General features: G+C 68.7%; 123 protein-coding genes, 3 tRNA genes and 3 pseudogenes (1 of these 129 cut by a window edge). 31 read left to right on the top strand and 98 right to left on the bottom strand.

Annotated features, from left to right (window positions below; translation table 11 throughout):
* From rpsM to infA, 3 genes are all read right to left on the bottom strand, one after another.
* A protein-coding gene (gene rpsM, locus QSK37_RS24345; protein ID WP_285582660.1) for a 30S ribosomal protein S13 crosses the window boundary here: on the bottom strand, nt 1-14 show its 5' portion. It extends 367 nt beyond the left edge of the window; 14 of the gene's 381 nt are visible here — the first part of the coding sequence; it begins with the start codon at nt 12-14; its stop codon lies beyond the left edge, outside the window.
* Nucleotides 15-162: 148 nt separating this feature from the next.
* Nucleotides 163-276 carry a 50S ribosomal protein L36 gene (gene rpmJ, locus QSK37_RS24340; protein ID WP_141956754.1) on the bottom strand — a complete coding sequence of 38 codons (114 nt, stop codon included), beginning with the start codon at nt 274-276 and terminating at the stop codon, nt 163-165.
* A 71-nt stretch (nt 277-347) separates the two neighbouring features.
* Entirely contained in the window at nt 348-569 is a 222-nt protein-coding gene (gene infA / locus QSK37_RS24335; RefSeq protein WP_067912209.1) for a translation initiation factor IF-1, read from the bottom strand.
* 255 nt (nt 570-824) lie between these two features.
* Between infA and QSK37_RS24330 the strand changes: the two genes are divergently transcribed.
* Nucleotides 825-1,562 (top strand): metallophosphoesterase, encoded by a 738-nt coding sequence (locus tag QSK37_RS24330; RefSeq protein WP_285625189.1) that lies wholly within the window; start codon nt 825-827, stop codon nt 1,560-1,562.
* 8 nt (nt 1,563-1,570) lie between these two features.
* Here QSK37_RS24330 and QSK37_RS24325 read toward each other — a convergent pair whose 3' ends face one another.
* From QSK37_RS24325 to QSK37_RS24180, 30 genes are all read right to left on the bottom strand, one after another.
* Nucleotides 1,571-2,008 carry a DUF1707 SHOCT-like domain-containing protein gene (locus QSK37_RS24325; protein WP_285625187.1) on the bottom strand — a complete coding sequence of 146 codons (438 nt, stop codon included), beginning with the start codon at nt 2,006-2,008 and terminating at the stop codon, nt 1,571-1,573.
* Nucleotides 1,992-2,828, bottom strand: a complete 837-nt coding sequence (gene map / locus QSK37_RS24320) for a type I methionyl aminopeptidase (protein WP_285582668.1) — start codon at nt 2,826-2,828, stop codon at nt 1,992-1,994. The genes QSK37_RS24325 and map overlap by 17 nt, the downstream gene beginning before the upstream one ends.
* A gap of 99 nt (nt 2,829-2,927) precedes the next feature.
* Entirely contained in the window at nt 2,928-3,581 is a 654-nt protein-coding gene (locus tag QSK37_RS24315; protein ID WP_285625185.1) for an adenylate kinase, read from the bottom strand.
* Complete coding sequence (gene secY / locus QSK37_RS24310; RefSeq protein ID WP_285625184.1) at nt 3,581-4,882, bottom strand: preprotein translocase subunit SecY; 1,302 nt, start codon at nt 4,880-4,882, stop codon at nt 3,581-3,583. The genes QSK37_RS24315 and secY overlap by 1 nt, the downstream gene beginning before the upstream one ends.
* A gap of 163 nt (nt 4,883-5,045) precedes the next feature.
* Entirely contained in the window at nt 5,046-5,498 is a 453-nt protein-coding gene (gene rplO / locus QSK37_RS24305; RefSeq protein ID WP_285625182.1) for a 50S ribosomal protein L15, read from the bottom strand.
* A 2-nt stretch (nt 5,499-5,500) separates the two neighbouring features.
* Nucleotides 5,501-5,683, bottom strand: coding sequence for a 50S ribosomal protein L30 (rpmD, locus tag QSK37_RS24300; protein ID WP_285625180.1), 183 nt, complete (start codon nt 5,681-5,683; stop codon nt 5,501-5,503).
* A complete protein-coding gene (gene rpsE, locus QSK37_RS24295; RefSeq protein ID WP_285582675.1) occupies nt 5,680-6,291 on the bottom strand; it encodes a 30S ribosomal protein S5 in 612 nt (203 codons plus the stop codon). Before rpsE ends, rpmD begins: the two co-directional genes overlap by 4 nt.
* A 43-nt stretch (nt 6,292-6,334) precedes the next feature.
* Nucleotides 6,335-6,715, bottom strand: a complete 381-nt coding sequence (rplR, locus tag QSK37_RS24290) for a 50S ribosomal protein L18 (RefSeq protein WP_378205481.1) — start codon at nt 6,713-6,715, stop codon at nt 6,335-6,337.
* A gap of 8 nt (nt 6,716-6,723) precedes the next feature.
* A complete protein-coding gene (rplF, locus tag QSK37_RS24285; protein WP_285582678.1) occupies nt 6,724-7,260 on the bottom strand; it encodes a 50S ribosomal protein L6 in 537 nt (178 codons plus the stop codon).
* 18 nt (nt 7,261-7,278) lie between these two features.
* Nucleotides 7,279-7,677: a 30S ribosomal protein S8 gene (rpsH, locus tag QSK37_RS24280; protein ID WP_285582679.1), complete on the bottom strand. Its 399-nt coding sequence runs from the start codon at nt 7,675-7,677 to the stop codon at nt 7,279-7,281.
* A 112-nt stretch (nt 7,678-7,789) separates the two neighbouring features.
* Nucleotides 7,790-7,975: a type Z 30S ribosomal protein S14 gene (locus tag QSK37_RS24275; protein ID WP_285582680.1), complete on the bottom strand. Its 186-nt coding sequence runs from the start codon at nt 7,973-7,975 to the stop codon at nt 7,790-7,792.
* 3 nt (nt 7,976-7,978) lie between these two features.
* Entirely contained in the window at nt 7,979-8,554 is a 576-nt protein-coding gene (gene rplE / locus QSK37_RS24270; RefSeq protein ID WP_285625176.1) for a 50S ribosomal protein L5, read from the bottom strand.
* Nucleotides 8,554-8,868 (bottom strand): 50S ribosomal protein L24, encoded by a 315-nt coding sequence (gene rplX / locus QSK37_RS24265; RefSeq protein WP_285582683.1) that lies wholly within the window; start codon nt 8,866-8,868, stop codon nt 8,554-8,556. The genes rplE and rplX overlap by 1 nt, the downstream gene beginning before the upstream one ends.
* A complete protein-coding gene (rplN, locus tag QSK37_RS24260) occupies nt 8,868-9,236 on the bottom strand; it encodes a 50S ribosomal protein L14 (protein WP_141956740.1) in 369 nt (122 codons plus the stop codon). The genes rplX and rplN overlap by 1 nt, the downstream gene beginning before the upstream one ends.
* A gap of 111 nt (nt 9,237-9,347) precedes the next feature.
* Complete coding sequence (gene rpsQ, locus QSK37_RS24255) at nt 9,348-9,623, bottom strand: 30S ribosomal protein S17 (protein WP_285582686.1); 276 nt, start codon at nt 9,621-9,623, stop codon at nt 9,348-9,350.
* Entirely contained in the window at nt 9,616-9,864 is a 249-nt protein-coding gene (rpmC, locus tag QSK37_RS24250; protein WP_285625174.1) for a 50S ribosomal protein L29, read from the bottom strand. Before rpmC ends, rpsQ begins: the two co-directional genes overlap by 8 nt.
* Entirely contained in the window at nt 9,864-10,283 is a 420-nt protein-coding gene (gene rplP / locus QSK37_RS24245) for a 50S ribosomal protein L16 (RefSeq protein WP_285582690.1), read from the bottom strand. Before rplP ends, rpmC begins: the two co-directional genes overlap by 1 nt.
* A gap of 7 nt (nt 10,284-10,290) precedes the next feature.
* Nucleotides 10,291-11,154 carry a 30S ribosomal protein S3 gene (gene rpsC, locus QSK37_RS24240; RefSeq protein ID WP_285625172.1) on the bottom strand — a complete coding sequence of 288 codons (864 nt, stop codon included), beginning with the start codon at nt 11,152-11,154 and terminating at the stop codon, nt 10,291-10,293.
* Nucleotides 11,154-11,549 carry a 50S ribosomal protein L22 gene (gene rplV, locus QSK37_RS24235; RefSeq protein WP_285582693.1) on the bottom strand — a complete coding sequence of 132 codons (396 nt, stop codon included), beginning with the start codon at nt 11,547-11,549 and terminating at the stop codon, nt 11,154-11,156. The genes rpsC and rplV overlap by 1 nt, the downstream gene beginning before the upstream one ends.
* A gap of 31 nt (nt 11,550-11,580) precedes the next feature.
* A complete protein-coding gene (gene rpsS, locus QSK37_RS24230) occupies nt 11,581-11,862 on the bottom strand; it encodes a 30S ribosomal protein S19 (RefSeq protein WP_285625169.1) in 282 nt (93 codons plus the stop codon).
* Between the two features lie 11 nt (nt 11,863-11,873).
* Nucleotides 11,874-12,707: a 50S ribosomal protein L2 gene (gene rplB / locus QSK37_RS24225; protein ID WP_285582696.1), complete on the bottom strand. Its 834-nt coding sequence runs from the start codon at nt 12,705-12,707 to the stop codon at nt 11,874-11,876.
* A gap of 128 nt (nt 12,708-12,835) precedes the next feature.
* Nucleotides 12,836-13,138: a 50S ribosomal protein L23 gene (rplW, locus tag QSK37_RS24220; RefSeq protein WP_285582697.1), complete on the bottom strand. Its 303-nt coding sequence runs from the start codon at nt 13,136-13,138 to the stop codon at nt 12,836-12,838.
* The gene (rplD, locus tag QSK37_RS24215) at nt 13,135-13,749 is read right to left on the bottom strand and encodes a 50S ribosomal protein L4 (RefSeq protein WP_285582698.1); all 615 of its coding nucleotides are present in this window, start codon (nt 13,747-13,749) and stop codon (nt 13,135-13,137) included. Before rplD ends, rplW begins: the two co-directional genes overlap by 4 nt.
* A complete protein-coding gene (gene rplC, locus QSK37_RS24210) occupies nt 13,750-14,397 on the bottom strand; it encodes a 50S ribosomal protein L3 (protein WP_285625166.1) in 648 nt (215 codons plus the stop codon). It lies immediately after the preceding gene.
* 12 nt (nt 14,398-14,409) lie between these two features.
* Nucleotides 14,410-14,718, bottom strand: coding sequence for a 30S ribosomal protein S10 (rpsJ, locus tag QSK37_RS24205; protein WP_141956729.1), 309 nt, complete (start codon nt 14,716-14,718; stop codon nt 14,410-14,412).
* Between the two features lie 159 nt (nt 14,719-14,877).
* The gene (gene tuf / locus QSK37_RS24200; RefSeq protein WP_285625163.1) at nt 14,878-16,071 is read right to left on the bottom strand and encodes an elongation factor Tu; all 1,194 of its coding nucleotides are present in this window, start codon (nt 16,069-16,071) and stop codon (nt 14,878-14,880) included.
* A gap of 79 nt (nt 16,072-16,150) precedes the next feature.
* Complete coding sequence (gene fusA, locus QSK37_RS24195; RefSeq protein ID WP_285582706.1) at nt 16,151-18,262, bottom strand: elongation factor G; 2,112 nt, start codon at nt 18,260-18,262, stop codon at nt 16,151-16,153.
* Between the two features lie 36 nt (nt 18,263-18,298).
* Complete coding sequence (gene rpsG, locus QSK37_RS24190; RefSeq protein WP_252780395.1) at nt 18,299-18,769, bottom strand: 30S ribosomal protein S7; 471 nt, start codon at nt 18,767-18,769, stop codon at nt 18,299-18,301.
* Between the two features lies 1 nt (nt 18,770).
* Entirely contained in the window at nt 18,771-19,145 is a 375-nt protein-coding gene (gene rpsL, locus QSK37_RS24185) for a 30S ribosomal protein S12 (RefSeq protein ID WP_019632621.1), read from the bottom strand.
* Nucleotides 19,146-19,603: 458 nt separating this feature from the next.
* Nucleotides 19,604-21,706 carry a hypothetical protein gene (locus tag QSK37_RS24180; RefSeq protein ID WP_285625160.1) on the bottom strand — a complete coding sequence of 701 codons (2,103 nt, stop codon included), beginning with the start codon at nt 21,704-21,706 and terminating at the stop codon, nt 19,604-19,606.
* Between the two features lie 393 nt (nt 21,707-22,099).
* Between QSK37_RS24180 and QSK37_RS24175 the strand changes: the two genes are divergently transcribed.
* On the top strand, nt 22,100-25,465 hold the full coding sequence (locus QSK37_RS24175; protein WP_285625157.1) for an NACHT domain-containing protein: 3,366 nt from the start codon (nt 22,100-22,102) through the stop codon (nt 25,463-25,465).
* A gap of 85 nt (nt 25,466-25,550) precedes the next feature.
* On the opposite strand, the gene QSK37_RS24170 is transcribed toward QSK37_RS24175, so the two are convergent.
* Together QSK37_RS24170 and rpoB are read right to left on the bottom strand one after the other, a co-directional pair.
* A complete protein-coding gene (locus QSK37_RS24170) occupies nt 25,551-29,426 on the bottom strand; it encodes a DNA-directed RNA polymerase subunit beta' (protein WP_285625155.1) in 3,876 nt (1,291 codons plus the stop codon).
* 89 nt (nt 29,427-29,515) lie between these two features.
* Nucleotides 29,516-32,986, bottom strand: a complete 3,471-nt coding sequence (gene rpoB, locus QSK37_RS24165; protein ID WP_285582718.1) for a DNA-directed RNA polymerase subunit beta — start codon at nt 32,984-32,986, stop codon at nt 29,516-29,518.
* Nucleotides 32,987-34,612: 1,626 nt separating this feature from the next.
* On the opposite strand from rpoB, the pseudogene QSK37_RS51795 reads away from it, so the two are divergent.
* Nucleotides 34,613-34,756: pseudogene (locus QSK37_RS51795) on the top strand (ClpX C4-type zinc finger protein); the annotation flags it as partial.
* Between the two features lie 389 nt (nt 34,757-35,145).
* Here the strand turns inward: QSK37_RS51795 and QSK37_RS24155 are convergent.
* From QSK37_RS24155 to QSK37_RS24060, 20 genes are all read right to left on the bottom strand, one after another.
* Nucleotides 35,146-35,811 (bottom strand): hypothetical protein, encoded by a 666-nt coding sequence (locus tag QSK37_RS24155; protein WP_285625152.1) that lies wholly within the window; start codon nt 35,809-35,811, stop codon nt 35,146-35,148.
* On the bottom strand, nt 35,808-36,377 hold the full coding sequence (locus QSK37_RS24150) for a hypothetical protein (protein WP_285625149.1): 570 nt from the start codon (nt 36,375-36,377) through the stop codon (nt 35,808-35,810). Before QSK37_RS24150 ends, QSK37_RS24155 begins: the two co-directional genes overlap by 4 nt.
* On the bottom strand, nt 36,341-37,750 hold the full coding sequence (locus QSK37_RS24145; RefSeq protein ID WP_285625147.1) for an MCE family protein: 1,410 nt from the start codon (nt 37,748-37,750) through the stop codon (nt 36,341-36,343). The genes QSK37_RS24150 and QSK37_RS24145 overlap by 37 nt, the downstream gene beginning before the upstream one ends.
* A complete protein-coding gene (locus QSK37_RS24140; RefSeq protein ID WP_285625144.1) occupies nt 37,747-39,018 on the bottom strand; it encodes an MCE family protein in 1,272 nt (423 codons plus the stop codon). The genes QSK37_RS24145 and QSK37_RS24140 overlap by 4 nt, the downstream gene beginning before the upstream one ends.
* Nucleotides 39,019-39,055: 37 nt before the next feature.
* Entirely contained in the window at nt 39,056-40,063 is a 1,008-nt protein-coding gene (locus tag QSK37_RS24135) for an MCE family protein (protein ID WP_285625142.1), read from the bottom strand.
* Nucleotides 40,064-40,099: 36 nt separating this feature from the next.
* The gene (locus tag QSK37_RS24130) at nt 40,100-41,119 is read right to left on the bottom strand and encodes an MCE family protein (protein ID WP_285582731.1); all 1,020 of its coding nucleotides are present in this window, start codon (nt 41,117-41,119) and stop codon (nt 40,100-40,102) included.
* On the bottom strand, nt 41,116-42,405 hold the full coding sequence (locus tag QSK37_RS24125) for an MCE family protein (RefSeq protein WP_285625139.1): 1,290 nt from the start codon (nt 42,403-42,405) through the stop codon (nt 41,116-41,118). Before QSK37_RS24125 ends, QSK37_RS24130 begins: the two co-directional genes overlap by 4 nt.
* A 43-nt stretch (nt 42,406-42,448) precedes the next feature.
* Nucleotides 42,449-43,303 carry an MlaE family ABC transporter permease gene (locus QSK37_RS24120; protein ID WP_285582735.1) on the bottom strand — a complete coding sequence of 285 codons (855 nt, stop codon included), beginning with the start codon at nt 43,301-43,303 and terminating at the stop codon, nt 42,449-42,451.
* The gene (locus QSK37_RS24115) at nt 43,303-44,133 is read right to left on the bottom strand and encodes an MlaE family ABC transporter permease (protein WP_285625135.1); all 831 of its coding nucleotides are present in this window, start codon (nt 44,131-44,133) and stop codon (nt 43,303-43,305) included. Before QSK37_RS24115 ends, QSK37_RS24120 begins: the two co-directional genes overlap by 1 nt.
* The gene (locus tag QSK37_RS24110) at nt 44,130-45,152 is read right to left on the bottom strand and encodes an ABC transporter ATP-binding protein (RefSeq protein ID WP_285625133.1); all 1,023 of its coding nucleotides are present in this window, start codon (nt 45,150-45,152) and stop codon (nt 44,130-44,132) included. The genes QSK37_RS24115 and QSK37_RS24110 overlap by 4 nt, the downstream gene beginning before the upstream one ends.
* A 356-nt stretch (nt 45,153-45,508) precedes the next feature.
* A complete protein-coding gene (rplL, locus tag QSK37_RS24105) occupies nt 45,509-45,898 on the bottom strand; it encodes a 50S ribosomal protein L7/L12 (protein WP_285582740.1) in 390 nt (129 codons plus the stop codon).
* Nucleotides 45,899-45,973: 75 nt separating this feature from the next.
* Nucleotides 45,974-46,540 (bottom strand): 50S ribosomal protein L10, encoded by a 567-nt coding sequence (gene rplJ / locus QSK37_RS24100; RefSeq protein ID WP_285582741.1) that lies wholly within the window; start codon nt 46,538-46,540, stop codon nt 45,974-45,976.
* Between the two features lie 248 nt (nt 46,541-46,788).
* Nucleotides 46,789-47,646 carry an SCO4651 family lipoprotein gene (locus QSK37_RS24095; protein ID WP_285625131.1) on the bottom strand — a complete coding sequence of 286 codons (858 nt, stop codon included), beginning with the start codon at nt 47,644-47,646 and terminating at the stop codon, nt 46,789-46,791.
* Nucleotides 47,647-47,808: 162 nt separating this feature from the next.
* A complete protein-coding gene (locus QSK37_RS24090; RefSeq protein WP_285625129.1) occupies nt 47,809-48,690 on the bottom strand; it encodes an SCO4651 family lipoprotein in 882 nt (293 codons plus the stop codon).
* A 177-nt stretch (nt 48,691-48,867) separates the two neighbouring features.
* Entirely contained in the window at nt 48,868-49,704 is an 837-nt protein-coding gene (locus QSK37_RS24085; protein ID WP_285625127.1) for an SCO4651 family lipoprotein, read from the bottom strand.
* Nucleotides 49,705-49,964: 260 nt separating this feature from the next.
* Nucleotides 49,965-50,687 carry a 50S ribosomal protein L1 gene (gene rplA / locus QSK37_RS24080; protein WP_285582751.1) on the bottom strand — a complete coding sequence of 241 codons (723 nt, stop codon included), beginning with the start codon at nt 50,685-50,687 and terminating at the stop codon, nt 49,965-49,967.
* A gap of 68 nt (nt 50,688-50,755) precedes the next feature.
* Nucleotides 50,756-51,187: a 50S ribosomal protein L11 gene (rplK, locus tag QSK37_RS24075; protein WP_285625125.1), complete on the bottom strand. Its 432-nt coding sequence runs from the start codon at nt 51,185-51,187 to the stop codon at nt 50,756-50,758.
* Between the two features lie 139 nt (nt 51,188-51,326).
* Nucleotides 51,327-52,088: a transcription termination/antitermination protein NusG gene (gene nusG, locus QSK37_RS24070; RefSeq protein WP_285625123.1), complete on the bottom strand. Its 762-nt coding sequence runs from the start codon at nt 52,086-52,088 to the stop codon at nt 51,327-51,329.
* Between the two features lie 57 nt (nt 52,089-52,145).
* Entirely contained in the window at nt 52,146-52,391 is a 246-nt protein-coding gene (secE, locus tag QSK37_RS24065; protein ID WP_285625121.1) for a preprotein translocase subunit SecE, read from the bottom strand.
* Nucleotides 52,392-52,492: 101 nt separating this feature from the next.
* Nucleotides 52,493-52,566, bottom strand: a tRNA-Trp gene (locus tag QSK37_RS24060).
* Nucleotides 52,567-52,810: 244 nt separating this feature from the next.
* Between QSK37_RS24060 and QSK37_RS24055 the strand changes: the two genes are divergently transcribed.
* Complete coding sequence (locus tag QSK37_RS24055) at nt 52,811-54,013, top strand: pyridoxal phosphate-dependent aminotransferase (RefSeq protein ID WP_285625120.1); 1,203 nt, start codon at nt 52,811-52,813, stop codon at nt 54,011-54,013.
* Nucleotides 54,014-54,152: 139 nt separating this feature from the next.
* Here QSK37_RS24055 and QSK37_RS24050 read toward each other — a convergent pair whose 3' ends face one another.
* The 3 genes from QSK37_RS24050 to QSK37_RS24040 are packed head-to-tail and all read right to left on the bottom strand — an operon-like array spanning nt 54,153 to nt 56,344.
* Nucleotides 54,153-54,884, bottom strand: a complete 732-nt coding sequence (locus QSK37_RS24050; protein ID WP_285625118.1) for a hypothetical protein — start codon at nt 54,882-54,884, stop codon at nt 54,153-54,155.
* Nucleotides 54,885-54,887: 3 nt separating this feature from the next.
* Entirely contained in the window at nt 54,888-55,472 is a 585-nt protein-coding gene (locus QSK37_RS24045; protein WP_285625116.1) for a SigE family RNA polymerase sigma factor, read from the bottom strand.
* Between the two features lie 11 nt (nt 55,473-55,483).
* Entirely contained in the window at nt 55,484-56,344 is an 861-nt protein-coding gene (locus QSK37_RS24040; RefSeq protein WP_285625110.1) for a hypothetical protein, read from the bottom strand.
* Between the two features lie 188 nt (nt 56,345-56,532).
* On the opposite strand from QSK37_RS24040, the gene QSK37_RS24035 reads away from it, so the two are divergent.
* The 3 genes from QSK37_RS24035 (at nt 56,533) to QSK37_RS24025 (ending at nt 59,242) form a co-directional block, all read left to right on the top strand.
* Nucleotides 56,533-57,552 carry an adenosine deaminase gene (locus QSK37_RS24035; RefSeq protein WP_285582759.1) on the top strand — a complete coding sequence of 340 codons (1,020 nt, stop codon included), beginning with the start codon at nt 56,533-56,535 and terminating at the stop codon, nt 57,550-57,552.
* A 120-nt stretch (nt 57,553-57,672) separates the two neighbouring features.
* Nucleotides 57,673-58,236, top strand: a complete 564-nt coding sequence (locus QSK37_RS24030) for an RNA polymerase sigma factor (protein WP_285625108.1) — start codon at nt 57,673-57,675, stop codon at nt 58,234-58,236.
* Entirely contained in the window at nt 58,229-59,242 is a 1,014-nt protein-coding gene (locus QSK37_RS24025; protein WP_285625105.1) for a CU044_5270 family protein, read from the top strand. Before QSK37_RS24030 ends, QSK37_RS24025 begins: the two co-directional genes overlap by 8 nt.
* Nucleotides 59,243-59,247: 5 nt before the next feature.
* On the opposite strand, the gene QSK37_RS24020 is transcribed toward QSK37_RS24025, so the two are convergent.
* The 8 genes from QSK37_RS24020 to QSK37_RS23985 all read right to left on the bottom strand — a co-directional run bounded on the left by QSK37_RS24020 (nt 59,248) and on the right by QSK37_RS23985 (nt 63,591).
* The gene (locus QSK37_RS24020; protein WP_285625102.1) at nt 59,248-59,742 is read right to left on the bottom strand and encodes a VOC family protein; all 495 of its coding nucleotides are present in this window, start codon (nt 59,740-59,742) and stop codon (nt 59,248-59,250) included.
* A gap of 79 nt (nt 59,743-59,821) precedes the next feature.
* Entirely contained in the window at nt 59,822-60,892 is a 1,071-nt protein-coding gene (locus tag QSK37_RS24015) for a UDP-N-acetylmuramate dehydrogenase (RefSeq protein ID WP_432705600.1), read from the bottom strand.
* Entirely contained in the window at nt 60,889-61,314 is a 426-nt protein-coding gene (locus QSK37_RS24010; protein WP_285582769.1) for a MaoC family dehydratase, read from the bottom strand. The genes QSK37_RS24015 and QSK37_RS24010 overlap by 4 nt, the downstream gene beginning before the upstream one ends.
* 3 nt (nt 61,315-61,317) lie before the next feature.
* Nucleotides 61,318-61,755 carry a MaoC family dehydratase N-terminal domain-containing protein gene (locus tag QSK37_RS24005; RefSeq protein ID WP_285625096.1) on the bottom strand — a complete coding sequence of 146 codons (438 nt, stop codon included), beginning with the start codon at nt 61,753-61,755 and terminating at the stop codon, nt 61,318-61,320.
* A gap of 148 nt (nt 61,756-61,903) precedes the next feature.
* A complete protein-coding gene (rpmG, locus tag QSK37_RS24000; protein WP_285582773.1) occupies nt 61,904-62,068 on the bottom strand; it encodes a 50S ribosomal protein L33 in 165 nt (54 codons plus the stop codon).
* Nucleotides 62,069-62,150: 82 nt separating this feature from the next.
* Nucleotides 62,151-62,224: transfer RNA gene (locus tag QSK37_RS23995), tRNA-Met, on the bottom strand.
* Nucleotides 62,225-62,319: 95 nt separating this feature from the next.
* A tRNA-Thr gene (locus QSK37_RS23990) sits at nt 62,320-62,395 on the bottom strand.
* Between the two features lie 68 nt (nt 62,396-62,463).
* A complete protein-coding gene (locus tag QSK37_RS23985) occupies nt 62,464-63,591 on the bottom strand; it encodes an acyl-CoA dehydrogenase family protein (protein WP_285625094.1) in 1,128 nt (375 codons plus the stop codon).
* Nucleotides 63,592-63,686: 95 nt separating this feature from the next.
* On the opposite strand from QSK37_RS23985, the gene QSK37_RS23980 reads away from it, so the two are divergent.
* Nucleotides 63,687-64,073, top strand: a complete 387-nt coding sequence (locus tag QSK37_RS23980) for a VOC family protein (protein ID WP_285625092.1) — start codon at nt 63,687-63,689, stop codon at nt 64,071-64,073.
* A gap of 1 nt (nt 64,074) precedes the next feature.
* Here the strand turns inward: QSK37_RS23980 and QSK37_RS23975 are convergent, their stop codons facing one another.
* Nucleotides 64,075-65,163, bottom strand: a complete 1,089-nt coding sequence (locus tag QSK37_RS23975; RefSeq protein ID WP_285625090.1) for an alkene reductase — start codon at nt 65,161-65,163, stop codon at nt 64,075-64,077.
* A 100-nt stretch (nt 65,164-65,263) separates the two neighbouring features.
* Between QSK37_RS23975 and QSK37_RS23970 the strand changes: the two genes are divergently transcribed.
* Both QSK37_RS23970 and QSK37_RS23965 read left to right on the top strand, forming a co-directional pair.
* Nucleotides 65,264-67,990 carry an ATP-binding protein gene (locus QSK37_RS23970; protein ID WP_285625088.1) on the top strand — a complete coding sequence of 909 codons (2,727 nt, stop codon included), beginning with the start codon at nt 65,264-65,266 and terminating at the stop codon, nt 67,988-67,990.
* A gap of 58 nt (nt 67,991-68,048) precedes the next feature.
* Nucleotides 68,049-68,963, top strand: coding sequence for an amidohydrolase family protein (locus QSK37_RS23965; RefSeq protein ID WP_285625085.1), 915 nt, complete (start codon nt 68,049-68,051; stop codon nt 68,961-68,963).
* A gap of 370 nt (nt 68,964-69,333) precedes the next feature.
* Here QSK37_RS23965 and QSK37_RS23960 read toward each other — a convergent pair whose 3' ends face one another.
* The gene (locus tag QSK37_RS23960) at nt 69,334-69,660 is read right to left on the bottom strand and encodes a hypothetical protein (RefSeq protein ID WP_285625082.1); all 327 of its coding nucleotides are present in this window, start codon (nt 69,658-69,660) and stop codon (nt 69,334-69,336) included.
* Nucleotides 69,661-69,907: 247 nt separating this feature from the next.
* On the opposite strand from QSK37_RS23960, the gene QSK37_RS23955 reads away from it, so the two are divergent.
* The gene (locus tag QSK37_RS23955) at nt 69,908-70,852 is read left to right on the top strand and encodes a CPBP family intramembrane glutamic endopeptidase (protein ID WP_285625079.1); all 945 of its coding nucleotides are present in this window, start codon (nt 69,908-69,910) and stop codon (nt 70,850-70,852) included.
* On the opposite strand, the gene QSK37_RS23950 is transcribed toward QSK37_RS23955, so the two are convergent.
* Nucleotides 70,812-71,252, bottom strand: coding sequence for a MerR family transcriptional regulator (locus QSK37_RS23950; protein ID WP_285625077.1), 441 nt, complete (start codon nt 71,250-71,252; stop codon nt 70,812-70,814). The genes QSK37_RS23955 and QSK37_RS23950 overlap by 41 nt on opposite strands.
* A gap of 101 nt (nt 71,253-71,353) precedes the next feature.
* Between QSK37_RS23950 and QSK37_RS23945 the strand changes: the two genes are divergently transcribed.
* The 3 genes from QSK37_RS23945 to QSK37_RS23935 all read left to right on the top strand — a co-directional run bounded on the left by QSK37_RS23945 (nt 71,354) and on the right by QSK37_RS23935 (nt 75,176).
* On the top strand, nt 71,354-72,142 hold the full coding sequence (locus QSK37_RS23945; RefSeq protein ID WP_285625075.1) for an amidohydrolase family protein: 789 nt from the start codon (nt 71,354-71,356) through the stop codon (nt 72,140-72,142).
* A 145-nt stretch (nt 72,143-72,287) separates the two neighbouring features.
* Nucleotides 72,288-74,744 (top strand): HelD family protein, encoded by a 2,457-nt coding sequence (locus tag QSK37_RS23940; RefSeq protein WP_285625072.1) that lies wholly within the window; start codon nt 72,288-72,290, stop codon nt 74,742-74,744.
* A 9-nt stretch (nt 74,745-74,753) separates the two neighbouring features.
* Nucleotides 74,754-75,176, top strand: coding sequence for a DNA-binding protein (locus QSK37_RS23935; protein ID WP_285625069.1), 423 nt, complete (start codon nt 74,754-74,756; stop codon nt 75,174-75,176).
* Between the two features lie 27 nt (nt 75,177-75,203).
* Here QSK37_RS23935 and QSK37_RS23930 read toward each other — a convergent pair whose 3' ends face one another.
* The 3 genes from QSK37_RS23930 to QSK37_RS23920 are packed head-to-tail and all read right to left on the bottom strand — an operon-like array spanning nt 75,204 to nt 76,944.
* The gene (locus QSK37_RS23930; protein ID WP_285625066.1) at nt 75,204-75,968 is read right to left on the bottom strand and encodes an SDR family NAD(P)-dependent oxidoreductase; all 765 of its coding nucleotides are present in this window, start codon (nt 75,966-75,968) and stop codon (nt 75,204-75,206) included.
* A gap of 17 nt (nt 75,969-75,985) precedes the next feature.
* Nucleotides 75,986-76,204 carry a hypothetical protein gene (locus tag QSK37_RS23925; protein ID WP_285625063.1) on the bottom strand — a complete coding sequence of 73 codons (219 nt, stop codon included), beginning with the start codon at nt 76,202-76,204 and terminating at the stop codon, nt 75,986-75,988.
* Nucleotides 76,201-76,944, bottom strand: a complete 744-nt coding sequence (locus QSK37_RS23920) for an SDR family oxidoreductase (RefSeq protein WP_285625060.1) — start codon at nt 76,942-76,944, stop codon at nt 76,201-76,203. Before QSK37_RS23920 ends, QSK37_RS23925 begins: the two co-directional genes overlap by 4 nt.
* A gap of 177 nt (nt 76,945-77,121) precedes the next feature.
* Between QSK37_RS23920 and QSK37_RS23915 the strand changes: the two genes are divergently transcribed.
* Nucleotides 77,122-78,030, top strand: coding sequence for an RNA polymerase sigma-70 factor (locus QSK37_RS23915; protein WP_285625058.1), 909 nt, complete (start codon nt 77,122-77,124; stop codon nt 78,028-78,030).
* Between the two features lie 50 nt (nt 78,031-78,080).
* On the opposite strand, the gene QSK37_RS23910 is transcribed toward QSK37_RS23915, so the two are convergent.
* Nucleotides 78,081-78,719: a class I SAM-dependent methyltransferase gene (locus QSK37_RS23910; RefSeq protein WP_285625054.1), complete on the bottom strand. Its 639-nt coding sequence runs from the start codon at nt 78,717-78,719 to the stop codon at nt 78,081-78,083.
* A 40-nt stretch (nt 78,720-78,759) separates the two neighbouring features.
* Nucleotides 78,760-79,533, bottom strand: coding sequence for a methyltransferase domain-containing protein (locus QSK37_RS23905; RefSeq protein WP_285625051.1), 774 nt, complete (start codon nt 79,531-79,533; stop codon nt 78,760-78,762).
* 103 nt (nt 79,534-79,636) lie between these two features.
* Between QSK37_RS23905 and QSK37_RS23900 the strand changes: the two genes are divergently transcribed.
* Complete coding sequence (locus QSK37_RS23900) at nt 79,637-80,194, top strand: P-loop nucleotide/nucleoside kinase family protein (protein ID WP_285625049.1); 558 nt, start codon at nt 79,637-79,639, stop codon at nt 80,192-80,194.
* A 21-nt stretch (nt 80,195-80,215) separates the two neighbouring features.
* On the opposite strand, the gene QSK37_RS23895 is transcribed toward QSK37_RS23900, so the two are convergent.
* The 3 genes from QSK37_RS23895 to QSK37_RS23885 are packed head-to-tail and all read right to left on the bottom strand — an operon-like array spanning nt 80,216 to nt 81,528.
* Nucleotides 80,216-80,875, bottom strand: a complete 660-nt coding sequence (locus QSK37_RS23895) for a response regulator (RefSeq protein WP_285625046.1) — start codon at nt 80,873-80,875, stop codon at nt 80,216-80,218.
* Nucleotides 80,872-81,204 carry an ATP-binding protein gene (locus QSK37_RS23890; RefSeq protein WP_432705593.1) on the bottom strand — a complete coding sequence of 111 codons (333 nt, stop codon included), beginning with the start codon at nt 81,202-81,204 and terminating at the stop codon, nt 80,872-80,874. The genes QSK37_RS23895 and QSK37_RS23890 overlap by 4 nt, the downstream gene beginning before the upstream one ends.
* A 45-nt stretch (nt 81,205-81,249) precedes the next feature.
* Nucleotides 81,250-81,528: a hypothetical protein gene (locus QSK37_RS23885; protein ID WP_285625044.1), complete on the bottom strand. Its 279-nt coding sequence runs from the start codon at nt 81,526-81,528 to the stop codon at nt 81,250-81,252.
* A gap of 359 nt (nt 81,529-81,887) precedes the next feature.
* On the opposite strand from QSK37_RS23885, the gene QSK37_RS23880 reads away from it, so the two are divergent.
* The gene (locus QSK37_RS23880) at nt 81,888-82,391 is read left to right on the top strand and encodes a hypothetical protein (RefSeq protein WP_285582811.1); all 504 of its coding nucleotides are present in this window, start codon (nt 81,888-81,890) and stop codon (nt 82,389-82,391) included.
* Nucleotides 82,392-82,397: 6 nt separating this feature from the next.
* Here the strand turns inward: QSK37_RS23880 and QSK37_RS23875 are convergent, their stop codons facing one another.
* The 3 genes and pseudogenes from QSK37_RS23875 to QSK37_RS51790 all read right to left on the bottom strand — a co-directional run.
* A complete protein-coding gene (locus tag QSK37_RS23875; RefSeq protein WP_285625042.1) occupies nt 82,398-82,862 on the bottom strand; it encodes a protein-tyrosine phosphatase family protein in 465 nt (154 codons plus the stop codon).
* Nucleotides 82,863-82,901: 39 nt separating this feature from the next.
* Nucleotides 82,902-83,585 (bottom strand): MFS transporter, encoded by a 684-nt coding sequence (locus tag QSK37_RS23870; RefSeq protein WP_285625039.1) that lies wholly within the window; start codon nt 83,583-83,585, stop codon nt 82,902-82,904.
* A 200-nt stretch (nt 83,586-83,785) separates the two neighbouring features.
* Nucleotides 83,786-84,202, bottom strand: a pseudogene (locus tag QSK37_RS51790) (MFS transporter); the annotation flags it as partial.
* Between QSK37_RS51790 and QSK37_RS23860 the strand changes: the two are divergent.
* The 3 genes from QSK37_RS23860 (at nt 84,147) to QSK37_RS23850 (ending at nt 85,742) form a co-directional block, all read left to right on the top strand.
* Nucleotides 84,147-84,311, top strand: a complete 165-nt coding sequence (locus QSK37_RS23860) for a hypothetical protein (protein ID WP_285625035.1) — start codon at nt 84,147-84,149, stop codon at nt 84,309-84,311. The pseudogene QSK37_RS51790 and the gene QSK37_RS23860 sit on opposite strands and share 56 nt — an antisense overlap.
* A gap of 134 nt (nt 84,312-84,445) precedes the next feature.
* Complete coding sequence (locus tag QSK37_RS23855; protein WP_285625032.1) at nt 84,446-85,078, top strand: TetR/AcrR family transcriptional regulator; 633 nt, start codon at nt 84,446-84,448, stop codon at nt 85,076-85,078.
* Between the two features lie 124 nt (nt 85,079-85,202).
* Nucleotides 85,203-85,742: a DUF4262 domain-containing protein gene (locus tag QSK37_RS23850; protein ID WP_285625029.1), complete on the top strand. Its 540-nt coding sequence runs from the start codon at nt 85,203-85,205 to the stop codon at nt 85,740-85,742.
* A gap of 4 nt (nt 85,743-85,746) precedes the next feature.
* On the opposite strand, the gene QSK37_RS23845 is transcribed toward QSK37_RS23850, so the two are convergent.
* The 4 genes from QSK37_RS23845 to QSK37_RS23830 all read right to left on the bottom strand — a co-directional run bounded on the left by QSK37_RS23845 (nt 85,747) and on the right by QSK37_RS23830 (nt 87,782).
* The gene (locus tag QSK37_RS23845) at nt 85,747-86,463 is read right to left on the bottom strand and encodes a hypothetical protein (RefSeq protein ID WP_285625026.1); all 717 of its coding nucleotides are present in this window, start codon (nt 86,461-86,463) and stop codon (nt 85,747-85,749) included.
* A complete protein-coding gene (locus QSK37_RS23840; protein ID WP_285625023.1) occupies nt 86,460-86,609 on the bottom strand; it encodes a hypothetical protein in 150 nt (49 codons plus the stop codon). Before QSK37_RS23840 ends, QSK37_RS23845 begins: the two co-directional genes overlap by 4 nt.
* An 86-nt stretch (nt 86,610-86,695) precedes the next feature.
* Nucleotides 86,696-87,031: a phosphoribosyl-AMP cyclohydrolase gene (locus QSK37_RS23835; RefSeq protein WP_285625021.1), complete on the bottom strand. Its 336-nt coding sequence runs from the start codon at nt 87,029-87,031 to the stop codon at nt 86,696-86,698.
* A 49-nt stretch (nt 87,032-87,080) separates the two neighbouring features.
* Entirely contained in the window at nt 87,081-87,782 is a 702-nt protein-coding gene (locus QSK37_RS23830) for a TetR/AcrR family transcriptional regulator (RefSeq protein ID WP_285625019.1), read from the bottom strand.
* A 93-nt stretch (nt 87,783-87,875) separates the two neighbouring features.
* Here QSK37_RS23830 and QSK37_RS23825 point away from each other — a divergent pair, with 93 nt between their 5' ends.
* From QSK37_RS23825 to QSK37_RS23815, 3 genes are all read left to right on the top strand, one after another.
* Nucleotides 87,876-88,733, top strand: a complete 858-nt coding sequence (locus QSK37_RS23825; protein WP_285625016.1) for an aldo/keto reductase — start codon at nt 87,876-87,878, stop codon at nt 88,731-88,733.
* A gap of 20 nt (nt 88,734-88,753) precedes the next feature.
* Nucleotides 88,754-89,773 carry an NADPH:quinone reductase gene (locus tag QSK37_RS23820; RefSeq protein ID WP_285625013.1) on the top strand — a complete coding sequence of 340 codons (1,020 nt, stop codon included), beginning with the start codon at nt 88,754-88,756 and terminating at the stop codon, nt 89,771-89,773.
* 80 nt (nt 89,774-89,853) lie between these two features.
* Nucleotides 89,854-90,324 carry a hypothetical protein gene (locus tag QSK37_RS23815; protein WP_285582831.1) on the top strand — a complete coding sequence of 157 codons (471 nt, stop codon included), beginning with the start codon at nt 89,854-89,856 and terminating at the stop codon, nt 90,322-90,324.
* Between the two features lie 45 nt (nt 90,325-90,369).
* Here the strand turns inward: QSK37_RS23815 and QSK37_RS23810 are convergent, their stop codons facing one another.
* The 3 genes from QSK37_RS23810 to QSK37_RS23800 form a co-directional block, all read right to left on the bottom strand.
* Complete coding sequence (locus QSK37_RS23810) at nt 90,370-91,284, bottom strand: LLM class F420-dependent oxidoreductase (protein WP_285625010.1); 915 nt, start codon at nt 91,282-91,284, stop codon at nt 90,370-90,372.
* Between the two features lie 193 nt (nt 91,285-91,477).
* Complete coding sequence (locus QSK37_RS23805; protein WP_285625007.1) at nt 91,478-92,119, bottom strand: DUF4232 domain-containing protein; 642 nt, start codon at nt 92,117-92,119, stop codon at nt 91,478-91,480.
* Between the two features lie 184 nt (nt 92,120-92,303).
* Complete coding sequence (locus tag QSK37_RS23800; protein ID WP_285625005.1) at nt 92,304-92,879, bottom strand: CGNR zinc finger domain-containing protein; 576 nt, start codon at nt 92,877-92,879, stop codon at nt 92,304-92,306.
* An 82-nt stretch (nt 92,880-92,961) separates the two neighbouring features.
* Between QSK37_RS23800 and QSK37_RS23795 the strand changes: the two genes are divergently transcribed.
* Nucleotides 92,962-94,134 (top strand): epoxide hydrolase family protein, encoded by a 1,173-nt coding sequence (locus QSK37_RS23795; RefSeq protein ID WP_285625003.1) that lies wholly within the window; start codon nt 92,962-92,964, stop codon nt 94,132-94,134.
* A gap of 182 nt (nt 94,135-94,316) precedes the next feature.
* A complete protein-coding gene (locus QSK37_RS51785; RefSeq protein ID WP_432705592.1) occupies nt 94,317-94,502 on the top strand; it encodes an SEC-C metal-binding domain-containing protein in 186 nt (61 codons plus the stop codon).
* On the opposite strand, the gene QSK37_RS23790 is transcribed toward QSK37_RS51785, so the two are convergent.
* The 4 genes from QSK37_RS23790 to QSK37_RS23775 form a co-directional block, all read right to left on the bottom strand.
* On the bottom strand, nt 94,484-95,359 hold the full coding sequence (locus QSK37_RS23790) for a hypothetical protein (RefSeq protein ID WP_285625000.1): 876 nt from the start codon (nt 95,357-95,359) through the stop codon (nt 94,484-94,486). The two genes, QSK37_RS51785 and QSK37_RS23790, sit on opposite strands and share 19 nt — an antisense overlap.
* 148 nt (nt 95,360-95,507) lie before the next feature.
* Entirely contained in the window at nt 95,508-95,807 is a 300-nt protein-coding gene (locus tag QSK37_RS23785; RefSeq protein WP_285624998.1) for a hypothetical protein, read from the bottom strand.
* A 127-nt stretch (nt 95,808-95,934) separates the two neighbouring features.
* A complete protein-coding gene (locus tag QSK37_RS23780) occupies nt 95,935-96,702 on the bottom strand; it encodes a CDP-alcohol phosphatidyltransferase family protein (protein ID WP_285624995.1) in 768 nt (255 codons plus the stop codon).
* A gap of 434 nt (nt 96,703-97,136) precedes the next feature.
* On the bottom strand, nt 97,137-97,547 hold the full coding sequence (locus tag QSK37_RS23775; RefSeq protein WP_285624993.1) for a hypothetical protein: 411 nt from the start codon (nt 97,545-97,547) through the stop codon (nt 97,137-97,139).
* A 399-nt stretch (nt 97,548-97,946) separates the two neighbouring features.
* Between QSK37_RS23775 and QSK37_RS23770 the strand changes: the two genes are divergently transcribed.
* Together QSK37_RS23770 and QSK37_RS23765 are read left to right on the top strand one after the other, a co-directional pair.
* Complete coding sequence (locus tag QSK37_RS23770) at nt 97,947-98,915, top strand: hypothetical protein (RefSeq protein ID WP_285624991.1); 969 nt, start codon at nt 97,947-97,949, stop codon at nt 98,913-98,915.
* A gap of 205 nt (nt 98,916-99,120) precedes the next feature.
* Nucleotides 99,121-99,954, top strand: a complete 834-nt coding sequence (locus QSK37_RS23765; RefSeq protein ID WP_285624988.1) for a DUF3626 domain-containing protein — start codon at nt 99,121-99,123, stop codon at nt 99,952-99,954.
* A gap of 31 nt (nt 99,955-99,985) precedes the next feature.
* Here QSK37_RS23765 and QSK37_RS23760 read toward each other — a convergent pair whose 3' ends face one another.
* Both QSK37_RS23760 and QSK37_RS23755 read right to left on the bottom strand, forming a co-directional pair.
* Nucleotides 99,986-100,252: a hypothetical protein gene (locus QSK37_RS23760; RefSeq protein WP_285624986.1), complete on the bottom strand. Its 267-nt coding sequence runs from the start codon at nt 100,250-100,252 to the stop codon at nt 99,986-99,988.
* 39 nt (nt 100,253-100,291) lie between these two features.
* Nucleotides 100,292-101,182, bottom strand: a complete 891-nt coding sequence (locus QSK37_RS23755; RefSeq protein ID WP_285624984.1) for an NAD-dependent epimerase/dehydratase family protein — start codon at nt 101,180-101,182, stop codon at nt 100,292-100,294.
* A 626-nt stretch (nt 101,183-101,808) separates the two neighbouring features.
* On the opposite strand from QSK37_RS23755, the gene QSK37_RS23750 reads away from it, so the two are divergent.
* Both QSK37_RS23750 and QSK37_RS23745 read left to right on the top strand, forming a co-directional pair.
* Entirely contained in the window at nt 101,809-102,636 is an 828-nt protein-coding gene (locus QSK37_RS23750) for a glycosyltransferase family 8 protein (RefSeq protein ID WP_285624981.1), read from the top strand.
* Nucleotides 102,637-102,762: 126 nt separating this feature from the next.
* The gene (locus tag QSK37_RS23745) at nt 102,763-102,909 is read left to right on the top strand and encodes a hypothetical protein (protein WP_285624979.1); all 147 of its coding nucleotides are present in this window, start codon (nt 102,763-102,765) and stop codon (nt 102,907-102,909) included.
* 459 nt (nt 102,910-103,368) lie between these two features.
* Here QSK37_RS23745 and QSK37_RS23740 read toward each other — a convergent pair whose 3' ends face one another.
* Both QSK37_RS23740 and QSK37_RS23735 read right to left on the bottom strand, forming a co-directional pair.
* Nucleotides 103,369-104,034, bottom strand: coding sequence for a hypothetical protein (locus QSK37_RS23740; RefSeq protein ID WP_285624977.1), 666 nt, complete (start codon nt 104,032-104,034; stop codon nt 103,369-103,371).
* A gap of 753 nt (nt 104,035-104,787) precedes the next feature.
* A complete protein-coding gene (locus QSK37_RS23735; RefSeq protein WP_285624975.1) occupies nt 104,788-105,237 on the bottom strand; it encodes an HflX-like GTP-binding protein in 450 nt (149 codons plus the stop codon).
* A gap of 226 nt (nt 105,238-105,463) precedes the next feature.
* Here QSK37_RS23735 and QSK37_RS23730 point away from each other — a divergent pair, with 226 nt between their 5' ends.
* Nucleotides 105,464-105,823: a nuclear transport factor 2 family protein gene (locus QSK37_RS23730; RefSeq protein WP_285624972.1), complete on the top strand. Its 360-nt coding sequence runs from the start codon at nt 105,464-105,466 to the stop codon at nt 105,821-105,823.
* A 403-nt stretch (nt 105,824-106,226) separates the two neighbouring features.
* Here QSK37_RS23730 and QSK37_RS23725 read toward each other — a convergent pair whose 3' ends face one another.
* Together QSK37_RS23725 and QSK37_RS23720 are read right to left on the bottom strand one after the other, a co-directional pair.
* Nucleotides 106,227-107,258, bottom strand: a complete 1,032-nt coding sequence (locus QSK37_RS23725) for a CU044_5270 family protein (RefSeq protein WP_285624970.1) — start codon at nt 107,256-107,258, stop codon at nt 106,227-106,229.
* Nucleotides 107,259-107,268: 10 nt separating this feature from the next.
* Nucleotides 107,269-107,898: an RNA polymerase sigma factor gene (locus QSK37_RS23720; protein ID WP_285624969.1), complete on the bottom strand. Its 630-nt coding sequence runs from the start codon at nt 107,896-107,898 to the stop codon at nt 107,269-107,271.
* A 299-nt stretch (nt 107,899-108,197) separates the two neighbouring features.
* Between QSK37_RS23720 and QSK37_RS23715 the strand changes: the two are divergent.
* Nucleotides 108,198-109,140: pseudogene (locus QSK37_RS23715) on the top strand (IS256 family transposase).
* Nucleotides 109,141-109,342: 202 nt separating this feature from the next.
* Here the strand turns inward: QSK37_RS23715 and QSK37_RS23710 are convergent.
* Nucleotides 109,343-110,212 (bottom strand): alpha/beta hydrolase family protein, encoded by an 870-nt coding sequence (locus QSK37_RS23710; protein ID WP_285624967.1) that lies wholly within the window; start codon nt 110,210-110,212, stop codon nt 109,343-109,345.
* Nucleotides 110,213-110,389: the final 177 nt, after the last annotated feature.

The raw sequence follows: 110,389 nt of genomic DNA, 5'->3' as shown, positions 1-110,389 counted from the left end.
AGGAGGCGTGCCATCTCGGGCAGTTCCCTTCTGTTTCACGGAGGTCTGCGCCCCGCACCCCCACCTGCCCGGTTGGGGCCCCGGCCTCCGACCGGGGGTCGCTCCCGTCAGGGAGCCGCGGAACGATGATGTTGTTAGAGCTGAGCTGTACCTATTGAGAGGTCAGCCCTGGCGCTGCTTGTGGCGCGGGTCGTCGCAGATGACCATGACCCGGCCGTGCCGGCGGATGACGCGGCACTTGCTGCAGATCTTCTTGACGCTCGGCTTGACCTTCACTGGGTCTCCTCAATACAGGGTCACCCCCGCGTTGCCAGACGCGGGGAAGGCAACCCCAGTGGGTGTATTGCTTACTTGTAGCGGTAGACGATCCGGCCGCGGGTGAGGTCGTACGGACTGAGTTCAACGACCACACGGTCATCGGGAAGGATCCGGATGTAGTGCATCCGCATCTTCCCGCTGATGTGAGCGAGAACCTTGTGCCCGTTGTCCAGCTCAACCCGGAACATGGCGTTCGGGAGAGACTCGACGACGGTGCCTTCGATCTCGATGGCCCCTTCTTTTTTGGGCATGTCCTCCGCGCTTCACTGATCGGTTCGTCAGGAGAACGGCCCTCGCGGCACTCGGGCACGCAGAGCATGCGGACATGAGCCGACACAGGACCGACACAGAAGTGTACGTCACCGGCCGCGAGAATGTGAAATCGGCGCGGATTCACCACCAGACCGGCCTCACCCGACCGGCGTCGTGGCCGGGCCACTCCTCCTGAAATCCCAACGTACGAGTGGCCATGGTGGTTCCCGCCCCCGCGTGGTCGGCTGGGGGCCATGACGATCCTCGCGCAACTCAGCGATCTCCACCTGACCGTCGACGACCCCACCCGCGTACGCTCGCTGCGCACCGCCCTGACCACGCTGCTCGCCCTCGCCACCCCGCCCGACGCGGTGGTCCTCACCGGCGACCTGGCCGACCACGGCCGCCCCGAGGAGTACGCGCTCCTGCGCGACGAGCTCGCCCGCCTGCCGATCCCCGCGCACCCGCTGCCCGGCAACCACGACGACGTCGCCGCGCTGCTGGCGGCCTTCCCCGAGATCCCCGCGGCGAACTACGCCGTGACCGTGGCCGGCGTACGGCTGCTGTGCTGCGACTCCACCATCCCGGGCCGGGACGACGGTGCGCTGTCGGATCCGGAGTGGCTGGACGCCGCCCTCGCCGAGGAGCCCGGCACACCGTCGGTCGTGGCGATGCACCACCCGCCGTACGAGGTCGGGGTCGGCTGGGTCGACGCCATGGGTCACGCGCGGCCCGAGCGGCTCGGCGACGTGATCGCCCGCCATCCGCAGGTCGTCCGCGTCATCACCGGGCACGTGCACGCCGGCTCGGTGCGCGCCTTCGCGGGTACGGTCGCCACGACCTGTCCCAGCACGTACCGGCAGCTGCACGTCGACCCCGGCGGCCGGCCCGCGCTCTCCGACGCGCCACCCGGCCTGGCGCTGCACCTCATCGACGGCATGAGCGCCGTCACTCACTTCCGGCCGGTGGAGGAGACGCCCTCACCCGTGTGAGGGACCGGTCAGCGACGGTCGCCGCGGGTGCCGAAGGCCTGTCCGGCGAGCATCACCGCTCCCCAGGGCCCGGCCACCCAAATCCACCAGGGGTACCAGGTTCCGGAGGACACCGCCGTGAGCAGCCAGATCACGATGCACACGACGTTCACGCCGGCATACGTGGCCCAGCCCGCCCGCATGTTCGGGAGGGACAGCCCGCCGCCCATGCGGCGGGCCGGCGTCGACTGCCGCCACGACGGCACGGGAAGCTCGTACAGGTCCTCTTCGGGCAGATCCGCGGTGACCTTCTCCAGGTCGCCGAGGGTCCGCGCGGAGTAGACGCCTTCCAGCCGCTCGTTCAGCTCCTCGACGTCGATGCGCCCCTGAGCGCAGTGCTCTCTCAGCGCCGCCGCGACCCGGTCACGGTCGGCGTCGGAGGCCCGCATCTCAGGGTTGAGCGCCATCCTTGATCCTCTCGTCCCGGCTGAGGAAACCGTGGGACGCACCGCCGTCGAGCGCGGTGAGCACCCAGGGGCCGTCCTCGGTGACCGCGAAGGTGTGCTCGAAGTGCGCCGAGCGGGCACCGTCGCCGGTCACCACCGTCCAGTCGTCATCCAGCAGGACGGTCGCCGCCGTCCCGAGGTTGACCATCGGCTCGACCGCGAAGCACATGCCGGCAGCGAGGCGGGGGCCATGCCCGGCCTCGCCGTAGTTGGGCACCGGCGGGTCCATGTGCATCTGCGTACCGATCCCGTGGCCGACGTACTCTTCGACGATGCCATAGTCGCCCTGATCGCGCACATATGTCTCGACCGCGTGGCCGATGTCGCTCAGCCGGGCCTCGACCAGGCCGGCGCCGATGCCGCGCCACATCGACTCCTCGCAGATCTCGAGGAGCCGCTTCAGCTCGGGCGTGATCTCGCCGACCGGCACCGTCACCGCGGAGTCGCCGTGCCAGCCGTCGACGATGGCGCCGCAGTCGATGGAGATGATGTCACCGTCGCGCAGGACCTTGTCCGGGCTGGGGATGCCGTGGACGATCTCCTCGTTCACCGACGTGCAGATCGTGGCGGGGAAACCCTGGTAGCCCTTGAACGACGGCGTCGCGCCCGCGGAGCGGATCGACTCTTCCGCGATGGCGTCGAGGTCGGCCGTCGTGATCCCCGGGCGCACCTCCTCGGTGAGCCGGTGCAGAGTGCGGCCGACGACGAGGCCGGCCTCCCGCATCACCGCGAGTTGGTCGCGGGACTTGATCTGGATGGCCGGCTTACGCTTCTTCCACACTCTTTGCTCCGCACGTGGTCCGGGGGTTGCCTATGAGGACGGCGCCCACCGCCCCGGCGGACGCGGCAGGCGCGCAGGCACCTGCCACGACCGCGAAGATCAGGCGGCGAAGCGGCGGAGCGCGGCGAGGGCCCGCTCCGTGACATCCTCGACGGGCCCGGTGGCGTCGATGCCCACCAGAATGCCCTCATCGGCGTAGAACGACGCGAGAGGCGCCGTCTGTTCCTGGTAGACCTCCAGGCGGTGCCGGATGGTCTCCTCGCGGTCGTCGTCGCGCTGGAAGAGCTCACCGCCGCAGACGTCGCAGACGCCGTCCTTGGTGGGCGGGTCGAAGGCGAGGTGCCAGATCCGCCCGCACTTGCGGCACGTGCGGCGGCCCGACAGCCGGCGTACGACCTCGTCGTCGTCGACCACGAGCTCGAGCACGAGGTCGAGCCTGCGGTCGGTCTCGGACAGGATCTTCTTGAGCGTCTCCGCCTGCGGAACGTTGCGTGGGAAGCCGTCGAGCAAGAAGCCCTCCTGGGCGTCCTCCTCGCCCAACCGGTCGCGCACCATCGCGATGGTGACCTCGTCCGGGACAAGGTCACCGCGGTCCATGTACTCCTTGGCCTTGCGGCCCAGGGGGGTGTTCCCGCTCACGTTCGCGCGGAAGATGTCACCTGTCGAGATTTTCGGGATTGACAGGTGCGATGCGATGAATTGGGCCTGCGTCCCCTTGCCCGCTCCGGGGGGACCCACGAGCACGATGCGCACTACCGCAGGAAGCCCTCGTAGTTACGTTGCTGGAGTTGGCTCTCGATCTGCTTGACCGTGTCCAGCCCGACACCGACCATGATCAGGATACTCGTGCCGCCGAACGGGAAGTTCTGGCTGGCGCCGATGAGCCCGAACGCCACCATCGGGATCAAGGAGATGAGCCCGAGGTAGAGCGCGCCCGGAGCGGTGATGCGCGTGAGCACGTAGTCGAGGTACTCGGCGGTTGGTCGGCCCGGACGGATGCCCGGGATGAACCCACCGTACTTCTTCATGTTGTCGGCGACCTCAGTCGGGTTGAAGGTGATCGCGACGTAGAAGTACGTGAAGAAGATGATCAGGACGAAGTACAGCCCCATGTAGATCGGGTGATCGCCCTTGACGAGGTACTTCGAGATGAAGGTGCTCACCGGGTTGGTGCTGTGCCACATCTGCACCACGAGCTGCGGGAGGTACAGCAGCGAGGAGGCGAAGATGACGGGGATGACACCGGCCTGGTTGACCTTGAGCGGGATGTAGGTCGACGTGCCGCCGTACATCCGGCGGCCGACCATCCGCTTGGCGTACTGCACCGGGATGCGGCGCTGGGCCTGCTCGACGAAGACCACACCGGCGACGATCGCCACTCCGACGAGGATGACGATCGCGAAGACGAAGCCGTGCTTGGTCTTGTAGATGTTCCAGAACTCGCTCGGGAAGACGGCGACGACCTGCGTGAAGATCAGGATCGACATGCCGTTGCCGATGCCGCGGTCGGTGACCAGCTCACCCAGCCACATGATGACCGAGGTGCCGGCGGTGATCACGATGACCATCGTGACGATGGTGAACCAGCTCTTGTTCCAGAGCAGGTCCTCGGTGCAGCCCTGAAGGAGGTTGCCCGTGCTCGCCATCGCGACGATGCCGGTGCCCTGAAGGATGGCGAGGCCGATCGTCAGGTACCGCGTGTACTGCGTGATCTTCGTGGTGCCGGACTGGCCCTCCTTGCGGAGCACCTCCAGGCGCGGGATCACCACGGTCAGCAGCTGCAGGATGATGCTCGCGGTGATGTAGGGCATGATGCCCAGCGCGAAGATCGACAGCTTGAGCAGCGCGCCACCGCTGAAGAGGTTGACGAGGCCGTAAATATTGCCGTTGGCACCCTTGGTCGCCACATCGACACAGCGATGGACGGCGCCGGTGTTCACGCCCGGTGCCGGCAGCTGGGACCCCAGCCGGAACACGGCGATGATGAAGAGCGTGAAGACAAGCTTCTTGCGCAGGTCGGGTGTTCGGAACGCCCGAGTGAACGCGGTCAGCACCATTCCTCCTGCGCGACTTCCGGCCATGAGGCACAATCAGGGCCGCGGATGGGCCCCGGTCGATGGTAGGCGGCGATAGCCGCCGCTCGCACTCTAACAGCCCTTGCATGGGCTGACGCCCCCGCCGGGCCTCGGCGGGGGCGATTCCCACAAGGGCTTGGTCTCACAGTGTTTCGGCAGTGCCCCCGGCACCTGTGATCTTTTCCTTAGCGGAGCCGGAAAAGGCGTGAGCCTTGACCTGGACCGTTACGGAGATGTCACCAGTACCGAGAATCTTTACCGGGTGTCCCGGGCGAACCGCGCCCTTCGCGGCGAGGTCGTCGGGCGTCACCTCTCCACCCTCAGGGTAGAGCTCGGCGAGCCGGCCCAGGTTGACGACCTGGTATTCGACACGGAACGGGTTCTTGAAGCCCTTGAGCTTCGGCACCCGCCGGATCAGGGGCATCTGGCCGCCCTCGAACCCGGCCGGCACCGTGCTGCGGGCCTTGGTGCCCTTGGTGCCACGTCCGGCGGTCTTGCCCTTGGACGCCTCACCACGGCCCTTACGGGTCTTGGCCTTGTGAGCACCCGGAGCGGGCCGCAGGTGATGCGGCCGCAGCGGAGTCTCGGCTCCCATGATCAGTCAACCTCCTCGACCGTGACCAGGTGGCGCACGGTCTGGATCATTCCGAGCACCTCGGGACGGTCCTCGCGGACGACGCTCTGACCGATCTTCTTGAGCCCGAGGGTACGCAGGGTGGCGCGCTGGTACTGCTTGCCGCCGATCTGCGACTTGACCTGCGTGATCTTCAGGTTACTCATGACGCCGCAGCCTCCTGCCGGGCCTCGCTGCCGGCCGCGCGGGCCTTCAGCATGGCGGCGGGGGCGACGTCCTCGATCGGCAGGCCGCGCTTGGCCGCGATCTCCTCCGGCCGGCTGAGCTGCTTCAGCGCCGCCACCGTCGCGTGGACGATGTTGATGGCGTTGGACGAGCCCAGCGACTTGGACAGGACATCGTGGATGCCCGCGCACTCCAGCACCGCGCGGACGGGGCCACCCGCGATCACACCGGTACCGGGGCTGGCCGGCTTCAGCAGGACGACGCCCGCGGCCTCCTCGCCCTGGCTGGTGTGCGGGATGGTGCCCTGGATCCGCGGCACCTTGAAGAAGTGCTTCTTGGCCTCCTCGACACCCTTGGCGATCGCCGCGGGCACCTCCTTGGCCTTGCCGTAGCCGACACCCACCGTGCCGTTGCCGTCGCCCACCACGACCAGCGCGGTGAAGCTGAAGCGCCGGCCGCCCTTGACGACCTTGGCGACACGGTTGATCGCTACGACACGCTCGATGTACGACTGGCCCTTGTCGGCGCCACCCCGGCGATCATCACGCCGGTCGCGCCGCTCGCCGCCGCCACGACGTGGTGCTGCCATTAGTGGTTCCTCTTCTCGTCCGTCGATTGCAGTGAGCGGGCCATCAGAGCTCCAGCCCACCCTCGCGGGCACCGTCGGCCAGAGCCGCGATGCGACCGTGGTACCGGTGCCCTGCGCGGTCGAAGACGACGGCGCCGATGCCGGCCTCCTTGGCCCGCTCCGCCAGCAGCTCGCCGACCTTGCGCGCCTTGGCCGTCTTGTCGCCCTCGCTCGTACGGAGCGTGGAGTCGAGCGTCGACGCGGACACCAGCGTGTGACCGGCGATGTCGTCGATGATCTGCGCGGACATGTGCTTCGCCGACTTGGTCACGACCAGCCGCGGCCGCTCGGCGCTGCCCTGGATCTTCTTCCGGACGCGCAGGTGCCGACGGGCTCGGGACGCCGCGCGCGCCGAGGTCCGCTTGCGGACCTGGGTCTTGCTCACAGGCACGACTACTTACCAGCCTTTCCGACCTTGCGGCGGATCTGCTCGCCTTGGTAGCGCACGCCCTTGCCCTTGTACGGGTCCGGCTTGCGCAACTTGCGGATGTTCGCGGCGACCTCGCCGACCTTCTGCTTGTCGATGCCCTCGACCACGAACTGGGTCGGCCGCTCGACACGGAAGGTGATGCCGGCCGGCGGCTCCACCGTGATCGGGTGGCTGAAGCCGAGGGAGAACTCGAGGTTGCTGCCCTTGGCCTGAACGCGGTAACCGACGCCGACGATCTCCAGCGTCTTGCTGTAGCCCTCGGTCACACCGACGACCATGTTGTGGATCAGCGTCCGGGTCAGGCCGTGCAGAGCACGGACCGGTCCCTCGTCGCTGGGGCGACCGACCTTGATCTGACCGTCCTCCTGGACGACCTCGATCGGCCGGGCCACCTTGTGCTTGAGCTCGCCCTTGGGGCCCTTGACCGTGACGTCCTGGCCGTCGACCTTGATGTCGACGCCGCTGGGGACGGGGATGGGCAGACGTCCAATGCGCGACATGCTGTGTTCCCTCCCCTCTTACCAGACGTAGGCGAGGACTTCCCCGCCCACACCGCTCTTGCCGGCCTGCCGGTCGGTCATCAGGCCCGAGGACGTCGAGATGATCGCGACGCCGAGACCACCGAGGACCTTCGGCAGGTTGTCCTTCTTCGCGTAGACCCGCAGGCCCGGCTTGGAAACCCGCTTGAGCCCGGCGATCGAACGCTCACGGCTCGGGCCGAACTTGAGGTCGACCACCAGCTTCTTGCCGACCTCGGCGTCCTCGACGCTCCACCCCGAGATGTAACCCTCCTGCTGGAGGATCTCGGCGATGTGCGCCTTGATCTTCGAGTACGGCATGGCCACGGTGTCGTGGTATGCCGAATTCGCGTTCCGCAGACGTGTCAGCATGTCTGCGATCGGGTCGGTCATCGTCATGGCCTACTGGGCCCTCCTCGCCGCGGTTTCCACACGTGTCGTCCGCGCGGACCTTCGACGTGGTCGTGGGTGCCTTGTTCAGGCACCCGGTTGGTCATTATCTGTTGCTGGCTTACCAGCTGGACTTGGTGATGCCGGGCAGCTCGCCGCGGTGCGCCATCTCCCGGAAGCAGATCCGGCACAGGCCGAACTTGCGGAAGACGGCGCGCGGACGCCCACAGCGCGAGCACCGAGTGTAGGCGCGCACCGAGTGCTTGGGCTTCCGGTTCGCCTTGGCGATCAGAGCCTTCTTCGCCATCTGTCAGTTCTCCTTGAACGGGAAGCCCAGGTGCCGCAGAAGCGCCCGGCCCTCCTCGTCGGTCTTGGCGGTGGTCACGATCGTGATGTCCATACCGCGCTGCCGGTCGACCTTGTCCGGGTCGATCTCGTGGAACATCACCTGCTCGGTGAGACCGAACGTGTAGTTGCCGTTGCCGTCGAAGTGCTTCGGCGACAGGCCGCGGAAGTCACGGATACGCGGCAGGGCCAGCGACAGCAGCCGGTCGAGGAACTCCCACATGCGGTCACCGCGAAGCGTCACGTGCGCGCCGATCGGCATGCCCTCACGCAGCTTGAACTGCGCGATCGACTTCTTCGCCCGGGCCACGGCCGGCTTCTGCCCGGTGATGGTCGTCAGGTCGCGCACCGCGCCCTCGATGACCTTCGAGTCGCGGGCGGCGTCGCCGACGCCCATGTTGACCTTGATCTTGGTCAACCCGGGGATCTGCATGACGTTCGCGTAGCCGAACTCGTCGCGCATCGCCTTGGCGATCTCGTCGCGGTAGCGCTGCTTGAGCCGCGGCTGCACGGTCTCCTGGGTGGTCGTGTCGGCGGTCATCAGATGTCCTTACCGGTACGGCGCGAGATACGAACCTTCGTGCCGTCGTCGTCGAATCGGTAACCGACGCGGGTGGGCTTGCCGTCCTCGACCAGCGCCACGTTGCTGACGTGGATCGAGGCCTCCTTGGTGACGACCCCGCCGTCCTTGGCGCCGCGCGGTCCCTGGTTGGTCTCCTTGGTGTGACGCTTGACCAGGTTCACGCCCTCGACGGTCACGCGCTCGCGATTCGGGTCGGCAGCGATGACCTTGCCGGTCGCACCCTTGTCCTTGCCGGCGATGACGATGACGTCATCGCCCTTCTTGATCTTCATCAGAGCACCTCCGGCGCGAGCGAGATGATGCGCATGAACCTCTTGTCGCGCAGCTCCCGGCCGACCGGCCCGAAGATACGCGTACCGCGCGGGTCTCCGCCGTCCCTGATGAGCACAGCCGCGTTCTCGTCGAAGCGGATGTAGGAGCCGTCGGGACGGCGGCGCTCCTTGCGGGTGCGCACGACGACGGCCTTAACGACATCACCCTTCTTCACGCCGGCACCGGGAAGGGCGTCCTTCACGGTCGCGACGATGATGTCGCCGATGCCCGCATAGCGCCGACCCGAGCCACCGAGAACGCGGATGCAAAGGATCTCCTTGGCACCCGTGTTGTCGGCGACCTTGAGTCGCGACTCCTGCTGGATCACGTCTACTCCTGAATTCTCTCGCCGGTTCTCTTTCGAGCCTGGCGGATTCGATCCTTCAGTCGCTCGGCGGCGACTGCCATTTAGCGGGGACCACCTCGGGGGCGGAACCCCTTACTTGGCCTTCTCAAGGATCTCCACGACACGCCACCGCTTCGTGGCCGACAGCGGGCGGGTCTCCATCAGCCGGACCCGGTCGCCGACGCCACAGGCGTTGGACTCGTCGTGCGCCTTGTACTTCGTCGTACGGCGGATGATCTTGCCGTACAGCGCGTGCTTGACGCGGTCCTCGACGGCGACCACGACGGTCTTGTCCATCTTGTCACTGACCACGAGACCCTCGCGGATCTTGCGGTAGCTCCGCGTCTGCTGCGTCTTCTCGTCACTCATCGGTGGACTCCTCCGCGGGCTCCTCGGCGAACACGACGATGCCGAGCTCCCGCTCCCGCATCACGGTGTAGATGCGGGCGATCTCCCGCTTCACTTCGCGCAGCCGACCGTGGGTCTCGAGCTGGCCCGTCGCCGCCTGGAAGCGGAGGTTGAACAGCTCCTCCTTGGCCTCCTTCAGCTTCGTGACCAGCTCGGCCTCCGGCTGGGACCGCAGATCCTCGGCGGTTAGGCCCTGAGCCATCACGCCTCACCCACTTCACGCTTCACGAACTTGCACTTCATCGGGAGCTTGTGCATCGCGCGGCGGAGCGCCTCGCGCGCCAGCGGCTCCGGGACACCCGCGAGCTCGAACATGACCCGGCCCGGCTTGACGTTCGCGACCCACCACTCCGGCGAGCCCTTACCGGAACCCATGCGGGTCTCGGCGGGCTTCTTGGTCAGCGGACGGTCGGGGTAGATGTTGATCCACACCTTCCCGCCACGCTTGATGTGCCGGGTCATGGCGATACGTGCGGCCTCGATCTGCCGGTTGGTCACGTACGCGCCCTCGACGGCCTGGATGCCGTACTCGCCGAACACGACCCTGGTGCCGCCCTTGGCCATGCCGGCCCGCTTCGGGTGGTGCTGCTTGCGGTGCTTGACCCTGCGAGGGATCAGCATTGGTAATTCAGCTCCCCTCACCCGCGCTGGACGGCGCCGCCGCCTCAGTCGCCTGCTGCTGCTCGGCGGGCGCGCTCGACGCGGCCTGCTGCTGCCGGCCGCCGCGGTCGCCACCACGGTCGCCGCCACGGCCACCGCGACCGCCACCGCCGCCGCCACCGCCGCCACGACGCTGCGGCCGCTCGCGACGGCCACCGCCACCGGCGGCGCGCTCCTTCGCGGCCTGCGCCTCGCGCTCGGCGCGGCTCGTCGGCGCCTCGCCCTTGTAGATCCAGACCTTCACGCCGATGCGACCGAAGGTCGTACGGGCCTCGTAGAAGCCGTAGTCGATGTCGGCGCGGAGCGTGTGCAGGGGCACCTGGCCCTCGCGGTAGAACTCCGAGCGGGACATCTCGGCGCCGCCCAGGCGGCCACCGCACTGCACCTTGATCCCCTTGGCGCCGCTCTTCATGGCGCTCTGGATCGCCTTACGCATGGCACGTCGGAACGCGACCCGGCTGGACAGCTGCTCGGCAACGCCCTGCGCGACGAGCTGCGCGTCGATCTCGGGGTTCTTGACCTCGAGGATGTTGAGCTGGACCTGCTTGCCGGTCAGCTTCTCCAGGTCGCCGCGGATGCGGTCGGCCTCGGCGCCACGGCGGCCGATCACGATGCCCGGGCGCGCGGTGTGGATGTCGACGCGGACGCGGTCACGGGTGCGCTCGATCTCGACCTTGGAGATGCCGGCGCGGTCCATGCCGCGGGTCAGCATCCGGCGGATCGACACGTCTTCCTTGACGTAGTCCTTGTACAGCTTGTCGGCGTACCACCGGCTCTTGAAGTCGGTGGTGATGCCCAGTCGGAACCCGTGCGGGTTGACCTTCTGCCCCACTAGCGGGTCCTCCTCGTCTGCTTGCGGCCGTTACCCGAACTCTTGCCGCCCTTGTCACCCTCGGGCCGCGACTCGACCACGACCGTGATGTGGCTGGTCCGCTTGTTGATGCGGTACGCGCGCCCCATCGACCGCGGGCGGTAGCGCTTCAGCGTCGGTCCCTCGTCCACCCACGCCCGGCTCACGAAGAGCGTGTCGGCGTCGAGCTTCTGGTTGTGCTCGGCGTTGGCGATGGCGCTCGAGAGCACCTTGTACACCGGCTCGCTCGCAGCCTGAGGGGCGAAGCGCAGCACCGCCTGAGCCTCCGCGGCCTGCATGCCGCGGATGAGGTCCACCACGCGGCGGGCCTTTCTGGGCGTGACGCGGGCGTACCGCGCCTGGGCCCTGGCTTCCATCGCTGTTTCCTCGCTCTCGATACTTCTTGGTTCAGCCCCGCCGGCTGCGGCGGTCTTCCTTGATGTGGCCCTTGAAGGTCCGAGTCGGGGCGAACTCCCCGAGCTTGTGACCGATCATGGCCTCGGTGATGAACACGGGAACGTGCTTGCGGCCGTCGTGCACGGCGATCGTGTGACCGAGCATGTCGGGCACGATCATGGAGCGACGCGACCACGTCTTGATGACGTTCTTGGTGCCCTTCTCGTTCTGCGCGTCCACCTTTTTGATCAGGTGGTCGTCGACGAAGGGACCCTTCTTAAGGCTACGTGGCATGGCTTCGGCTCCTACCGCTTCTTCTTGCTGCGACGACGGACGATGAGCCGGTCGGACGGCTTGTTCGCCCTCCGGGTGCGACCCTCGGGCTGGCCCCACGGGCTGGAGGGGTGACGGCCACCGGAGGTCTTGCCCTCACCACCACCGTGCGGGTGGTCGATCGGGTTCATCGCGACGCCGCGGACGGTCGGGCGCTTGCCCTTCCACCGCATGCGGCCGGCCTTGCCCCAGTTGATGTTGGACTGCTCGGAGTTGCCCACCTCGCCGACCGTGGCGCGGCAGCGCAGGTCCACCATCCGCATCTCGCCCGAGGGCATACGCAGCGTGGCGTACTTGCCCTCCTTGGCCAGCAGCTGGGCGCCGGAGCCGGCCGAGCGGGCCAGCTTCGCGCCACCGCCGGGCCGCAGCTCGATGGCGTGCACGACCGTACCGGTCGGGACGTTGCGCAGCGGAAGGCAGTTGCCCGGCTTGATGTCGGCGGACGGACCGTTCTCGACGCGGTCGCCCTGCTTCACACCGGTCGGGCAGAGGATGTAGCGCTTCTCCCCGTCGGCGTAGTGCAGCAGCGCGATGCGCGCGGTGCGGTTCGGGTCGTACTCGATGTGCGCGACCTTCGCCGGCACACCGTCCTTGTCGGCGCGCCGGAAGTCGATGACCCGGTACGCCCTCTTGTGTCCGCCGCCCTGGTGCCGGGTGGTGATACGGCCGTGAACGTTACGGCCGCCCTTCTTGGGGAGCGGACGCACGAGCGACTTCTCCGGCTCGGTCCGGGTGACCTCGACGAAGTCGGCCACACTCGAACCACGACGGCCGGGCGTCGTCGGCTTGTACTTACGGATGCCCATCTTTTTCGTTCATCCCTTGTCTGTCTTCGGACGGTGAACCGATCCGGACCGGCCCTCCGCGGTGCCCGGGGTCCGGAGGTCGCGCGCGTGCGCTCCCTGGCCGGAGCGGTGCGCCGCGGAGGAGAGGGTCATGAGACCGAGCCTCCGAAGATTTCGATCCGCTCACCCTCGGCCAGGCTCACGATGGCCCGCTTGGTGTTCTTGCGCTTGCCGTAACCGAACCGGGTGCGCTTGCGCTTGCCCTGCCGGTTGATCGTGTTCACGCCGGTCACCTTGACCCCGAAGACGGCCTCGACGGCCTGCCTGATCTGGGTCTTGTTGGCGTCCGGGCGAACCTCGAACGTGTACTTGCCCTCGTCGAGCAGCCCGTAGCTCTTCTCCGAGATCACGGGCGCGATGAGGATGTCGCGCGGGTCGGCGATCTTGCTCACTTGGCCTCCTCCTTCCCACTCACGTGGTTCACGAAGGCCTGGTACGCCGGCTCGGTGAAGACGATTTCGTCGTTGCAGAGCACGTCGTAGGTGTTGAGCTGGTCGGCCATGAGCACGTGCACCTCGGCGACGTTGCGCAGGCTCAGCCAGGTCAGGTCGTCCTCGCGGTCGAGGACCACCAGCACCTTGGCCGCCTCGGTCACCGAACGCAGCGAGGCGAGCGCGGCCTTGGTCTTGGGCGTCTCGCCCTCGACCAGACCGGACACCACGTGCACGCGGCCGTAGCGAGCGCGGTCCGAGAGCGCACCGCGCAGCGCGGCGGCCTTCATCTTCTTCGGCGTCTTCTGCGCGTACGAGCGCGGCTGCGGGCCGTGGACGGTGCCACCGCCGGCGAACTGCGGCGCGCGGGTCGAGCCCTGGCGGGCGCGACCGGTGCCCTTCTGCCGGTACGGCTTCTTACCGCCACCGGAGACCTCACCGCGGGTCTTGGCCTTGTGCGTGCCCTGCCGCGCCGCGGCGAGCTGCGCCACGACGACCTGGTGGATCAGCGGCACGTTGACCTTCGCGTCGAAGATCTCCGGAGCGAGCTCGATGTCCAGTTTCGTGGCCACTTACTTCGCCCCCTTCGCGGCGCTGCGCACCAGGATCAGGCCGCCGTTCGGTCCGGGAACCGCACCCTTGATCAGGAGCAGTCCCTTGTCGGCGTCGATGGAGTGCACGGTGAGGTTCTGCACGGTCGTACGGGCGTTGCCGTACCGGCCGGCCATGCGCAGGCCCTTGAACACGCGGCCCGGCGTGGCGCAGCCACCGATCGAGCCGGGCGAGCGGTGCTTGCGCTGGGTGCCGTGCGAGGCGCCGAGGCCCTTGAAGCCGTGGCGCTTCATGACACCCGCGGTGCCCTTGCCCTTGCTGCGGCCGGTGACGTCGATCCGCTGTCCGGCCTCGAAGACCTCGACGGTGATCTCCTGGCCGAGCTCGTACTCGGCGGCGTCGTCCGTGCGCAGCTCGACGAGGTGGCGGCGCGGTGTCACGCCGGCCTTCTCGTAGTGACCGGTCAGCGGCTTGTTGACCTTGCGCGGGTCGATCTGGCCGTAGCCGAGCTGGACGGCGGAGTAACCGTCGGATTCCGGCGTGCGCACTCGGGTGACGACGCACGGCCCAGCCTGGACGACGGTTACCGGAACGATCCGGCCCTCATCGTCGAAGACCTGGGTCATACCGAGCTTCTCGCCCAGAACGCCCTTTCTCTGCTTGCTCATCTCTGGATGCCCTTAGAGCTTGATCTCGATGTCGACGCCGGCCGGAAGGTCGAGCCGCATCAGCGAGTCGACCGTCTTGGGCGTCGGATCGATGATGTCGATCAGGCGCTTGTGCGTGCGCATCTCGAAGTGCTCGCGGCTGTCCTTGTACTTGTGCGGCGAGCGGATGACGCAGTACACGTTCTTCTCGGTCGGCAGCGGCACCGGGCCGGCGACCTTCGCGCCCGTGCGCGTCACCGTCTCGACGATCTTGCGCGCCGAAGTGTCGATGACCTCGTGGTCGTAGGCCTTGAGCCGGATGCGGATCTTCTGTCCCGCCATGGTGGCCTCGGTGTCCTTTGCTTCCTAGGTGCCGCTGGTTTACGTTCCGCGGAGGTCGCTCACGCGTCCTCCGCGGAGATCTCCCTCAGATCGAAATCGTCGGGAGTCGTGGTGCGGCGGCCGGGCCTGTCTCAGCTCCCGACCGCCGCACCGCGGGTACTACTTGATGATCTTGGTCACGCGGCCCGCACCGACGGTGCGGCCACCCTCGCGGATCGCGAACTTGAGGCCTTCCTCCATCGCGATGGGCTGGATGAGCTCAACACGCATCTCGGTGTTGTCGCCCGGCATGACCATCTCGGTGCCCTCGGGCAGGTGCACGACGCCGGTCACGTCCGTGGTCCGGAAGTAGAACTGCGGACGGTAGTTGTTGAAGAACGGCGTGTGGCGGCCACCCTCGTCCTTGGACAGGATGTAGACCTGCGCCTCGAACTCGGTGTGCGGGGTGTTGGTGCCCGGCTTGATGACACACTGACCGCGCTCGACGTCCTCGCGCTTGATGCCGCGCAGGAGCAGGCCGACGTTGTCGCCCGCCTGGCCCTGGTCGAGCAGCTTGCGGAACATCTCGACGCCGGTGACCGTGGTCGAGGTGGCGCTGTCCTTGATGCCGATGATGTCGACGGTCTCGTTGACGTTGACGACACCACGCTCGATGCGGCCGGTGACGACCGTGCCGCGACCGGTGATCGAGAAGACGTCCTCGATCGGCATCAGGAACGGCTTGTCGGTCTCACGGACCGGCTCGGGGATGTTCTCGTCGCAGGCGTCCATGAGCTCGACGATCTTGGCGCCCCACTCGGCGTCGCCCTCGAGGGCCTTGAGCGCGGAGACGCGGACCACCGGGACGTCGTCGCCCGGGAACTCGTACTCCGACAGGAGCTCGCGGACCTCCAGCTCGACGAGCTCGAGGATCTCCTCGTCGTCGACCATGTCGGCCTTGTTGAGCGCCACGACGATGTACGGAACGCCGACCTGACGCGCCAGGAGCACGTGCTCCTTGGTCTGCGGCATCGGGCCGTCGGTCGCCGCCACGACCAGGATCGCACCGTCCATCTGGGCGGCGCCGGTGATCATGTTCTTGATGTAGTCGGCGTGACCCGGGCAGTCGACGTGGGCGTAGTGACGCTTCTCCGTCTGGTACTCGACGTGAGCGATCGAGATCGTGATGCCCCGCTCCCGCTCCTCCGGCGCCTTGTCGATCTCGTCGAACGGCGTGAAGGGGTTCAGGTCCGGGTGCTTGTCATGGAGCACCTTGGTAATCGCCGCGGTAAGGGTGGTCTTACCATGGTCGATGTGCCCAATGGTGCCGATGTTTACGTGCGGCTTCGTCCGCTCGAACTTGGCCTTGGCCACCGGTGTCTCCTTGTTGCGATCCTCGGCCGTCTTTCGCGACCGTCTGTAGCTTCAGTGGTTGGTCTTGTGCCGCGACGGGTTATTCGCCGCGCGCCTTGGCGATGATCTCCTGCGCGACGTTCCCAGGAACCTCGGCGTAGGAGTCGAACTGCATCGTGAAGACGGCGCGCCCCTGGGTCTTGCTCCGCAGGTCACCGACGTATCCGAACATCTCGGACAGCGGCACGATGGACTTGATGACCTTGACCCCGCTGCGCTCGCCCATCTCCTGAATCTGGCCACGACGGCCGTTCAGGTCGCCGATGACGTCACCCATGTAGTCCTCAGGAGTGGTGACCTCGACGGCCATCATCGGCTCCAGCAGCGCGGGATCGGCCTTGCGGGCCGCTTCCTTGAACGCCATGGAACCGGCGATCTTGAAGGCCAGCTCGGAGGAGTCGACGTCGTGGTAGGCGCCGTCCTGCAGGGTGACCTTGACACCGACCAGCGGGTATCCGGCGAGCACGCCGAACTCGGCCGCCTCCTGGCAGCCCGCGTCCACCGACGGGATGTACTCCCGCGGGATGCGGCCACCGGTGACCTTGTTCTCGAACTCGTAGCCGTCGCTGCCGCCGCCGAGCGGCTCGATGTCGATGATGACGCGACCGAACTGACCGGAGCCACCCGTCTGCTTCTTGTGGGTGTACTCGACCTTCTCCACCTTGCGGCGGATGGTCTCGCGGTAGGCGACCTGCGGCCGGCCGACGTTGGCCTCGACCTTGAACTCCCGCTTCATGCGGTCGACCAGCACCTCGAGGTGCAGCTCGCCCATGCCGGAGATGATGGTCTGCCCGGTCTCCTCGTCGGTCCGCACCTGGAAGGACGGGTCCTCCTCGGCGAGCCGCTGGATCGCGGTGCCCAGCTTCTGCTGGTCGGCCTTGGTCTTGGGCTCGATGGCGACGTTGATGACCGGCGCCGGGAAGCTCATCGACTCCAGGATCACCGGGTTCTTGTCGTCGGAGAGCGTCTCGCCGGTGGTGGTCTGCTTGAGACCCATCACCGCGACGATGTCGCCCGCGCCAACGCGCTCGATCTCCTCACGCTTGTTCGCGTGCATCCGGTAGATCTTGCCGACGCGCTCCTTGCGGTCCTTCACGCTGTTCAGGACCGAGCTGCCGGACTCCAGCACGCCCGAGTAGACGCGGATGAAGGTCAGCTTGCCCAGGTGCGGGTCGCTCATGATCTTGAACGCCAGCGCCGAGAACGGCTCGTCCTCGCTCGGCTTGCGCTCGATGACCTTCTCTTCGTCGCGGTAGTCGTGGCCCTGGATGGCCTCGACGTCGAGCGGCGAGGGGAGGTAGTTGACGATCGCATCGAGGAGCGGCTGGACGCCCTTGTTCTTGAAGGCGGTGCCACAGGTGACCGGGGTCAGCGCGCCGGCGATCGTGGCCCGGCGGATCGCCGGGATGAGCTGCGCCGTCGTGGGCTCGTTGCCCTCGAGGTAGAGCTCCATGATCTCGTCGTCGGCCTCGGCCAGCGTCTCGACCAGCTTGTCGTGCCACTCACGGGCGGCGTCGGCGTGCGTGTCGGGGATGTCGACCACGTCGTACATCTCGCCCTTGGCAGCCTCGGCGCTCCAGACGAGAGCCTTCATGCGGACCAGGTCCACGACACCCTTGAAGTCGGCCTCGGCGCCGATCGGGATCTGCAGCACCAGCGGCGTGGCGTTGAGCCGGTCGACGATCATGTCGACGCAGCGGTGGAACTCCGCGCCTACGCGGTCGAGCTTGTTGACGAAGCAGATCCGCGGCACGTTGTAGCGGTCGGCCTGGCGCCACACCGTTTCGGACTGCGGCTCGACGCCGGCCACACCGTCGAACACCGCGACCGCGCCGTCGAGGACGCGCAGTGAACGCTCCACCTCGACGGTGAAGTCGACGTGTCCGGGCGTGTCGATGATGTTGATGGTGTGATCGACGTCGTCAACCGTCCAGTGGCAGGTCGTCGCGGCAGACGTGATCGTGATGCCGCGCTCCTGCTCCTGTTCCATCCAGTCCATGGTGGCAGCGCCCTCATGAACCTCACCGATCTTGTAGTTGACGCCGGTGTAGTACAGGATCCGCTCGGTGGTCGTGGTCTTACCCGCGTCGATGTGGGCCATGATCCCGATGTTTCGGACCTTGGCCAGGTCTACGCCGGTCTTAGTAGCCACTTTCGCGCCCTCGTTAGTCTCGTACGTGGTGCTGGATTACCAGCGGTAGTGAGCGAAGGCCTTGTTGGACTCCGCCATCTTGTGCGTGTCCTCGCGCTTCTTAACGCTCGCGCCGAGGCCGTTGCTCGCGTCGAGCAGCTCGTTCATCAGCCGCTCGGTCATGGTCTTCTCACGTCGCTGACGGGCGTACAGGACGAGCCAGCGGAGCGCGAGGGTGGTGCTGCGCGCCGGACGCACCTCGACGGGCACCTGGTAGGTGGCGCCACCGACACGCCGGCTGCGGACCTCGAGGGTCGGCTTGACGTTGTCCAGCGCGCGCTTGAGCGTCACGACCGGGTCGTTGCCGGTCTTCTCGCGGCAGCCTTCCAGGGCGTCGTACACGATGCTCTGAGCGATCGACCGCTTGCCGTCGAGCAGGACCTTGTTGACCAGCGAGGTGACCAGCGGCGAGTTGTACACCGGGTCAGCGATCAGCTGGCGCTTGCCTGCGGGGCCCTTGCGAGGCATCTCAGCTCTTCTCCTTCTTCGCGCCGTAGCGGCTGCGAGCCTGCTTCCGGTTCCGAACACCCTGGGTGTCGAGCGACCCGCGGATGATCTTGTACCGCACACCCGGGAGGTCCTTCACACGGCCGCCGCGCACGAGCACGATGGAGTGCTCCTGCAGGTTGTGCCCGACGCCGGGGATGTAGGCCGTGACCTCGATCCCGCTCGTCAGCCGGACACGGGCGACCTTGCGCAGCGCGGAGTTGGGCTTCTTGGGCGTCGTCGTGTAGACGCGCGTGCAGACGCCGCGGCGCTGCGGGCTTCCCTTGAGCGCCGGCGTCTTGTTCTTGGTCACCTTGTCCTGGCGGCCCTTGCGGACCAGCTGCTGGATCGTGGGCACCGCGTCTCCGTCTTCCTCGTACCAAGCCGTTTGCTGGGTTTGCCGTGCTCTCGCGCGGCCGGCTGGTCGCGCCCCAACGAGCGGGACGACCTGCCGTTTTGCTTTTGCCTCCGACCCCCGTGGTCGGGCGTGTCGCACACGCCCTCCTGCACTCAGCCTGGAAAGGCCAGGTGAACTCAGGGAGTCGAATCCGCGCCGCACGCTGACTTCAGGCCGGTCACCAGGCGATGATCGCGATGGTGAGGCACCTAGATCGGTGTGCACGCACGTTGGACCCGCGAACCGCGGGCACGAAGGGAGAGACTACCCAACACCCGCGCATGGGTCAAAACAAGTGCCCTACCACATCGGCGTGGCGCGGTGAGACGTTGATACAACGAGAGAATGCCGACGGTTTGTTCCCGTCGGCATTCTGTCTCAGTCATCCGGGGTTTGGGAAGACGACGCCCCGGCGTGCCTCAGAGCAGTACGAACAAGATGATGAGCAGGATGACCAGCACCACCGCGCCGGCGCCGAGCGCGATCCACAGCTTCTGCTTGGATCCGTCTCCACCGGCGGGCGGCTGCGACTGGCCGTAGCCCGGATAACCGCCGCCCTGGGCGACCTGGCCGTACGGCTGCTGACCATAGGGCTGCTGGCCGTAACCCTGCCCGTAGCCCTGCTGGCCGTACCCCTGCTGGGGCTGGCCCTCCTGCGACTGCCCCTGCTGTGCCTGCCCCTGCTGCGACTGGCCCTGCTGCCCGCCGTACGGCTGCTGGCCGTAACCCTGCTGCTGGCCGTAGCCCTGCTGACCGTACTGCTGCTGCCCGTAGGCGGCCTGGCCGTAGCCCTGCTGCGGCTGGCCCGGCCGGCTCTGGTCGCCGAAGGGCTGCGGGCCGGACGCGTCCTGACCCGGCTGCCCGGGCTGCGGGCCCGTCTGGTTCTGCTGGCCGTACTGCGGGTAGCCGCCCTGCTGCTCGCCACCGGGCGCCGCCCAGGACGAGCCCTGCTCCCCGGCCGGCGGCGGGGCCGCGTACGGCGAGGAGGCGTCGTAGGGCGACGAGGGCTCGTACGGAGAGGACGGCTCATACGGAGACGACGAGGGCGACGTCTGCCCGAAGGCGGTCGTCTTCTCACCACCGGACGCGGCGCCCTGGTCGTGGCCGTACGCCGGCGCGTCCTCGCCGAAGCGGTTCGCGTTCTCGGTCTCGGAGTCCGGCGGCGGCACCAGCATCGTGCGCTCGGCGCCGCCCTGGTCGTCGCGGTCGTCCTGCGGCTCCCTGACCGTCTCGTCCTGCGACGGCCCGAACCCGGGGACGACGTCCTCGACCGGGGACGATCCGTACACGGGAGCGTCGCCGGACGGCGTGGCGTGCTCGCCCGTCGCCGAGCCCTGCGACAGCGGCGTGTCCAGCATCGTGGCGGGCGGCTTGGTGCCCTCGCCCTCACCCGGCGGGGTGCCGCCGAACGAGGACGGAGGCTGCGGCTCGGAGCCGGAGGTCTCCTGGCTCGGGGAGAACGCCGTCGTGGCGGGCGCGCCGAAACCCTCGCCGGGTGAGGAGTCGGACTCTCCCGGGCCCGAGGACGGCGCGAACGCGGTGCGCTCGGCGGCGTCCTCCTCCCCGGGCTTGTCGCCGTACGCGGGTGCGCCGAACTGGCCGGGCTGGCCCTGCTGCTGTCCCGGCTGGCCGGGCTGCCCCGGCTGGCCGTACGGGCCGCCGTACTGCGGCGGGTAACCGGGCTGACCGTACGGGCCCTGCTCCCCGTAGGGCTGGCCGCCGTAGCCGGGCTGGCCGTAGGCCGGCGGCTGCTGGCCGTACGAGGGCTGCTGGCCGTACGGAGGCTGTTGCTGCTGCTGACCGTACGGCGGAGGGCCACTCTGCCCGTAGGGCTCCTGTCCGTAGGCCGGCGGGCCGCTCGGGGAGTCCGGAGACTGCCCGTACGGCGCGCCGGGCTGCTGGCCGTAGGAAGGCGCGGACTGCTCGCCCGGCTGCCCGTACGGAGGCTGTTGCTGCTGGCCGTACGGCGGCTGCTGCCCGTACGGAGGCTGTTGCTGCTGCTGACCGTACGACGGCGGCTGGTCGTAGGAGGGCTGGCCCGGCTGGTTCTGCTGGCCGTAGGCGGGCTGGCCGTACGGCTGCTGCTGTGGGTAGGACGGCGGGGTGCCGTAGGGCTGCTGGCCGTACGCGGGCGGTCCCTGCTCACCCGGCGCGGCGAACGGCGGTGGGGCGCCCGGCGCGGCGTACCCGCCCGGCTGGCCGAACGGCGGCGGCGCGGATTCGCTCGACTCACCGCTCTCACCGCCCGCGACGGGCGTGCCGGGGTCGGATGAGACCTCCGGCTTGCTGGGCCGCCGGTGCTGGCCGAAGACCACGGTGCGGCCCGACTCGAGGACGTCCGGCGGAACATCGGCGACCGGGGCGGAGGTCTCCGCCTCCTGCGACGGCGTGGGTGATGTGCCCGGGGTGGCGTCCTGGCCGGCCGGCGCCTCGTCGCGTTGGTCGCCGGACGCCTCGGTCTTGGGGGACTGCTCGTCAGGCAGCGGCCAGTGGGATCCCTGGCCACCGTTCTGCTCGGTCATCGTCGGGCTCCTTCAGCGCCGATGCCGCCGGCGGTGTGCCGCCCGCAGTGCATGACTTCACTCGAAGGCACGTGGCGCATGGGGACCTCCGAGTCATCGACCACAAGCCGACGGTAATCTCCGCCGGTATACCCTTCGCCCCAGCCTGCCGTGATGACCGGCCTAATCGCAAATCACGCGGTCTGACCTCCCGAAAGACGGGCCCGTCAGGGAGGACCGCAGGCCACCGGAATTCTTTCGGACAGAGGGAGGGCCCGTGACCGAGCGCAGCGAGGGAACCAGAAGGCACGGCCCGGTGGTCACACCCCCCGACGAAGGAGGGCCCGTGACCGAGCGCAGCGAGGGAACCAGAAGGCACGGCCCGGTGGTCACATCCCCGACGAAGGAGGATCCGTGACCGGTGTCGAGGGAGTGGCCGCCGCTGTCGGCAGGACGGTCGTTCAACGGGCCGCCCGCGAGTGGCTGGCCGCGCGCTCCGCCCGGCGTGACGGAAAGAAGGATCTGGCCGAGCTGCTGCGCACCGGGTTCCCCGACCGGTTCGCGCGACGGCGGCTGGACCGGCAGCTCGACGAGATCGTCGACGCCGTCGAACGCCGCCTCGACCCGCTCATCCACGGCGAGTACGCCCCCCTCGCGGAGAACGACCGGGCGGCCGTCGCCGCCGAGGTGGGCGACACGATGAAGAACGCCGACCTGTCGGACCACGCGCTGTTCGCCGCCGACGCCGATCCGGTACGGCTCGCCCATCAGCTCCGCGACGGGCTGCGGGGCTCGCCGGCGCATCTCGGGGAGGCCGGCGCCCGGCTCTATGACCTCCTTCTCGAAGAATGCTGCGACTGCTTCGTACGGGTCGTGCGGCAGCTCCCGGAGTTCTCCGCGCGAGCGGAGACCGAGATGCTCATGCGGCTCTCCGGCGTGGGAGAGCAGATCGCGACCGTGCTCGACCGGCTGCCCGTGCGCACGCTCGACGCTCCGAGCGGCACGGGGGACGACGGGGAGTTCGAGCGGCGGTACCTGGAGTTCGCCGCGACGGCGCTCGACGAGGTCGAGCTGTTCGGCGTGCGCATCGTCAACTACCGGCCGCGCGCGACGCTCAGCGTCGCCTACATCAGCCTGAACGCCCAGAGCGACGAGCCCTCCGGCCCCGCGGCGGGCCGGCTGCGCCACTCCGACCTCACCGGCGCCGCACGGGACGGCGAACCGGCGAACACCCGCGTCGAGTCGGCACTGGCCCGCGCGGAACGGACCCTCCTGCGCGGTGACGCGGGCTCGGGCAAGAGCACACTGCTGCGCTGGCTCGCGGTGACCGCGGCGCGCGGCGGCTTCACCGGGGCGCTCCGCGACTGGAACGGCCTCGTACCGTTCGTCGTCAAGCTCCGCAGCCACGCCGAGTCCGGCCTCCCGCGGCCGGAGAACCTCCCGCACGACGTGGCGGCTCCGCTCGCGGGGCTGGCGCCGCCGGGCTGGGCACACCGGGTGCTGTCGGCCGGGCGCGGCCTGCTGCTCGTCGACGGGGTCGACGAGTTGCCGCCCGCTCGCCGCCCCGCCGTACGGGACTGGCTGCGCGGGCTCCTCACCCTCTATCCGGGCCTGCGCACCGTGGTCACCTCCCGCCCGGCCGCGGTCGACGCCCGCTGGCTCACAGCGGAGAACTTCGCCCCGGTGACGCTGTCCCCCATGGCCCCGGACGACCTGCGCGAACTCGTACGGCACTGGCACGCCGCCGTACGCGACGCGGGCGACCTGCCATGCCCGGTCGAACGGCTTCCGGCCTACGAGGGAGCACTGCTCGCCCGGCTGGAGAGCAGCCCCCACCTGCGCGCGCTGGCCGCGACGCCGCTGCTGCCGGCCATGCTCTGCGCCCTGAACCTGGACCGCGCCCGGCAACTGCCGCGCGACCGGATGGGCATCTACGCCGCCGCGCTCGACATGCTCCTCGAACGACGCGACGCCGAGCGCGAGGTGTCCGCCTTCGCGGGAGTCGGCCTGGAGCCCGACCAGAAGGTCCGCGTGCTGCAACATCTGGCCTGGCAGCTCTCTGTCTGGGGCCGCTCGGAGCTGCGCCGAGAGACGGCGGAACGCCACGTCGCCGACCGTACGGCCGGGATGCCGCGCGTGAGTGTCCCGCCGTCGACGCTGCTCGACTACCTGCTCGAACGCAGCGGCGTGATCCGCTCGCCCGCCGAGGGCCGGATCGACTTCGTGCACCGGACCGTGCAGGAGTACCTGGCGGCGAAGGAGGCCGCCGACCGCGACGACGTGGAACCGCTGATCGAACGAGCCCACCTGGACCAGTGGCGCGAGACGATCGTGATGACCGCGGGCCACGCGACGGGACCGCTCCGCCGCGACCTGCTGACCGGCCTCCTGGACCGCGCCGACCGCGAACCCCGGCACGCCCGCCGCCTGCGCCGCCTGGTGGCCGCCTGTCTGGAGACCGTGTCGGAGATCCCGGCCGAACTACGCGACCGCATCGAAGACTGTTTGGCGAACGTCATCCCTCCGCGCAACGCCGAGGAGGCCCACCTGCTGGTCGGCGCGGGCGAGGAGATCCTGCGCCGGCTGCCCCGCGACCTCGACGGCCTCGGCACCGCCCGCGCCGTCGCGGCCGTACGAACCGCCTGGCTCATCAACGGCCCGGCCGCCCTGGACGTCCTGGCCGGCTACGGCAGGGACGGGCGAAGAGAGGTGCAGGACGAGTTACTCACCGGCTGGGAGTACTTCGAACCGGTGACCTACGCACGCCGTGTGCTGGCCCGCACGCCCTGGAGCGGAGAAGAAGTCGGGCTGAAGACCTCGCGGGTGCTGTCCGGGCTACCCTTCGTGAAACCGTTTCGTCGGCTGTACATCCAGACCGACTCCGAAGTGGACCTGACGTTCCTTGGTCGTGTCGCCCAGTTGGAGTCGCTTCGAGTCTTCGCCCCGGTGACAGCCCAGGAGGCGCTCGCCGCCCAGACGGCGCTGGTGAGACTGGAGCTGCCGGCCGTCGGGCACGAGGCGTTTCGGCACATCCTCTCGCTAGAACGGCTGCGTTCCCTCTCGGTCAATGTCACCGACATAACCGAACTCGACGCCATCGCCGGTCAAGAGGCGCTGGTCTCGCTCGCGCTCAGCGGCGTTCGTGCCGACCACGGCCTGGGCTTCTTGGCGGCGATGGAACGACTCGAGTCGCTGACGTTGGATGCTCCGATCGGGACCGACCGGCTACGACCGCTGCGCCGTCTGAAGCATCTGACACTGGTCAACGTCAAGGAGCGGCCGTCCCTGCGCGACCTGGCCGAGACCCTTCCCGACCTCGAAGCACTACAGCTCGTCAACTGCGGGCAGGTGGGCGATGTGGCCGCGCTCGCCGGCATGGCCCGGCTGACGACCCTGAACCTCTCCGTGGCCAAGGGCCTGACCTCCGTCGCGCCGTTGGCCGGCCTGACGGGGCTACGCAATCTGGTGCTGTGGAACACCGACGTGGCCGACCTGGCCCCGCTGGCGGGGATGTCTCGCCTCCAGTCGCTGGGAGTCGCCGGTTGCCAGAACATCCGGGATCTGACTCCGCTCGCCGGGCTGACCCGGTTGGACGAACTGCAGCTCAACGGAATCGCTCATCCGCTGGATGTCACACCGCTCAGCGGCATCCCGAACCTCAGGCTGACCGTCCATGGTCACCAAACGCTGCTCGGTCTACATGAACTGGGCCGCGGCACCAAGGTGGAGCGGACGAAACTGTGGGACGACGCCACCAGCTGGTTCTACACGGTCTACTGACCACGCGGCGTCCCGACGTTCATCCGTCCACACATGCGGAGAGGCCCCCTCCGATCGCTCGGAAGGGGCCTCTTCGCTTGCTCGCTCAGCGGTTGTACTGGCCGAAGTCGTACTCCTCCAGCGGGACCGCTTCGCCGGAGCCCTGGCCGAAGGCGTACTCGGCGCCCTCGTCGTAGGACCCGACGGAGTAGACGGCCGCCTTGGCCTCCTCGGTCGGCTCCACCCGGATGTTGCGGTACTGCGGCATGCCCGTACCGGCCGGGATCAGCTTTCCGATGATGACGTTCTCCTTCAGGCCGACCAGCGGGTCGGACTTGGCGTGGATCGCCGCGTCCGTGAGGACCCGCGTCGTCTCCTGGAAGGAGGCCGCCGACAGCCACGACTCGGTGGCCAGCGACGCCTTCGTGATGCCCATGAGCTGGGGCCGGCCGACGGCGGGCTGACCGCCCTCGGCGACGACGGCGCGGTTGAGCTCCTCGAACCGCGGCCGCTCGACCAGCTCGACACCGGGCAGCATGTCGGTGTCGCCGGACTCCAGCACCTGGACCCGCTTCAGCATCTGCCGAACGATGATCTCGATGTGCTTGTCGTGAATCGACACACCCTGGGACCGGTAGACCTCCTGCACCTGGTCGACCAGGTGCAGCTGGACCGCGCGCGGGCCGAGGATGCGCAGCACCTCGTGCGGGTTGATGGCACCCGCGATGAGCTGCTGGCCGACGTCGACGTGGTCGCCGTCCTTGACGCTCAGCCGCGACCGCATCGGCACCGGGTAGGCGATCTCCTCGCCGCCGTCGTCCGGGATGACCACGATCTTCCGGGTCTTCTCGGTCTCGTCGATGCGGATCCGGCCGGCCACCTCGCTGATCGGGGCGACACCCTTGGGGATGCGCGCCTCGAACAGCTCCTGGACACGCGGCAGACCGTGCGTGATGTCGACACCCGCCACACCACCGGTGTGGAAGGTACGCATCGTCAGCTGGGTGCCGGGCTCGCCGATCGACTGGGCGGCGATGATGCCGACCGCCTCGCCGACGTCCACGAGCTTGCCGGTGGCCAGCGAACGGCCGTAGCACATCGCGCAGACACCGATCTTGGACTCGCAGACCAGCGCGCACCGCGTACGGACCTCGGAGATGCCCACCTCGATGAGACGGTTGATCACCGTGTCGTTGAGGTCGGTGCCGCCCGGATAGATGACCGTGCCGTCGACCACGACGTCTTCGGCGATGTTGCGTCCGACGAGGCTGTTCTCGGAGTTCGCCACCTTGGTCAGGGAGCCGTCGGCGCCCTTGGTCGCGATCGCGAACTTGATCGTACGGTCGGTGCCGCAGTCGTCCTCGCGGACGATGACGTCCTGCGCGACGTCGACCAGACGACGGGTGAGGTAGCCCGAGTCGGCGGTACGCAGAGCGGTGTCGGCCAGACCCTTCCGGGCACCGTGCGTGGCGATGAAGTACTCGACCACGGACAGGCCCTCGCGGAAGGAGGACTTGATCGGCCGCGGGATGGTCTCACCCTTGGGGTTGGAGACCAGACCACGCATACCGGCGATCTGCCGGAGCTGCAGCGGGTTACCGCGGGCACCGGAGTTGATCATCATCCAGATCGGGTTGGTGGCGGGGAACGCCGCCTCCATGTCCTTGGCGACGTCGACCGTGGCCTTGGTCCAGATCTCGATGAGCTCCTGACGGCGCTCGTCGTCGGTGATCAGACCGCGGTCGTACTCCCGCTGCACCTTGTCGGCCTGCCGCTCGTACGACGCCATGATGTCCGCCTTGTTCGGCGGGGCGATGACGTCGTCGATGGCGATGGTGACGCCGGAGCGGGTCGCCCACCGGAAGCCGGTGTCCTTCAGCGCGTCGAGCGCGTTGGCCACGTCGACCTTCGGGTACGTCTCGGCCAGCTCGTTCACGATCGTCGAGAGCTGCTTCTTGCCGACCTCGTAGTTCACGAACGGGAAGTCGGCCGGCAGCGCCTCGTTGAACAGCAGGCGGCCGAGCGTGGTCTCGAGGCGGTACGGCTGCCCCTCCTCGTAACCCTCCGGCGCCGTCCAGCCGCGCGGCGGCGGGACGTCCTTGACCCGGACCTGGATCCGGGCCTGCAGGTCGAGCTCGCCCCGGTCGTAGGCCATGATCGCCTCGGACAGGGTGGTGAACGTACGGCCTTCGCCGTCCGCCCCCTCCTTGCCCGTGGTCAGCCAGAACAGGCCGATGACCATGTCCTGGGTCGGCATGGTGACCGGCTTGCCGTCGGACGGCTTGAGGATGTTGTTGGTCGAGAGCATCAGGATGCGCGCCTCGGCCTGGGCCTCGGCCGCCAGCGGCAGGTGCACGGCCATCTGGTCACCGTCGAAGTCCGCGTTGAACGCGGTGCAGACGAGCGGGTGGATCTGGATGGCCTTGCCCTCGACCAGCTGCGGCTCGAAGGCCTGGATGCCCAGGCGGTGCAGCGTCGGCGCCCGGTTGAGCAGCACCGGGTGCTCGGTGATGACCTCTTCGAGCACGTCCCACACGGCCGGGCGGGCACGCTCGACCATGCGCTTGGCGCTCTTGATGTTCTGTGCGTGGTTGAGGTCGACCAGCCGCTTCATGACGAAGGGCTTGAACAGCTCCAGCGCCATCTGCTTGGGCAGACCGCACTGGTGCAGCCGCAGCTGCGGGCCGACGACGATGACGCTTCGACCGGAGTAGTCGACGCGCTTGCCCAGGAGGTTCTGCCGGAACCGGCCCTGCTTGCCCTTGAGCATGTCGGACAGCGACTTGAGCGGACGGTTGCCGGGCCCGGTGACGGGCCGGCCGCGGCGGCCGTTGTCGAACAGCGCGTCGACGGCCTCCTGGAGCATCCGCTTCTCGTTGTTGACGATGATCTCGGGCGCGCCGAGGTCGAGCAGCCTCTTCAGCCGGTTGTTCCGGTTGATGACCCGGCGGTACAGGTCGTTGAGGTCGCTCGTGGCGAACCGGCCACCGTCGAGCTGCACCATCGGGCGCAGGTCCGGCGGGATGACCGGAATGCAGTCCAGCACCATGCCCCGCGGGCTGTTGCGGGTGTTGAGGAACGCGGAGACGACCTTGAGGCGCTTGAGGGCGCGGGCCTTCTTCTGGCCCTTGCCGCTGCGGATGATCTCCCGCAGCCGCTCCGCCTCGGCGTCGAGGTCGAAGTTCTCCAGGCGCTTCTGGATCGCGGCCGCGCCCATGCCGCCCTCGAAGTAGCGGCCGAACCGGTCGCGCATCTCGCGGTAGAGCAGCTCGTCGCCCTCGAGGTCCTGGACCTTGAGGTTACGGAAGCGGTTCCACACCTCGTCGAGACGGTCCAGCTCGCGCTGGGCCCGGTCGCGGATCTGCTTGATCTCACGCTCGGCGGCCTCACGCACCTTGCGGCGCTGGTCGCCCTTTGCCCCCGCGGCCTCAAGCTCGGCGAGGTCCTGCTCCAGCTTCTTCTGCCGGGCCTCGATCTCGGCGTCGCGGCGCTGCTCGATCTGCTGCCGCTCCACGGAGATCTTGGCCTCGAGCGAGGGCAGGTCACGCTCGCGCGAATCCGTGTCGACCCACGTGATCATGTAGGCCGCAAAGTAAATGATCTTCTCAAGGTCCTTGGGCGCCAGGTCCAGGAGGTATCCCAGCCTGCTGGGCACGCCCTTGAAGTACCAGATGTGCGTGACCGGCGCGGCCAGCTCGATGTGGCCCATCCGCTCACGACGCACCTTGGCGCGGGTCACCTCAACGCCACAGCGCTCACAGATGATGCCCTTGAAGCGGACGCGCTTGTACTTCCCGCAGTAGCATTCCCAGTCGCGGGTCGGACCAAAGATCTTCTCGCAGAAAAGCCCGTCCTTCTCAGGCTTCAGAGTCCGGTAGTTGATCGTCTCCGGCTTCTTGACCTCACCGTGCGACCACTGCCGGATGTCGTCTGCCGTCGCCAGGCCGATCCGCAGCTCGTCGAAGAAGTTGACGTCGAGCACTTTGTTAACCAGTCCCCTGCTGTCGTATGCCGTTCCCAGGTCGCGGCCGCCGGGCCAGCGCTACGCGCGCCGGCCCGGCCATCCGCTCGCTAGACCTCTTCGACACTGCTCGGCTCACGCCGGGACAGGTCGATGCCGAGCTCCTCCGCTGCGCGGAAGACGTCCTCGTCGGTGTCACGCATCTCAATGGACATGCCGTCGCTGGAAAGCACCTCGACGTTCAGGCACAGCGACTGCATTTCCTTGATCAGCACCTTGAAGGACTCAGGGATGCCCGGCTCAGGGATGTTCTCGCCCTTGACGATGGCCTCGTAGACCTTCACCCGGCCGAGAACGTCGTCGGACTTGATGGTGAGCAGCTCCTGGAGGGCGTAGGCGGCGCCGTACGCCTCCAGTGCCCAGACCTCCATCTCACCGAAGCGCTGGCCACCGAACTGGGCCTTACCGCCGAGCGGCTGCTGGGTGATCATGGAGTACGGGCCGGTCGAACGCGCGTGGATCTTGTCGTCGACCAGGTGGAGCAGCTTCAGAATGTAGATGTAACCAACGGCGATCGGGTCCTTGAAGGGCTCACCGGTGCGGCCGTCGAACAGCCGCGCCTTGCCGGTCTTCTGCACCATGCGCTCGCCGTCGCGGTTCGGCATGGTGCTGTCGAGCAGCTCGGTGATCTCTTCCTCGCGGGCGCCGTCGAAGACCGGCGTGGCCACGTTGGTGCCGGGCTCGGCACTGTCCGCCCCGATGGCCTTCAGCTGGCGCTTCCACTCGGCGTCGTCCCCGTCGACCTTCCAGCCCCGGCTCGCGACCCACCCGAGGTGGGTCTCCAGGACCTGGCCGACGTTCATCCGGCCCGGCACGCCGAGCGGGTTGAGGACGATGTCGACCGGGGTGCCGTCCTCCAGGAACGGCATGTCCTCGACCGGCAGCACCTTGGAGATGACGCCCTTGTTGCCGTGACGACCGGCGAGCTTGTCGCCGTCGGTGATCTTGCGCTTCTGGGCCACGTACACGCGGACCAGCTCGTTCACGCCCGGCGGGAGCTCGTCGCCCTCTTCGCGGCTGAACACGCGGACACCGATGACCTTGCCGGACTCACCGTGCGGCACCTTCAGCGAGGTGTCGCGGACCTCACGGGCCTTCTCACCGAAGATCGCGCGCAGGAGGCGCTCCTCCGGCGTCAGCTCGGTCTCGCCCTTGGGCGTGACCTTGCCGACCAGGATGTCGCCCGTGGTGACCTCGGCGCCGATGCGGATGATGCCGCGCTCGTCCAGGTCGGACAGGACCTCTTCGGAGACGTTCGGGATGTCCCGGGTGATCTCCTCCGGGCCCAGCTTGGTGTCGCGGGCGTCGACCTCGTGCTCCTCGATGTGGATCGAGGACAGAACGTCGTCCTGCACCAGACGCTGGGAGAGGATGATCGCGTCTTCGTAGTTGTGGCCCTCCCACGGCATGAACGCCACCAGGAGGTTCTTGCCGAGCGCCATCTCGCCGTTGTCCGTGCACGGACCGTCGGCGATGACGGTGCCGACCTCGACCCGCTGACCCTCGTTCACGATCGGCTTCTGGTTGAAGCACGTGCCCTGGTTGGAGCGCTTGAACTTGGCGACACGGTACGTCGTACGCGTGCCGTCGTCGTTCATCACCGTGATGTAGTCGGCGGAGACCTCCTCGACGACACCGGCCTTCTCGGCCGTGATGACGTCACCGGCGTCGGTCGCCGCGCGGTACTCCATGCCCGTGCCCACCAGCGGAGCCTCGCTGCGCAGCAGCGGCACCGACTGGCGCTGCATGTTCGAACCCATCAGCGCGCGGTTGGCGTCGTCGTGCTCGAGGAACGGGATCATCGCCGTCGCGACCGACACCATCTGGCGCGGCGAGACGTCGATGTAGTCCACGTCGGCCGGCGAGATGAACTCGATCTCGCCGCCCTTCCGGCGGACCAGGACGCGGTTCTCGGCGAAGTTGCCGTCGTCGTCGATCGGCGTGTTGGCCTGGGCGACGACGTGCCGGTCCTCCTCGTCCGCGGTGAGGTAGTCGATCTGCTCGGTGACCCGGCCGTCGACGACCTTGCGGTACGGCGTCTCGATGAAGCCGAACGAGTTGACCCGGCCGTACGAGCTCAGCGAGCCGATCAGCCCGATGTTCGGGCCTTCCGGCGTCTCGATCGGGCACATGCGGCCGTAGTGCGACGGGTGGACGTCACGGACCTCCATGCCGGCGCGCTCACGGGACAGACCACCGGGGCCCAGCGCGTTGAGGCGACGCTTGTGCGTCAGGCCCGCGAGCGGGTTGGTCTGGTCCATGAACTGCGACAGCTGCGAGGTGCCGAAGAACTCCTTGATCGACGCCACGACCGGGCGAATGTTGATCAGGGTCTGCGGCGTGATCGCCTCGACGTCCTGCGTGGTCATGCGCTCGCGGACGACGCGCTCCATACGCGCCAGACCCAGGCGGACCTGGTTCTGGATGAGCTCGCCGACCGACCGGATACGGCGGTTGCCGAAGTGGTCGATGTCGTCGGTCTCGACAGGGATGTCACGACCCGCCGGGGCGGTCATCTCCTCCTCGCCGGCGTGCAGCCGGACGAGGTAGTCGACGGTCGTGACGATGTCGTCCTCGGTCAGGGTGCCCTGGCTGAGATCCAGGTCCAGGCCGAGCTTCTTGTTGACCTTGTATCGGCCGACCTTCGCGAGGTCGTACCGCTTCGGGTTGAAGTAGAGGTTCTCAAGCAGCGTCTGCGCGGACTCCTTGGTCGGAGGCTCGCCCGGACGCAGCTTGCGGTAGATGTCGAGCAGCGCGTCGTCCTGCCCGGTGGTGTGGTCCTTCTCCAGGGTGATCCGCATCGACTCGTAGTCGCCCCAGCGCTCGAGGATGCGGGCGTCGTCCCAACCCAGCGCCTTGAGCAGAACGGTGACGCTCTGCTTGCGCTTACGGTCGATCCGGACGCCGACATTGTCACGCTTGTCGACTTCGAACTCGAGCCATGCACCCCGGGAGGGGATCACCTTGCAGCCGAAGATGTCCTTGTCGGACGTCTTGTCCAGGGTCCGGTCGAAGTAGACACCGGACGAACGGACCAGCTGAGAGACGACGACACGCTCGGTGCCGTTGATGATGAAAGTGCCCTTCGGCGTCATGAGCGGGAAGTCACCCATGAACACCGTCTGGCTCTTGATCTCCCCCGTGGAGTTGTTGATGAACTCCGCCGTGACGAACATCGGGGCGGAGAAGGTCATGTCCTTGTCTTTGCACTCCTCGACGGAGTACTTCGGCGGCTCGAACCGGTGATCACGGAACGAGAGGGACATGGTGCCGGAGAAGTCTTCGATGGGACTGATCTCTTCGAAGATCTCCTCAAGTCCCGACTGGGTCGGGACATCCTTACGACCGGCCTGCTGGGCCGCATCGACCCGGGCCTTCCACCTCTCGTTACCGAGCAACCAGTCAAAGGACTCCGTTTGCAGCGCGAGGAGATCCGGGACTCCCAGAGGCTCCTTGATACGCGCGAAAGAAACGCGGTTCGGACCGGTTGCGGTAGTCGAGGCGTTGCGCGAGGCTGCCAAGAGTGGTCCTTCCGAGGGCTCGCGGCGGGACTGACGACGCGCACGCCAGACGATCCACGTCCCAAAACCGTGCGAGATGGACTCTTCACGGGTCGCTCAGGTTGTGGATAGTCAGAGGGCAGCGCAAAGGGGCAGTGTAGCCGAGGGCTACACCGCTGGCAAGCAGAGCGCCGCAGTATGCATCACAGTTGCTCCGCAGCATCGCTCGTCAGCGGCCCCACGTCAAGACTAGACATGGACATTCCGCCCGCTCATCAGGCGTGACGAAGACCATAGTTTAGCTGACGTTCGCAAGGCCTCCTCATCTCAGTGGGTGGACATGTGCGCAGATGTCGCTGCCGCGCGTCGCGGAGGCCCATCGCGCGGGTGTTGCAGGGACCATGGGCAGGCCTCATCCGCGCCATCGAACGGCCATCGGAAGACCACCCGCCCCCACCTCGTCCGAGCCTGCCGCGGACGCCGATCGGCGCCGACGCCAGTGGGTGATTTCGTCGAGCGCCACGGCGTCCGGTGGACGTGAGCCAGGACTGACGAGGTGACGCCGCGACACCCGCGCACGCCACCGCCGTAACGGCACGGCAGAACCGGCCGGCTTGGCCGGGCCTGGGGGTAGATCCGGGGTTGATGGCGTCCGAGATCGGGACGGCTTGGCGGCGTCCGCGACACCGCCGGGCCCTGCGGGGGTGGATGGCCGTGGGCCCACACGCTGCGGGCACAGCGCCACGCGCGACAGGCGTGGCCGACTGGGCGGGGCCTGGGCATAGAGCTGAGGATGATGACGCCTGAGGTCGGGACGGCTTGGCGGCGCCCGCGAGGCCGCCGGGCAACTAAGGCGGTGGATGGCCGCAGGTCCGCGTCGCGGCACAGCACAGCGCACGTCGGGGATGGCCGGCTGGGGGCTTAGGCATAGAGCTCAGGATCATGGCACTCGCAGTAGGGGCGGTTCGGCGGGGCGTCCACGACAGAGGCAGCCGACTCGGCGGACCGGGCATGGAGGTGAGGATGATGACGCCCGTAGCAGGGTGGTGGGTGGCCGCGGGCCCGCGCCGCGACACAGCGCCACGCGCTGCAGGGATGGCCGGCTGAGCGAGTCCCGGGCAGAGCCGGGGCTCATGGCACCCGCAGTAAGGCGGTTCAGCGGGCGTCCCCGACAGAGGCAGCCGACTCGGCGGGGCCTGGGCATAGAGCTGAGGATGGATGATGACGGCCGAGGTCGGGGCGGCCTGACGTCGACCACGGCACCGCCGGGCCACACGGCGGCGGATGGCCGCAGGCCCGCGCCGCGAGACAGCGGAGCGCATGTCGGGGATGGCCGACTGGGCGAAGCCTGGGCATAGAGCCGGGGATCACGGCACCCGCAGTAGGGCGGTTCGGCGGGCGTCCGCGGCAGGGGCAGCTTGGGGCGACACCCCGCCCAGTGGCGTCTGCCCGGTGAGGCCCGCCCGGTGAGGCCCGCCCGCCCAGGGGCGCCAGCCCACTTCTATCGTCCAACCCCCGAGCTCCCGGCGGGAAGGCTCACGGCAGGACTGTGGATAACTCCCGCCCCGGGGCCCCGCGAACCTCCGGATTGTCAGGGTAGGCCTGACGGCCTACCCTTGTCAGGGACAGCCTGACAGGAGGATGCTCATGGCCATGCCGGTTCCCCCGCCCGAGCCAGTTCTGTGTTCGTTCTGCGGCAAGGCGAGTACCGAGGTCGACAAGATGGTCGCGGGCCCAGGAGTGCACATCTGCAACGAGTGCGTCGCCCTGGCCGACGCGATCATCGAGGAGTACCGCGACGTGCCGGTCGCCGCGCCGCGGCTGCCGCTCTGGGAGTCCCTCACCGACGAACAGATGCTCGACCACATCCCGCGCGTCGCCGTGGTCGCCGATCAGGTGGCGGCGGATCTGCGTTCCTGGGTCCAGGAGCTGCGACGTCGCGGCGTCACCTGGGCGCGGATCGGACAGGCCCTCGGCATCACTCGCCAGTCCGCGTGGGAGCGATTCTCTGGCGAGGAGTGATCAACCAGGCCGCCTCGCACGGAGCCCACGGCATCCCCGCAAACGGCCTCACAGGCCCTGAGAGGCCCGTCACGGGCCTCTCAGGCGCCGCGAGGCCCCCGAAACCCTCCCCGCCGCCCTGCGCCGCCCTCACGCGCGCAGGCGGCGAGTGGGGTCGGCTACGGCTTCTTCGAGGACTTCGGCGAAGCGGACGGCTTCTTCGGCGAGGCCGGGGCCGGGGTCGGGGAGGCCGACGCCGGGGGCGGGGTGGTCATCCTCGGGCCGTCGATCAGCCACCTCTTGCCGATCTTCCGCATCTGGAGCCGCGGCCAGGACGTGTCGACCTGAGGCTCCTTGTGCGCGGCGTTGACGGAGATCATCTTCACGAACAGGACCACCTCGACCCTCGTGGGGGTCGCGTCGGTCACTCCCGTCACCTGGATCTGCGTCAGGGCCTGGGTCTGGCTCTTCTCCACCGACGGGCGGAAGATCGCCCAGTAGTCGCCGAACGACTTGGCCATCCCCGGCGTCATCTCCGACTTCGCCTTGCTCAGGTCGTAGTCGAGCGTCTTGAAGTTGTACGACAGCAGGTCCTTGGCCTCGGACTGGGCGGCCGCGCGCGCGTCGTCGCGGGCGTGGGCGACGGCTCGGTCGTGGCTCTCCTGGTGCCACAGGTACAGGCAGCACACCGCCATCACCAGGCACGCGCAGCCCAGCAGCGCCAGCATCGGCGTCGCGGGGGATCGGCGGTCCGCCGCCGGCGCCTTCGACGGGGCCGAGCGTTTGTCCTCGCGGCCGGCCCGTCGTGCCGACCGGCGGCTCTCGCTGTCCGTCTCCACCGTCACTGCAGACCGCCCATCCCCGAGACCTTCCAGTCGTCGCCACGCTTGGTGAGCTGCACCTGTGCGCTCGCCCACGACGACACCGGGGTCTTCACCTGGCTGGACTGGGAGGTGCGCTTGACGGTGACCATGACCTCGGCCGACTTGGAGGTGATGTTCACCACGCCCGAGGCGTACACGACCGCGCTGGAGATCAGCTGGTTGGTCACCACGGTCTGCTTCCAGGTCGATCCGAGCTGCTGGACCGCCTGCGCCTTGAACGCGCTGTCCAGGTCCGTGTACACCCGCTGGGTGTCCTGGTCGAAGGTCTGGTAGCTCACGTCGTAGAAGTGGGTGACGACCCGGCGGGCGACCTCCTGGACGGCCGCGATGTCGGACTTGCGAGTGTCGGCGGCGTACGTGCTCTTGGCCAGGAAGCCCGCCCACACCGTCAGCGCGATGAAGATCAGTCCCAGTGCCGCGAAGGCCGCTCCCAGCCGGCCGCCGCGGACCCTCCGGTCGAGCATCGCCCCCAGCCGGCCACGGCCGGCGCTCAGCCGACGATCGGGCTCAGCAGAAGCGTCTGCCATGAAGCGTCTCCCGTCAGTTGACTGACCTTGCCCAACCGGTACTGCTTTCCGTCGGGTCCCACGTACACGCGAGTCCGGGGATCGTAGCCGCTGACGAAGAGCGTCTGAAGCTGGGATGCGGACTGCGCACCGTCCGAGGCCCCCGGCGACTGCCGCGCCGACGCCTGCTTGGCCGCGTCCGAAGAGGACGAGGACCCGCTCGAGTAGCTCCGCTCGTACGGGAAGCCCGCACCCGCGGTGGCCCCGGCCGGGAGCTTGGGGTACGGCCCCGCGGGCGGAGCGTTGCGCGAGCCGCGTACGGCCGTGGTCGAGTTCTTCGGCAGCTTGCAGGAGGCCTTGGGGTTGATGCTCGCCGGACGCGTGTCCTGCGGATACCGCACTCGCGTGTTCTCGTATCCCTTGGTGCACACGGGCGGCGCGTTGAGGTTCAGCTCCAGGCCGAAGTGCACGGTGCCGTCGCCGGGCGCCACGGTGAACGCGGAGCCCACGATCAGCGGGTACGTGACCAGCATCTGCCGCAGCTGGGTGGAGCGTGAGGTCAGCACCTGCCCGACCACGGATCCGTTGGCCAGGAGCGTCGGCAGCGTCGGCTCGATGCGGTCGAACAGGTCGTCGGCCTGGTCGAGTGTGCCGGGCGCGGTGTTCAGCACCGAGCGCACGGTGCCGTCGTCGTGCTTGAGCTCACTGGTCAGCGACGCCAGGTCGTGGGAGAACTGCCGGAACGTCGGGCCCTCGTCCACCTGCGTGTCCAGGACGGTCCGGCCGTTGTTGAGCAGCTGGATCGTCTCGGGGTAGGTCGCGTTGAGCGCCTCGAGGATCCGCTTGTTCGAGTCGAGCAGCGACTGCAGGTCCGGGCCGGTGCCCGACAGACCCCGGTCGAGCTCGTCGATGACCGTGCCGAGGTCCTGGGGGTTGACCGTACGGACCAGCGCGTCGACGTTGTGCAGCAGCTCGTACGTCTGCACGGGCAGGTGCGTCTGCGAGACCGGGATGACCGAGCCGTCCTTGAGCGACGGGCCGTTGCCGGCCGGGCGCAGGTCGACGTACTGCTCGCCGACGCCGGACCGGTTGAGGACGTACGCCTGGACGTTGTTGGCGGGCACCTTCTTGCTCCGGTCGATGCGCAGCTCGACGCGCACGCCGTTCTTGGTGAGCCGTAGCGGGCCCACGCGCCCGACCGTGACGCCGCGGTAGGTCACCTCGGCGTTGGTGAAGATGCCGCCCGAGTCGGCGAGGTCGACGTACACCCGGTACCGCAGGTCGAGCACACCCTGCCCGATGCCGATGATGTTGACCAGGGTGTACGCCATGGTCAGCGCCGTGATGACGGCGAACACCAGCAGCTGGATCTTGACACCGCGCTTGATGATCATGCGGTGCCTCCCTGGAGCAGCGCACCGAGGTCGTCACCGGACGAGCCGTTCATGCCGAGCGGCGGCAGGATGTCGCCGATCCCCCCGGAACCGCCCTTCGACCCGGAGGATCCGGATGAGCCGTCCTGGCCCGTCCCGCTCGAGGTGAGCCCCGGCAGCACGCCCAGCGGCGTGTCCGGGAGGCTCGTACGCGGCGGCGGCAGGGCGTTCTGCAGCTTGTCCGCGGCCTTGGAGATCCCCGCGAGCGGCGTGCCGGCGAGGAGGTTGTGCGCGAGGTCGGCCACGTTGAGGTCCATGGAGACCATGAGGTTGCCGTAGTCGCCCTTGACCGCCTGGCTGACCGTCTGCGGGAACGGGAAGGTGAACAGGCCTCCGAGGATCTTGGGGATCGTGTCGCTGGCCTTGTTGGTGTTGTCCAGGATCGTCTGCAGGGACTTGAGGTTGGCCACGGTGTCGCCCTGCGACCGGTTGATGACGCGGGTCGCGACCGTCCCGAGCTTGTCCATGTTGACGAGCAGCTTGGTGAGGTCCTTGCGCTGGGAGGCCAGGACCTTCACCGCCGGGCCGGTGCTGTCGATCGTGTCGGCGATCGTCTTGTTGTGCTTGGCGAGCGTGGCGGCCAGCTGGTCGACCTTGTCGATCGTCGTGACGATCTGGCTCTTCTGCCGGTCGAGCGTGCCGACGAAGGTGTTGAGGCGGTTCAGCACGTCGCGCAGCTGCTCGGTGTGACCCTGCAGGGCGGCGTTCAGCTCGTGGTTGATCGTCGAGACCTGTTCGAGGCCGCCGCCGGTGACGAGCATCGACATCGCCGACAGCACCTCCTCGACCTCGGTGCTGCGTGAGGTGCGGTCGAGGGGGATCTCGGCGCCCGCCGCGAGCCGTCCCTGCGGTGTCTGGCCCTGCGGGGCGGACAGCGCGACGAACTTCTCCCCCAGAAGGCTGGTCTGGGAGATGGTGGCGACCGCGTTGGCGGGCAGGTCGACCGAACGGCGGAGCCGGCACGTCACGACGGCCCTCCAGTCGACCAGGTCGATCTTGGTGACCATGCCGACCGGGACGTCGTTGACCCGGCACTGCGACTGCGGCACCAGGTCCAGGACGTTCTCGAAGACCATCTTCACGTCGTACGGCTGCGAGCCCGTGTCGACGCCGCCCGGCAAGGGCATCCACGACACGCCCTTGAACGTGCACCCCGACACCGCGGTGCCGAGGGCGAGCGCGATCGCGAGGGCCCGCGGGGCCGCGCGGCGGATGGCGCGTCGCCTCATGTCCGCGCCTCCCTTCCCACTCGTGTCGTACTTGCGCTCACGGAACGTTCGGCAGCGTGTCCGCGCCGGGGGACTTGCCCGACGGGCCCTTGACGCTCGCCGGCAGGGGGATGAGGTTCTGGAGGTATCCGTCGAACCACCGGCCGGTCGACGTCGCGTCCGCCGAGGTCGTGACGAACGGCCCGAGGACCTTCACCGCCCGGTCGAGGTTGTCCTGGTTGCGCAGCAGGATGCCGACGACCTTGTGGAGCTGGGTCAGGGCCGGGTGCAGCGTGGCGCGGTTCTCCGCGATCGTGCCGTCGATCTGCTGGGAGAGGCTCACCGTGCCCGACAGCAGCGAGCGGACCACCGCGCGACGGTCGTCGATCTCCTGCAGCAGCCGCGAGCCGTCCGAGACCAGTGCCGCCAGGTCGCCGCTGCGGTCGGCCAGCAGCTTCGTGACGTTGTTCGTGTGCTGGAGCAGGTCGCTCAGCGACTCGTCGCGCGAGGCCACCGCCCGGGAGATCTTCCGCAGCCCGTCCAGCGCCCCGCGGACGTTCTCCGGCGAGCCCCGCAGAGTGTCCGACAGGGTGTCGAACGCCTTGCCGAGCTGCGGCACGTCGATCTTCTGCAGCTGCCCGCTGAGGTCCTGCAACGCCGGCACGACCTCGTACGACGGCGTCGTGCGCGAGGTGGGGATCTCCGAGCGCGCCGACTGCCGGCCCGAACCGATCGGCTGGATCTCCAGGTAGTGCGAGCCCAGGATCGTGCTCAGCTTGATCGCCGCGCGCGAGCTGGTGCCGAAGCGCACCTTGGGGTCCACCGTGAAGCCGACCTTCACGTGGTCGCCCTCCAGGCCCACGCTCAGGACCTTGCCGACCTTCACGCCCGCGATCCGAACGTCCTCCGACGGCTTGAGCCCGCTGGCCTCCGTGAACGCGGCCTGGTACTTCGTCCCGCCCTCGAGGCGCGACAGGTTGAACGAGAGGACCACGAGCAGCGTCACCGAGGTCACGCCGAGCAAGCCCATCCGCAGGGGATCCCGCTCCCGGAACGACCGCTTCATGGCCGTACTCCCCTCTCCGCCCGGAGATGAACGTCATCATTCTTTGCACCGGGCGTTGTCGTTCACGATCTGCGGCGTGTTGACAGAGACCTTTCCGGGCAGCCCGATCTGGGCGTCCAGACTGCAGAGGTAGAAGTTGAAGAAGGATCCGTAGGACGCCACCCGGTCGAGCAGCGTGAAGTTGGTCGGCAGCGACGCGAACGCCTTGTCCAGGTCGTTGCCGTTGGCCGCGAGGACCTTCGACAGCTTCCCGAGCTGGGTGATGTCGTCCTTGAGCGGAGGCCGTGCCTGGCTGAGCAGGCCGTTGGTCGTGCCGATGAGCTGGTTGACGCTGACGAGCGAGTCGCCGATCGCCTTGCGGTCGCCGGACAGGCCGGAGACGAGGCTCCTCAGATTGGTGATCAGCGAGGAGACCTCCTCGTCGCGCGAGTCGATCGTGCTGATCACGCGGTCGAGGTTGTCGATGACCCGGCCGATGACCTGGTCGCGGTCGCCCAGGGTCTGGGTCAGCGACGCGACGTGCGCGAGCAGGCCGTTGACCGTTCCGCCCTCGCCCTGGAGCACCTGGATGATCTCGTACGAGAGCTGGTTGACGTCCTGCGGCCGGATCGCGCGCAGCAACGGGCGGAAGCCGTTGAACAGCGCGGTCAGGTCGAGCGCCGGCTGGGTCTGCTCCTTGGGGATGACGCCGTTCGGCGGCAGTGCGCCGCCCTGGCCAGAGCCCTGGGTCAGGGAGACGTAGCGCTGGCCCATCAGGTTGCGGTAGCGCAGCTGGGCCTCGGTGCTGCGCGGCAGCGGCTCGGATTTGAGCACCGAGACCGTCACCTGCGCGAGCGTGCCGCGGTAGAGCTTGATCGAGTCGACCTGCCCGACGCGTACGCCGGCGATGCGGACCTCGTCGCCCGGCAGCACCCCGGCCGCGTCGGTGAAGATCAGCCGGTACTTCGTCGTGTCGACGAACTGGGTGTTGGAGATCGTGACGGCGAGGATGCCGGTGAACAGCGTCGCGATCACCGCGAAGATGAGCAGCTTGACGGCCGCCGACGTCGTCTTCACTTCACCGTCACCACCATTCCGCTGGCGGCCGGAGCGTACAACAGCGAGGCCAGGTCGGAGACCTGGTTCGCGGAGGTGCCCATCGCCGGGGCCATGAGGCTCTTCAGCATGGTGTCGTCATCGGCGGCGCCCGGCTTGATCAGGACGCTGGACAGCGAACGGCCGGCCGGGCCCTTCCACCACGTGTCGTCCTCGGTGCCGTCGAGGGTCTGGTACTGCGGGAACGGCACCTTGGGGTTCGGGATGCCGTAGCAGCGGGCGTTGCGCTGGTCCTTGTTCTCCGGCGTGTCCAGGATCGGCTTGTACGCGGGGCGCGGCTTGCTCAGCTCCAGCGTGACGTGCACGCCGGGCTGGCCGCCGCCCATCGCCTCGACCAGACGGGGCTGGATCTTGGCCATGCCCCTGAAGACGCACGGGATGCTCGGGGACTCCTTGGCGATGAGGGCGAGCGCCTGCCGGTTCGCCAGCTGCGCGCCCACCAGGCGCGGCTCGTTGTCCTCCAGGAACGGGGTGACCTTGCCGGTCAGGCCGATGCCCTTGTCCAGCAGGGAGACCAGCTGGGGCTCCTTGTCGACGATCGTCTTGTTGGTGACCTGGAGGTTCTGCATGATCGTCAGCAGGTCGGGCGCGGCGCCGTTCAGGTTGTCGCTGACGGTGGCCAGCGCGCGCAGGTCGTGCACGATCGTCGGCAGGTGGGGGTTGAGCTTCGTGAGGTAGCCGTCGGCCAGGTCGATCGTCTGCCCGATCTCCTCGCCGCGGCCCTGCAGCGCGGTGGCCAGGGCGTTGAGCGTCGCGTTGAGCTTCTCGGGCTTGACCGCGGTCAGCAGCGGCATGATGTCGTCGAGGAGCTGGTTCACCTCGACGGCGGTGGTCGACTTGTCCTGGCCGATGCGGTCGCCGTCCTTCAGGTGCGGGCCCGGGTCGGTGGTGGGCGGCACCAGGTCGACGTACTTCTCGCCGAACACGGTCTTGGGCAGCATGCGTGCCGAGGAGTTGTCCGGGATCAGCGCCGCCTTGCCCGGGTCGAGCGCGAGGTCGATCGCGGCGCCGCTGTCGGTGGAGTGGATGCTGCGGACCTCGCCGACGATCAGGCCGCGCACCTTGACGTCGGAGTGCGGGACGAGCTGCAGGCCGGCCCGGTCGCTGTTGACGGTGACGTGGTAGACCGACTTGAAGGCCTGGTTGTACTGGGCGAGCATCAGCAGCACGAGCACCACGACAACGATCATGAACGCCAGGCCGTACAGGCGATAGCGCAGGCGTTCGGACCACGAACCGGCGGTCATGTCCCCTCACCCGTCATCATCGCGGTTGTCACCTTCTCGTCCTCTAACCGGCTATCCGGACCGTCGTCGTGGTGCCCCAGATCGCCATCCCCATGAGCAGGTCCACGACGTTCACGACGACGAGGCTCGTACGCACCGCGCGCCCGACCGCCAGGCCGACGCCGGCCGGGCCGCCGCTGGCGTTGTAGCCGTAGTAGCAGTGGATGAGCATCACGAGCATCGCGAAGACGAGGACCTTGCCGAACGACCACAACACGTCGTGCGGCGGCAGGAACAGATAGAAGTAGTGGTCGTACGTGCCGCTGGACTGCCCGAACGACACCGTCACGATGATCCGCGTGGCGAAGAACGAGGCCAGCAGGCCGATGACGTACAGCGGGATGACCGCCAGCATGCCGGCCACCATGCGGGTGGTCACCAGGAACGGCAGCGACGGCACGCCCATGACCTCCAGGGCGTCGATCTCGTCGCTGATCCGCATGGCGCCGAGCTGGGCGGTGAAGCCGCAGCCGACCGTGGCCGACAGCGCGAGCGCCGACACCGTCGGCGCGAGCTCCCGGGTGTTGAAGTACGCGGAGACGAAGCCGCTGAAGGCGGCGCTGCCGATCTGGTTGAGGGCGTTGTAGCCCTGCAGGCCGACCTCGGTGCCCGTGAAGAACGTCATGAACGCGACGATCGCCACGCTGCCGCCCATGACGGCCAGGCCGCCGGTGCCCAGGCTGACCTCGGCCAGCAGCCGGACGACCTCCTTCTTGTAGCGGATGAGCACCCGCCAGACCCAGGCGAACACGCGCACGTAGAAGGCCATCTGGCGGCCGAAGTCCTCGAGGCGCTCCAGCGGCGCGTCGACGACACGCTTGGCCGCACGGAAGCCGCCGCCGCGCGTACTCGCGACCATCACATTCCCTTCTGCGGCACGAGCTGGAAGTACAGCGCGCTGAGCACGAAGTTCTCCACGAACAGTGCCATGGCCGCGATGACGACGGTCTGGTTCACGGCGTCACCGACGCCCTTGGGGCCGCCGGAGGCGGTCAGACCCTTGTACGAGGCGACCAGCGCGGCGGTGACACCGAATACCAGCGCCTTGACCTCGGCCTGGTAGAGGTCGGGCAGCTGCGCGAGGCCGCTGAAGGAGGACATGTACGCACCGGGCGTGCCGCCCTGGAGCATGACGTTGAAGATGTAGCCGCCGGCGATGCCGACGACCGACACGATGCCGTTGAGGAACAACCCGACGAAGGCGCAGGCGAGCACCCGCGGCACCACGAGCCGGTGCAGCGGGTTGATGCCGAGCACCTCCATGGCGTCGATCTCTTCGCGGATCTTGCGGGCGCCGAGGTCGGCGCAGATCGCCGAGCCGGCCGCGGCGGCGATCAGCAGCGCGGTCACGATCGGGCTGGCCTCGCGGACGATCGCGAGCACCGCGGTCGAACCGGTCTGCGACTGCGCTCCGAGCTGGCGGATGAGGTTGCCGACCTGGAGCGACAGGATCGCGCCGAACGGGATGGCGACCATGATCGTCGGCGCCACGGTGACGCTGACGATGAACCAGGCCTGCTGGAGGAACTCCTGCCACTGGAACGGCCACTTGAACGCCGCCCGCGCGGTGTCGAGCGACATCGCGAAGAAGCGGCCGGGCTCGCGGAAGATGACGTTGACCGCACCGTCGGCGACGGGCGCGAGACGGCTGGGCTTGGTCTCAGACTCTCGTTCCGGCGCCTGCGTCATGGGCGACCACCTCCGGCGCCGCCCGCCACGGGGGTGCGTTCGGCGACGTACCGTGGCCACTCCTCCAGCCAGTCGCGGCCCTGTTCGTCGACGAACGAACCGGCCGGCGGGGTGACGCCGTGGGCGCGCAGCCACTCGCCGGGGGCGCGCTGGGCCGCGCGCAGGCGGCCGTCGGCGGGCATGAGCTGCGGCGGGATGGGCGGCAGGACGCCGGGGTCGTGCCCCATGCGGGCCTCGGCCTCCAGCTCGGAGACGTCCTTCTCCTCGGACATGCCGATGGGGCCGACCTTGCGGGCGTTGAGGAACTGCCGGACGACCGGCTCCTCACTCGACAGCAGCATCTCGCGCGGGCCGAACATCACCAGCTCGCGCCGGAACAGCAGGCCGATGTTGTCGGGAACGGTCCGAGCGGTGTTGATGTCGTGGGTGACGATGAGGAACGTCGCGTTGGTCTCGGCGTTGAGGTCGACGATGAGCTGGTTGAGGTACGCCGTGCGGACCGGGTCCAGACCGGAGTCGGGCTCGTCGCAGAGGATGATCTCGGGTTCGAGCACGAGGGCGCGGGCCAGCCCGGCGCGCTTGCGCATACCACCGGAGATCTCGCCGGGGAGCTTGCGTTCGGCCCCGACCAGGCCGACCATCTCCATCTTCTCCATGACGATCTTCTTGACCGCCGACTCGCTCTTGTTGGTGTGCTCGCGCAGGGGGAAGGCGATGTTGTCGAAGAGGTTCATCGAACCGAACAGCGCGCCGTCCTGGAACAGGACACCGAACAGCTTGCGCGTCTCGTACAGGTCGTGCTCGCGCAGGTGCGGCATGTCGCGGTCGCCGATCCAGCAGTGACCGCGGTCGGGCTTGAGCAGCCCGACGAGCGTCTTGAGGAAGACCGACTTACCCGTACCGGAGGGCCCGAGCATCACCGAGATCTCTCCGGCGGGCAGGGTGAGGGTCACGTCCTCCCAGATAACCTGACGTCCGAAGGACTTGGTCAGACCATCGACTCTGATTTCGACGCCCACTCGTCACCTTTCGTCCGGCCGGGGGGTATCCGGTCCAACGAGCGAGTTACCGCTGAGTCACGGTGCCGTATGGCGTGGCGCCACCGCAAGATGGCGGACGGTTCCGTGTATAGCGTGCAACTACCGTAGTCGTCCCTTTCACCATTGGAAGGGGGCATGGCCGATACCGGTGTCACGGCGAGGGCCTCGTAAGCAGATCGTTACTGGATCCTTATGAGACTAGCGGTCCAACAAGGCCCTTGTGAAGAGCGTGTTAACGCGGAACCGCCGGCGTACGCCACCGGGTGGCCGGGGCAAGAGAAAGGGCGGCCACCCGTTTCCGGGTGGCCGCCCCAACAGAGCGGTGAAGCAGATGACTACTTGACCGTCACGGTGGCGCCGGCCTTCTCCAGGGCCTCCTTGGCCTTGTCGGCGGCCTCCTTGTTGACCTTCTCCAGCAGCGGCTTCGGCGCGCCGTCGACGAGGTCCTTGGCCTCCTTCAGGCCCAGGCTCGTGAGGGCGCGGACCTCCTTGATGACCTGGATCTTCTTGTCGCCGGCGGCCTCGAGGATGACGTCGAACTCGTCCTTCTCGGGCTCGGCCTCGGCGGCGGCACCCGGGGCGGCGGCGCCGGGGGCGGCGACCGCGACGGGGGCCGCGGCCTTGACGTCGAAGGTGTCCTCGAACTGCTTCACGAAGTCCGAGAGCTCGAGGAGCGTCATCTCCTTGAACGCGTCGAGCAGCTCGTCGGTGCTGAGCTTCGCCATGATCTCTCCTGTCCTGTCGGCCCGGGTCACTGACCGGGACGACGTCTTTCCAAAAGGTCTGTTACGACCGCGGGATCAACCCTCGTCGGACGCTTCGGCGGGCGCCTCGGCCGGCGCCTCGCCCTCGCTCTCACGCTTGACCCGCAGGGCGTCGGCCAGCTGGGCGGCCTTGACCGGCAGGGCGTTGAAGACGGCGGCGGCATTGCCCATCGACGCCTTCATCGCGCCCGCGAGCTTCGCGAGGAGGACCTCGCGCGACTCGAGGGAGGCGAGTTTGGTGATCTCGTCGGGCGTCATCGGCTTGCCGTCGACGACACCACCCTTGATCACCAGGTCCGGGTTGGCCTTGGAGAAGTCACGCAGGCCCTTGGCGGCCTCGACCACGTCGCCGCGGACGAACGCGATCGCCGACGGGCCCTGGAGCAGCTGCCCCAGCTCCTCGGCGACCCCGGCCTCCCGCGCCGCGATCTTGGTCAGCGTGTTCTTCACCACGGCGAACCGTGCGTTGTCTCCGAGGGACCGGCGCAGCTCGCTGAGCTGCGCCACGGTGAGCCCGCGGTACTCGGTCAGCACGGCGCCACTCGAGCTCTCGAATGCAGATCGGAGCTCGGCGACGGCTGCCGTCTTGTCCGCTCTCGCCATGGCCCTCCTTCCAGATGTACGCCGGTGAGGAAGGCCCAGGAACAGGAAAAGCCCCGGCGCAGGCGCACGGGGCCGAGCACGACGGACGTCGCGATCGAAGGCTCTCGTCATCACCTGCGCTGGCCACCCGCTGTGCGGGACCTTCGGTCACCCATGCGGGTGACGACCGGCGGTCTTCGGCAGACAAAAGAGTACGCGCCCGGAACCAGGACTCCAAATCGGCGTCCGGACGCGTCGTGGATCGCGGGTCAGCCGGGGGCGTCGTTCCCGGCGCCGAAGAGGGCCGGGTCCTCCTCCACCTGACTCTTCGGCGGAGCCGTCACCCGGACCGGCATGTTGAAGGCCGTGTAGTTCGTCGTCAACGTCATGCGCGGTTCGGAGCCGGGCGGCGTCGCCCAGACGACCTTGCGCGGCAGCCGCCGTCCATCGACCCACACGTCGAAGACCAGGGTGTCGGTGCCGACCTGCGCGAGGGCCTTCCGCTCCTCGGCGCGCTGCTCGCCGCCGAGCTTCGCCACACCCGCCGCAGGCCCGAACGTCCCCCGGTAGTGGGTGGTCCGCACGCCGCCGACGGTCTCCCGGCCGACCTGGCGAACGTCCGTGGAGGCGGTGAACATCCGCACGTCGTGCGCCGGATCGCCCTGCGACAGCGCCAGCACGCCCGGGCCGGTGGACCTGCTGACTTCGCTGAGCCTGACACTCGCCCACGGCTTGTCCGTCTCCGCCGCGGAATCCGGCATGTACATGTAGAGCCGGCCGCCCACGACGATCTCGGTGAAGCCTCCGGTGTTCCGGCCGCCGATCCGGGCGGCCGGAACGTAGAACCTCATCGCCGCCGTCGGCTTGAGCCGGTAGACGAACGAGCCCCTGGTCTCGTTCTGCTCACCCGGCGCACCAGACGTCGTGGACATCGCCCCCCGGACCGACGTCACCCGGCTCGCCCGGTCCGCCATTTCGGCCAGGACCTTCTGGGCGGCCGACGCGCGGACGCCGTCCGAGGGCGCCGGAGCGACGGCCTCCGCCGTGTCCCGGCCCGCGTCCTTACAGCCGGTCAGTGACAGGGCGATCGCGGCTCCGGCCACGTATCGAGCGGCCTTCGGCCTCATGGGAAGGATTTCCTCTCGATGAACGGCACGTCTCCCGTGCGCGTGGTCGATGATCAGACGCCGTGCACCGGGAAGAGGTTGACGTGTTCGCCGAGAGCCCGGCAAAGACACGCGGCCGCCCAGAGGTGATCCGGGCGGCCGCGTGGCTCTCGACGGCGGGCGTCAGCCGGGGGTGTTCGAGCCGGCGCCCTTGAGCTTCATGCCGTCCGCGACCTGGCTCTTGGCCGGAGCCTTGATCGAAACGGGCTTGTTGAAGTCGAGGTAGTTCATGGCCGTGTCGAGCTTCAGCTTCGCGCCGGGCGGCGTGGCCAGCGTGATCTTGCGCGGCAGCTGCTTCCCGTCGATCCACAGGTTGAAGTTCAGCTTGTCGAGGCCGGTCTGGTTGAAGATCTTCTGGGCCTCTTCGCGCTGCTGGGTGCCGAGCTTGGACAGGGCGTCGCTGAGCGCGAACGTGCCCTGATAGTGCGTCGTGGAGACACCTCCGACCGTCTCCGTACCGACCTTGTGCACGTCCTTGGACGCGGTGAGCATCTTGGCGTTCAGCGCCGGGTCGGCCTGACGTCCCTGGCTCTCCAGGCCCTTGACGTCGACTCCGGTCGCCTTGCTCAGCTCGGCGGTCGTGAAGCTCACCCACGGCTTGCCGGCCTGCTTGGCCAGCGCGGGGACCTTGAGGTAGACCGTGTCGTCGGTGAAGACCTCGTGGAAGCCTTCCGTGGTCTTGCCCGGAGTCTTGATCGCGGGTACGTCGAGCTTCATCGCCGGGTCCGGTTTCAGCCGGAACGCCAGATCGCCCTTGAGGTCGGTCTGCCGCCCGCTCACGACGCTGGAGGTCGACAGGGTCGCGCGGAACGACTTCAGGTCCGCGGTGCTGTCCGAGGCCTTCCCGAGGGCCTCCTGCGCCGCCGTGAGGTGCACGCCCTTCGCGGGCTTGTCGGTGCCCGCCGCGTCGCCCTTGCCCTCATCCGTACGGCAGCCGGTGAGGGACACCGTCAGCGCCAGCCCGGCGGCGGCGCCTGCCACATATCGACTGGCCCTTGCTGTCATCTCGAGTCCTTCCGTCGACGGCCGACCATTTCGGTGGAGGCGGAGCCTTTTTCGCTTTCGGCCCGCCTCGCGGCGTGACGGATCAATACCTGAGCAAGAGCCCTCTAAACGGAGTGTCCCGTGACTTAAGTCACGGGACACTCCGTTTGAACGATGAAACTGCTGGTCAGCACGCTATTAGTGCATCTGGGAGCCCAAAGCGTTCTTGAGCTGGTTTCCGTCGGTCACCTCGCTCGCCGGGGGCGCGCTGACCGAGAACGACTTGTTGTAGTCGCTGAAGATCATGGTCGAGGACGCGGTGCCCTTGTCGGCCGTGACCTTGGTGACGAGCTTGCGCGGCAGGCTGTCCTTGCCCACCCACAGGTCGAACGTCACCTTGTTCGCACCCGACCGCTGGTAGAACTGCTTGAACGCCTGCTGCGCCCGCGGGTCGAGCTGACCGACCTGCTCCGGGGTGACCGTGCCCTCGTAGTGGGTGGTCTTCACGCCGTCGATGCTCTCAGTGCCGACCCGGCGGGCGTCCTTGGACCCGGTGAAGATCTTCGTCTGCTCGGCCGGGTTGGCCCGCTTGATGATGCTGTCGAGGTTGACCCCCGCCTGCTTGCTCGCCTGGGAGACCGAGAACTTCACCCACGGCTTGCCGCCGGCGAACTGCGACAGCTGCTGCGGAACCTTGGCGTAGAAGTCATCCCCGAGGAGGATGGCGCGTTCGCCGCCCGGCAGCGACTGACCCTTCACGGTGGCCGAGTCGAGCGTGCCGGTGGCCTGGAGTTGCGGCTTGAGGCGGATCTGGATGGTGCCGTGCATCTTGGCCGCCGCCTCGCCGCCGGTGCCGGCGGCCGTGACCGCGACCTTGTACGAGTCGACGGTGGACGTCTTCTGCGACGCCAGGGCGATGGCCTGAGCCGCCGGGACCTGGGCGCTCTGCTTGTCGTCGCCGCTTCCCTGGCATGCGGTCAGGGAGACGATGAGCGCGGCTCCCGCCGCCGTCCCCACGGCGTATCGACGAACCATTGGTTCCTCCTGCGTCTCGCGTATGGCTACCGGACGCGGATCTCGGTCCGCGAACCGTTCTGTCTCCGGCCGATTACGAGTCTTGTCCCCAACGCTTCGTCGGACATCCCCCACAGGGACCAAATGGTTTATCCCCGCATGCTCCCCAAGTCGTACGGGCGTCTGCCTCAGGGCCAATTCGAGCTCGCGAACCCGCGACCGGACGCGAAAAGGGGCGCCTCCCCGGTGGGAGACGCCCCTTGACGAGTAGAACGGCGAGGTCAGCTCGCCGCGCCCTCGAGCTCCGCGGTGAGGTTGCGGGTCTGGCTCGGGTCGAGCGGGATGCCCGGGCCCATCGTGGTGCTCAGGGTGCCCTTCTTGATGTAGCGCCCCTTGGCGGCCGACGGCTTGAGCCGCAGGATCTCCTCCAGCGCCGCGGCGTAGTTCTCCACGAGCTGCTTCTCGTCGAAGGAGGCCTTGCCGATGATGAAGTGGAGGTTGCCGTGCCGGTCGACACGGAACTCGATCTTGCCGCCCTTGATCTCGGTGACCGCCTTGGCCACGTCGGTGGTGACGGTGCCGGTCTTGGGGTTCGGCATGAGACCGCGGGGGCCGAGCACGCGGCCCAGCCGGCCGACCTTGCCCATCATGTCCGGGGTCGCGACGACCGCGTCGAAGTCCAGGAAGCCGCCCTGGATCCGCTCGATCATGTCGTCCGTGCCGACGTAGTCGGCGCCGGCCTCACGGGCCTCGTCCGCCTTCGCGCCACCGGCGATGACCAGCACGCGCGCGGTCTTACCGGTGCCGTGCGGCAGGTTGACGGTGCCGCGGACCATCTGGTCGGCCTTACGTGGGTCGACGCCGAGCCGGAGCCCGACCTCGACGGTCGCGTCGAACTTGGTGGCCGCCGTCTGCTTGGCCAGCTTGACGGCGTCGGCCGGGCTGTACAGAGCGGACTTGTCGATCTTGGCGTCGGCCTCGCGGTAGGCCTTGCTGCGCTTCATGTGCGTCTCCTTGCTGGAGTGCGTGGTACGGGCCGCGCGAGCCCTCCCACAGGTTTCGCTGGTCGGGATCAGTCGGCGACGTTGATGCCCATGGAACGGGCGGTGCCGGCGACGATCTTCTCGGCCTGCTCGATCGAGCCGGCGTTCAGGTCGGGCATCTTGGTCTGGGCGATCTCGCGGAGCTGGTCGCGGGAGATGCTGCCGACCTTGTTCTTGTGCGGCTCGCCGCTGCCCTTGTCGACCCCGGCGGCCTTCTTGATGAGCTGCGCGGCCGGCGGCGTCTTGGTGACGAAGGTGAACGAGCGGTCCTCGTAGATGCTGATCTCTACGGGGATGACGTTGCCGCGCTGGGACTCCGTGGCAGCGTTGTACTGCTTGCAGAAGTCCATGATGTTGACGCCGTGCGGACCGAGGGCGGTACCCACGGGCGGCGCGGGGGTCGCCTGACCGGCCTGCAGCTGGACCTTGACGATCGCGGCGAGTTTCTTCCTGGGAGGCATGCCTCACCCCTAGCGTTCCTGTGTGGCTTGGCCCCGACTCCCGCAGGTACGGGCAACACGGCGACTGGAACGTCGACCGCCGCGTTGGGGCCCTTCACTTCCCCGGCGAACCGGGGGACTCCTCGCTGAGCGAGGAGGGTCAGATCTTGGAGACCTGGTTGAACGACAGCTCGACCGGGGTCTCTCGACCGAAGATCGAGACCAGCACCTTGAGCTTCTGCGCCTCGGCGTTGATCTCGTTCACCGTCGCGGGCAGCGTGGCGAACGGGCCGTCCATGACCGTGACGGACTCGCCGACCTCGAAGTCGACGGTGGCCGTGGTCTTGGCGGTCTCCTTCGCCTTGACCTGCTCCTCCGGCTCGGGCGCCAGCAGGGTGGCGACCTCGCTGAGGTGCAACGGCGACGGCGTGTTGGAAAGTCCTACGAAGCCCGTCACACCGGGCGTGTTGCGTACGGCGGCCCAGGACTCGTCGGTGAGGTCCATGCGAACCAGGATGTAGCCCGGCAGGACCTTCTCGCTGACCTTCTGGCGCTTGCCGCCCTTGACCTCGGTGACCTCGTGCTGCGGCACCTCGACCTGGAAGATGAAGTCCTCCATGTTGAGCGACTGGGTGCGCTGCTCGATGTTGGTCTTGACGCGGTTCTCATACCCCGCGTACGAGTGAACGACGTACCACTCGCCCGGCAGGCGCCGCAGTTGCGTCATGAAGTCGCCGACCGGGTCGGCCGACTCCTCAGGAGACTCGTCCGCGGTCGTCTCGGCGGCGGCGTCCTCGGCCGAGGCGCCCTCCGGCGTCTCGGCGGACTCCGCGGCGACGTCTTCAGCCTCGGTCGTAGCCGCCGTCTCCACGGTCTCGGCCTCCTTGACGGCCTCGTCGTGGAGCTCAGGGGACTCGGACACGATCACTCTTTCTCTCGTTCGTGGTGTCTTGCCGGATGCGATGCGGGATCAGCCGAGTCAGCCGAACGCCTTAATGGTCAACCAGTTGAACAGCTGGTCGAGACCGAACACGATCGCCAGCACAATGATCACAAAGATCAGCGAAACGGTCGTGTACGTGACAAGCTCGTGGCGGGTCGGCCAGATGACCTTGCGAAGCTCGGCGACCACCTGGCGGTAGAACAGCACAGGAGAAGTCCGCTTCCGGCGCGGCTTCTTCTCCTTGTCCTTGGTCGCGGCGTCGCCGCGCGTGTCAGTCGCCATCGCTGTCGACGCATCCCCTCGTCGGTCGTGTCGCAAACTCCGCTGCGGGCGTGCGCATCACTACGTCCGCGTACTACAGGTTAGCCGCGAACCGCAATCCGCAGGGCAGGAGGGACTCGAACCCCCAACCACCGGTTTTGGAGACCGGGACTCTGGCCAATTGAGCTACTGCCCTTCGCAGTAACACCACCTCAGGGCGCGTCAGATCCCTGGGCGACGTCACTAAGTGCTGCAGTCTACGTGTCAAACCACCTCCGCGTCGAACCAAACGCCGTAGCGCGCTCGGCTCGGCTCCGACCTCAGCCTATATCCGGCTGAGATCTCCCCACGCCGTCTGCGACGATGGGGCCTATGAGCGAGCGAGCGAGTGAATCGATGAACACAGCGCCCATGGTCGCTCTCCCGACGAAGGAGGACTCATGAGCACTCGAATCTCCGCCCGGATCGCCGCGATCTCCGAATCGGCGACACTCGCCGTGGACGCCAAGGCGAAGGCGCTGAAGGCCGCGGGCCGCCCGGTCATCGGATTCGGCGCCGGCGAGCCGGACTTCCCGACACCCGACTACATCGTCGAGGCCGCCGTCGAGGCCTGCCGTACGCCGCGTTTCCACAAGTACACGCCCGCGGGCGGGCTGCCCGAGCTCAAGGCCGCGGTCGCGGAGAAGACCAAGCGCGACTCCGGCTACGAGGCGGACGCGTCCCAGGTGCTCATCACCAACGGCGGCAAGCAGGCGGTGTACGAGGCGTTCGCCGCGCTGCTCGACCCGGGCGATGAGGTGCTGGTACCGACCCCGTACTGGACGACGTACCCCGAGTCGATCAAGCTGGCCGGCGGCGTGCCGGTCGACGTGGTCGCCGACGAGACCACCGGCTACCTCGTGACCGTGGAGCAGCTGGAGGCGGCCCGTTCGGACCGTACGAAGGTGCTGCTGTTCGTCTCCCCGTCCAACCCGACCGGCGCGGTCTACAGCCGCGAGCAGGTCGCCGAGATCGGCCGCTGGGCGGCCGAGCACGGCCTGTGGGTGATCACGGACGAGATCTACGAGCACCTCGTGTACGGCGGCGCGGAGTTCTCCTCGATGCCCGTGGTGGTGCCCGAGCTGGCCGACCGTACTCTCATCCTCAACGGCGTGGCCAAGACGTACGCCATGACCGGCTGGCGTGTCGGCTGGATGATCGGCCCCAAGGACGTCGTGAAGGCCGCCACGAACCTCCAGTCGCACGCGACGTCCAACGTCGCGAACGTCTCCCAGGCCGCGGCGCTCGCGGCGGTGAGCGGCGACCTGACGGCCGTCGCGCGGATGCGCGAGGCGTTCGACCGCCGCCGGCAGACCATCGTCCGGATGCTCAACGACATCCCGGGTGTGCTGTGCCCGGAGCCGCAGGGCGCCTTCTACGTCTACCCGTCGGTCAAGCAGCTCCTGGGCAAGGAGATCCGCGGCAAGCGTCCGCAGACGTCCGTGGAGCTGGCGGCGGTGATCCTGGAGGAGGCCGAGGTGGCAGTGGTGCCGGGTGAGGCGTTCGGCACGCCGGGGTACTTCCGCCTGTCCTACGCGCTGGGCGACGAGGACCTCGCCGAGGGCGTGGGCCGGATGGCCAAGCTCCTCGCCGAGGCTCACTGAGGCACACGGCCGGGGGAATCCATGGACGACCTCCGGCCGCCGACACGGCGAAGAGGCCGTCCCGTCGTCCGATGACGGGGCGGCCTCTTCTGTGGGTGCCGGGACGCTCGGGGTGGAGGGCGGCGCGTCCCGGCGCCTCTCAGGTGACGTTCACACCTTCGGCGATACGGGTCATGCTGCCGCCGAGCGACGGGCTCACGCCGACCCAGACCCCCAGGCCCTGCCGTTCGATCCACATGATCTGGTTGGGCAGCGCCGGGCCGTCCGCACGCAGGCCCTGGTGGCCGTGCACACGGAACGCCTTGGCCACCACGGGGGCCAGTTTCAGGTCGGACGGCGACTTGAGCCCCTTGCCGTGGACGAGGCGCACCTCGATCCAGCCGCTGGAACCGCTCCAGCGGCAGGTCTTGGTGTCCTTCGTGCCCGTGTGCTCGGTCGTGCACGGCTTGGCGGTGAGGCCGTGGGGAAGGTAGGTGAGCAGCGCCTTGACCGTGCCCAGGCCAGGGTTTCGGGTGTCGTCGGACTGACGCGTCGGCCTCCCCGCGGGATGTGAACCCTTCGGTCCGGCACCAGGCGAGCTCGAGGGGGCGTCCGTCGAAGGCGTCGGCGACGTGGACAGCGTGCGGGTCGTCTGCTGCCCCTGTTTCCGGCCTTCCGGACCGTCCGCACCGACGGTCTGCGGGTGGATCGTGTTGTACGCCGGGATCATCCCGGCCGCCACGATCACCCCGGCGGCACCGACGGCGAACGCCGCGCGGCGTCGTACCGTCCGGTGATGGCGGCGCTTGGCGCCCGCGGCGAGATCTCCCGGCGCGGACAGCTCCGTGACATGGTCCGCCATGGCCTGCCGCAGCTCATCTTCCAGATCCATGGTTCACCCCCTTGAGGCTGCCGTGTGGGCGGATGAGCCCATCCGCTCACGCAGCCGCGCGAGCCCCCGCGCGGCCTGACTCTTTACCGTGCCGACCGAACATCCGAGCATCTTCGCCGTGTCGGCTTCTGACATGTCCTCCCAGTAACGGAGGACGAGCACCGCTCGCTGGCGCGGACCGAGACGGCGCAACTCGTCGATGAGGACTCCCCGGAGCTCGACCGTGGCCGTCTCCGATGCCGAGGGGACCTCCGGCGGGCTCGGCATGTGCACCTCACGCAGAACCCGCCATCGTCTCGCCCGGCTCACCGTGAGGTTCACGAGGATGCGGCGGACGTACGGCTCCGGATCGGCATCGGTACTGATCTTGTGCCAGTGCCGATAGGCCTTTTCCAGGGCCGTCTGCAGGATGTCCTCCGCGTCCGACCGCGCACCGCACAGCAGACTCGCTGTGCGGAGCAGTGCGGTACCCCGCTCCGTCACGAACTTGACGAATGACTCGTCATCTCGACGCGCCAATGTGCTCCGTCCGGTGAACCCCACATCGAATGCCGACCGGTCGCGGGTGGCCCGCCGCGCCGGGGCCACCCGCGCCGTGCTCACTGCGTGTGCAGCTGGGAGGCGATGCCCGGCAGCAGCGCTGCCGTCGCCGGGTTGGTGCCGGTGAGCCGGACCGCGTAGCCGCTGTCGTCAATCCACAGCATGCCCTCGTGGGTCGGCGTCTGCCACGCGTTTCCGCCACTCACCGACACGAACTGACCGGGCATCTTCAGCTCCTGCGCCAGCTCGGCCAGGGTGACCTGCGGCGGGGTCTTGATGCGGTCGACCGTGATGGTGCCGGGCAGGGAGCCGACGAGCTGCTGGGTCCAGACGCACGCCGCGCGGCTCTGGATGGTGATGCTGTGCGCGTGGACGACGCCGAACTTCGCGCCGTTCGGCAGCGTGAACTGCTTGGCCTTGGCCTGCTCGTTCTTGATCACTGCCGGGACCTTGTCGCAGGAGACGGCGTCCGGCAGGGACGGCGCGGCAGGCACCTTCGGCGGGGTCGCGGTCTTGGCCTTCTGCTCGGTGGAAGCGTGGCAGGTGGGCAGCTTGCTCACCGGCAGCTTCGCGAGCTCCGCGGCGGGGAGCACCTTCGGCGCCTTGCCCGGCAGCGCGGGCAGAGTCAGCGGGGTGTTCGGCGCCTTGGCGGCCAGAGCCTCGATCTCGTTCTTCACCTTCGCCCGCGCGGCGGTGAGGGCCTTGCTGCCCTTCGGCAGGTTCGGCACGCAGGTGGGGACCGAGGGCACGGTCGGGGTGGTGGGCGTCTTCACCTCAGGGGCGTGCTTGGCCACGTCCTTGACGGCCGCGGGGGCGCTCGGGGCGGGGCTGCTGTTTCCGACGGTCGCGTACGTGACACCGCCCGCGGCGACGGCTCCGGCCGCAGTGGTCACCAGCAGAGCTACCTTGAGCGTCTTCATTGAGTCATGCCCTTTCAGCCTGTGTTGGTTCAGCCTGTTCTGCTCTCGCGCCCCTCATATACGCGTGAGTCCCATGGGGGGTTGCACGCCTCTCCAAAACTTTTTTCAGGCGGTCCCGGCATGGCCCGGACGGGCGGTTCTCGGGGGAGGTGGCATGAGCGGGCAGGGGCATACGGTTATATCTCCGCATGGAGGCCCGTCCGATCGCCGCGCTGCCGAAGACCCACCTGCATGTGCACTTCACCGGCTCGATGCGGCACACCACGCTCGTGGAGCTCGCCCGCCGGCACAACGTGCACCTGCCCGACGCCCTGGTGGAGGAGTGGCCTCCCCGCCTGCGCGCCACCGACGAACGCGGCTGGTTCCGGTTCCAGCGGCTCTACGACATCGCCCGTTCGGTGCTCCGCGACGAGGAGGACGTACGCCGGCTGGTGCGCGAGACGGCCGAGGACGAGGCCGCGGAGGGCTCGGGCTGGTTGGAGATCCAGGTGGACCCGAGCGGGTACGCCGCGCGGTTCGACGGGCTGACGGCCTTCACCGAACTGGTCCTGGACGCCGTACGCGCGGCCTCGTCGGCGACCGGCGTGGGCATCGGCGTGATCATCGCGGCGAACCGTACGCGGCATCCCCTCGACGCGCGGACGCTGGCCCGCCTCGCGGTCCAGTACGCCGGGCGCGGCGTCGTCGGGTTCGGCCTGTCCAACGACGAGCGGCGCGGCCGTGCGTACGACTTCGACGCGGCGTTCCGCATCGCCAAGCGGGGCGGGTTGCTGTCGACGCCGCACGGCGGGGAGCTGCTGGGACCGTCGAGCGTACGGGCGTGCCTGGACGCCCTGGACGCCGACCGGGTCGGGCACGGGGTCCGCTCGGCCGACGATCCGTCGCTGCTGGCCACGCTGGCGGCGCGCGGCGTGACGCTGGAGGTGTGCCCGTCGTCCAACGTCGGGCTGGGGGTGTTCGGGACGGCGGCGGAGGTGCCGCTGCGGCAGATCTTCTCGGCGGGAGTCCCGATCGCGTTGGGCGCGGACGATCCGCTGCTGTTCGGATCCCGGCTGACGCGGCAGTACGAGCTGGCACGCGAGGTGCACGGCTTCACGGACGCGGAACTCGCGGAACTGGCCCGCTGCTCGATCCGCGGTTCGGCCGCCCCGGCGGACCTGCAGAAGCGGATGCTGGAAGACGTGGACAGGTGGCTCCGCGAGACCTGAGCCGCGGGAGGCCGTGAAGGCGAATCACGAGTGCGGGCAATGAACGGTGGCTTTCCGAACCCCACGAAAGGCACCAGATGCATGGCCTTGCCGCACACATCGCCACCCGGAGTCGTCCGGGTGCCTGACGAGCCGACCGATGCGGAGCTCATCGAACAGTCCCGCGACGAGCCGGAACGGTTCTCCGTGATCTTTGATCGGTACTACGCGCGGATCCATCGGTACGTGGCCTCCCGGCTCGGTCCGGCCGCCGCCGACGACGTGGCCGCCGACACCTTCCTGGCCGCCTTCGACCAGCGGCGGCGCTACGACCTGGCCAGACCCGAGGCACGTGCCTGGCTCTTCGGGATCGCCACGAACCTGATCGGCCGGCATCGGCGGGCCGAGATACGCGCCTACCGCGCGATGGGCCGGGCGGCCGAACGGGACGACGCCGACTCCCACGCCGACCGGGTCGCCGACCGGGTCAGCGCCGAGCGCATGAACCCCCGGCTCGCCGCCGGGCTCGCGGCCCTGTCCAAGGGGGACCGCGACGTCCTCCTCCTCGTCGCCTGCGGACAGCTCGCCTACGACGAGGTCGGCGTCGCCCTCGGCATCCCCGCCGGAACCGTCGGCTCACGGTTGAACCGGGCCAGAAAGCGACTTCGCGCCACACTCGGCAAGGAGATGTACGTCCATGGATGAGATGCGGATGCTGCGCGACCACCACGACGCCCAGCCGTCGCCCTCCGCGGACAGCGTCGTGGCGGCACGCGCCCGGCTCGCCGCGCACACACGGCCGCGCGGTCTCCGGCTGCCGCGCCTCGGCCGGGTCGCTCTCGGAGCCGGTGCTCTCGGCGCCGCGCTCGCCGTCGGCCTGGTGGTCGTTCAGGTCGTGGACGGTGACCGTGAACCGGGCGTGCTGAAGGCCGAGCCGGCCAGCGCCGCCGAGGTGCTCGACAACGCCGCCACGGCCGCACGGCACCGACACGACCCGGAGCCGCGTCCCACGCAGTTCGTGTACGCCGAGGTGCTGAGGAGCGAGTACGGCTCGGGCGGCGTGCGAGGCGCCGAACGTGGCTGGCAGAACACGCACCTGAGAACCTGGATACCGGCCGACGGAAAGGCGGACGGGCTGCTCCAGGAGAAAAGGACCGGCGGCGGCGCCCCGGCCGGCGAGGCGTGGAGCACGAGTCCGCTCCGGCAGCCGAACGGCGGGCCGCTGGGCGACCCGAACAACTACCTCTCACTCGACCGACTGCCCCGCGACCCGGACAAGCTCCTCGCCGCACTCCACCGGAGGTACCCCGGACGGCACAGCGCCGACCCCATCCGCGACCGGAGCTCCGACGAGGAGGTGTTCGACGGGGTCGAGGGGATGGTCACGCAGAGCTACGTGCCGCCCACACTGCAGACGGCGCTGTTCCAGGCCACCAAGAAGATCCCGGGCATCACTCTCGTCAAGGACGCCGTCGACGCGGCCGGACGGCACGGCGTCGCGGTCGCCCTCACCTTCGAGGACGGAACGAGGGAGGAGATCATCTTCGACCGCGGAAGCTACGTCCCGCTCGGCTCACGCGACGTTCTCGACGATCCCGCCGCCTACAACAGGCGCTTCGCCGACCTGAAGGGCGTCGCGCGGGGCCAGACGCTCTCCGTCACCGCCCTGCTGAGCACCAGGGTCGTCGACCGTCCCGGACGGCTTTCCTGAGGCGGTCAGGCTCGGGCGGCCGGGGGGACGCGGCTCAGAGCGCCCACCCGGTCGCCGCCGTACCGCTCGATCTCGGCCTCCAGGTTCAGCGGCAGGGTTCGCATCTCGGTCTCCTCGCCCAGGAGCTCGTGCGGGACCAGCCAGGAGACCTCGAACTCCAGGCCGTCCGGGTCCTTGGCGTACAGCGCCTTGGTCGAGCCGTGGTCACTCGCTCCGACCAGGGCGCCGGCCTCCGCCAGGCGATCGCGGTGATCGCGCAGGTCGGCGAGGGTGGGGACCTCCCAGGCCAGGTGGTACAGGCCCACCGCCGAGCGGCCCGCAGGGGACGCCGAGGCGGCCTCCCCCACACCGAACAGGCCCAGGTCGTGATCGTTGTCGGACTCCGGTGCCCGCAGGAAGACGGCGTCCGGCAGGCTCACGATCTCCCGGAAGCCCAGTACCTCGCGGTAGAACGCGGCGCTGCGCTGTGCGTCGCGTACGAACAGGACAGCGTGGTTCAAACCTCTGATCGGCATGACCACTGGAACGCGGGGTTCACCGGCGCGATTCCCGTTTCCCGCCAGATACTTGAGAGTTCAACTACAGGCTGACGCCCACGAAGACCGGCTCGTTGACCAGGGTCACGCCGAACGCCGCCCGCACCCCGTCGCGGACCTCGCGGGCCAGGGCCAGCAGGTCGGCGGTACGGGCCCCGTCCGGGTTGGTCAGGGCCAGGGTGTGCTTGGTCGAGATGCGCACCGGGCCGCGGGCGTATCCCTTGCCGAAGCCGGCCTTGTCGATGAGCCAGGCGGCGGAGGTCTTCACGTGCCCGTCGGACTCCGGATAGCGCGGGAACGTCACGTCCGGGCCGAGCCGGTCGGCGACACGCCGCTCCAGCTCGGCCACCTGGCCGGGGTCGAGGATCGGGTTGGTGAAGAACGACCCGGCGCTGCGCGTGTCGGGGTCCGCGACGTCCACCACCATGCCCTTGCCGCGGCGCAGTGCCAGCACGGCCTCGCGCGCGTCCTTGAGCGGTACGCGGTCGCCGACGGGCACGTCCAGGCGGCGGGCCAGTTCGGCGTAGCGGATCGGCGTGGACAGGTCCGCCGGCTCCAGCGCGAACGTCACCTCCAGCACGACGTGACGGCGGGAGCGCTTGAAGGCGCTGGTGCGGTAGCCGAACCCGCAGGCCTCCCGGTCGAGGGTGACGACCTCGCCGCGCTCGCGGTCGTAGGCGCGGACCTCGACGATCGTCTCGCTGACGTCCTGGCCGTACGCCCCGACGTTCTGGATGGGCGTCGCGCCGAGGCGGCCCGGGATGCCCGACAGGCACTCGACCCCGGCGAGTCCCTCTTCCACACAGCGGGCGACGAACGGCTCCCACTCCTCGCCCGCCTGCGCGCGGACCAGCACGCCGCCGCGCGGGGACGGGGTGATCGTCACTCCGCGGGTGGCGACATGGACGACCGTGCCGGGGAAGCCCTCGTCGGCGACGACGAGGTTGCTGCCGCCGCCGAGGACGAGCAGCGCCTCGCCGGACTCGTCGGCATCGTGGACGGCGCCGATCAGCTCATCGTCGGTCATGGCCTCGACGAAGCGTCGCGCCGGACCGCCGAGGCGCAGCGTGGTGTAGCCGGAGAGGTTCACCCGCTCGCAGAGGACGGCCATCAGGCCAGGCGCACCGTTGCTTTGGCGCGGGTGAGGACCTTCTCACCGGCCGCGCGGGCGGTCAGCGCGACCACGACGGTGTTGTCCTCGCGCTTCTCCTCGATCTTGCCGGAGATCACGATCTCGGCGCCCTCGTCGTCGGGGACGACGACCATCGAGGAGAACCGGACGCCGTAGTCGATCACCGCGCCCGGGTCGCCGGCCCAGTCGGTGACGAACCGGCCGCCCTCGGCCATGGTGTACATGCCGTGCGCGATGACGTCGGGCAGGCCGACGGACTTGGCGAAGTTCTCGTTCCAGTGGATGGGGTTGAAGTCGCCGGACGCGCCCGCGTACTTGACCAGATCGAGGCGCTTGACCGGGTAGGTGCGCTCCGGGATCTCCTGGCCGACCTCGACCTCGTCGTACTTCACCGTGGCGGTCATGCGTCAGGCCCCCCGCTCGATCAGGACGTTGTGCGACGTGCAGATGTGCTCGCCCTCGACCGTCGTGACGACGGTCTGGATGTCGAGGCGCTCGTTGCGGCCGATCGAGCGGATGCCGGAGATCGTCGACTCGGTCACCACCACGTCGCCGGCGCGCAGCGGGCGCTGGTACTCGAAGCGCTGCTCACCGTGGACCACCATCGCGAAGTTCAGGCCCAGTTCGGGGTCGAGCAGCGCGTCGCTGCCGAGCGTGATGACGATCGGGAAGGTGGGCGGCGCGATCACATCGGGGTGTCCCGCGGCCTTGGCGGCGTCGCGGTCGCGGTAGACCGGGTTGGGGTCGCCGATCGCCTCGGCGAACTCCCTGATCTTCACGCGGGAGACCTCGTACGGCTCCGACGGCGGGAACGCCCGCCCGATGAAGTCGCGGTTCAGCGCCATGCAGTCCATCCCTTCGAGCCGGGTGCGCACCGCCACCGGTCCCGGCCGGTGCCGATGGGGCGACCGTAACAGAACGTGGTTCAGCCCGCCCCGGCAGATCGCCGGGACGGGCCGGATGAGATTCGGTGACGCCCGAAGGCGGCGCTACTCAGCGAGTCTCGCGGTGCGCCTGGTGCTTGCGGCAGTTCGGGCAGTACTTCTTCAGCTCCATGCGGTCCGGGTCGTTGCGCCGGTTCTTCCGCGTGATGTAGTTGCGGTGCTTGCACTCCTGGCAGGCCAGCGTGATCTTTGGCCGTACGTCGGTGGCAGCCACTAGGGAGTGCCTTCCTTCCGAGGGACAACTGACTGACATCCCTCACCGGATCGCTCACGTGTGCGGGCGATCGGTGAGGTAGTAGCGGAGGCCGGACTTGAACCGGCGACACAGCGATTATGAGCCGCTTGCTCTGCCTGACTGAGCTACTCCGCCACGAACAAATCCGGGAGGACCGGGGCCAGAATACAGGATTCCCCGCCCGCACCCGGAACAGCCGACATCGCACTCTTTGAGTGAATATCGGCTGGTGGAGCCCCCTTACGGAATCGAACCGTAGACCTTCTCCTTACCATGGAGACGCTCTGCCGACTGAGCTAAGGGGGCGTGCGGCCTTCCGCGCTCCGTAACCATACACGGTTCGCGTCCGCGACACGAAATCGATAACCGGGGGTTCACCGGACCAGGGCCCGGGCGATGACGATCTGCTGGATCTGGCTGGTGCCCTCGTAGATGCGGAAGAGGCGAACGTCCCGGTAGAGGCGCTCGACGGCCACGCCGCGCATGTAGCCCATCCCGCCGAAGACCTGCACGGCACGGTCGGCGATCCGCCCCGCCATCTCCGAGCAGAAGTACTTCGCGCACGAGGGCCCCATCCGGCGGTCCTCGCCCGAGTCGTACGCCTCGGCGGCCTGCAGGACCATCGCGCGGCCCGCGTACAGCTCGGTCTGGGAGTCGGCGAGCAGGCCCTGGATGAGCTGGTGGTCGGCGATCCGCCGCCCGCCCTGCTTCCGCTCCTTGGCGTACGCGACGGTCTCGTCGAGAAGGCGCTGGCTCAGGCCGACGCAGACGGCGGCGATGTGCAGGCGGCCGTGGGACAGCGAGGTCATGGCCGTGCGCAAGCCGGTGCCCTCGTCGCCGACCATGGCCGACGCCGGGACGCGTACGCCGTCGAAGAACACCTCGGCGGTGTGGGCCCCGCGCTGACCCATCTTCTGGTCCGGCCGGCCCACCGTGAGGCCCTCCGTGCCCGCCTCGACGATGAAGGTCGAGATGCCGTGGCCGCCCTCGCCCCCGGTGCGGGCGAACACCAGGAAGACGTCGGCTTCCGGCGCGTTCGTGATGAAACGCTTGCTGCCGTCGATGACGTAGTGGTCGCCGTCTTTCCGGGCCGTCGTGGTCAGCGTGCTCGGGTCGGAGCCGGCCTCGGCCTCGGTCAGGGCGAACGCTCCGATGGCCGTACCGGCGGCCAGCCGCGGAAGCCACCGTTCGCGCTGCTCGTCGGTGCCGGCCTTGACGATCACCTGGCCGGCGATGCCGTTGCTGGTGCCGAACATCGACCGGAAGGCCGGACCGGCATAGCCGAGCTCGAACGCGAGGCGCACCTCCTCGCTCATCGACAGGCCCAGGCCGCCGTACGCCTCGGGGAGGGCGTACCCGAACAGGCCCATGTCGGCCGAGGCCTGGCGCAGGTCATCGGGGATCCGGTCGGTCTCCTCGATCTCCTCCTCGCGCGGGACCACCTTCTCGCACACGAAGGAACGGACCGCGTCGAGCACATCCGCGAAGTCCTGGGCGTCCATGAGGCCTCCGGCTGACCGAATCGGATTCCGAAATTATGTTCTGGACTCTACCCAGTCGCCCCTTCCGTAGGTATGCGAGGGAACAATGGGGAGTCATGGAACTCACCCAGGTGCGACTGATCGTTTCCGACTTCAAGGCCTGCTTTCGCTTCTACCGGGACGTGCTGGGGCTGAAGCCGCAGTTCGACGACGACTCCGGGCCGTACGCGAAGTTCAGCCCGGACGAGGGATCGGCCGGGATCGCGCTGCACGACCGTGCCTCGCTGGAGGAGGCCGTGCCGGGCCTCGCGGCCGCCGCCGGCGACCGGGCGCTTGTCGTGCTGAAGGTCGATGACGTGGACCGCTACGCCGCCTCGCTCGCCGAGCGCGGGGTCACGCTGCTCGCGGAGCCCTCGGTGATGTGGGAGCGGCTCCGGGTCGCGTACCTGCGCGACCCGGAGGGCAACCTGATCGAGCTCCAGCAGTGGCTCGCCGGCCGCTGACCTAGACGCCGCTCTCCAGCGTCGGGTAGTCGGTGTAGCCACGGTGATCGCCGCCGTAGAAGGTCGCCCGGTCCGCCTCGTTGTAGGGCCCACCGGCCCGGATGCGCGCGGGCAGGTCCGGGTTGGCCAGCCAGAGCTGGGCGAACGCGATCGCGTCGGCGACGCCCTCGCGGAGGGCCGCCGCGCCGTCCTCGGGTGCGGCCGGGGAGGACAGCGCCTCCGGGGTCGGGTGCGGGTTGAGGATCAGCGCACCCGGCCACTCGGCGCGCAGCGTCCGCGTGAGCGCGCGGTCGCCGAGCTCCATGACGTGCAGGTACGCCAGGCCCACCGGCGCCAGCTCGCGCAGCAGCGCGCGGTAGAGCTCCTCGGAGTCGCTCTCGCTGACGCCGTTGGCCGCACCGCCCGGCGAGACGCGCAGGCCGACGCGCTCGGGCCCGATCGCGTCGGCGACCGCCCGTACGACCTCGGCGGCGAAGCGGATCCGGTTCGGGATCGAGCCCCCGTACGCGTCGGTACGCCGGTTGCTCCCGTCGGCGAGGAACTGCTGGATCAGGTAGCCGTTGGCGCCGTGCAGCTCCACTCCGTCGAACCCGGCCTCGATGGCGTTGCGCGCCGCGGCCGCGAAGTCCTCGATCGTCCGGGCGATGTCCTCGAGGGTCAGCTCCCGCGGCGTCGGGTGGTCGAGCATGCCCTCCGGGGTGAACAGCTTCTCCCCCGAGGCGATCGGCGACGGCCCGACCGGCAGCGCGTCATCGGGGTAGAGGTAGGGATGGCCGACCCGCCCGCTGTGCATGATCTGGGCGAAGATCCGGCCGCCTCTGGCGTGCACGGCCCCGGTCACCGCGCGCCATGCCTCCGTCTGGTCCGCGTCGTGCAGTCCCGGGGTCCAGATGTAGCCCTGGCCGATCACGCTCGGCTGGATCCCCTCGGTGATGATCAGTCCCGCCTCGGCGCGCTGCGCGTAGTACTCCACGGTCAGTTCGTTCACCCTGCCCGCGTCCACGACACGGCTCCGGGTCATCGGGGACATCACCAGGCGGTTCCGCAGCTCCAGCTTTCCGATCTTCACCGGCTCGAACAGCTCGTTCATGGCTTCCTCACACTCGTTGTGGCTGCTCACGAACGTACGGACAGCCGGGTACGGACCGAATCCGTAGGGTTTCGGTATTCGGCCCCGTAATTTGGATGCCGTGCTTCACGGGCGTATGACCGAGCTGGCGCGGCTCTCCCAGCTGATCACCGAGGCGCGCGTCGATCGGCGCAGCGGCGCGGCGGTGCTGCGCGGCGAGGCGGGCATCGGCAAGTCCGCGCTGCTCGAATGGGCCGCGCAGGAGGCGACGCATGCCACACCGGGGGCGGACGGGGACATGCGGGTGCTGCGCGTCACCGGCTTCGAGGCCGAGCGCGACATCGCCTTCGCCGGTCTCCTGCAGTTGCTCTGGCCGGTGCGCGACCGGATCGACGGACTGCCGCAGGCGCAGGCCGACGCCCTGCACGGCGCGCTCGGGGCGCACGACCGGGCCGCCGACGCGGACGGCGCGGCGCCGAACCGCTTCGCCTGCGGGCTGGCCGTGCTGACGCTCATGGCCGACCTCGCCGAGGACGGACCGGTGCTGTGCCTGATCGACGACGCCCAGTGGCTCGACGCCGCGACGGCGGAGGCCCTGCTGTTCGCCGCCCGCCGGCTCGCCGCCGAGGGCGTGGTGATGCTGTTCGCCGCACGCGAGGACGGCTTCGTACGCCCGGGCCTGCCCGAGGCGCCGCTGTCCCGGCTGACCGACGCCGACGCCGAGCGCCTGCTGGCCGAGCGCCGGGACGGCCTCCCCCCGGACCTGCGCACGCGGGTCCTCCGCGAGTCGGAGGGCAATCCGCTGGCACTGCTGGAGTTCGGCTCCGCGCGGCGCGCGCCCGTGGCCCTGACGCCGCTGCCGCTGGCCGAGCGGGTCGCCGCCGCGTTCCGCGCGCGGATCGTCGACCTCCCCGACCGGGCCCGGCTCATGCTGCTGCTCTCGGCGGCCGAGGGGCGCGGGCACATGCCCACTCTGCTCTCCGCCGCGGCGACATTCGGCGTCGGCCTCACCGACCTGGAGGAGGCCGAACGCGCCCGCCTCGTGGAGGTCACCGGCGCCTCGATCCGGTTCCGGCATCCGCTGATCCGCTCGGCGACCTACCACGGCGCCGTGGCCGCCCAGCGGATCACGGTGCACCGGGCGCTCGCCGACGCGTCCGAGGACCCCGACTGCCGCGTGCGTCACCGCGCCGCGGTGACGCTGTCGCCGGACGAGGACGTCGCCGCCGAGTTGCAGGACGCGGCCGAACGCGCGCTGCGCCGCGCGGGGTTCGGCCCGGCCGCCGCGCTCTACCGGCGGTCTGCGGAGCTCACCCCGGACCGCGCCGACCGGGCGCGGCGGCTCGGCGCGGCGGCGGACGCGGTGTTCCGGTCGGGTCTTCCGGCCGACGCCGACGAGCTCGCGAGGCAGGCGGAGAAGCTCACCGACGCCCCGGACGCGCGGGCCCGGCTCGCCCGGATCCGCGCGGCCGTGGAGTTCGAACGCGGCGATCCCGCGGCGGCGGCCCGGCTGCTCGTCGAGTACGCCGCGCACGCGGCGCCCGCCGACGCCGTCGCCATGCTGCGCACGGGCGCCACCCACGCGTGGGCCGCGGGCGACACCGCGACGATCGGCCGCGCGGTCGGCCTGCTGGACGCCTCGGGTCGCGACGACGACGCCGTTCGGGGCCTGGGCCGCCTCGCCGAAAACGATCACGCGGCCGGGCTGCCCCTCCTGGCACGGGCCGTACGGGACCGCCGTACGACGGCGCCGGCCGCCACGGACGACCGGATCCACGCCGTCCGCTGGAGCCTGGTGCTCGGCGACGACACGGCCGCGCTCGAACTGGCCACCGCCGAGGTCGCGTACCGCCGCCGCGAGGGACTCGTCGGCGGGCTGCCGAACGCCCTGGAGGCCCTCGCGCAGGCGCAGCTCGCGGCCGGATCGCACCGCGACGCCGAGGCCACCGCGCAGGAGGCGATCACGATCGCCCGCGACATCGGCGTCGAACCGTGCGAGGGCCGGGTCGGCACGGTGCTGGCGCGGATCGCGGCGATCGAGGGAGACGAGGAACGCCTGCGGACCCTGATCGAGGACGCGTCGCCGCCCGCCGGCGGGACCGCCGACATCGCGCTGGCGCTGCTCGACCTGGGGCTGGGCCGGTATGAGGCGGCGCTGCACCGCCTGGAGGAGGTCGCGCAGGGCCCCTGGCGGCACTCGGCGGCCGGGGCGGCCGCCGCCGCGGACCAGGTCGAGGCGGCGGTGCGGGCCGGGCAGCCGGAACGCGCGCATGAGGCGTCGCGGCGGCTCGACGCCTGGACGGAGGCCGGCGGACCGCCGTGGGCGCGCGCCGTCGCGCTCCGCAGCCGGGCTCTCCTGTGCGACATCGACGCGGACGCCGAGGCGGCGTTCGCGGGTGCCGTGCGGCTGCACGAGGAGGATGGCGGGCGGCCGCTCGAGCGGGCGCGCACCGAGCTGCTCTACGGCGAGTGGCTGCGCCGTGTCCGGCGCCGGAGCGACGCCCGCGATCCCCTTCGTTCGGCCGCGCAGCTCTTCGACCGCCTGAGGGCCGCACCCTGGAGCGAACGGGCTCGCTCGGAGCTGCGGGCGACCGGCGAGACCGGCTCCGCCGTCCCGTCGCACCGGCAGGCCACGGCGCCCGACCTCCTCGACCGGCTCACCCCGCAGGAGTTCCAGGTCGTGCGGCTCGCCGCGGAGGGGAGCAGCAGCCGGGAGATCGCCGCTCGGCTGTTCCTCAGCCCGCGCACGGTCGAGTACCACCTGTACAAGGCCTATCCCAAGCTGGGTGTCTCGTCCCGCCGTGAGCTGGCCCGCCTCCACCTGGACCCGGCGGCCGCTCGCTCGTGACCACGGCCGCGCGGCCGGCCAGGGGCCGCCGCTCGCTCCGCTTTGCGATGATGCGGGCATGGCTCCCCCGCTCACCCCGCCCTCGGACGACTCCGATATTCCCGGCTTCTGGCGGTCGCTCGGGCTTCCCGGCCTGATCGACGTGCACACGCACTTCATGCCGGACAACGTGCTGCGCAAGGTACGGGCCTACTTCGACCGCTTCGACGAGGCGGGGCTGTCATGGTCGGCGCGGTACCGGTCGGATGAACCGGACCGGCTCGCGCTGCTGCGCTCCTTCGGCGTACGGCGGTTCACGGCGCTGCTGTATCCGCACCGCCCCGGCATGGCGGAGTGGCTCAACGGCTGGGGCGCCGAGTTCGCCGCGCGAACGCCCGACGCCCTGCGTACCGCGACGTTCTTCGCCGAGCCGTCCGCGGCGCGCTACGTGGAGGAGGCGCTCGCCTCGGGCACCCGGGTGTTCAAGGCACACGTCCAGGTGGGCGGCTACGACCCGCGCGATCCGCTGCTGGAGCCGGTGTGGGGGCTGCTGGCGGAGGCGGGCGTGCCGGTCGTCGTACACTGCGGGTCGGGACCGGAGCCGGGCGGCCACACCGGTCCGGCGATCTTCAGCGAGGTCATCGTCCGGCATCCGCGGCTGGTGCCGATCATCGCGCACATGGGGATGCCGGAGTACGGGGAGTTCCTGTCGCTGGCCGAACGCTTCCCGCAGGTCCGCCTGGACACCACGATGGCGTTCACCGACTTCACGGAGAAGGTGCGGCCGTGGCCGTCGTCGCTGACGCCGCGCCTGGCCGACCTGGGCGACCGCATCCTGCTGGGCACGGACTTCCCGAACATCCCGTACGCGTACGCGGAGCAGCTGGCCGCGCTCGTACGGCTGGATCTGGGCGACGACTGGCTGCGCGCGGTGTGCCACGACAACGCCGCACGGCTGTTCGAGGTGCCTCCGCCGGCCGGAGCGGACGCCTGAGACGAAAGAGGACGCCGCCGGGTGAACCGACGGCGCCCTGGTCACGGTGGGTACACGACGTCCGCGGGTGGGTCCCCTTCCCCCAAAGAGGGCCCACCCGCGAACATTCGCCTTCCAGGGCTTTGGACGGGTACAGATCCAGGGCCCGGGAAACCGACCCTCGCATCGTCTCCCCCATGAATCCCCCCGAATTCACAGACGACGCGTCAGGCCTCCGTGGTGGTCTCAGGTTGTAGGAACACGCTACGTGGAGGCCTGTGAGCTGACGTCCGTCCCGGGATGACACTTGGCCGTACACCCGCGGGTGTACGGCCAAGTAACCTGCGCCATCCGCCGATGACGCCGCGGAACGCGGCGCTATTCGCCTCGTCTAGTTACCGGTGGCCTCGGCCTTGGCCGACGGCGGCCTGCTCGCGGGCACCGCGGCGGCCCGGCGCGTCGGCGGTCTGCTGGCGGGCACCGCGGCGACCTCGGCTCTGGCCGACGGCGGCCTACTGGCGGGCACCGCGGCGACCTCGGCCTTCGCCGACGGCGGCCTGCTGACGAGTTTCGCGGCGTTCGGTACGGCCCGGCCGACGGCGCTCCTCTGCGTGGACGGCGTCGGGTGCTGGTACGCCGACGCCCCCCAGCCCGCCAGGGCCACTCCTGCCGCCGCGACGACGGCAATGGTCCCGACGGGACGGCTCAACATTCTCACCACGGTTCTCCCTGCCATTTCGCTGGACGGTCGCGCGGCCATCGTAAGAAGGCCCCGTGGACACCCGGCCTCACTTCAGATCTGGCTGAAACGAACACTCCGCGGCGAGCCCGCACTCCAGCCTGCGCTACCTCGGGGGTGGGGTGCGCTGGAACGCGTTCGGGCAGGTCACGGGAGCGACGTGGGCCGTACGGCGATGGTGCGATGTTCTCGCATCCCAGCCCGCCGTCCCCGAAGGGTTCGACCGATGAGTACGCCCACGATGCCGCCCCGATCCGCCCGCCGCGCCGACGATCGCGGCCGTCCCGCTCCCCGCGGTCCCGTCGAAATGATCCGGCGGCACCCGCTGGTCTCGTTCTTCGTCCTGGCGTACGCGGCGAGCTGGCTGGCCTGGCTGCCGTACGTGCTGTCCGGCGACGGACTCGGCGTGCTGCACTTCCGCTTCCCCGAGCTGCTGGGCGACGCCCAGATCCCCGGCGTCCTGCCGGGTGCCTACCTCGGACCGCTCGGCTCCGCCCTCGTGGTCTCGGCGGTCACCGGCGGGCGGGACGGGCTGCGCCGCTGGCGGCAGCGGCTGTTCCGGCTGCGGGTCGGCGGCTGGTACTGGTACCCGATCGTGCTGATCGGCGTCCCGGTGCTGCTGGTGGGCGGCACCGCAGCGCTGCCCGGCGCCGCCGCGAGCCTCCGCACCCCCTCCATCGCCGTCATCGCCGCGTACCTGCCCATGCTCCTCGTCCAGGTGCTGACCACCGGCATGGCCGAGGAGCCCGGCTGGCGCGACTTCGCCCTGCCGCTGATCCAGCGCCGCCACGGCGCGGCCCTCGGCACCCTGATCCTCGGCGTGGTCTGGGGCTGCTGGCACCTGCCGCTGTTCTTCACGAGCTGGTCGCTCGGCGGCACCCGGCCCGACACGGCCCACTGGTGGATCACGCTCGGCGCGTTCCTCGTCATGGCCGTGGCGATCAGCTACCTCATCACCTGGGTGTTCAACCACACCCGTGAGAGCCTGCCGGTCGCCCTGCTGCTGCACGCGAGCAACAACGCGGTCGCCAGCCTCGTCCTGCCGGAGCTGTTCGCGGACACGCACCAGTCGTGGATTCTGACCGCCGGCGTGATCGGCTACGGCACCGTCGCGGTCATCCTCCTCGTCGTCACCCGCGGCCGCCTCGGCTACCACGGCCCGCGCGACTGACGCCGTCCGGAACAGCCCCCACCGCGGTCATCGCGGTGGGGGCCGCCTCTTGTGCCCCGGCGGTGCGGTCGATGGTGCGCACGAGGATCTCGCGTGCTTCGGCGAGCTCGCCGGCGCGGCGGTCGAGGGCGGTCAGTTGCTCGCGCAGGGCGTCCAGGACACCGGGGCACGGACGCAGGTTCGACGTGCCGGCCGCGCACGGCAGGATCTGCCGGATGACGCGCGTGGGGAGTCCGGCGGACAGCAGGACCCGGATCCGGGCGACCGTCTGCTCGGTCGCCTCACCGTAGTCGCGGTAGCCGTTGGGGAGGCGCCGGGAGCTGATCAGGCCTCGGTTCTCGTAGTAGCGCAGCAGGCGCTCGCTCACTCCGGTGCGCCGCGCGAGTTCTCCGATCAGCACCAGGTCCCCTGTTCGCTTGACCTTCCAACTGTGTCAGGGCGCAACGGTGACACGGCCGGGCCCATTCCAGCCGCGGCCCGGCCGGTACCCGAGGAGAACAATTGATCATCGATGCGCACAGCCACGTCCACGACCCGGTCGCCGACCACATCGCACTGCTGGACGAGGCGGGAGTGGACCGCGCGGTGCTGTTCATGACCCGCCCCCATCCGGAGCGCGCGGCCGATCTGGCGTCACTGCGCCGGGAGATGGCGATCCTGCACGACCGGCTGCACGGCCGGGACGACCAGGCCGACACGTACCGGGCCGCCTCGGCGGAGCTGGACGCCGCCCTGGCGGCGTGGCCCGACCGGTTCATCGGCTTCGGTTCGGTGCCGCTCGTGCTGCCGGACGAGCGGATCGCGGCCGCCGTGGAACGGGACGTGGTGGAGCACGGGCTGCGGGGCATCGGAGAACTGACCCCGCCGCCCGGGCAGGCGGCACGCATCGAGCCCGTGCTGCGGGCCGCCGACGACCAGGGTGGGCTGCCGGTGGTCGTCCACGGTGCCGCGCCCACGACGGCCGACGACCTTCGTACTCTCGCCGCGCTCGCTCGCCGGTATCCGCGCGTGCCGTTGGTCGTGAGCCAGCTCGGCGGGGCGTACTGGATGGACGCCGTGGAACTGGTGCGCGAGACGCCCTCCATGTACCTGGAGCTGTCCACCGCGAGCATCATCTTCGCGGTCCGCCTGGCGATCAGCGAGATCCCCGAACGCACGATGTTCGGGTCCGACGCTCCGTACGGCGACCCCGTGCTGGCCAGGACGACCGTCGAACGCGTCACCGCCTCCGGTGAGATCCGCGACCGCGTCCTCGGCGCGACCGCCGCCGCCCTGCTGGGCCTGTCCTGACCCACGCCGCTGCCCGGTGCCCCAAAAGATTTGTCGACATGTCGGGCGATCGCGCCCGCAAAGAGAATTACTATGGACGTCGGCTCTAATCTGAATCGGCAATCGCAGTAATTCTTATTGACATAATAGCAACAAGGGGGCGCAATTGTCTACTCGCGAAATCGAGCGCGAACAGAATTACGTCGCGATGCTCTACCGGCGTGTCGATGAGCTGCGGGAACGGGCGGCGGAGCGGATGGCGGGCGTGCTGCGGGAGGCTGCCGGAACCCGGCAGGCGCGCGTTGAACGGGAGGTCGCGGTCACCCGCTACGCCGAGCGGGTGGCGAAATTCGACGCGGCGGAGAAGGGACTGTGCTTCGGCCGGCTCGATCGGCGCGACGACGAGCGGTTCTACATCGGGCGGATCGGCGTTCTCGACGAGGAGGGCGACCCCCTGCTGCTCGACTGGCGCGCCCCGGCCGCGCGTCCCTTCTACGTCGCCACGGCCGCCGCGCCGGGCGGTGTACGGCGCCGGCGCCACATCACCACGCGCGACCGCCGGGTGATCGGCCTCGACGACGAGGTGCTGGACGGCGACGCCGCCGTTGAGGAGGGGCTGATCGGGGAGGCCGCGCTGCTGGCGGCGGTCAACGCCGGGCGTACCGGCCGGATGCGGGACATCGTGGAGACCCTGCAGGCCGAGCAGGATGAGATCATCCGCTCCGGCCCGCGGGGAGTGCTGGTGGTGCAGGGCGGGCCGGGCACCGGAAAGACGGCCGTCGCGCTGCACCGCGCCGCGTACCTCCTGTACACCCACCGGCAGCTGGCCGAGCGCGGCGTGCTCGTCGTCGGCCCGAACGCCACCTTCCTGCGGTACATCGGCCAGGTGCTGCCCGGCCTCGGCGAGACCAGCGTGCTGCTGTCGACGGTCGGCGACCTGTTCCCCGGGGTCACGGCCGGCCGCGCCGAACCACCGACGACCGCCGAGATCAAGGGCCGGGCGATCATGGCCGACGTGGTGGCCGCCGCCGTACGGGATCGGCAGGCGCCACCCCGCGGCCCCGTGGAGATCGCGTACGGCGACCAGACGCTGCGGCTGGAAGAGGAGGACTACCGGCGTGCGGCGCGTGCGGCGCTGACCGGGCCGGTGCTCCACAACCAGGCACGGCGGATCTTCGTACGGGAGCTGCTCGACCTGCTCACGCGACAGGTCGCCCAGCGCCTGGAGGCCGTCGCGCTCGACGACGAAGGTCGCCCGCTCGACGGGGGCGACGGCCTTGGCACGCTCGGTGAGGCGGACGTACGGGCCCTGCTCAAGGCCGGGTATCCCCAGGAGCTGCTCGACGCCGACTCCGTCGCCGGGGACGACGGACGGCCGCTCCTGGACGAGGACGACCTGGCGGAGCTGCGCGCGGAACTCGCCGCCGCCCCGGGCGTACGGGCCGTACTCGACGAGCTGTGGCCCGGCCTGACACCGCAGCGTCTGCTGTCGGACCTGTTCGCCGACCCGGCTCGGCTCGCGTCGGCCGCGCCCCATCTCACCGACGCGGAGCGCGGGCTGCTGTCACGCGCATCGGGCGGCGGCTGGACGCCGGCGGACGTCCCGCTGCTGGACGAGGCGGCCGAGCTGCTCGGCGAGGACGACCGGGAGGCACGGGCGCAGGCGGCCCGCCGGGCGCGTGCGGCGGCCGAGCGCCGCGAGGAGATCGAGTACGCGCAGGGCGTGCTGGAGATCTCGGTCGGCTCGCGATCCAGCGACCTGGAGGAGGGCGAGATCCCCGAGATCCTCACCGCGGCCGACCTGCTGGGCGCCGAGGAGCTGGCCGGACGGCAGGAGACGGTGACCCGCCGCACCGTGGCCGAGCGGGCCGCCGCCGACCGTACCTGGACCTTCGGGCATGTGATCGTGGACGAGGCGCAGGAGCTGTCCGCGATGGCCTGGCGGCTGCTCATGCGGCGCTGCCCGAGCCGCTCGATGACGATCGTGGGCGACGTGGCGCAGACCGGCGACGCGGCCGGCGCCTCCTCGTGGGAGCAGGCCCTGCGCCCCCACGCGGGTGACCGCTGGCGCCTCGCGCAGCTGACCGTGAACTACCGGACCCCGGCCGAGATCATGGCCGCCGCCGCGGACGTGCTCGCCACCCTCGACCCCGCACTGGAACCACCCCGGTCCGTACGGCAGGCGGGCGTGCCGCCCTGGCGCCTCGCCACCACCCCCGCCGGCCTCCCGAACGCCCTGGCCGAGCACGCCGCGAGGGAGGCGGCGCGCCTGGAGGAGGGCCGCCTGGCCGTGATCGTCCCGGAGGCCCGCCTGGCGGAACTGGCCGCGGCCGTCGCCGCGGAGGTCCCCGGCGCGGCGTACGGCCCCGACCCCGATCTGGAGCGCCCGGTCGTGGTGCTGAGCGTCCGGCAGGCGAAGGGCCTGGAGTTCGACTCGGTCCTCATCGCCGACCCCGCGGCGATCCTGACCGCCTCCCCGCGCGGCCGGAACGACCTGTACGTGGCCCTCACCCGCGCGACCCAGCGCCTCGGCGTCCTCCACCCGGGAGCGGTCCCGGCCGAACTCGCCGGAATCAGCGAGGGCTTTGAACATTCCGTTGACAACAGAACGTTTAATTCTTAACGTGAGCGCATGACCGATGATCCGTTCGTGACCCCCGATCCGGCCGACGCCCGTGCCAAGCGCAGGTATCTGGCGCTGACGAGGCTCACCGAGCGACACGCGCGCGGTGACCTCCGCGCGCGCTGGGAGCGGTCCCGGATGCCCATGGGCCCGCTGGACGCCTGGCGTCAGGTGATCGACGTCGCGGGCGGTGGGCTGACGCTTCAGGAGGGGGAGCCGAGCGCGGACGTCGATGACATCGCCGCGGCCCTGACCCTGGTCCACTCGGCGCGAGCCGAGGTGGACGAGCTGGAGATCGGACTGCTGGAGATGGCCCGGGGACGCGGCATGACCTGGCAGCAGATCGCCTTCTCCATGGGGTTGGGCTCGGCTCAGGCGGCCCGCCAGCGACACCAGCGGCTGACCGCCCGTACCGATGCCGAGCTGGACTGACCGGCCCGGCCGGAGACCGGCGACGGCTCAGGTGAGTTCCAGGCCCCCGTCGATGGTGAGGATCTGACCGGTGAGCCAGGTCGTGGCCGGGTCGGCGAGACGCAGGATCCACGAGGCGACCTCGTCGGGTTCGCCGCGGCGGCCGAGAGGGATGCGGGCGGCCTCGTCCTGTTTGATCTTCTCGACGGTCGTCTCGGGCAGCCCGGACGCGGCCAGCGCCTCGCTCTCGGTCGGTCCCGGAGCCAGAGCGTTGACGCGGACACCGTCGGCGGCCAGTTCCAGCGCCCAGCTGCGGGTGAGCTGTTCCAGCGCGGCCTTCGACGCGGCGTAGTGGGCGGCACCGGGGAGGGGCCGATGGCCGTACGTGCTGGAGACGTTGACGATCGACCCCTTGGCCCGGCGGAGGTGAGGCAGGGCGGCGCGGGCGAGCAGGCTCGGCGCGGTGACGTTGAGGTCGAACAGGCCGGCGACACCGTCGGCGGTGGTCTCGGTCAGCGGCATCACCTTGGTGGCACCGGCACTGTTGACCAGCACGTCCAGGCGTCCCCAGCGGCCGGTGGCGGCGTCGATCACTCCGGCGGGCGCGTCCGGGGCGCACACGTCGGCGGAGTGCGCGACGATCCCGGGGTGTCCGGTGGCGGTCTCCGCCAGGGCGTCCTCGCGACGCCCGACGCCGAGGACGCGGGCGCCGGCGCGGGCGAAGGCACGCGCGGTGGCACGGCCGATGCCCGATCCGGCGCCGGTGACGACGACGACCCTGCCGCTGAGATCCGTGTCGAACTGGACGGTCACACTCTCACCTTCGCTCGTTACTCGTCGGCCGTGCGTGGGCCGTCTTCCAGCGCCTGGACCGCGCCGAGCAGCGCCTGCAGACCGACCTGGTCGCGTTCGGCGTCCGCCGGGTCGAACAGCCACTCGCCGACCGGCAGGCCGGAGGTGTCCTCCGGGCCGCTGGACTCGGTCAGGATCATCTCCTCTCTGACCTCGAGCTCCAGCTCGTGCAGGAAGCCGTCTCCCGGGACGCTCACGAGCGGCCCTGCCAGTCGTGGTACCGGATCTCGCCGAGGGTCGCGTCGTCGCCCGGCACCAGGGACCGCTCGCTCAGCTCGGTGCCGAAGTAGCGGGCGTGCGGGTCGGTGACCACCTCGCGCGGGTCGTTCCAGGCGGCGAGGGCCGCCCGGAAGAACTCATCCATCGGGAACCGCTCCGGCCCGCCGATCTCCACCCTGCCGTTCGCCGGCGCCGCCACCGCGGCCCTGCCGACCAGCCGGGACACGTCCTCACCCGCGATGGGCTGGAAGGAGACCGGAGCCACCCGGAACGTGCCGCCCTCGGTGCCCGTGTCGGCGATGCCGCGGACGAACTCGAAGAACTGCGTCGCCTGCACGATCGTGAACGGGATGGACGAGCTCTCGATCAGCTTGTGCTGCGCGGTCTTCGCCCGCAGGTAGCCGCTGTCGGGCAGCTGGTCGGCCCCCACCACCGACAGCGCGACGTGGTGCCCGACGCCCGCCGCCGCCTCGGCGGCCAGCAGGTTACGCGTGGAGGTCTCGAAGAACTCCATCACCGGGCCGTCCTCGAACGACGGGGAGTTGGAGACGTCGACCACCACGGACGCGCCGGCCACGACGTCGGCGAGCCCCTCGCCGGTGAGAGCGTTGACTCCGGTGCTCGGCGCCGCCGCCACCGCCTCGTGTCCGTGCTCGCTCAGGTTCGTCACGAGCCGGGATCCGATGAGGCCGGTGCCGCCGATGACCACGATCTTCATGAAGTGCCTTCCTGTCCGCCGGGGCGTCCTTTCCGCCCGGCTCACCAGCTAGGACCGGACAGCCCCGCGATCTGTGACAGCCCCGGCGGAATTCGCTCGATGACGCCCGCGGCCTGCCCCGAGTCCGCCCTGGATAGGCTGGGCGGAAGCGACGGACGGCGATCGGGCGGGCGGTCTATGCGCGCGGAACGACCAGGAACGGACGGCGGGCTCGACCAGGCCGCCTCCACCTACCTGGAGCTGCGCCCACGCTTGTTCGGCATCGCCTACCGCATGCTCGGCAGCGTGGCGGAGGCCGAGGACATCCTTCAGGAGGTCTGGGTGCGCTGGCAGCGCACCGACCGTACCGTCGTGCTCGACCCCGCGGCGTTCCTCGCCCGTACCACCACCCGCCTGGCCATCAACCAGGCGCAGTCCGCCAGGGCACGCCGCGAGACGTACGTCGGCCCCTGGCTGCCCGAGCCCGTCGACACCAGCGCCGACCCGGCGGTGGGGGCCGAACGCGGAGAGGCCGTCGAACTCGCCGTCCTGCTCCTGCTGGAGAAGCTCAACCCCACCGAACGCGCCGCGTACGTCCTGCGTGAGGCCTTCGACTACCCGTACGGCGAGATCGCCGACATCCTGCGGACCAGCGCCGTCAACACCCGCCAGATCGTCAGCCGCGCCCGCAAACGCCTGTCCGCCGAGCGGCGTGAACCCGTCGACACGGCCGAGCACCGGAGGCTCCTGGAGGTCTTCCTCGCCGCCGCCCGGGCAGGCGACGTCGCCGCCCTCGAAGATCTCTTCGCCGCGGACGTCGTCAGCTACACCGACGGCGACGGCATCAAGGGGGCCGCGAGGATCCCGGTCGCGGGCCACACCCGCGTGGCGAAGTTCATCGTCGCCTTCGGGCCGCGCTTCTGGCCGGGCGCGACCGTCGAATGGGTGGAGGTCAACGGACGCCCCGGCGTGCTGATCTCCCGCGAGGGCACCGACGTCGCCCTGCTGAGCATCGACGCGCGGCCGGAGGGCATCCAGACGCTCCTGTGGATGATGAACCCGGTGAAGCTGGCGGCCTTCGCGCGCTCGCGCTCCGCCCGGAAGTGACCGAAGAGCGTGGCGCCACCGTACTGAACCGGCCGCGCTGCTCGCCGGACCTACTGTCGGCGCATGAGCAGGTTGCCCCGGCGGAACCGCTCCTCTTCCTGCGGTTCGCGCAGCATCCGGCCGACCTCCACGAAGTCGGCCTTGCGCGCCAGCGCGGCCAGGTCGTCGATCGGCCACCGGTAGGCCGGCGTCACCTTGTGGTCGAACATCGTCGTCGGCCCGCCCTCGGATTCGAAGAAGCCGAGCAGGAGGTGACCGCCCGGGGCCAGCACCCGGCGGAACTCGGTGAAGTACGGGGGCAGTTCCGCCGGAGGGACGTGGATGAGGGAGTACCAGGACAGGATGCCGCTGAGTTCGCCGTCGGCCACGTCGAGGGCGTCCATCGAGCCGACCTCGAAGCGCAGGTCGGGATGGGCGGCGCGGGCATGGTCGATCATCGCCGGAGACAGGTCGACGCCGAAGGCGTCCAGGCCCAGGTCGCGCAGATGCGCGGTCGTGTACCCGGGGCCGCAGCCCACTTCGGCGACGGTTCCGGCGCCGTCCGCACGTACGGAGTCGGCGAACGCGGCGAGCACCGCGCGGTCCAGCGGCACCTGGGCGAGCGCGCCCTGGGCGAGCTCCACGTAGGGAGCCACCACGGCGTCGTAGGCATCAGCTGTCGCACTGAGGTAGGCAGGTCGTTCGGTCACGGCCCACGACTCTAGTGGGCGGATCGCGACGGTCCGGGCGTTATTCGGCGACGACGATGTAGAAGGTGACGGCCGCGAGGAACGGGCCGCGGGCGAGGTGGTCCAGCCAGCGCCGCGCCTGCTCCGCGGTGAAGTATCCGGCGGCCACGGCGCGCTGGGTGGTGCGTTCGAGGCCGAGCACCTTGTCGGCGGCCTGCACGTCCCGGAACACCGGGGTCACCGGGATCACGGTGGGCACGGAGAACCCGGCGTCGGTCGCGAGCCGGGCGAGTCGCCTGCCGATCCCCGCGTTCTTGATCACCTTCTCGGCCACATGACGGGTGTAGGCGAGCGAGAGGTCGTCGTCGGGGTGATCGATGGCCAGGGTGTTCCAGTCGGGCTCGCCCATGACCAGCCGTCCGCCCGGCCGCAGCACCCGGCGCATCTCGTCGAGCGCCCGGACCGGGTCGGCGACGTGTTGCAGCACCCGGTCGGTACGGGCCCGGTCGGCGGTACCGTCCGTCAGCGGCAGGTCGTGGGCGTCGCCGAGGCAGATGTTCACCGTGGTCCGGCCGGCGGTGCGCTCGCGTGCGGCGTCGATCATCTTCTGGTCGCGGTCGACGCCGATCACCGCTCCATCGGGAGTCACCGCCTCGGCGAGCGACGCGAGGTCGGTGCCGGGGCCGCAGCCGATGTCCAGGACCGTCTGCCCGGCCCGGACGTCGAGTTCGTCGAGCATGCGCCGCTTGTAGGAGCGGCCCAGGTCGGTCACGGCGAGCCGGTCGAGGTAGGAGACGCGGTCCGGCGTGGTCGCTTCGAACGCTGATGAGCTCACGGAGACCAGTCAACCAGCCGGCTCGAGACTCGCCGAAAATGGCGTGATGGGGAGTGTAGTAAGCGATCAGCCCGAGAACGCTGGTTCGTGAAATCTTCGAACTATGAGCGTGACAACCCGTCAGCCCACACTTGTCATCGTCAGCGGCCCACCCGGAACGGGCAAGACGACTCTCGCGCATGCGATCGCACGGGCGGTGGGCTGTCCGGCGATCTGCCGGGACGAGATCAAGGAAGGCATGGCGCATGCCGTTCCCGGATTCACGGCAGGTCCGGGCGACGAGTTGAGCGCACGGACGCTGCCGGCGTTCTTCGGTGTTCTGGAGTTCCTGTTGAACGCAGGGGTGACCGTGGTCGCGGAGGCCGCGTTCCAGGACCGGTTGTGGCGGCCCGGGCTGGAACCGCTCCACGGCCTGGCGCGCCTGCGCGTCGTGCACTGCCTCGTCGACGCGGACGTCGCGTTCTCCCGGAAGGTACGGCGCTGGGAGGAGAATCCACTGCGCCGCGCACACGAGGGCACCCGGCCGGAGAACGCCGCGATGCGGGCACAGCGGCACAACGCGTTCGACCGGGTTTCGGTGGACGCCCCCTGGATCGAGGTCGACACGACGGACGGCTACGCCCCCGGCCTCGACGAGATCGTGGCATTCGTCAACGGCTGAGGCTCGAGTTCGGCGGAGGTCTCAGCTCACCAGGCCGTTGCGGTAGGCGTAGACCACCGCCTGCACGCGGTCCCGCAGGTCGAGCTTGGTGAGGATGCGCGACACGTACGTCTTGACGGTCTCGTGGCTGATCACCAACCGCGCGGCGATCTCGCCGTTGGACAGGCCGTCGGCGATGAGGCGCAGGACCTCCAGCTCGCGCGGGGTCAGCGCGATGTCGTCCGGTGCGGTCTCGGCGGGGCGGATCCGCGCGGCGTACCTGCCGACGAGCTGCCGCGTCACCTCGGGTGCCAGCAGCGCGGCGCCGGTCGCGACGGTACGGATGCCGTGCAGCAGCTGCGCCGGTGGCGCGTCCTTGAGCAGGAACCCGCTCGCCCCCGCGCGCAGCGCCTCGTACACGTACTCGTCCAGGTTGAACGTCGTCACCACGAGCACCTTGACGGGATGCTCCACCTCGGCGCCGGCCAGCAGGCGGGTCGCCTCGATGCCATCGAGCACCGGCATTCGTACGTCCATCACCACGATGTCCGGGTTGAGCCGGCGGGCGAGGTCGACCGCGGCGCGACCGTCCCCGCACTCGCCCACCACTTCCAGGTCGGGTTGCGCGTCGATGATCGTGGCGAACCCGGTGCGGATCAGGGCCTGGTCGTCGCAGACCAGGACCCGGACCGGCGCGGTCACGAGGGGCTCCCCGCGGGGATGCGCGCGCGTACGACGAAGCCGCCGTTCGCCTGCCGGTGGGCGCTGAACTCGCCGCCCAAGGCGTCGACCCGCTCGCGGAGCCCGGCGAGACCTCGCCCGCTCCCGCCGGGAGAACCGCTCCGCGCACCGGAACCGTCGGTGCCGACCTCCACCGTGATCTCCTTCTCGTGATAGCGCACGTGAACCGAAGTGCGGCTGCCGTGTGCGTACTTGAGCGCGTTGGTCAGTGCTTCCTGCACCACCCGGTAGGCCACGAACTCGGCGCTGCCGGCCGACTCCGCCGGCCCGCCCTCCTCGGTGAACTCCACCGGCGTTCCACCGCCGTCACAGGTCCGGGACCCGCCGGAAGTCGATCACTGGGCGAGCGTAGCGGTCGGCGTCGTCCGCGCACCGCGCCGTCGAGGCACCAGGTTGCCGCGCCGGTGAGCCAGCCACAGGAACGCGATCGTCACCAGCACACCGAACACGACCGCGTACGGGCTCGCCTCCGGCCCGAACCTGCCACCGGTGATCAGGCCCGGGCCCGAGGTCATGCCGTGCGGCAGCCCCTGGGTCTTTCCGCTGCCGGAGACCTCGGTGCCGAAGATGCCGGCCTCCGCGGAGTTCCAGCCGAAGTGCAGGCCGATCGGCACCCACAGGTTGCGGGTGGCGGCGTACGCGGCGCTCGGACCACCGCACCGTCCAGGCGTACACGAACACCGCGAGCACGGCCGTCGCGAGACCCAGGACCAGGCACAGAAGCGCATTGTCCTGTACCGCGCTCACGAGCTGCCCGCCGACGAAGGCGACCACCACTACGGGCACGAGTTGCTTCAACAACCGCATGACGGCTCCCGTGTGAGATTCCGTTGGGATCCCGCGGCCGGGGCGCCGCGGCGACGTCGAGAACGCTAGGGATTCGACGGCCTGGAATCGTCACCGCGCGGTGGACACTCTCAGGTAGCTCGCACGGGGGATGGTTCGGTGCGGCGTTCTGGCGGAGGATGGGGACGTGATCGGTGACCGCTGGGGCGTGAGCGAGAGCGAGACCCTGCGCTCGTATCCCTGCGACGACTTCGTCACCTCACCCGTGCTGCAGGCGTGGCGGGGCGTACGGGTCGAGGCGCCCGCCGAAGCGGTGTGGCCGTGGGTCGTGCAGGTACGGCTCGCCCCGTACTCCTACGACTGGATCGACAACCTCGGCCGCCGCTCACCGCGGGAGCCGGTGGACCTTCCGGAGCCGCGGGTCGGCGACCGGTTCACCACCGCCGCCGGCGGGCGTGAGCTGGGCCGGATCGTCTCGGTCGATCCCGGGAGACAGCTGACCGCCACCATCATGGGCGCCTTCATGTCCTACGTCGTCGTGCCCGAGGAGCAGGACACGACGCGCCTGCTGCTCAAGGTCGTCATGCGGACCGCCCGCTGGGCGGCACCCGGACTGTCCGTCGGCGACCTGATCATGGCTCGCCGGCAGCTGCTGAACCTGAAGCGACTCGCCGAGCGCCACCGGCGCTGATCGGGCTCATTCGGTGGGGAAGCGCTGCACCCAACGGCGCTGCCAGGGGGTCTCGACGGCCCGATGATGGTGGTGCTCGCGGGTCCAGGCGACCGCGTCCCGCCGGTCGAGACCGGCCAGCACGGCCAGGCACGCGATGACGGTACCGGTGCGGCCGACACCGCCTCCGCAGGCGACCTCCACCGCGGCGCCCGCCCTGGCCCGCTGATGCAGCGCGCGGATCCGCCGGACGGCCTCGTCGCGGTCGCGGGGCAGCAGGAAGTCGGGCCAGTCGATCCATTCGTACGGCCACCGCAGCCCGCTCTCGTGGCGGCGGATGAGCCGCGTGGAGCCGAGGTAGAGACCGAAGTCGGGTACGCGCCCCGCCGGCAGTGGATGACGCAGGCCACGACCGCGCACCCACGAACCGTCGGGGAGCTGGAAGCCACCCGTGAGCGGCGCGCCGTCGTGCCCGTCTGTCGTGTCGGCCATGCCGCTCAGCATGACAGCGAGAGGCTCCCCGGCGGTCGATCAGTCCCGGTCGGGCGTCGGGTTCTTGCGTCGCGCCAGGAGCAGGGTCGGGACGAGCGCCAGTACGGCGAGACCGAGCGCCCAGGCGAACGCGTGATGGAAGGCACCGGACGGTTCGTGCGTCGCGGCGAGCCGATGTTGGAGGATGATCGCGAGCACCACGGTGCCGAACGATCCGCCGACCTGCTGGAAGATCCGGCTGGCGCTGGTGGCCGCGGCCATCTGCTCGGCGGACAGCTCGCGGTACGTGGCGGTCATCGCCGTCATCAGCACGGCTCCGATGCCCGCACCGCTCACGAACAGGGCCGTGCCGAGGAGCAGCTGGCTGGTGTGCGGGCCCGCGAGGGCGTACGGGATCGTCCCGACAGTGACCATGGCCATTCCGGTCAGGGTGAGGGATCGCTCGGCGCCGGTCCGGTCGATCAGCTTGCCGACGAACAGCAGGCCCAGGGCCGAGCCCAGCGCGCGGGGCGCCAGCAGCAACCCGGCGTGCAGCACACTGGCGCCACACGACTGCTGGTAGTAGAGCGGCACGAGGAACATCGTCCCGAACAGCGACCCGCCCAGCAGGAACAGCAGGGTGGAGGCCGCGCTGAAGGACCGGATCCGGAACAGCCGTAGGTCGATGACGGGCGTGATCCGGGCGCGTAGCGCGTGGACCACGTAGGCCACCAGGAGGGCCACGCCATGATAGCGAGAGCGACCGGCACCGCGCCGCCGGTGAGGCTGCCACGGTTGCCGGCCTCGGAGAGGCCGTACATGAGGGCGGCCAGCGCGGGCGACAGCAGGAGGAGACCGAGCCCGTCCAACCGGGCGGTGGCCTGACGCGGGCCGTCGGCCGGCACCGTCCACCACGCCATGAGCAGGCCGAACAGGCAGATCGGAATGTTGATGTAGAACGCCCAGCGCCAGCTCAGTTCGTCGATCAGCAGGCCGCCGATCACCGGGCCGAAGGCGGGCGCGAAGCTCCCCGGGACGGCCACGAAGACCATGGCCCGGCCCATTCGCTCGCGTCCCGCCGCCTGGGCGAGGATCGTGCGGGCCAGAGGCAGCAACATCCCACCGCCGAGGCCCTGGAGCACCCGGAAGGTGACCAGGCTGCCGACCGACCACGCCGCGGCGCACAGCACCGAGCCGCCCAGGAACGTCGCCAGCGAGAACAACCACATCCGGCGGGCCCCGAAACGCTCGATCGACCAGCCGGTGAGCGGGATGACCATCGACAGGGCCAGCAGGTAAGCCGTATTGACCCACTGGATCGACGTCACCGGCGCGTCGAAGTGCCGGGCGAGGGGCGCGATCGCGACGTTGGTGATCGTCGTGTCCATGCCCGAGGCGGCCGAGCCGAGCATGAGGGTCAGCGCCAGCCTGATCAGCGCGGGATCGAGGCGGTCGGACGGGGGCGCCTGAGATTCGGGCCTCCCGCGCCGGCGCGACTGAGGAGCGGAGCGAGTCATGGCGAGCCTCCATAAGACTAGACGGTTCAGTTCCGTTCCGGGGGACTAGACTGAACCGTCTCGTCTAGCAAGTGATAGAGTGCGGCCATGCCTCAGCCGACAGCGCCGCCCGGCCGGTCCGCCGCCAAGCACGAGGCGATCCTGCGTGCGGCGACCGAGGTGTTCCTGCGAGACGGCTATGCGCGAGCGAGCGTGGACGCCATCGCCGCCACGGCCGGCGTGGGCAAGCAGACCGTGTACGGGCACTTCGGCGACAAGGAACGCCTGTTCCTCGCCGTCGTCGCGGAGGCGCGCAAGGCGACGGGCGTGGCCCCCGAGGACCTGGGCACGCTCGTCCCCGACACCGGCGATGCGCGCGCCGACCTGCAGAGCGCGGGCGAGCGGCTGCTACGGGCCATACTCGCCCCCGAGAACATGGCCCTGCACCGGCTGACCATCGCGGAGCTGACCCACCATCCGGAGCTGCAACGGTCCTGGCGCGACGACGGCAACAGCCAGGCCATCAGCGATGCGATCGCCACCTACCTGACCGAACGCGACCGTCGCGGAGACCTCGCCGTACCCGACCCGCCGCTGGCCGCGCGCCAGTTCATCATGCTGCTCAGCACCGAGGGGCAGGTGCGCTCGCTGCGCGGCGTACAGACTCTCGCCGAAGACGAGATCCGAGAGATCGCCCGCCAGACCACCGACCTGATCGTCCGAGCCCACCGACCGTCCTGAGCCTGGTCACCGGCGAACAGGGCACCGCTGAGGCGGACCCGGAGTCGTGACCTCCTGTGCCCGGCCATGCCCCCGGACGGTCGGAAGTCGCCTCCAACCTGAGGTTTCGTCTACTCTCCTGCCGATGGACGACTCCCCCTGTTTCTGTCTCCTCTGCTCGCCGCCTCCGGAGGGGCCGGCCTGGGAGGAGCGCGACAGCCGCATCGCCAAGAGCGTCACCGATGCCGGCTGGCACGTCATGGGAGTCGACGGCGGCGACGCGCCCGCCGACTGGGCCTACTCCATCGGCCTCTGGCACACGTTGCGCAGCCCCGAGGTCTGCGTCTTCGGCCTGCCCGTACGGGTCGGGATGCCGGTGGTGAACTCCGCCGGCGCGGGGATCCGCGACGGCCTCCCCCTCGAACCGGACCAGCGCAGGGACGACGTCCTGAACAACTACGAAGTGGCCGTTCGCCCCGTGCACTCCAGCTGGTACTACGACTTCTTCGGCGCCGGCCTCGACTTCTACCAGGTCCCTCCGCTGCCGGTCACGCAACTGTTCTGGCCGGACAAGTCCGGACGCTTCCCCTGGGAGGACGGGGTGGACGACTACTGCCGCACCTGCCAACCGCTGCTGTGGATCCCCAAGGGAGAGACCGAAGGCCCATGGTCCCGACTCGACTGAACGGTCAACCGCGCACCTGGTGTTCCACGCGGTGACGGATGTACTCGTCCGGATGCGCACGGGCGATCGCCACCGCCGCGTCCACGAGGTCATGCAGTTCCGGAGGGTACGCCGACCGCCACAGCGGGAGTCCGGGAAGAACACAACGCCGCACGTCCAGGTGCTCGTTGCGCACGAATTCCCGGAGCGCGGCCTCGTACCACTCCCTCACCAGGACCGACCTGTCATCGGCTTCTGCCGGGCCTCCGGTACGGGCGTCTTCTGCTCGTACGTTATGGAGCCGCAGCGGTAGAGCCGACCAGTACCAGGCCCGCGCGGCCCCGGCCCGTTCCACGTCGGTGCCCGTTCGCAGCCGGTCGATGAGCGCGGAGCGGACACGCCGACGCCCGAACGCGTTCAGAGCGGGCTCGACGAACTGACGGTTGAAGCTCGGATCCGGGTCGTGGACGGCCGCCTTGATGAGTACGTCGAAGGCGGCGTCGGACAGCGTCAGACCCTGCCGGCAGGCAGCTCGGAGCGCCGCCCGTACCAGGTGATCCCAGCGCCGCCGGTCATCGGGATCCGGCTCGGGCACGGCACCGATCTGGATCACATCGACGACGTCGGCCAGGCATCGCAGGAACGGTTCGCGTCCGTCTTCGGTTCGGCCTGGCAGTGCCATGAATCCCTGCACGGCTCCCGCCCGGTCCTTCGCGGCTGCTTCGTCGTCGTCCGCGCTCACGTTGGTCTCTCATCGTCGGTGGCGCGGCCCCTGATCGCGGCCTCGATCCGCAGCCCCACCCCTGCGATGACGAGGAGGATCGAGGCGAGCTCGACCTGTACCCGAGGCGAGAGGACGTCCAGCAACAGCAGAACCCCGGACACCAACAGGGCGAGATTGCCTGCGGTCGCGGCAGGGGATCCGACTCGGCTCTCTGAACCCATCTGGTCAGTAGACCACGACCGGCGAACGTTCAGCGGATGTGTTCCAGCGACGCCTCATCGACGATGTTCCGGTAGTAACAGGTAGGTCGTGGCGCGCCCGAGGGCGACTGAGTGTGGCAGGCCCCGCCTGTCGTCCGGCGTACGACGTAGAGAAGAGAGTTCTGTTCGCAGTTGACGCGGATGTCGACCAGCGCCAACGTGTCGCCGGAGGTCGCGCCCTTCCGCCAGCTCAAGCGTGGTGTCCAAACGCGGCGGATCCCGTCGGTGAGCGTCTGCGCCGGGGCGTCCTTGACGATGAACCCCTGAACGTGGACCTTCAACGCCCGAAGGAGGTCGCCGGGCTGGCTGAGGCCGGTGAATTTCACGGGCCGGTCGGCGGGCGGGCGTCGCTGTCAGCGGGAAGCGCGCCGCGCGTCACCGTGCCCGGATGCCGTCGAGGATGAGCGAGATGACGTCCGCGGACTCCGCCTCGATCTCGGGGGAGTGCCACTCCTCGGCGTGCGTCGGATCGTGGAAGCGGCTGGTCGCGTTCAAGATGGCTCGCGCGATCACGTCCGGCTCACCCGCAGCGAAGTCGCCACTGGCGATGCCGTCGACGACGATGGCGCCGATCTGGGCGAGCAAGAAGGCGACATGGCCGGAGGACACGGTGCTGTGCTCCGCCGCCAGCACCCGGAAGGTGGCGAAGAGCTCCGGGTCCTCCCTCGCCTTCGCCCATTTCATGGCGAACATGGTGGTGAGCAGGCCGCGCAACCGGTCGGGCGGGGCCAGTGCGGAGTCCTGAACCGCCGCGGCGAAATCCTCACGCACCCCGTCGAGCCAGCGGCGGATCACGGCCTCGCGCAGTGCGGCCTTGGACGGAAAATGTCGGTACACGCTCCCGTGGCTGACTCCCAGCAGCCGCGCGACATCGAGCACCGTGCTCTTTTCCGGACCGTGGCGGCGTAGCACCTCCTCGGTGGCCGACACGATCCTCTCCGCGTCGAGAGGCTCTCCGCGCATCAGATCTCCCTCTGTGTCGTCAGACCTCCGCAGCCAGGAACGTACGTCAACGAACTGACGGATGTCAAATTCTGTCATCGTGTTATCTGGATGACAAATATCGACATCTGTCATCTCCACTATGTATCGTGTGGCCGCAACGCCAGCAGGCACTGACAAGGAGGCACGCTCATCAGCACCCCAACTGCTTCACTCGCCGGCCGTACGGTGGCCCGGGTCGGCTACGGCGCGGCCCAGCTCCCCCGCCTGCACGACCGCCGCGGCGAGGCCGTCGCGCTGTTGCGCCGCGCGGTCGAGCTGGGCGTGAATCACGTGGACACCGCCGAGTTCTACGGCTTCGGCTTCGCCAACGCCGTGATCCGCGAAGCTCTGCGCCCCGAAGACGGTGTTCTGGTCGTCACCAAGGTCGGCGCCGATCCCAACCCGGGCGGGCGGCTGCCGCTGCGGGCCGCACAGCGGCCGGAGCAGCTGCGGGCCAGCGTCGAGGACAACCTGCGCAGCCTCGGCGTCGACCAGCTCCCCGTGGTCAACCTCCGGCGCCTCGACTCCGGTCCGGGGCTGCGCCCCGAGGGCTACCAGGTGGTCGATCTCGACGACCAGCTCGCGGTCATGACCTCGCTGCGCGACGAGGGCAAGATCGGCGCGATCGGCCTGAGCAGCGTCACCATCGACGGCCTGCGCCGCGCCCTGCCGGCCGGCATCGTCTGCGTGCAGAACGCGTACAGCCTTGTTTCCCGTGACGACGAGGACATGCTGCGGCTGTGCGCGGCCGAGGGCATCGCGTGGGTGCCGTTCTTCCCGCTCGGCGGGGCCTTTCCGGGCCTGCCGAAGGTCACCGAGGAGCCGGCCGTCCACGCCGTGGCGGAGTCGCTGGGCGTCACGCCCTCCCAGGTCGGCCTCGCCTGGCTGCTGCACCACGCCCCGCACGTGCTGCTCATCCCCGGCACGGCCGACCCCGCCCACCTGGAGGCCAACATGGCGGTCGGCGAGCTGACCTTCGACGATGCGACCCGCGACACCCTCGACGCGGTCGAGTCCCGCTCCAACGAAGTCACGCTCGGCTGACGGCACGACAAGGACGGTTCATGAAGGCGATCACCTACCGCGACAACGGCGGCCCCGGCGTGCTTCAGCTCGTCGACCGTGACGTGCCCGTGCCGGGCCCCGGCGAGGTGCGCGTCCGGGTCGCCGTGTCCGGGGTCAATCCGACCGACTGGCAGGCCCGCTCCGGCGCCACCGGCCCGAAGGCGTTCCCAGAGGTCACGCCGCACCTGGACGGCGCCGGAGTGATCGACGCCCTCGGTGAGGGGGTCGACCGGAGCCGGCTCGGTGAGCGGGTCTGGCTGTTCCTGGCCGCCGCCGGGCGGCCCACCGGCACCGCCGCGGAGTTCACCGTCGTGCCCGCCGAGCAGGCCGTACCGCTCCCCGACGAGGCCGGTTTCGACATCGGCGCCTCACTCGGCGTCCCCGCGCTCACCGCGCACCGCGCGCTCACCGTCGCCGAGGACGGGCCGCGTCGTCTGCGGCCCGGCGCGCTCGACGGCCGGGTGGTGCTCGCCGCGGGTGGCGCCGGGGCGGTCGGGCACGCGGTGATCCAGCTCGCCCGGTGGGCCGGTGCCACCGTGATCAGCACGGTCAGCGGCCCGGAGAAGGCCCGGCTGGCCACGGCCGCCGGCGCCCACCACGTGATCAACTATCGCGAGGGCGACCCGGCCGCCGAGATCCGCGAGATCGTCCCCGACGGCGTCGACATCGTCGCCGAGGTGGCCCTCGGCGCGAACCTCGCACTGGACCTGGCCGTGCTGCGAACACGCGGCACGATCTCCACCTACGCCAACGACGGCGGCAAGCCGGTCGAACTCGCCGTACCGCAGAGCATGGTGCTGAACGCACGCTTGCAGTTCCTGGTGCTCTACACGGCCGGGTCCGAGGCGCGTGCCGCGGCCGCCGAGGACGTCGCCGCCGCGGTCCGCGACGGCGCCCTGCCGGTCGGCGAGGAGCACGGCCTGCCGCTGGTCCGCTTTCCGCTCAGCCGCACCGCCGACGCGCACCGGGCGGTGGAGAGCGGCACGGTCGGCAAGGTCCTGGTGGACGTGACGTGGTGACGTCCAGCCGGCCACCGCACGAGTCGCCGGACGGCACCGTCGGCGCAGGTCGAAGATCGCAGCCGATCTAATCTGACCTCGTGGTCGGCTTTCTGATCCTCCAGGCCTTTCTAGGCATCGTCGTGCTGGGCGTGTTCGCCCTAATCCTGCCCGGCTTCGTGGAAGCGATACGCGATCGCAAGCCCGGTACGGCCTTCGGCAGTCTGGTCATCATGCTTGCCATCGCGGGAATCGGCTGGGGAATCTTCACGGTCGCTTCGCGCTACAAAGAGATCGTCCCCACCCGGGTCGACCGCGCCCGCGCGGTGAACTGCACAGCCGACATCCTCAGGGCGCGGGACTCGCGTTCCCGGCTCAACGGCGATTCCGTCTACCGCTTCCACGTGCGGGTAAGCACTCCCGGGAAAGCCCCGTACGAGACCGACAGTACGGCCGCGGTGTCCCCACTGGTCGCCGGAGGCATCGGTGCGGGCCGGACCGGATACGCATGCCGCGCCGATCGCGACCACCCCAAGAAGGTGGAGATCCTCTGGGACCACCCGATGCCCTGACCGCCGAGAGTCGAGCAGGGTTGTCGTCCGATCGCCAATGGCCTGTTAATAGCCCGGGTTCGGCACGTGCGAAGCAGACAGGCCTCCTCGCTCATAGGCGACGAGGTCGGCCGCCGCGGCCAACCGCTCAACGGCTTCGGCGGTCCAGGCGCCGTCAACGATCATGACGACGTGGTCTATCCCCAACTCGGCGAAGGCCGCGCAGCGCTCGGCGACCGCTGTCGGGGTTTCGCCGGCCTCCAGGCGGCTGCTCACGGTCTTTTCGATCTCACCGAACGGACGACCCACGGCCTGGCAGTGCCCGGCGAGCACCGCGAGTTTGCGTCGCAGGAGGTCCCCCTGCCCGGGAATGTCGAACAGGTTGCAGGCATCGGCATAGGTCGCCACCAGACGTAGCGTCTTCTTCTCGCCGGCGCCTCCCACCACGATCGGCGGATGCGGACGGCGCAACGAGTTCGGCCGATTCGTGGGATGTTCCAGCCGGTAGTGCACGCCCTCGAACGGTGCTTCCACACCGGACCACATCTGCCGGGCCAGCCGTAGCGTCTCCTCCAGCCGCTCGAACCGTTCCGCGATCGGCGGCAGCGGCAGTCCCATCGCCCGCGCCTCGGTCTCGTTGTGGCCGGCGCCGACCCCGAACCATGCTCGGCCACCCGACAGCACGTCGAGGCTGGTGACAGCCTTGATCAGCAGGCTCGGCGGCCGAAAGGTCACCGCTGAGACCATGACACCGAGGCGGACACGCTCGGTCCGGGCCGCCAGGAACCCCAGGGCGGTGTAGGCCTCGAGCATGTCGTCGCCCGTTGTGTCATACGGATTGGCCTGGATCAGGTGATCTCCCACCCACACCGTGTCGATACCGGACTCGTCGGCCGCGCGTGCCACATCCAGCAGCGAACGGCCGATGGATTCCGGGCCGGCAGGAGAGGTGAAGTTCCCGATATTGATGCTGAACCGCATGGATCCAGCCTGCGGCCCCGCGTCCTGCCACGCGTCGTCCAGTCGGAGACAGTCACCGTACGCCGCCTGCGGTAGAGCCCAGCCGGAGAAGGTGTCGAGTGATTTCGGCGCGGACCCGCCCGGCGGGAGCGGGAACTCCGACGTTCCCGCTCCCGGCGAACCCGCGTGTCCATCCTGTTCCGCTCGGGGCGGATCAGGTGAAGTTGACGCCGTTCATGGTGGGCTGGAGTGTGCCCAGGACGAGGCTGTCGCAGATCGGTGGCTGGTAGCCGTCGTCGAGACCGTGGTAGGTGAGCGGGATCCAAGTGCTGTGCCAGGCGACGCCGAGGCCGTCGGTGGTGCCGCCGGGGCAGCCCTTCGTGGTGTGCCACTTGGTGCCGGCGAAGACCGAACGCCCGGGTCGTAGCGTGATGGTCGTGCCGGCGCCGGGGTAGTTCATCTGGGTCGCGGGAATCGCGGTGTAGTTGTTCCGCCCGCCCTTCCCGAGCGGTGTCCAGCCGGCCGGCAGGTAGCAGGTTTCGCTGGATCGGTTGGTGAGGATCAGTGTGGCGATCGCCTTTTCCGCTGCCGTTTCCGATCCCAAATCGTTGAGGCCGGGATCTTGAAGCTGCAGTTCGGCATTGAGTTCGGATCCCATGCAGCTCGGCGTATCGCCATGACTCGTGTTCGCCGCCGCTTTCTGGTCACCGGCGCTATTGGCGGACGACGACATCTTCCCTGACGAACCAGATGCCACAGACGCCTTGCCATCGGCGTTGCAGCCGGTCAGAGCGACAGCGATCATTCCACCACCACAGGCCAGAGCAGCGGCCGTACGCAGGTTCTTGAACTGCATTGGTAAAACCTCCCCGGATATTTACTGACTCGGTTAGTCCGATGTCCGATAACGGCGCAAAGGTTCGCCGGATTATCCGGCTTTCTGCCGTGACGGTCGTCACACGAACCAGGGAGGGCGGCAGTGCATCGTATTAACAAGGCACCGAGAGTGAGCTCCCCTCAGGCCGTACCGAGGGTAACGATCAGTCCGCTGATCTGGAGTTTTTGCGCTGGTTGGCGTTGAAGCGCGCTTTCTTCTGGCGATTTCCGCACGTGTTCATGTCACACCACTTGCGGGTGCGACTTTGGCTGGTGTCGAAGAAGGCGGCTTGGCAGGTCGGCGAGGCGCACAAGGCCAATCTTCCGTCTCGTTCGCCTGCGATGATGCTGATCGCGTCGGCGGCGATCACACTGAGGGCGTCTTCCACACAGGAAGCCGAGCTGAGCCGCCATTGCCGCTTACCCTCGGCCGTCAGGATCGCCGCGGCCCGACCCTGAGCGCTGCGGTCATTGATGACTTGGACAGCGGATGCGGGGAGAGCGTCCTGGATCGCGGCCGCCGTCGCGGCGGCGTGAATCGACTCCCTGAGTTCCCGAGCGAGGTCGAGCTGGGCGGTGGTGCAGGAATCCACGGCGAGGCCGTTCACCGCCAGCCAGTCGACGAGCCGCTGCGGCGTGGGAATGCGCTCCACGACGTTGCCATGACGCTCCGACAGAGTCCCCGTGAAGCTGGTCGCCAGCACATTACCGAGGCGGAAGTCAGGGAACCCGGCACGCATGGAACCACCTTAGCCGGTTGCAGGGTGGCTCGGAGACCTGCTAGAACCGCCTTAGCCGGTTCCGCGATGGCCAGGAGGTCTCATGTCCCGTCCGACCAGCGACGTGCGAGCATTCGAAGCCCACGCGACTGACGCCGACCTCGACGATCTGCGTGCGCGACTGGCCGCGGCGCGACTACCGGAGGCTGAGACGGTCCGTCGCGCCGCGCCCGATCCTCGCCGGTGGGGACAGGGCGTTCCTCTCGCCGACCTCGCCGATGTCGTGAACTACTGGCGCACCGGGTACGACTGGCGGTCGTTCGAAGAGCGCATCAACCGGATCGGCCAGTTCCGCACGACCATCGATGATCTGGGGATCCACTTCCTGCACCGTCGATCCGCGCGCGCGGATGCCACTCCTCTGCTCCTGACGCACGGCTGGCCAGGCAGCATCGCCGAGTTCATCGACGTAGTGGACGAGCTGGCAGATCCGAAAGACGCGGACGCGCCGGCGTTCCACGTCGTGGTCCCGTCGCTGCCGGGCTTCGGTTACAGCGACAGGCCGGCCACGACCGGATGGGGAACCGAAAAGATCGCGGCCGCCTGGGTGGAACTGATGGGAAGGCTCGGCTACAGCAAGTTCACAGCCCACGGCGGCGACTGGGGTGGCAACATCACCACGGTTCTCGGCGGCAGGTTCCCGGCGCACGTTCTCGGCATCCACACGACGTTCGCGGAGGCACCGCCCGGGTTGACGACGGACGGGCTGACGGCGGCCGAGCGCAGGTGGACCGAGGAAACGCGCGATTTCTGGCGCCACCGCGCGGCGTACGCGAAGCAGCAGGCGACCCGACCGCAGACCATCGGCTACTCGCTCGTCGACTCACCGGTCGGGCTTCTCGCCTGGATCCTCGACAAGTTCGCCGAGTGGTCGGACACCGAAGACAGCCCATTCGAGACGATTTCCAGAGACAGAGTTCTTGACGACGTCACCCTGTACTGGCTGACGCGGACCGGCGCATCGTCGGCCCGCATTTACTACGAGAGCCACAACTCGCTCGATCCCGAACTTCGGGTCGACGTCCCGTCAGCGATCAGTATGTATCCCCGCGACATCGAGAAGTGTCCGCGCCCCTGGGCGCAGGAGCGGTACCGGCAGATCGTCCGATGGAGGTCGCCCGAAACCGGGGGACATTTCCCGTCGCTGGAGGTTCCTGAGTATTTCGTGAAAGATCTGCAAGAGGGCCTCGCGGCGGTGCTGGCCGCTCATCGGTGAGGTGCCGACTCATGGAGCGGCGGAAAAGGGATCGCCGTCGCCGGTGGAACCGTCTATCGTCGGGTTCCCTCACCAAGGAGGCCATCATGTACGGCGACGACGAGGTGCGGTTTTGAGCGGACCAGCAAACGTCGCAGGGGGTTCCCTCTAGCGAGACTCGGGTCAAGCGCGGCGACCGCGTCGTGGGCGGCGAGAAAGAGCTGATCGAGAAGTTGGGCGGCAAGGACCCCTGTCCCTGCGGCTCCGGGCGCCGGTTTCCAGCGCTGCTGTCGGCCCACCGGACGCTACGACGGCGTGCTCGGCGACTACTACGTGCGGCAACGTGGGTGATCTTGGTCCTGCTGTCAGGTCAGCCGGTCTTCGTGTAGTGCTGGAGGTACAGGAAGATCCGCTTCAGACCTGATCCGACGTTGACGATGTGCAGCTGGCCGCCGGTCGGGCCGAGGTCCCAGGCGGCGATTCCCTCGACCTCGTCATCGGTCTCGGTGTCCTGGTGGAACTCGTACGCGACCTGGCCGGACGTCGGGTCGATCGAGTAGACGGAGTTGTCGGTGTCGACCGAGGCGTAGAGCCTGCCCTCCCACGAGGCCGCACCCTGGATGCTGCTCAGCGGCTGCGACAGCGTGACGGTGCTCGCCACCGGAAGCGTGGCGCCGGCCGGAAGGCCCAGCAGGTCGCTCAGGTGGTAAACGACCAGTTCGTACGTACCCTCTGCGGCCTCCTGGGTCCACGGTGCGGTGTAGACGAGACCCGCGTTCGCGTCGACCGCGACCCACGGCACCCCACCCGGCATCTGGTCGAGCGGAAGCTGCACGTACCGCCCGGTGTAGGACAGGTCGCTCGCGTTGTAGAGCGCCAGCAGCGGATGCTGGTAGCCGTCGTCCCCGTCCTCGATCGGTGCGATCACGTACCCGGCGTAGTACTCCAGGTCACCGATGTGGTCCGAGTGGTACGTCCCGCTCAGCGACGATGGGATCGGAAACGTCCTCGAGGCGACCTCGCTGTCATTGGAGATGGTCGCCTTCACCATCCCGCCGGGGCCCGCGTAGTAGAAGTAGGTGCCGTCCGTCGCCACGCCCTGACCGCGCTCGAGGGCGTTCGTCCCGGTCCACCGGTAGTACTGCGCGGTCCGGGTCCACGTGGCGGCCGACGCGGGCGTCGCCGTCACGCCCGCCGCCAGCCCGGCCGCGACCAGGCACCCACCGAGTCCGCTGCTCAGCCTCATCTTCGCCTGCCTCCGGTCGCCTCGGATCGAAAAAGGCACGGTCGACATTCCAGTCGCAACAAATAATGCAAACTCGGACATCGTCGAATCACTGTCATGCCAGTTAGAATCCGGCGGCGATTCTTGTGACCGCGAACAGGCGACGTCCTCACGTTTCGTAAGTACCGGCCTGGTCGTCCGTGGCGGTCACCGGCGAGGAGCGCCACTCTTGGAAGAAGAGCCGGCGCAGCACCTCGGCACGCGGGTAGGGCATGGTGGCCCGCATCGGCTTGGCCAGTGGGCCGCCGACGCGCCACACGACGCGGTCGGTGGCGGGGACGTCCCAGGGGACAAGCCGTTCGACGACCGTACGGGCCGCGGCCTCGGCCCTGAGGATTCCTTCAGGGTCGACGGTGAACGGGGCAGTCGCGCGAAACCGGCGGCGTGGATCGGCCGCGAGGAGCGGCACTACGCCAACGACTACCGCTTCGTCTTCGAACTCCGGGACGGCCTGATCCACCGGGTCCGCGAATACATGGACACGGCCCGCGGGCACCGCATGGTCTTCGGCTGGGCTCCGCGCTCTCCCGTGCTGGTCAGCGCAGGCGAGAGGAGGACAAGATGGAGGTCAGGTGCGCGATGACCATCACCCAAGTGATCACCGCGATGGCCAGAACCGCCACGTGAGTCGCCCCTTGGCCGTTGATGATCGTGTCGATCACCGCAGCCGCCAGGAGGACGATGGATGCCTCGATGCCGTTGGTGATTCGGTGGATCTTGAAGGCCGAGGCCAGGCGTCGAGCCGACGCGATGCCTGCTGAGCGTGGCCGGGCGGCCTCATCATCGGCGACCGGCAATCCACGGCGCGCGCGGGCGACATCCACGAGGTCCGTGGAGGCCTTCAGCAGTACGATTCCGAGTGCTGCGGTAAGACCCGCGGACACCCAGAGGGCCGAAGAACCGTGTGCTGCTCGGATACCGGCCCCGACCATGAGCGCCGCGTCGGCCAGGTAGGCGCCCAGCCGATCAAGGTAGATCCCTGCCGCGCTGTTCTGCCCCTTCCAGCGGGCGACTTCTCCGTCTACGCAGTCGAAGAACAGGAAGAGCTGAAAGAGCAGGGCCGCAAGCAGGGCCCCCGCCAGATTCGGGATGAGCAGAGCGAAGCCGGAGGCGATTCCGCACACGACCATCGACCAGGTCAGGGCATCGGGGGTGACGCGGGTCCGTACGAGTTGCCGGGTGGCGCGCAGCGAGATTCTCCGCATGTACAAGCGGCCGGCCCAATGCTCCCCGTTACGGCTCCGCATCTTCGCGTTCGGCTGGCAGACCTCACGCAACTCGGCCAACGCCGGAGCACTCGCCATCACATTCCCTCTCCACTAGTCCTGCTGAGAGCGATCCGAAGCCGCCGATCCTCCAGCGGCACGGCCACTGTCGCCACACGCTAGAGGATCTTGTCGCTCAACTATTCTGACGATCGCCCGCACGCACGACCGGTGACGCACACCGCGACGGCGGCCGAAGGACCGGAACGGAAGCTCCATGGCGAACGACGTCGACGCCGCCCCGAAAGGACACCTCGAAGGCCTGCGGCCTCCGCCGCGTGGTGGAGAACACCACCTTGGGGAGCGGCCTTCCGATCGCGGCCCGACGACGTAGCCGTCAAGTGAGACGCCCGCCCCACTACCCGTACTCGGACCATTCCTCAAAGCGTTCGACTGAGCGGCTGGCGCTCGCTCGGCTTCGATGGACGCCGTTTCCCCACGGCTCCAGTCGTGGAGAAACGGCCGGTGATCGGCTACTTGGCGTAGCGGCGCTCGCAGGCCGTGTGGACGGCGGTCGCGTCGTCAAGGCAGACCCAGACGTATGCGGCGCCGCCGGCGACGTTGGCGGGAAGCGTGGTCGGAACCTCGGCGATCGAGTCGCAGTGAGTACTGCTGCTCCTGGGGCCGAGCGATCCGCCAGCAGCATCGTAAGCGCTGAGCCACGCTCTTCTGCAGCCGATGGAGCGCATGTCCCCGTCGAATCCGACCGACCGGCCGTAAAAGGTCAGGACGCCCCCGACCCAGCTGCCGGAGCCATCCTGGACGACGACCGATTTGCTCGGGTATGCGGCGGTAGCAGCCGAGGCGGCCGGTGCGGTCAGCGCCGCGGACACGGCCAGGCTCGCCGCAGCGGCGAGGGTGAGAACAGATCGGCCCAACGTCACGCGAGTCTCCTTTGGTGGCGAATGTGCGAGATGACGCCATAAGGTTGCCCGTCGCCATTGCATTTGTCCAGGCCGCAAAGTGCCCTTCTTGGCACTGAATGCGCAACCGTTGGCCACGGATTGAGCGGTTTCCGGTGATGGTTACCGCACCGGGGTGACCGTCAACGACACATCCGCGCCCTCGATGTGCCTCGCAGTTTCGCTCTCTTCACTTCTACCGCTTCGCGACTGACGGCCGGCTACGCCCAGGCGTGTGCCATGGGAGCGTCGGAGATCACGCGAATCACCGACGTAGAGAGGACTCGCAGGTGAGCCTGCCCCATCCGGAGGAGATCTGGGCCGAGGTCGCCGCCGGTCCTGTGCGGCTGTCACAACGACAGCAGCCAGACGCGGTACCAGGTGCCGCCCATCGACCTGCTCGCCGGCGGACCGGACTGGTTGCCGTGGGAGTGGCTCGTCGGGCTGATGAACGAGACGCCGATGCTCACGTTCGTCCACTGGTGGGACGGGTCCTCCTGGTCCCAGGCGCCCACCCCGGACGGGATGGAGGACGGTGTCTTCTACAACGACTCCACCACCGAGAACGTTTACTGGGATCTTGCGGACGACTACGACAAGGCGGTCACCGCGCTCGAGAACCTCGTGAGCGCCGCGCGTACCCGGGCCGTGGATCGGTCGGTCATCGAAGCGCTGGCGGCACCGCTGGGTGCTGAAGCCCTGAGCGAGGAGGGCTGTGATGTCCGGGCGGCCCTCGACATCGCCGACCGGACCGGCGTGACACCGGGCTCCATCCGCCCCGACATTCCCGCCGGCCACGGCGAACCAGCGGACCGGCGCGTCCACGTCCTGGATCCCTCGCAGGTCAGCGGCCTGATCACCACCGCGATGCGCGCGTCGGCCGACCTGGACCGCCCTGAGCCCGACGCCGGACCGGCTCTGGAACGGGCGGTGGCATGGGTACGCGACCGTTGTCCGGACGGCACCGTCACGGTGGCCTACGTGGGCTATGACAGGCCGGGCTTCACCTTCATCTCCCCTGGTGGCTGGCTCGACAAGGACCTGTCGGAGGTGCTGGACGCCTGGCGGCAGGAAGGCGCCGACCCCCGCACGGGCCACTGGACGCACGCGCGGATCCGGGCGACCGCGGACACGACGACCGTCGAACGCGCCTACGATCACGTACCGGCATGGTGGCAGCCCGCCTACATGCCCGACGCACAGGTGGCGGCGCTCCGCACCGAGATGGCCCGGCGCGACGCGCAATGGCGTCCCGGCTGGGTGCGCCTACTTGACGAGGACTTCGAGCAGGACGGCGCGCCAACGGAGCTCTGCTGGCGCCCCGGCCGTACCGTCGAGTCGCTGGGGTGACCGCGCCGGCTCCGGGTCAAATCCGGCGGCAGAGCATCTGCCGGCCGCCCGACGCGAACAGCGCGATGTACGGCGGGAGCTCCTCGTACGTGCCGCCCGCCGCCGGCGAGGCCAGACGGGCGTACATGTACGCGGTGAAAAACTTGGGCGTACGCGCCAAAGAATTGGTGTCGCTGCCCTCGTGGCGACCATGGATACTGCCGCCATGCACCCTCTGGGGCGGGCCATCGCCCATGTGACGTCGCTGGCGACCGGCGAACCGTCGGACCCGTCGTTGCGAGTGACGCTGCACTTTCACCCTGATCGGCTCGTGGGCGGGGTGCCGATCCTGGAGCGGATGGCCCGCGACGCGGTGTACCGGTCGCAGTTCGAGACCGGAACCAGCAACGGCGGTCTGACTGCGCATCCTGGCGGTGACCGCTGGGGGTGGGAGAGCCGGATCTTCGCCGGGGCCTATGACGACGGGCCCGCGACACAGCGACCCAAGTACGGATCGCTGAATTTCCGCCGTCGCCTGGTCGGCGGCTCACCGCGCTTCGGCTCGGCCCATCTGCGCCTGGCCGCCCACACTCTGGCCCGCACCACGTTCTGTTATCCGGACAGCGTGTTCGAGCCTCAGCATTTCGGCGTGGCGTCGAAGCTGTCGACGCTGATCGCGCTGGCCGAGGCCGACGACAAGGACCCGCTCGACGACTACGTCGAAGCCCACGTGCACGGTACGGTCGACCTCCGCCGAGACATCGAGGCCCTGGTCCTCGACCCCTGCTACCGCGACACCCCGGTGGCCACCGCGGCCAAGCTGTTGGCCTGCCCGGTCGAGTGGCACGGCGGCTTCACGCTGACCACGGCCGAACTACGCCGACACCCCGAGTACCGGGGTCCGGAGTTCGTCGACCTCGGCATATCGCTCGCTCACGCCGGCCGTCTCGATCCGCGAATCATCGGAGACGCATCTCGCACCGGCCGATATGACGAGCAGGCCCTCAAGCGGATCTGGCACTACGTGGCCAGGTTCGGTACCCCCGAGATGGCCGTGTAGGTGTCTTCTCCGTACGCCGCGTGTCGAGGCGTCAGAAGGTAAGGCCGGGGCGCAGCTCGGCCAGTTTGCCGGTGAGCCGGGGACCGAGATACCGGGTCAGGTCGCTTCCCGGCTGCCCCGCGAAAGGCAGGGAATCCAGGAACGACGTCACCATGACCTCTCGTGCCTTCGGCTCGACAGCGCCGAACTGCTCCTCCAGGAAGGCCACGGTGGCCCGCCAGTCCGGTGCGTCCTCGTCGCCGAGGAAGGAGGCGACTGTCTCCTGGGTGACGTCCCAGAAGAACACGTGGGGCAGCACGCCGTCCTCGTTGAAGACGTGACTCGAGGGGACTGAGCCTCAAGATTTGAACGCCTCCTCCAGGTAGCCGTCCAGCGAACCTGAGGGGCGCCATCCGGTTGCTTTCCTCAGCTTCGCGCCGATCCCCGCTGAACGGCGCAGATGACCCTCAACAGCCGAGGCTCGTACGACCTTTGGTGGCGTATCCACATGCGAGAACACTAGCTTACATATGTCACCGACAGAGACCTCGTTCTCGGCGCACACATTGTAGACCTCTCCCTGCACGTCATCCGCAAACAAAAGGCGAGCCAAGGCGTCGGCCGTGTCTTGGACATAAACCCAGTCTCGAGTCTGGCTGCCGTCCGATGTCAAAAAGAAGTCGGTTTCCCCGCTGCAGGCTCGAATCAGCGCCGGAATCAGGCGGTCGGGCTGCTGGCCAGGGCCGTAGTTGTTGAAGAGCCGCGCGGTCACCAGAGGCAGCCCGTAACACTGGGTGGCTGCTTGGCAGAACGCCTCTTGACTCAGCTTGCTCGCAGCGTAGGGGCTCGCGGGACGCGGAGATGCCGACTCGTCGACCGGTGCGGGCGTCGTGCCGTACACCTCGCATGAGGACACCAGAAGGAATCGGCGCAGGTGGGGCGCTACCGTTAATGCCTCGATAAGGTTGGTCGTACCGATCACGTTGTTCTGCACGTATCGATCAGGGTGGGTAACGGACGTGGGTACGTACGCCTCTGCGGCGAGATGAATCACGTGAGTAAAGGACTTCAGTTGGGTCTGGAACTGGAAGTCCGTCCGGAGGTCGAGCAGGTCCTTGTGGATGAAGTCGCCTGAGATATGGCCCGTTCGACGATCCAGTCCAGTCACATCTAGACCGTCGGACTGTAGCCGCGCCACTACGTGGCGACCAATAAATCCAGCCGAACCTGTCACGAGTACCCGAGTCATTCCGATTCCCCTCGTACCCTTTGGGGCTGCACAGAAAACAGCCTGTCGCCGAGCCGCCCAGCCGGCCGCGACGCCTCACCGGGAGCCACGCCACTGAAAATCCCCCGGTCTTACCCGGATATCCGCGCCACCAGGAGGAAAGGTCGTCGGCTTCACTCCGGACCGGACAGACACACATCGAGGAAGGGCCGTCAAGACAGTCAGGGACGTTAGGCGCGCCGGACACAGAACTTGCCTTCACGCTACTGGCGTACCGCCTCCCCCTCGGATCATTCTCCGGGCTCGCAGCCGGCCCCTTGGGAGATCACATTGATCGTCGCCACGGTTATACCATGCACTCCGATCCTCGCAGCCTGCTCACACATCTCCACAGACCACGCCACGCCACGCAACAGCGGCCGGATTACGGGCGCCCGTAACCATGGTCGCCACCCGTACTTTATACAGCCTCCGCATCTCACGCTTGGAATGGCCCGCCGAACGCTCGCTGGACAAACATAATTACGGCGATGTAACATATTGACAATTTGACGAGTGTACGGTGTTCTCAGGTCCAAGGAGAGCTTGTGACTAGCGGCACACATTCAAAGAACAGCTCTACACGGTCGAATAATCCAGTCGTACGAGTGGCCACAGCAACCGATGAGAACTATCTGCCATACACCGCCGCCATGGTCCATTCAATGGCAACTCACCGGAGCGCGAACACCCGACTTGAGCTAACGATTATGCACAGGGATGTCTCCAGGCGAGATCAGGAGAAGCTGGAGAGCATTGCCGATCAAATCGCCGTGCACTGGGTTTCCATGGATCCTGCCAGCTATCAGGGTTGGGGGATGGAGCCCGATCCACTGATATTGGACCCTCATTATTTTCGGTGCTTTTTGCCGAAAATCCATCCCGACCCTGTGAGCCGTGTTGTCTACGTCGACTCGGACACTCTAATTCTTGAGGATCTCTTTCCTCTGTGGAATCAGCAGCTCGACGGCAACCCTGTCGCCGCGGCCGGTGATCTAGTGTCAGTAATCAAAGATGCCATCAGCCACTGGCAGGAGATCGGGCTCGATGGCGACGCGCCCTACTTCAACTCCGGCGTGATGGTGATCGATCTAGCACAGTGGCGGTCGGAAGAGATTTGCGAACGTGTACTCCATCGCTGCCAGATAGATCGCCACCGGCTTCTTATTCGAAACCGTTGGAACCAGCACGATCAATATGGCTTCAACGTAGTGCTGCAAAATCGATGGAAACGTTTGCCTGACAGATGGAACCACTACTCGGAGCGCAACAGCGAACGACCGGCGATTATCCATTTCCTCGGCGACATGAAACCTGGTGCTCCGCTGGCACGCCCCGAGTTCACCCAGATGTTCATCGAAAACGTGGACGCAACTCCATGGAAGGGATGGCGCCCGAATCTCCCAGCAGGTATTTCGGCAAGCAGCCTCGATTGATGGGGTCCGTAGCGCCTGCGAGGTTTCGGCCGGAAATAGCTCCAGGCCTGCTGTAAGCCGAGCGAGGCTGATGACATTTTGATCGGCTCGGTCCGGGTGGCGGTCTACCCGTGGCGCTCACGGAGTATGCGCAGCCGGCAGTGGAGCGACGGGATCGATCAGGCGGTTCGCCTGCTCAGCTCCGCCACGATGAGCCGGGTCCTTTCCGGCGTGTGCGGTGTCCTCGGCGTGCTCAGCGCCGCGGCGTCACGGCCGACGACCTGGCCGCCCTGACCAACTACCCACCGGGCAGCCAGATCCCGGGAGTGCAGGGTGGAGTCAGCCGGATCGGCGACGGTGACGGACTCGCCGACACCACATTGGACAACGGACGCTAGTCCCCTGCCGGGTCATCCTCTTCGCCGTCGTCCCAACCTCCGGGAAGCGGGCCAGGCCCTACCGGTGAAGGTCAGGACGTGCTCTAGCGACGTCTCGTCGACGATCGTCCGGTAGTAGCAGGTAGGTCGTGGTGCACCCGAGGGCGACCGAGTGTGGCAGGCCCCGCCTGTCGTGCGGCGTACCACGTAGAGCAGGGAGTTTTGTTCGCAGTTGACTCCCGGTAGCGCACTACGGTGACAGCAACGATGACCGAAGCCGTCGCCTCCGATGGCCGACCAGCTACCCGCTTCCCGGCCAAGAGCACGACCCCTTGAATACGAATGAAATCAACTTCTCAAACACCCTAACAGGTGCTCACCTACCCCAATTTCGAACATTTGAAGCATATCCGTTCAGCTCTCTAACGAAGCTATCGTTCCCTGCGATCCTCTCCTCGACTGATGCGGCATCATGGGGGTACGCGTTCGCATAGTTACGCAAGCGCTCGGTATGAGATTGGACGTGGTTCAGGTGACTTTCTATATTCTGTTGCTCGGCATCACGCAGCTCGTTCATCGTCTGCCGTCTGCCGCGTGCGGACTCTTCTGCGTCCGCCGCGATGCGGCGGTAGGAGGACGAGTGGTGATCGAACCCATCTGCGGCTACCTTTCGAGCTTTCTCTGATGCATCCTTCGCGGCTCTGTCCAGTTCTTTTAGCGCCTCACCTGCCTTACTTGCCCACAATTTCGGTGTTCCGAAAATGTCAGCGGAGGCGTAGGACACTTGCGCCCTGCCATCCTCGAAATGGATGTAGTACTTTTCCGCCGTTGCCGGCTCGAACCTATCCACGCCTCTCGTCTTACTTAGAAATGTAGCCGCTTCATCAAACTCACTCTTCCGCGAATAAACCGACCCACTCATACGGTCTAGATCGTTGGCTATATCGAAACTTATGGTGGACTTGGATCTCGCCACCGTTTCGACAGCGGGTTCAACTTTCGCGCCGCGAAGCAACTCAATCGCCTTACTAAAAATATTCACTTGATGACCTTAATTAAAAAGTTCTCTCAGCATGCAGCCTGCAAATCCCACACGCTAGGCGCCCACTGCAGGTAACGGACCATGGAACCGCCCGTGTGTCGCCGAGGCGTCGACCGCACGTACATGAACAAGAACCTAGCGCCTGACACAGATAGGTCAGATGACGGCAACACCGGCAGACGGATGCAGATCATCGCGATCATCGGGAGATGGATCGAACTCGGGCAGAGCTTGATCGCCTTGGCCGTGATCGAGATACGGTCCAACGGTCAGGCGACTCGGGCGGGACGGCACCTCTGCTGGTGGAAATAGACAGTCCTGCTCATTAGGACCAGCCCGGCGAGTCAGGCGCTCACGCACCAACCGGCTCTCAGGGGAGAGCGACCACGCTAGATGCTGTCCCAAGGGCTTGGGTCATCCCTCCGTGATTCACTGCGCGGTCAGGGACCGCCCCCGGCGTGCCATTAGCGTGCCAGTCACGGCGGTGATCAAGGGGGGAGACAGGGGGACTAGCGGATCATGGAACGACGAAGCCCCACGCACGTTTCCGCAGGTGGGTAGCTATTTGATCACGTGGTGGCGGGTCCAGGATTCGAACCTGGGTAGGCTAAGCCGACGGATTACAGAGGGTCGGCGATCTCGACTTCACTAGCCCACTGACCTGGGCATCGACCGTGCCGCTGGGCACCGGCATGGCACACCATCCCGTGCATATCCCGTACGGTGGTGACCTGCCATCGCCCATGCTGGCGGTCAGAGGTCGTGGCGGCTGAACACAGCGCATCCGATGATTTCGGCAAGGACGATGCGCTGGTGGTCGGTCAGTTCGTTGTAGAAGACGACCGCTTCGGCTTGATGCTGAGCACGCGCCTCGGCTATCTCCCGGATCTTGCCGGTGCTCATCAGAGTGCGCCTGGAGTAGGGACGATCCATGTTCCGGCGACCGCCTGGTGCGTTGCCCTTCTTGTTGCCCGAGTTCCCCCGGCGCTGCACGAAACGGCCAGTGACCCGCCCGCCGAGCCGAATGACCGACTCTGCCACCGCGTCCATCGACGCGAGGTAGTCCTTCCGCTTGGCTGAGAAGAGACCCGCTATGAGCACGTCCGTACCAGCGATGACAGCGGATGCTTGTGGTGCACCACGGCGGAGTGCAGGTACACGGACATGAAAGTGCAGGTAGACGGACAGCGGGTGCAGGCGCACGGACAACGAAAGTGCCGTCGCCGACCTCACCTTGGGCAGGGCTAAGGCGCTTGTCGTCTCGTTCCCAGGATCTTGCGTTGAGCGGCCGGTGGGAGGTGTCCTACGTGTCCAATGCAAAGTCATCGGGAGTGGATTCTCGCGATCGGAGTCCTGGATCGGACTGCGAAGATCAGCCGAGCGTGAACATTTTGGCGCGGATACGGCGCCGGCTGGGAGGGTGTGCCTCATGGAAGACTTGCGGGACGCCGAGCGCCGACTCCAGGCCGCGCAGCTCGCTGGAGATGTCGAGGCGCTGGATCGGCTGCTGGATGATCGGCTGATCTTCACCTTCGGTGCGAACGTTCAAACCAAGGCGGACGACCTGGAGCTGCACCGCACTCGAGTGCAGGTGCTGACGAGAGTGGCCGAGGAGGAGTTGACCGTGCTCGCCGACGGGCGCACCGGGGTGACGTGGTTTCTCGGCACCGTCGAAGGGACCGTCTCCGGGACGCCGTTCGCCGCCAGGATGCGCTACACCCGTACTTGGCTATACGACGAGACGCACGGTTGGCGAGTCATCGCCGTGCACGCCAGCACGACCGATTGACCCATCCGATATCCAAGGCTCCTACCGAGGACACTGACCAGGCACTCCCGATGTCCGCCTGACCGGCACAACACCTGTCCGTCTACCTGCACTTCCGCGACCGTGTGCCAGCCCTTCCAGGTGTCCGCCAGCACCAGGGCGCAGGCCCGCCGACTGACTCCCTTTGGTTGCCCTTCGGGTCGCCCGCGGCGATCGACCGGCAGCCCCGCTCGCCACATCACGGAAGCCTGTTACTACTGCCTCCGGCGGGGGCGCTCTGGCCCGGGGATGGCCCGCTCAGACGTTGAGCTGGTCAGTGGTTGAGGTGGAAGCCGTTTCTGAGCATCCGCAGGCCGGTGCGGGTTGGTTATCTAGCGACCGTTGTGACCACGCGGCCGGCCGCGTGGTCACAACGGCCTGCCGGTCAATGCCGGGGTAGGTCCCCGATCCGGTTGACGAAGGCACTGTCGATCACGGTTTCAGCCGCGGTCTGGGTGCCCGCCGGCCGGTCGCCCAGCCGCGCCACCAGGACGCTACGGGCACCCAGATAGTCGTAGGTCTTCGGGTCGAAGATCAGCTCTTCCCGGATGCGACCTTCGACGACATGAGAGACGGCGACCCCGTGTCGGCCCTGCACGTTCACCGAATCCGCGACCAGGGCGAGCCCTCCGATCTTCTTCATCGCCTGAAAGAGCGCCGCCCGGGCCTTCGGGGGCATCAGCCCACCGTTCAGGAGATCGGTGGCCCGCCCCCATGTCGCGTCCGCCTCGGAACCCTCGCCTCGCGTCTTGCGCAGATAGGCGAGCATGTGGTCCGCATCGGTCGGCAGGTCGGAGGCGTACGCCGGACTGGTCGTGCAGTTCGCGGGCGGCCGGGCGAGGTCCACCGGCTCGTCTGCCCTCGTTGCACGGTCACAGTCCCACTCTTGGACCCAGCCCGGCTGGCCGGGCACCGGCGTCCCGTCGGCCGGAGGCAGTTGACCGGTGCCGGTCTGCTTTGTCCGCGTGAACCCGGGCCGGCCTCCGGCGGCCGGCTGCCAGCTGAGCCGCTCGACCTTGCGATAGCCGTTCCAACGATCGTTCGTGTCGTCATAGGTCGGGCCCCAGTTCACGGTATGCGTGAAAACGTACTGGCCCGGAGTGGGAGCCGGCCGGTTCCGCGCCGTAGCCGCGGCCCGGTCGAGCAGTGCGGAGACCGCGGCGACGTTGTGGGTCCGCCCGCCCCCGCCCGGAAGGTCGCCCCTGTCACGGCTGAAGACGCCCATGGTGACGACGCCCGCGGCCAAGGTCGCGGCGACGAGCCCGCCGGCGACCATGCTTCGTCGCACCGGACCGAACCGACGCGACACGCGAGCCCTCGACGGGGCTTTACGCTGATCGGACAGGCCCGCCTGGAAACGGGCCTCGGTCGTGGACAGATCGGTCGGCAGCGGAACCTCCGCGCGCAACTGCTGCACCGCTGTCAGCTCATCCATTGACCGGCTCCTCTCGAACGTTGGTGGGGTCGACTCCGCCGAGGGTTCGGCGCAGCTTGGTGCGGATCCGGTTCATCCGCGATCGGACGGTCCCCGAGGACACACCGAGCGCCTGGCCGACCTGGTCATACGTCAGGTCGGCCCACGTGAGCAGCAGCAGGACGTCGCGGTGTTTCGCCGGCAGAGCCGCGATCGCCGCAGCCAGCCGCCGACTCACCGCGTCGGCACTGATCCGACTGTCGGCGCGTTCGGTGAACGACTCGGTCACGGGGTCGGCTCCGGTACGTTCCAGCACCCGGAGCAAGCGGACTTCGTCGCGCATATGACGACGAATCAGGTTGGTCGCGATGCCGTACAGCCAGGGCCGCGCGTCACGGCGCGCGAGGTCGTACGACTTGCGCTTCTGAAACGCGAGCAGGAACGTCTCAGCGACAATGTCCTCGGCCGGACCGGGCCCCAGCCGCCTGGTGACGTACCGCGTAATCTGCGGCGCGTGCCGATGGAACACGGCCTCGAACCGCTCGGGTTCATGCCAGGACAACTGGATAACGCCGGCGTCGTCCGAGTCGTCATCGCCAGGTAGGGACCGATACTCAGCCGCTATCTGGCTTTCTTCAACCATGGGGTGACCTCTCGTGCGGCGGTCAGGACACCTGTTATTGCCCAAACCAAACCGCTCAGGTCCATGCACAGGACAACCTCAGAACGTCCAATCATGCCGATCACCGTCAATACCGGCACTGACCAGCACGAACATGCGCCCGCATCAAGGATGTCGTGATGGCGGGACTGTAAAACTAACGGCGGATCTGATGATCAAGAGAGAGACGCCGGATGGCCGAGAACGCCGTTGAGTCTGAGTCTGTGGAGCAGGCCGTTGAGCCGTCGGTGAGCGCGCCGAGTGATGGGCAGTTGATCGTGATGCTCGTGAACCGTGCCCGCAGCGAGGGCCTGCGACTGAGCGGGGAGGGCGGACTGCTGCAGCAGCTGACCAAGCGGGTGCTGGAGTCGGCTCTGGAGGGTGAGATCACCGATCACGTCGGCTATGACAAGCACGATGCGGCCGGGAAGAACAGCGGTAACAGCCGCAATGGCACGCGGGGGCAAGACCGTGCTGACTGATGTCGGCTCGGTCGAGGTGAAGGTGCTCCGGGACGTCGCCGGCACCTTCGAGCCGCAGATCGTCCACCTGGCCCTGGCCGTGACCGTCGAAGGCAACCGCGACATCCTCGGGATCTGGGCCGGTGCGGAGGGCGGCGAAGGCGTCAAGCACTGGCTGCGGGTGCTGACCGAGTTGAAGAACCGCGGGGTCGAGGACGTGCTGATGCTGATCTGTGATGGGCTGAAGGGCCTGCCGCAGGCGGTCGAGGCGGTCTGGCTCCGCACGGTGGTCCAAACCTGCGTGATCCACCTGCTGCGGAACTCCTTCCGTTACGCGGCCCGCAAGGACTGGGACAAGATCGTCAAGGCGCTCAAACCCGTCTACACCGCCCCTATGGCCGAGGCCGCCGAGGAACGTTTCCTGGAGTTCACCGAGTCCTGGGGCACGAAGTACCCGGCGATCGTGAAGCTGTGGTCGGACGCCTGGGCCGAATTCGTCCCGTTCCTCGCCTTCGATGTGGAGATCCGCAAGGTGATCTGCTCAACGAATGCGATCGAGTCCGTCAACGCCCGGATCCGCAAGGCCGTTCGGGCCCGCGGCCACTTCCCGACCGAGGCCGCCGCTCTCAAATGCGTCTACATGGCGCTGATGAGCCTCGACCCGACCGGCAAGGGCCGCAAGAGGTGGATCATGCGCTGGAAGGCACCGCTCAACGCCTTCCAGATCGCCTTCGAAGGCCGTCTTGCCCCGGCCAACAACTGAACCCCTAACAACCAAGATCAGCCGTTGAATTGACACTCCACTACTACGCCGCGGCCAGTTCGCCTCCCGCGACGAACTGGCCGCGGCCATCGACACATTCGTCTTGGCCTACGAGGACACGACGTCAAGCCCTACCGCTGGACCTACGACGGCAGCCCACTCAAAGCCGCATGAACCCCCGAAGGATCAACGCAGCGCTGCACTAGTACTGGAAGAGTACTTCCGGATTGTTCGGCGACGGGCCGTCCAACAGCGGACTGTGGATCCCCTTCAGCGTCTGGTCGAAGAACGCTGTCACGTACTCGCGGGTGATCACCACCCCGCGTTCCGGGGAGAGGGGCGGCGTCGGGAACCCGGCCTCCTCCAGAAGCAGGTCCAGGTCGCTGAAGCTGAAGTGGTCGGCGCCGGCGACCGTCAGCCACTTCTTGTAGCCGCCGAGGGCGGCCCAGGTCTGCTCCCACGTGGTGTCGTGGCCGCCGGGCGGGTGGTTGGCGGCCGCACCCAGCATGAGGAACGGCCGGTTGATCTGGCGGGGCCTCGGGGCCGGGTGGAAGGCGCCGTCCATGTTCACTCCGGCCCGTACTCGCGGGTCGGTGATCATCGTGGCGGCGGCCGCCGCTCCGCCGAGGGAGTGTCCGGCCATGCCGATCTCGTGCTTGTCGATGAGGTGTGCCAGGCGCCACGCGGTATTGCCATGCGTCAACTGGTCGATCACGAAGGACACGTCCAGCGCGCGGCTGGCGGTGACGGAGTCGAAGTCGAGCGCCGGGTCATCGCAGATCGCGCACGGCGGCGTCTGGCCGTTCGCCAGCGTCTCGCCGCTGTCCTCGTAGGTGTGGCCGACGAGCGCGACGACGTAGCCGTGACTGGCCAGGTCGGTCGCGAGCGAGGTGAGCACCATGCGCGGGTCCTCGTACGCGGGTGAGAGGACCACCAGTGGATACTTGCCGCTCTGCGGCCGCGCGCCGTCGAAGGCGTGAGTGGTGACGCTGGAAAGGTTCTGTGGGGTGACGCCGGAGCTCGCCGGTATCTTTTGGTGCTGGATGGATCCGGCTGCCTCGGCGAGGGTCATATAAGGGGCCGGAGTCCCGGTCCCGGAGACGGCCGGGTAGACCATCGTGACGGATGCTCCTATGGATGTCAAGCCGCTGAGGCGGTGACGTCGTTGGGACTTGGCGGGCAGATGATTTTGAAGATCTCGCGGGCGACGTAGCGTTTGAGGCAGCGCATGATCTCGGGTTTGGACATG

This window comes from Actinoallomurus iriomotensis (genome assembly GCF_030269445.1).
GTDB classification, from domain to species: domain Bacteria; phylum Actinomycetota; class Actinomycetes; order Streptosporangiales; family Streptosporangiaceae; genus Actinoallomurus; species Actinoallomurus iriomotensis.
This window is presented reverse-complemented; position numbering and strand designations above follow the sequence as displayed.

What these genes read in the sequence shown, in the direction of transcription:
- QSK37_RS23795 (WP_285625003.1), top strand. Translation starts at nt 92,962, where the DNA reads ATGTCCCGTCCGACCAGCGACGTGCGAGCATTCGAAGCCCACGCGACT.
- QSK37_RS23710 (WP_285624967.1), bottom strand. Translation starts at nt 110,212, where the DNA reads ATGACCCTCGCCGAGGCAGCCGGATCCATCCAGCACCAAAAGATACCG.
- QSK37_RS23875 (WP_285625042.1), bottom strand. Translation starts at nt 82,862, where the DNA reads ATGGCCGACACGACAGACGGGCACGACGGCGCGCCGCTCACGGGTGGC.
- QSK37_RS24050 (WP_285625118.1), bottom strand. Translation starts at nt 54,884, where the DNA reads ATGGATCTGGAAGATGAGCTGCGGCAGGCCATGGCGGACCATGTCACG.
- QSK37_RS23820 (WP_285625013.1), top strand. Translation starts at nt 88,754, where the DNA reads ATGAAGGCGATCACCTACCGCGACAACGGCGGCCCCGGCGTGCTTCAG.
- rpsS (WP_285625169.1), bottom strand. Translation starts at nt 11,862, where the DNA reads ATGCCACGTAGCCTTAAGAAGGGTCCCTTCGTCGACGACCACCTGATC.
- QSK37_RS23780 (WP_285624995.1), bottom strand. Translation starts at nt 96,702, where the DNA reads ATGGCGAGTGCTCCGGCGTTGGCCGAGTTGCGTGAGGTCTGCCAGCCG.
- QSK37_RS24330 (WP_285625189.1), top strand. Translation starts at nt 825, where the DNA reads ATGACGATCCTCGCGCAACTCAGCGATCTCCACCTGACCGTCGACGAC.
- QSK37_RS23745 (WP_285624979.1), top strand. Translation starts at nt 102,763, where the DNA reads ATGCGCAGCCGGCAGTGGAGCGACGGGATCGATCAGGCGGTTCGCCTG.
- rplO (WP_285625182.1), bottom strand. Translation starts at nt 5,498, where the DNA reads ATGGGAGCCGAGACTCCGCTGCGGCCGCATCACCTGCGGCCCGCTCCG.
- rpmC (WP_285625174.1), bottom strand. Translation starts at nt 9,864, where the DNA reads ATGGCTCAGGGCCTAACCGCCGAGGATCTGCGGTCCCAGCCGGAGGCC.
- QSK37_RS23975 (WP_285625090.1), bottom strand. Translation starts at nt 65,163, where the DNA reads ATGAACGAGCTGTTCGAGCCGGTGAAGATCGGAAAGCTGGAGCTGCGG.
- QSK37_RS23790 (WP_285625000.1), bottom strand. Translation starts at nt 95,359, where the DNA reads ATGAGGCTGAGCAGCGGACTCGGTGGGTGCCTGGTCGCGGCCGGGCTG.
- rpsE (WP_285582675.1), bottom strand. Translation starts at nt 6,291, where the DNA reads ATGGCAGCACCACGTCGTGGCGGCGGCGAGCGGCGCGACCGGCGTGAT.
- QSK37_RS23830 (WP_285625019.1), bottom strand. Translation starts at nt 87,782, where the DNA reads ATGACAGATGTCGATATTTGTCATCCAGATAACACGATGACAGAATTT.
- rplJ (WP_285582741.1), bottom strand. Translation starts at nt 46,540, where the DNA reads ATGGCGAGAGCGGACAAGACGGCAGCCGTCGCCGAGCTCCGATCTGCA.
- QSK37_RS23855 (WP_285625032.1), top strand. Translation starts at nt 84,446, where the DNA reads ATGCCTCAGCCGACAGCGCCGCCCGGCCGGTCCGCCGCCAAGCACGAG.
- rpmD (WP_285625180.1), bottom strand. Translation starts at nt 5,683, where the DNA reads ATGAGTAACCTGAAGATCACGCAGGTCAAGTCGCAGATCGGCGGCAAG.
- QSK37_RS24115 (WP_285625135.1), bottom strand. Translation starts at nt 44,133, where the DNA reads ATGACGCAGGCGCCGGAACGAGAGTCTGAGACCAAGCCCAGCCGTCTC.
- rplC (WP_285625166.1), bottom strand. Translation starts at nt 14,397, where the DNA reads ATGAGCAAGCAGAGAAAGGGCGTTCTGGGCGAGAAGCTCGGTATGACC.
- QSK37_RS23935 (WP_285625069.1), top strand. Translation starts at nt 74,754, where the DNA reads ATGACCGATGATCCGTTCGTGACCCCCGATCCGGCCGACGCCCGTGCC.
- QSK37_RS23755 (WP_285624984.1), bottom strand. Translation starts at nt 101,182, where the DNA reads ATGACTCGGGTACTCGTGACAGGTTCGGCTGGATTTATTGGTCGCCAC.
- QSK37_RS23765 (WP_285624988.1), top strand. Translation starts at nt 99,121, where the DNA reads ATGCACCCTCTGGGGCGGGCCATCGCCCATGTGACGTCGCTGGCGACC.
- QSK37_RS23985 (WP_285625094.1), bottom strand. Translation starts at nt 63,591, where the DNA reads ATGGACGCCCAGGACTTCGCGGATGTGCTCGACGCGGTCCGTTCCTTC.
- rpsG (WP_252780395.1), bottom strand. Translation starts at nt 18,769, where the DNA reads ATGCCTCGCAAGGGCCCCGCAGGCAAGCGCCAGCTGATCGCTGACCCG.
- rpsJ (WP_141956729.1), bottom strand. Translation starts at nt 14,718, where the DNA reads ATGGCGGGACAGAAGATCCGCATCCGGCTCAAGGCCTACGACCACGAG.
- QSK37_RS23805 (WP_285625007.1), bottom strand. Translation starts at nt 92,119, where the DNA reads ATGCAGTTCAAGAACCTGCGTACGGCCGCTGCTCTGGCCTGTGGTGGT.
- QSK37_RS24325 (WP_285625187.1), bottom strand. Translation starts at nt 2,008, where the DNA reads ATGGCGCTCAACCCTGAGATGCGGGCCTCCGACGCCGACCGTGACCGG.
- QSK37_RS23915 (WP_285625058.1), top strand. Translation starts at nt 77,122, where the DNA reads ATGCGCGCGGAACGACCAGGAACGGACGGCGGGCTCGACCAGGCCGCC.
- rplL (WP_285582740.1), bottom strand. Translation starts at nt 45,898, where the DNA reads ATGGCGAAGCTCAGCACCGACGAGCTGCTCGACGCGTTCAAGGAGATG.
- rplA (WP_285582751.1), bottom strand. Translation starts at nt 50,687, where the DNA reads ATGAAGCGCAGCAAGGCCTACCGCGAGGCCGACGCCAAGATCGACAAG.
- QSK37_RS23850 (WP_285625029.1), top strand. Translation starts at nt 85,203, where the DNA reads ATGGACGACTCCCCCTGTTTCTGTCTCCTCTGCTCGCCGCCTCCGGAG.
- QSK37_RS23730 (WP_285624972.1), top strand. Translation starts at nt 105,464, where the DNA reads ATGGAAGACTTGCGGGACGCCGAGCGCCGACTCCAGGCCGCGCAGCTC.
- rpsH (WP_285582679.1), bottom strand. Translation starts at nt 7,677, where the DNA reads ATGACGATGACCGACCCGATCGCAGACATGCTGACACGTCTGCGGAAC.
- QSK37_RS24180 (WP_285625160.1), bottom strand. Translation starts at nt 21,706, where the DNA reads ATGACCGAGCAGAACGGTGGCCAGGGATCCCACTGGCCGCTGCCTGAC.
- QSK37_RS23810 (WP_285625010.1), bottom strand. Translation starts at nt 91,284, where the DNA reads ATGCGGTTCAGCATCAATATCGGGAACTTCACCTCTCCTGCCGGCCCG.
- QSK37_RS24135 (WP_285625142.1), bottom strand. Translation starts at nt 40,063, where the DNA reads ATGAAGCGGTCGTTCCGGGAGCGGGATCCCCTGCGGATGGGCTTGCTC.
- QSK37_RS24095 (WP_285625131.1), bottom strand. Translation starts at nt 47,646, where the DNA reads ATGAGGCCGAAGGCCGCTCGATACGTGGCCGGAGCCGCGATCGCCCTG.
- rplP (WP_285582690.1), bottom strand. Translation starts at nt 10,283, where the DNA reads ATGCTGATCCCTCGCAGGGTCAAGCACCGCAAGCAGCACCACCCGAAG.
- QSK37_RS23965 (WP_285625085.1), top strand. Translation starts at nt 68,049, where the DNA reads ATGGCTCCCCCGCTCACCCCGCCCTCGGACGACTCCGATATTCCCGGC.
- QSK37_RS24040 (WP_285625110.1), bottom strand. Translation starts at nt 56,344, where the DNA reads ATGAAGACGCTCAAGGTAGCTCTGCTGGTGACCACTGCGGCCGGAGCC.
- QSK37_RS24150 (WP_285625149.1), bottom strand. Translation starts at nt 36,377, where the DNA reads ATGGCAGACGCTTCTGCTGAGCCCGATCGTCGGCTGAGCGCCGGCCGT.
- rpsQ (WP_285582686.1), bottom strand. Translation starts at nt 9,623, where the DNA reads ATGAGTGACGAGAAGACGCAGCAGACGCGGAGCTACCGCAAGATCCGC.
- QSK37_RS24055 (WP_285625120.1), top strand. Translation starts at nt 52,811, where the DNA reads ATGAGCACTCGAATCTCCGCCCGGATCGCCGCGATCTCCGAATCGGCG.
- QSK37_RS23980 (WP_285625092.1), top strand. Translation starts at nt 63,687, where the DNA reads ATGGAACTCACCCAGGTGCGACTGATCGTTTCCGACTTCAAGGCCTGC.
- rplV (WP_285582693.1), bottom strand. Translation starts at nt 11,549, where the DNA reads ATGGAAGCCAGGGCCCAGGCGCGGTACGCCCGCGTCACGCCCAGAAAG.
- QSK37_RS24090 (WP_285625129.1), bottom strand. Translation starts at nt 48,690, where the DNA reads ATGACAGCAAGGGCCAGTCGATATGTGGCAGGCGCCGCCGCCGGGCTG.
- QSK37_RS23900 (WP_285625049.1), top strand. Translation starts at nt 79,637, where the DNA reads ATGAGCGTGACAACCCGTCAGCCCACACTTGTCATCGTCAGCGGCCCA.
- QSK37_RS23920 (WP_285625060.1), bottom strand. Translation starts at nt 76,944, where the DNA reads ATGAAGATCGTGGTCATCGGCGGCACCGGCCTCATCGGATCCCGGCTC.
- QSK37_RS24005 (WP_285625096.1), bottom strand. Translation starts at nt 61,755, where the DNA reads ATGGCGCTGAACCGCGACTTCATCGGGCGGGCGTTCCCGCCGTCGGAG.
- QSK37_RS23720 (WP_285624969.1), bottom strand. Translation starts at nt 107,898, where the DNA reads ATGGTTGAAGAAAGCCAGATAGCGGCTGAGTATCGGTCCCTACCTGGC.
- QSK37_RS24025 (WP_285625105.1), top strand. Translation starts at nt 58,229, where the DNA reads ATGGATGAGATGCGGATGCTGCGCGACCACCACGACGCCCAGCCGTCG.
- QSK37_RS24035 (WP_285582759.1), top strand. Translation starts at nt 56,533, where the DNA reads ATGGAGGCCCGTCCGATCGCCGCGCTGCCGAAGACCCACCTGCATGTG.
- secE (WP_285625121.1), bottom strand. Translation starts at nt 52,391, where the DNA reads ATGGCGACTGACACGCGCGGCGACGCCGCGACCAAGGACAAGGAGAAG.
- QSK37_RS24145 (WP_285625147.1), bottom strand. Translation starts at nt 37,750, where the DNA reads ATGATCATCAAGCGCGGTGTCAAGATCCAGCTGCTGGTGTTCGCCGTC.
- infA (WP_067912209.1), bottom strand. Translation starts at nt 569, where the DNA reads ATGCCCAAAAAAGAAGGGGCCATCGAGATCGAAGGCACCGTCGTCGAG.
- rplX (WP_285582683.1), bottom strand. Translation starts at nt 8,868, where the DNA reads ATGAAGATCAAGAAGGGCGATGACGTCATCGTCATCGCCGGCAAGGAC.
- rplK (WP_285625125.1), bottom strand. Translation starts at nt 51,187, where the DNA reads ATGCCTCCCAGGAAGAAACTCGCCGCGATCGTCAAGGTCCAGCTGCAG.
- QSK37_RS24085 (WP_285625127.1), bottom strand. Translation starts at nt 49,704, where the DNA reads ATGGTTCGTCGATACGCCGTGGGGACGGCGGCGGGAGCCGCGCTCATC.
- QSK37_RS24275 (WP_285582680.1), bottom strand. Translation starts at nt 7,975, where the DNA reads ATGGCGAAGAAGGCTCTGATCGCCAAGGCGAACCGGAAGCCCAAGCAC.
- QSK37_RS24125 (WP_285625139.1), bottom strand. Translation starts at nt 42,405, where the DNA reads ATGACCGCCGGTTCGTGGTCCGAACGCCTGCGCTATCGCCTGTACGGC.
- QSK37_RS24010 (WP_285582769.1), bottom strand. Translation starts at nt 61,314, where the DNA reads ATGACCGCCACGGTGAAGTACGACGAGGTCGAGGTCGGCCAGGAGATC.
- rplE (WP_285625176.1), bottom strand. Translation starts at nt 8,554, where the DNA reads ATGACCGCCGACACGACCACCCAGGAGACCGTGCAGCCGCGGCTCAAG.
- rplF (WP_285582678.1), bottom strand. Translation starts at nt 7,260, where the DNA reads ATGTCGCGCATTGGACGTCTGCCCATCCCCGTCCCCAGCGGCGTCGAC.
- QSK37_RS24120 (WP_285582735.1), bottom strand. Translation starts at nt 43,303, where the DNA reads ATGGTCGCGAGTACGCGCGGCGGCGGCTTCCGTGCGGCCAAGCGTGTC.
- QSK37_RS23800 (WP_285625005.1), bottom strand. Translation starts at nt 92,879, where the DNA reads ATGCGTGCCGGGTTCCCTGACTTCCGCCTCGGTAATGTGCTGGCGACC.
- rplB (WP_285582696.1), bottom strand. Translation starts at nt 12,707, where the DNA reads ATGGGCATCCGTAAGTACAAGCCGACGACGCCCGGCCGTCGTGGTTCG.
- QSK37_RS23955 (WP_285625079.1), top strand. Translation starts at nt 69,908, where the DNA reads ATGAGTACGCCCACGATGCCGCCCCGATCCGCCCGCCGCGCCGACGAT.
- QSK37_RS24140 (WP_285625144.1), bottom strand. Translation starts at nt 39,018, where the DNA reads ATGAGGCGACGCGCCATCCGCCGCGCGGCCCCGCGGGCCCTCGCGATC.